This window comes from Aurantimonas aggregata (genome assembly GCF_010500835.1).
GTDB lineage: Bacteria > Pseudomonadota > Alphaproteobacteria > Rhizobiales > Rhizobiaceae > Aurantimonas > Aurantimonas aggregata.
The window spans coordinates 170,896-283,943 of record NZ_JAAAMJ010000002.1; the positions used below are offsets into that span (position 1 = coordinate 170,896).

The following is a 113,048-nucleotide window of genomic DNA, read 5'->3' on the forward strand; positions in this document are numbered from 1 at the left end:
GTAGCGGCGCTGGGTGGGGCTGCCCTGCTGCGAAGCCTGCAGACGCTCGCGCATCAACGCGCCGCGGCTTTTCAATTCGTCCGGCGAGAGGATCTGCGGGTCGTCATCGTTGGTGAACGTATAGCCGCTGCCCCTCGTGCGATCGAGATAGGCCTGCGTCACGCCCTCCTTGCGGGCGGAGGCAACGTCCGCCGGCACCGGCCCGTCACCCTGGTAGGCGGCGGCCTGGCGGCGCGCGGCGCGCTGCTCGGGCGACTCCGGCCAGTTCGGGTCGCTCGTCGTGTTGCGGGTTGGCTGCGGCGCCGGCAGCACGGAAGTGTTTTCCGGGCGAACCAGTTCGGGACGCGGGCTGTAGGCGATCTCGCCGGTCTTGCTGCCGCCGAGGGACACGACGTTGTTGAGATCGTCGAACAAGGTTTCGCCCTGTGTTTTGCCGGTCCCGTAGGTGGGGCCGAGACAACCGGTCAGCGCCGGGGCAGTCGCAAGCAGCGTCGCGGCGCAGAAAGCCCTTCGCATGGTGGTTGAAGTCATCGCTTGCGGCCCCCTAAGCCGATCAGTGTTCGTTCGGGCCCATCCCCTCGACCCGGACGATCGAAACCCGCCCATGACAGGCAAATCTGGCGAAATTCCGAGCCGTGTCTTAGGACGCGCGCCGGACCTTGGCAAGCAAGGCCCGCTTCACCGGCCTTGCCTGCCTTGCCGTATCCCTCATGCCGCGGTCAGCAACCCGAGCGCTTTCAGCTCGCGCAGCGCCTCGGCGTCGCGGGCCGTGACGTCCGGGTATTCCGGATCGGCGCCGACATCGTCGGTGATCTTCCAGGACCGTGCGCATTTGCGCCCCTCGGCCTTGTGGAAGACGACCGCGATCCCCGGCGTGTCGGCGAGCGTGAAGGCCCCCTCCGGCGCGGGTTCGGCCGAGATGGTCAGGCCGCTGGTGATGGCGATCTCGGCGAAGTCGACGGAGGCTGCCAGCGCCCGCAGCTCGGGGTCGGCGACATGAACCACCGGCGCTGCCTCCAGCGACGAGCCGATGATCTTGTCGCGCCGCTTCTCCTCCAGCGCGCCCATCACGACGCGCCGGACCCGGCGCAGCTTCTGCCAGCGTGCCGCCAGCGCGTCGTCGCGCCAGGCGGGATCGACGGGCAGGAACTGCTCCAGATGCACCGACTTCGCGTCCGGATAACGCGACAGCCAGGCCTCCTCCATGGTGAAGGGCAGCATCGGCGCGAGCCAGGTCACCAGCCGGTCGAAGATGATGCGCACCACCTGCAGCGATGCCTTGCGGCGCGTCGCCGACGGCGGATCGCAATAGAGCGAGTCCTTGCGGACATCGAAGTAGAAGGCCGAGAGCTCGACCACGATGAAGTCGAGCAGGGTCCGGCTGATCCGCTTGAAGTCGAAGGAATCGTAGCCCTTGCGCACGATCTCGTCGAGCTCGGCCAGCCGGTGCAGCATCAGCCGCTCGAGTTCCGGCATGTCGGCGAAGTCCACCGTCTCGCCGTGGTCGTGGGCGAGCGTGCCGAGCATCCAGCGCAGCGTGTTCCGCAGCTTGCGATAGGAGTCGATATTGGTCTGCAGGATCGCCTTGCCGAGGCGCAGATCCTCCGAATAGTCCGAGGACACTACCCAGAGCCGCAGGATGTCGGCGCCGGACTGCTTGATGACGTCCTGGGGCGTCACGACGTTGCCCAGCGACTTCGACATCTTGCGCCCCTCCTCGTCCATGACGAAGCCATGGGTGAGGACGGCGTCATAGGGCGCCCGGCCGCGGGTGCCGCAGCTTTCCAGCAGCGAGGAGTGGAACCAGCCGCGATGCTGGTCGGAGCCTTCCAGATAGAGGTCGGCGGGCCATTTCAGGTCCGGGCGCTTCTCAAGGCAGAAGGCGTGGGTCGAGCCCGAATCGAACCAGACGTCGAGAATGTCGCGGACCATTGTCCACTTGGCGCCATCGTGCTCGTTGCCGAGGAAGCGCTCCTTGGCGCCCTCGGCGAACCAGGCATCGGCGCCCTCCTCGTTGAAGGCTTCGAGAATGCGGGCGTTGACAGCGTCGTCCTTGAGGATCTCGCCGTCGGCATCGGCAAAGACGCAGATCGGCACGCCCCACGCACGCTGGCGCGACAGCACCCAGTCCGGCCGGTCGGCGATCATGCCGCGCAGCCGGTTCTGGCCGGAGGCCGGCACGAAGCGGGTTTCCTCGATCGCCTTCAACGCGCGGCCGCGCAGCGTGTCGTCGGCTGGGGCCGTCACGCCCGCATTGATCCCATAGCCACCGAGGTCCTTGTCCATGTGGACGAACCATTGCGGCGTGTTGCGGAAGATCACCGGCTTCTTCGAACGCCAGCTATGCGGGTAGGAATGCTTCAGCCGGCCGCGGGCGAGGAGATTGCCCGAAGCGATCAGCGCGTCGATGATGCGCTTGTTGGCGTCGCCCTTCTTGCCCTTGTCGTCGATGACGCGGGCCGGGCCTTCCGGCGCATCCGGGCCGAAGCCCGGCACGTCCTTCGTATAGAATCCGTCATCGTCGACGGTGAAGGGGATCGCCGTGTCGATGCCGCGCGCTTCCAGGCCGCGCCGCGCCGCCATCCAGGCGTCGAAATCCTCCCGCCCGTGGCCGGGCGCGGTGTGGACGAAGCCGGTGCCGGCCTCCTCGGTGACGTGGTCGCCCTCGAGCAGCGGCACGGGGAAGCCGTAGCCGCCCCCCACTCCATTGAGCGGATGCTGGAGCGTCATGGTCGACATCGTTCGAGCCGGAACGTCGAATAGTCGTTGGAAGCCCAGCTTAGCTTTCTTGAAGACCTCTTCGGCTAGTGCATCGGCCAAGATCAACTTCTCGCCGGGCTGAGAGCCGAAATCGTTCTCCGCCGCGGTGACCTCGTAGAGTCCGTAGGAGATACGCGGTGAATAGGCGACGGCCCGATTTCCGGGAATAGTCCAGGGCGTCGTCGTCCAGATTACGACGAATGCCTGACGGATTGATGCCTGTTTATCGGCGACCGTCTTGGCCAGCTCACGCATTTCCGAGTCGGACGGGGAAACCCACTGCGCTTCTGTGTAGATAGCCTGGGCCACCGGAAACTTCGCCCAGATCGTGTCGCTCTCGTGGTCGGCGTATTCGACCTCGGCCTCGGCGAGTGCCGTCTTCTCGACCACCGACCACATGACCGGCTTGGAGCCGCGATAGAGCTGGCCGGACATGGCGAATTTCAGCAGTTCGCCGGCGATCACCGACTCCGCCTTGAAGGCCATGGTCAGATACGGGTTCTTGAAGTCGCCCTCGACGCCGAGGCGGCGGAACTCGGCGGACTGCACGCCCACCCAGTGAGCGGCGAACTCGCGGCATTCCTGGCGGAACTCGTTGACCGGGACTTCGTCCTTGTTGCGGCCCTTGGCGCGGTAGGCTTCCTCGATCTTCCACTCGATCGGCAGGCCGTGGCAGTCCCAGCCCGGCACGTAATTGGCGTCGTAGCCGCGCATCTGGAACGAGCGGGTGATGACGTCCTTGAGGATCTTGTTCAGCGCGTGGCCGATATGGAGGTTGCCGTTGGCGTAGGGCGGGCCGTCATGCAGCACGTATTTCGGCCGGCCGGCTGAGGCCTTTCGCAGCGTGCCGTAGAGGTCCATCGCATCCCACTGCGCGATCCAGGCGGGCTCGGCCTGCGGCAGGCCCGCCCGCATCGGGAATTCCGTCTCGGGCAGGAAAAGCGTCTTGGAATAGTCGACGGCGTCGGCGGGGGCGGGCTGCGAGCCGGGCTTGGTATCGGTGTCGGACATGATGCGGTTCAACCGTGTCGTTCGCCGCGCGAAAGAGGCGGCGCGAGAAATGGAGTGTCAGGCGCGGACAGGCGAAGCGTCCCGGTCCTTCCCCGACTCGGGCGAGCCGATCAGAAGGACGGGCGGCTAATTCGTCTCGCGACAGGCGATATGCACGGACCCAACATGGGGCTGGCTTTAGCAACTCCGCGCGGCGAAGGAAAGAATGGCGGATTGCTGCCGGGCGAGCACTACCGAAGACGCGATTGCCGTCCGGCCTGCGGAACCTATGTCCGGTTGGGCAGGCGGGCGCCGACGCCCCGCCCCACGCGGTGACCGCCATGCCGGAACTGCTCCGTTTCCTGCTTCGCAATGCGCTGATCGGCTTCGCCGCCGCCGCCTTCTTCGTCTCGGCACTGGCGCTGGCCGATATCGGCCGCTTCGGCACGGTCCTTCGCGCCTCCGATATCGGATTGCTCGCCTTCGCGCTGCTGGTCTATCTGCTCGGCCTGACATTTGCCGGCGTGCAGATCGGCTTCGCCCTCATGCTGGGGCACGCGACGCCGGACGACGACAGGCGTGAGAAACGCCTCAGAAAGCGATGGTCCGATCGAGATCGCTGAGCGGACGCATCGCGGACAGCACCGCCTTCGCCGCGAGACTGTCGCGGTCCATCTGCGCGACCAGCGCCGCGGCACTGTCGAAGCGCTCCTCGCCCCGCAGATAGGCGACGAGCGAGACGTCGACCGTCTCGTCGTAGAGGTCGCCCGAGAAGTCGAACAGGAAGGTCTCGAACAGCGCCGCGCCGTCGTCGAAGGTCGGGCGGCGGCCGAAGCTCGCGACACCATCATGCAGGCTGCCGTCGGCGCGGCGCAGGCGTACCGCGTAGATGCCGTGCGCCAGCAGCGTCTCCGGCTCGATCGTCATGTTGGCGGTGGGGTAGCCGAGCGTGCGGCCGATCTGCGCGCCCTTGCCGATGGTGCCGCGGATAGTCCAGCGATAACCGAACAGAGCCGCCGCCGCGTCGACCTCGCCGTGCGCCAGCAGCGTCCGGATGCGGCTGGAGGAGACGGTCTCGCCGCCGACATCGACCAGCGCCGGCACCAGGGTCGTGCCGAAGCCGCTGCGCTGCCCGGCCGCGGCGAGCGTCTCGGGCGTGCCGCCACGCCTGGCACCGTAATGGAAATCGAAGCCGGCGACGACGTGGCTGGCCTGCAGGCTGTCGACCAGCACGTCTTTCACGAACCGATCAGGATCGAGCGATGCGAAGGCGCCGTCGAAGGGCTGCTCGACCACCGCGTCGAAGCCGAGTGCCTCCAGCAGGCGCGCCTTCATCGGCGCAGGCGTCAGCCGGGCCACCGGCCGGTCGTGGTTGAAGACGGTGCGCGGGTGCGGCTCGAAGGTCAGGCAGACCAGCGGCCGCCGCTCGGCCTTGGCGATCTGCCGGGCCGCGGCGAAGACCGCCTGGTGGCCGCGATGCACACCGTCGAAATTGCCGACGGCCACGATGCCGCCCGCCAGCTCGGCCGGGAGGTCCTCAACAGACGACAGCCGCGCGAGCCCGCCTCGGCTCACTGCAGATCCGCCATCAGGTAATTGGCGGCGAGGCCCTTTTCCGCCAGCATGGCGGCAATGGTGTGCGAGGCGGCGTCCGGGCCGCCGAGTTCGGCGCCGTGAATGCCCTCGGTGATCAGCAGCACATCGATGCCGAAGCGATTGGCCCCGGCAATGTCGGTCATCAGCCCGTCGCCGATGGCGAGAATGCGCGAGCGGTCGATGCCGCCGATGACGCGGGCGGCCAGATCGTAGATCGGCTGGTGCGGCTTGCCCGCGAGCCGCACGGTGCCCCCAAGCGCCGCGTAGTCGCGGCCAAGGGCGCCGGCGCAGAAAACCAGCCGGTCGCCGCGGTTGACCACGATGTCGGGGTTGGCGCAGACCATCGGCAGGCTGCGGGCGGCAAGCCGGGCGAGCATGTCGGCGTAATCGGCCGGCGTCTCGGTATCGTCGTCGAACAGTCCGGTGGTGACGACGGCGTGGGCGTCTGCTTCGTCGACCTTTTCGAGTCCTGTCCCCTCGAAGAGGTCGAAATCACGCGCCGGACCGACGTGGAAGATCGGGCCGCCGAGTTCATCGAGCAGTGCGACGGTGGCGTCGCCCGAGGTGACGATGGCGTCATAGGCGTCGCGCGAGAAGTCCAGCGTGTCGAGCTGGGCGGCCACCGCGGCGGCGGGTCGCGGCGCGTTGGTCAGCAGCACCACCTTGAGGCCTGCCTGCCGCGCGGCCGCCAGCGCCGCCTCGGCGGGGCGCTTCTTGGTCAGGCCGTCATGCACCACGCCCCAGACGTCGCAGAAGATCGCGTCGTAGCCGCCGGTGACATCCCCGAGGGAATCGATCCGGCGGGCCGGGCTTTTCGTCGACATGTCCATGATCGTCAGGCTCTCCGAGGGGGTCAGGTGGCGATAGAGGCGGGCCGCCGGATGGTCAAGCCGAAGCGGCTGAGCGGCATCGTTACCGGCCTCGATCTGCGGCATGGATCCTCACGAAGTCTTGACACGGAGGGTCCGCTCGCACTATCTCCCGGTTGTTAGCACTCTCCCTCGGGGAGTGCCAAATGCTTCGAGCCGGACGCCTTCAGGGGTCCGGCCGTATCGTCCAAGAAGGGTTCAAACGAACATGGCAGCTGTGAACTTCCGTCCCCTGCACGATCGCGTCGTGGTACGCCGGGTGGAGTCCGAAGCCAAGACCGCCGGTGGCATCATCATCCCGGATACGGCCAAGGAAAAGCCCCAGGAAGGCGAGATCGTCGCCGTCGGCTCCGGCGCCCGTGACGAAGCCGGCAAGGTCGTGCCGCTCGACGTCAAGGCCGGCGACCGCGTCCTCTTCGGCAAGTGGTCCGGCACCGAGGTCAAGCTCAACGGCGAAGACCTCCTGATCATGAAAGAATCCGACATCATGGGCGTCGTCGGCTAAGGCCAGCGAGACCCCGGATCCTTTCCATCACGAAATTCACACGGCGCGGCCTTCGATGGCGCGCCCGGGAGAATCAAGAACATGGCAGCTAAAGAAGTAAAATTCGGCCGCGACGCTCGTGAACGCATGCTGCGCGGCGTCGACATCCTCGCCGACGCGGTGAAGGTGACCCTCGGCCCGAAGGGCCGTAACGTCGTCATCGACAAGTCGTTCGGCGCGCCCCGCATCACCAAGGACGGCGTCACCGTCGCCAAGGAGATCGAGCTCGAGGACAAGTTCGAGAACATGGGCGCCCAGATGGTGCGCGAAGTGGCCTCGAAGACCAACGACAAGGCCGGCGACGGCACCACGACCGCCACGGTTCTCGCCCAGGCGATCGTTCGCGAAGGCGGCAAGGCCGTCGCAGCGGGCATGAACCCGATGGACGTCAAGCGCGGCATCGACATGGCCGTCATCAAGGTCGTCGAGGCGCTGGCCGCCGCGGCCCGCAAGATCGAGACCTCCGACGAAGTCGCACAGGTCGGCACGATCTCGGCCAATGGCGAGCGCGAAATCGGCGAGATGATCGCTTCGGCGATGCAGAAGGTCGGCAACGAGGGTGTCATCACCGTCGAGGAAGCCAAGACCGCCGAGACCGAGCTTGAAGTCGTCGAAGGCATGCAGTTCGATCGCGGCTACCTGTCGCCGTACTTCGTGACCAACGCCGAGAAGATGGTCGCCGAGCTCGAGGATGCCTACATCCTCCTGCACGAGAAGAAGCTGTCGAACCTGCAGGCGCTGCTGCCGGTGCTCGAGCAGGTCGTCCAGTCGGGCAAGCCGCTGGTGATCATCGCCGAGGACGTCGAGGGCGAGGCCCTGGCCACGCTCGTCGTCAACAAGCTGCGTGGCGGCCTGAAGATCGCTGCCGTGAAGGCACCGGGCTTCGGCGATCGCCGCAAGGCCATGCTCGAGGACATCGCCGTCCTCACCGGCGGCCAGGTCATCTCCGAGGATCTCGGCATCAAGCTCGAGAACGTCACCCTCGACATGCTCGGCCGCGCCAAGAAGGTCTCGATCACCAAGGAAAACACCACCGTCGTCGACGGCGCCGGTGAGTCCGAGCAGATCAAGGCCCGTGTCGGCCAGATCAAGGCGCAGATCGAGGAGACCACCTCGGACTACGACCGCGAGAAGCTCCAGGAGCGCTTGGCCAAGCTCGCAGGCGGCGTCGCGGTCATCCGCGTCGGCGGTGCGACCGAGGTCGAGGTCAAGGAAAAGAAGGATCGCGTCGACGACGCCCTGAACGCGACCCGTGCGGCCGTCGAAGAAGGCATCGTTGCCGGCGGCGGCGTGGCTCTGCTGCGCGCTTCCAACGCGCTGACGATCAAGGGCATCAACCAGGACCAGGAAGCCGGCATCACCATCGTGCGCCGCGCCCTCCAGGCTCCGCTGCGCCAGATCGTCACCAACGCCGGTGCCGAGGGTTCGATCATCGTCGGCAAGATCCTCGACAACGATAGCGTCACCTTCGGCTACAACGCCGCGACCGGCGAGTACGGCGACATGATCCAGATGGGCATCGTCGATCCGGTCAAGGTCGTGCGTTCGGCTCTCGAAGACGCGGCATCGGTTGCGGGCCTCCTGGTCACCACCGAAGCCATGATCTCCGAGGCCCCCAAGAAGGACTCGGCCGGCGGCGGCATGCCAGGCGGCATGGGCGGCGGCATGGGCGGCATGGGCGGCATGGACTTCTAAAGTCCGACCGAACGGTCCATCCGGACTATCGAGGGGCTCGGCATTTCGCCGGGCCCCTTTTTCGTTGGGCGGCTGCGGCAACCGCATTTCACGTTGCGAAAATTACTGGCTCCGGCGGTGAATAAGAACGCACAGGGCATGTCGTTCCTGGCGCCTCGGCAGGATTTTCCTTCCTGTCCTGCGCGCGGGAACCCCCTACCCTGAAGCGATCATCAACTGTCGGATTTTCGCCGCATGAGCGATTTTCTTCTGTTTCTCATCGTTGGCGCGCTTGCCCAGTTGGTCGATGGCGCCCTCGGCATGGCCTACGGCGTCGTCTCCTCCACCGTGCTCCTGTCCTTTGGCGTCGCACCGGCCGCAGCGTCGGCCGCGGTTCATACGGCCGAGCTGTTCACCACGGCGGCCTCCGGCACGGCGCATCTCGTCAACCGCAACATCGACTGGACGCTGTTCTGGCGGCTCGTGCCGCTGGGCGTCCTCGGTGGCGTCGCCGGGACGTACGTTCTGACCGGGATTTCCGGCGATGTCGTTCGCCCCTATGTCGCCGCCTATCTGGCGGTGATCGGGCTGTATCTCCTGTCGCGCTCGTTCCGGAAGATCCCCAGCCGGCCCGTCTCGCGACGGACGGTCGCGCCCCTGGCGGCCTGCGGCGGATTTCTCGACGCCATCGGCGGTGGCGGCTGGGGGCCGATCCTCACATCGGGCCTGCTCGGGGCCGGCGGCCAGCCGCGCTACGTGATCGGCAGCGTCAACGCCGCAGAATCCTCGTCACCCTTTCAGTATCGCTGACCTTCCTGTTTGCCCTTGCCACCGGGCACTGGGAAGAAGCGGGCGGTCTGTCAGTGCATGGCCTCGCTGTCCTCGGCCTCATTGTCGGCGGCGTTCTCGCCGCACCCTTCGCCGGCTACATCGTCCGCCGCGTTTCGGAGACTGTCCTGTTGCGCGCTGTCGGCATCCTCGTGTGCGGCCTTGCGGCAACCCAGATCGTCGGCCTGCTGCGGTAGGACGTCACCTCGCTGGCCGGAACCATAAGTCGAACGAACCGTTTAGCTGTCTACAAGCCAGGCAGTTCTGCCGGCATTCGGACAAGGAGTGATCCCATGGTCGATGAGAACGAAATCAAGGGCGGCGCCAAGGAAATCGGCGGCAAGATCAAGGAAGCCGCGGGCCGCGCTGTGGGCAACGAGCGCCTCGAGGCCGAAGGCGAAGTCGATCAGGTCGAAGGCAAGACCCAGAAGAACTACGGCAAGGTCAAGGACGCGGTCAAAGACCAGATCAGCTGACGCCAATCTTCCGGCATGCATGCAGGCCGTCTCCTTCGGGAGGCGGCCTTTTTCGTTGCGGCCACGGATCCATCCGCCGGCAGGCAAGGCATTGCCCGTATCGCGACCGCGGCCGATAGCAAGCCTGACTTACGCATCGGCGCATGGGCGTTGAAGCCATTGCTGTTTTTCCGGCATCGTCTAGACTGGAACAAATCCAATAACAGCGGAAGCGCCTTGCGGCGACATTCCCTGCAGCCGACCGAAAGGGGGCTCCCGTGGTCACATTCACGCTCAACGGCCAGGAAAAGACGTTCGACGGCGATCCCGACACCCCGCTGCTCTGGGTGATCCGCGACGCCGAACGGCTCACCGGCACCAAGTACGGCTGCGGCATCGCCCAGTGCGGCGCCTGCACCGTGCATCTGGACGGCATGACGCGTCGCTCCTGCGTAACCCCGATCTCCACCGTCGACGGCTCCAGCGTGACGACGATCGAAGGCCTGGAAGGGCCGGAAGCTCAGGCCGTGCAGGCGGCCTGGACGGCGATCGACGTGCCGCAATGCGGCTATTGCCAGTCCGGCCAGATCATGTCCGCCGTGTCGCTGCTGCAGTTCAACCCGAAGCCGAGCGACGATGACATCGACGGCGCGATGACCGGCAATATCTGCCGCTGCGCGACCTATGTCCGCATCCGGCAGGCGATCCACGACGCCGCCGACACGCTGGAGGGCTGAGCCATGGGCATTCAGAACATCAAGGTCTCGCGGCGCAGCTTCCTGGCCGGCACCGGCCTCGTCATCGGCGTGACGCTCGCGTCCCGGTCTATCGCGGCAAGCGCGCTGCTCAAGGGCACGCCGGCCGATGCCATGGGTCCGGTGCAGAATCTCAACGCCTTCGTGCGCGTCGCGACGGACGGCACCGTCACCGTCTTGTCGAAGCACATCGAATTCGGCCAGGGCCCTTATACCGGCCTGGCCACCATCGTGGCCGAAGAACTCGACGCCGACTGGGGCCAGATGCGGGCTGCCGCGGCACCGGCCGACGACGAGATCTATAAGAACCTCGCCTTCGGCCTGCAGGGCACCGGCGGCTCGACCGCCATCGCCAACTCCTACGAGCAGATGCGGGTTGCGGGCGCCACCGCGCGGGCCATGCTGGTCGCGGCAGCGGCGGAGATGTGGAGCGTGCCCGCCGGCGAAATCACCGTCTCCAAGGGCCGCGTCAGCCATGCGGCCAGCGGCCGGGAAACCGGCTTCGGCGAACTCGCCGACAAGGCCGCCACGATGGAGCCGCCGACCGACCCGGTGCTGAAGGATCCGAAGGATTTCGTCCTGATCGGGACCGACCGGCCGAAGCTCGACACGCCGGCGAAGACCGACGGCACGGCGATCTTCACCCTCGACGTCCTTGCCGACGACATGCTGATCGCCATGGTCGCGCATCCGGAGCATTTCGGCGCGACGGTGAAGAGCTTCGACGACAGCGCGGCCAGGCAGGTCCAGGGTGTCGTCGACGTCAAGCGCGTGCCGCAGGGCATCGCGATCTACGCCGAGAACACCTTCGCGGCGCTGAAGGGCCGCGCGGCGCTCACCATCGAATGGGATCTCGCATCGGCGGAATCGCGCTCGAGCGAGGAGATCTATGAAGACTATCGCCGGCTGATCGACGGCGAGCTGCTCGGCGCGACCGACAATGGCGACGTCGAGACGGCGCTTTCGGGCGACGGCATCACCCGGCTGGAATCGGATCTGGTCTTCCCGTTCCTCGCCCATGCGCCGATGGAGCCGCTGGATGCGGTGCTGATGCGCGCCGACGACGGCTCGATCGACTGCTATACCGGCTCGCAGTTCCCCGGCCAGGACAAGGCGGCGATCGCCGAGACCTGCGGCGTCGACCAGTCCATGGTGCGCGTCCACACGCAGCTCGCCGGCGGCAGTTTCGGCAGGCGCGCGCAGTTCGGCTCGCCCTACATGCGGGAAGCCGCGGCGGTGTTCGCGGCCTCCGGCATGAACCGCCCGGTCAAGCACATGTGGACGCGCGAGGACGACATTCGCGGCGGCTTCTACCGGCCGATCTACGTCCATTCGCTGAAGGGCGCGATCGACGCGGACGGCAACATCGTCGCCTGGGACCAGGTCATCGCAGGCCAGTCGATCATGAAGAAGACCGAGCTCGACGACACCACGGTCGAAGGCGCATCGGACCTCCCCTATGCGATCCCCAACCTCAGGGTGCGCGCGCACCAGACCGAGCTGCAGGTACCGGCCCTGTGGTGGCGGTCGGTCGGCCATACGCACACCGGCTTCGCCGTCGAGACTTTCATCGACGAGCTGCTCGAACGCGGCGGCAAGGATGCCGTCGACGGTCGGCTGGCGCTACTCTCCGAGCATCCGCGCCACACCGCCGTGCTGAAGCGGGTCGCCGAAATCGCCGACTGGGGCTCGCCGGTGGCGGACGGGCGCCAGCGCGGTGTCGCAGTCCACAAGAGCTTCAACACCTATGTCGCCGAGATCGCCGAAGTGTCGATCGGGGCGGATGGCGGCCCGCGCGTCCACAAGGTCTGGTGCGCGGTGGATTGCGGCGTCGCCGTCAACCCCAACGTCATCAGGGCGCAGATGGAAGGCGGCATCGGCTACGGCCTCGGCGCCATTCTGTTCGACCAGATCACGCTCGGCGAAGGCGGCAAGATCATGCAGTCGAACTTCCACGACTACCGCTCGCTGCGGATCGAGGAAATGCCGGAGGTCGAGGTGGCGATCATCGAGTCGACCGAGCCGCCGACCGGGGTGGGCGAGCCCGGCGTGCCGCCGATCGGACCTGCCGTCGCCAATGCCTGGCGCCGCCTGACCGGACAGCCGGTTCGCCGCCTGCCGATCGTCGGCTCCCTCACGTCGTGAACAACAGGACCAGACACGTGACGTCACAGACATATCTTGCCGGTCGCCTGACCGGCATCGCGCTCGCGTTTGGCCTGGCAGTGGCGGCGTCCGCCGTCGCCCAGGAGCGTGCGCCCGAGGCCCCCGAGCCGTCGACGCCGGCGGTGACGGCGCGGCCGGACGGCAGCCAGTCGCTCCGCCCGGTCTCCGATTTCGACAACATTGCCGACGAGGCGGCGCGGTCGGTGGCGATCTTCGAGGAAACCGGCAAGGTGCTGCTGCATCCGCGCTGCGTGAACTGCCACCCGGCCGGCAACCGGCCGCTGCAGGGCATGGACATGCATCCGCACCAGCCGCCCGTCGAACGCGGCGAGGCCAATTTCGGCGCCATCGGCATGCAGTGCAACACCTGCCACGGCCCGGAGAACGTCGCCGTCATCGCCCAGGCCGAGGGACTCGAGTCGATCCCTGGCAATCCCAACTGGCATCTCGCGCCGATCGAGATGGCCTGGGAAGGCCGCTCGCTGGGCGAGATCTGCGAGCAGATCAAGGATGTCGACCGCAATGGCGGCAAGACGCTCGCCGAACTGGTCGAGCATATGGCCGCCGATGATCTGGTGGGCTGGGGCTGGGAGCCGGGTGCCGGGCGCGAGAAGGCACCGGGCACGCAGGAAGAGTTCGGCGCCCTGTACGAAGCCTGGGCCGCCACCGGCGCCCATTGCCCGGCCAGCTGACGCTCACCGGTCTGTAACGGGTCGCCGACAGGCGGCGACCTGTACTTACCGGGGGTCCTACCGAGCCGGTAAAATCTGTCGGGCCTTGAGCTAGGTATCGGTATCGCGGACCACGACCATGCCCTCGATAGCCAGCCTATCGCCGTCTTGCGCGAGGAAATCGTGGCCGCGGCCGGCAACGCGGACCGCACAGCGCGTCGGGCAAGATTCGGTGACGGAGGCACCCGCCTCGAGCGGATGCATCACCTCTTCCGCTCCCTTGTCGAAGGTCACCTGTCGCGTCACGTCGTCCCGGTTGTGAACGGTTACAGCAAGCGCCGATGATGCCGAAGCGAGCACAGCGGCAGCTACCATGATCGTCCTTATCATTCAGTATAACCTCCCGTTCTCTCAGAGATGATGCCATAGATCGCCGACGTTGCCTGCCTACTCTTCAGGCAGCACGTTGGTCTCGGTTCAATTGCGGCAGTATATTGCCCGCAGACCGGGGCAGGATGAAGTCTTTGCCCGATAAAACCCGCTTCAAAACCGTTTTATCAGCGTTTCGAACGTTCTTACTCGCCGACGGAAAAGCCTCGGTCGCGAATCCGGCCGTTGGCGCAGCGACTGCTCGGGTGGGGTTCCGATTTCATGCGAAGCGGAATAGGTATCCCCCGCTGGCCGCCTTGCCGCGGCCTCAACAGCTTTGGAGGGGTGGCATGAGCCAGACACGGCGCGAAACGGATTCCATCGGCGCGATCGAGGTTGCCGCGGATCGGTACTGGGGTGCGCAGACCGAGCGGTCGCGGAACAATTTCCGGATCGGCGGGGATCGCCAGCCGATGCCGCTGATCACCGCCCTGGCGCTGGTCAAGAAGGCCGCCGCCCGGGTCAACACGTCGATGGGCCGTCTCGACGGCGCGGTCGCCGACGCCATCGAGAGCGCCGCCGACGAGATCATCGCCGGCCAGCTCGACGACCACTTCCCGCTGGTGGTCTGGCAGACCGGCTCCGGCACACAGACCAACATGAACGTCAATGAGGTGATCTCCAACCGGGCGATCGAGATGCTCGGCGGAACGATGGGCTCAAAGCAGCCGATCCACCCGAACGACCACGTCAACATGAGCCAGTCGTCGAACGACGTGTTCCCGACCGCCATGCATGTCGCCACGGTGCTCGAGACGCGCAAGCTGCTGCTGCCGGCGCTCGACCGGCTGCATCGCTCGCTCGATGCCAAGGCGAACGAATACGCCCACATTATCAAGATCGGCCGCACCCATACGCAGGACGCGACGCCGGTGACGCTGGGCCAGGAATTCTCCGGCTATGCGGCGGCTCTGCAGCTGTCGAAGAAGCGCATCGCCGATGCGCTGGACGGCGTCTACGCGCTCGCTCAGGGCGGCACCGCCGTCGGCACCGGGCTGAATGCGCCGGAGGGCTTCGACGTCGCCGTCGCGGCGGAGATCGCCACGCTCACCGGCGAGCCGTTCCGCACGGCCGAGAACAAGTTCGAGGCGCTCGCCTCGCATGGGGCGCTGACGTTCTTCCACGGGTCGCTGAACACGCTCGCCGCCGACCTGATGAAGATCGCCAACGACATCCGTTTCCTGGGCTCCGGGCCGCGCTCGGGCCTCGGCGAGCTCAACCTGCCCGCCAACGAGCCGGGCTCGTCGATCATGCCGGGCAAGGTCAACCCGACCCAGGCAGAGGCGCTGACCATGGTCGCGACGCAGATCTTCGGCCACGAGACGACGGTGACGGTCGCCGCATCCCAGGGCCATTTCGAGCTCAATGTCTTCAAGCCGGTGATCGCCAAGGCGGTGCTCACCTCGATCCGCCTGCTCGCCGACGGCATGGAAAGCTTTGCCGAACACTGCGTCGACGGGATCGAGGCGAACGAGCCGCGGATCAGGAGCCTGATGGAGCAGTCGCTGATGCTGGTGACGGCGCTCGCCCCGAGCATCGGCTATGACAACGCCGCCCATATTGCCAAGACGGCGCACAAGAACGGCACGACCCTGCGCGAGGAGTCGATCGCCTCGGGCCATGTGTCGGGCGAGGACTACGACCGCATCGTCGATCCGGCGGCGATGATCCGGCCGGGCTGACAGGCATTTTCGTGCAAGGGTGGCGGGACGGCGCCGTCACCCTTGAGCGGGCAATTGTATCGATTTCAGTTGACAATTCGTCGGCTAAAGCGCCCGCTGCATTTCGCCTGAAGACCGTTTACTTTGCAGCCTGTCGCAACGAAGGGGACTTCTGCCCCTCGGGCAATCGGAGACTTTACATGAACCCTCATCTCATCCTGGCCGGCCGGGTTCTGCTCTCGGTCATCTTCATCGTCAGCGGCTTCGGCAAGCTGGTCGGCGCCGAAGGCTTCTCGGGCTATCTCGCCAGCCTCGGCTTCCCGGCGCCGCTCGTCATGGCCTATCTCGTCGGCGCCTTCGAGCTACTCGGCGGCCTTGCCATTCTCGCCGGCTTCCAGGTCCGGGCCGTGGCCATCGCGCTCGCTTTGTTCTGCCTGGCGACCGGCGTCCTCGCCCATCTCGGCGAGCAGAGCGCGCTCCTGAAGAACATCGCGCTGGCCGGCGGCTTCCTCGTCCTCGCCGGTTCCGGCGCCGGGGCGATGGCCGTCGACAAGACCAAGCGCGAAAGCCGCTACGCCTGATCCGACGGCGCGGTCCCCGCTGTCAGCGGAACCGCGCCGCGAACGTCTCGGCCAGCGCCGCGTCCTCAGGGTCGCGGCGCCCCGCCAGCGATCGCACCAGGCACGCCTCGGACCGCAGGATCAGCCCGTCCGAGAGGATCCGCAGATGGTTCGCCGTCAGCGTCGAACCGGTCGAGGTGATGTCGACGATGATGTCCGCCGAACCGGCGGCCGGCGCCCCCTCGGTGGCGCCCAGGCTTTCCACGATCCGATAGCTCTGGATGCCGTGGCGGCGGGTGAAGAAGCTCTGCGTCAGCCGCCAGTATTTCGTCGCGACCCTCAGCCGCCTGCCATGGCGCGCGCGCCAGGAGCCCGCGACGTCGCCCAGATCCTCCATCGTCTCGACGTCGAGCCAGGCATCGGGCACGGCGACCACCACGTCGGCTTGGCCGAAGCCCAGCCGCGCGACGATCTCCACCGCTTCCTGCGGCTCCGCCATGGTCTCGCGGATCAGATCCTCGCCGGTGATGCCGAAATCGACGGCACCGTCGCGCAGTTCGCGCGCGATCTCCGAGGCCGACAGCAGCAGGACGTCGAGCCCCGGCGCGCCGGTGACGACGGTCCGGTAGCTGCGCTCGTCGGCCGCCGGCGCGACGTCGATGCCGGCCCCGGCCAGCGCCGCCAGCGCCTGTTCCTTGAGCCTGCCCTTGGACGGGATCGCCAGCGTCACGCTCATCGCGCATCTCCTCCGCCGAGCGCATCGCCGATCCGGTCGAGCCACAGCGAGAAGCCGACGGCCGGGATCGGTTCGGCGGCGCCGAGCATCGTCATCATCCGGTCGTAGCGGCCACCGCCGACCAGCGGCTGGTCGGAGCCATGCGCCCGGACCTCGAAGACCAGGCCGGTGTAATAGTCGATCGGGCGGCCGAAGGCGGCGCGATAGCGCACCGCGGCAAGGTCGACATCGGCCGCGAGCAGCGCCAGGTTGCGCGTCTCGAAGACGGTGAGCGCCCGGCCGAGATCGAGCCCGGCCTCTTCCGCCAGCGCGCGCAGCCGGTCGGCGGCCTCCGCCAGCGGGCAATCGACGGCGAGGAAGCGCCGCAGAAGGCCGAGCGAGGCCTCGCTCAGCCGGGCTTCGGCGACGGCGACCTTCTCGATCAGCCGCGCGGCGATCTCGCCAGGCGAGCGGCCGGCATGCGGCGGCAGGCCCGCCTCGTCCATGCGGCGGCGGATCGCCCGCGTCAGGGCGCCCTCCTCCCGCTGGCGGGCGAGATCCAGCATCTCGGGCTCCACCCCCTCGAGCCGTGCAGCCCCGCCGCTGGCCAGCGCCTTCAGCGCCGCTTCCAGCTGGTCGTCATGCCCGAAGGTGCGGATCAGCCGGCGCTGCCAGCCTTCCGGCAGGCCGAGCGCGCGCAGGAACGCTTCGAAAAGGCCCTGGTCGCCGAGCACGATGTCGAGCGCCGCTTCATCGACGCCGCAGGCCGCAAGGCCCGCCAGCGCGTCGGCCAGGGCGCGGGCATCGGCCGTCGCGCGGTTCTCCTCGCCGAGATCCTCGATGCCGGCCTGGAAGAACTCCGCCGGCCCGCCCGTGCGCTGGCGGAAGACGAGGCCGAGATAGGAATAGCGGCGCGGCAGCTGCTGGGCCTTCGCGACATGGTCACGGCAGACCGGCACGGTGAAGTCCGGCCGCAGGCAGAGATTTTCGCCTGCCTCGCCGCGGGTCATGAAGATGCGGCGGCGGAAGGCCTCGCCGGCGGTGTCGAGATAGGGCTCGGCCGGCTGGATGATCGGCACCCGCACGCGCTCCGTCCCACGCGCGGCGAAGAGCGCGCCGAGCGCCGTCTCGAACGGGATCGCGGCGGTATCGCTCACCGGCTCAGGCCGCGTCAGCTGCGGCATGACGGGCGAGGATGGCACGCACGGCCTCGACCATGTCCGCCTCGTCGACGAGCTCCTGACCGGCGCGGGCCTCGCGCCATTCGGCATTGTCCTCGATCGTCTCGGCGATCTTCTTGCCCTCGATCAGGTCCTTGACCTGAATTTTGCCGGCGGCCTTCTCGTCGCCGCCCTGGATGATCACCACCGGGGCGTTGCGGCGGTCGGCATATTGCAGCTGCTTGCCGAACTGCTTGGGATTGCCCTGGAAGACCTCGACCGGCACCGGCTCGGCGGTCGGGTTGCCGTCCGCGTCGGTGTTCAGCGCGGCGCGCAGCCTGGCGGCCATCGCCTGGTAGTCGGCCATGCGGTCGCGGTCCATGACGGTGACCACCACAGGGCCGGGCCGCTCCGCGGTCTCCAGACGGCCGAGATTCTTCAGCGCCGTCATCAGCCGCGACACGCCGATGGAAAAGCCCGTCGCCGGCACCGGCTGGCTCATGAAGCGCGACACCAGCCCGTCATAGCGCCCGCCGCCACCGACCGAGCCGAACTGCACCTTCTGGCCCTTCTCGTTGACCACGTCGAACAGCAACTCGGCCTCGAAGACCGGGCCGGTGTAGTATTCGAGGCCGCGGACGACGGAGGGGTCGATGCGGATGCGGCCGTCGCCATAGCCGGCTGCTCCACAGAACGCAGCTATCTGCTGAAGTTCGGTCAAACCCTCTTGGAACTGCTCAGAGGTGATGTCAGCGGTAGCCAATCGCTGAAGGGCGGCTTGATTATCGACGTTCAGATACCCCTCTACTTTGCCTAGCGCGACCGGATTCGAACCTGCGGCCAATGGCTCTCTCGTGAGGACATGACCGAGGGGAGCGATTACGAACTGCACGACTTTATTGATGGCGTTTTCCGATAGCCCCGCGCCCGGCGTTCGATCACCACTCTCGTCCGTCCTGCCTTCCCCGAGTAGAAGTTTGACACCCTCGACACCAAACTTATCCAGCTTGTCGATCGCCCGCAGCACCGTCAGACGCTTCCCGGCATTCTCCTCGCCGCCGAGGCCGATCGCCTCGAGCACACCGTCCAGCACCTTGCGGTTGTTGACCCGGATCACGTACTGGCCGCGCGGAATGCCCAGCGCCTCCATCGTGTCGGCCATCATCATCGCCATCTCGGCGTCGGCCGAGACGTTCGGCGCGCCGACGATGTCGGCGTCGAATTGCATGAACTGGCGGAAACGCCCCGGTCCCGGCTTCTCGTTGCGGAAGACATGGCCGGCGCGGTAGCTGCGATAAGGCTTGGGCAGGGTCTCGTAGTTCTCCGCGACATAGCGGGCGAGCGGCGCGGTGAGGTCATAGCGGAGCGACATCCACGCCTCGTCGTCGTCCATCAGCGAGAACACGCCCTCGTTCGGCCGGTCGGCATCGGGCAGGAACTTGCCGAGCGCGTCGGTATATTCGAACATCGGCGTCTCGACCGGCTCGAAGCCATAGGTCTCGTAGACCCGGCGGATCGTCGCCAGCATCGCATCCTGGGCGCGCAGATCGGCCGCGTCGCGATCGACGAAACCGCGCGGCAGCCGTGCGTTGACCCTGGTCGGTTTCTTCTTCTTGTCGGCCATGATGTGCATTCCGGAGGAGGTTCGACGGGCGCCAGAGGCCGCGTCCCTGCGCCGTTCCCCTACCGCGTGCTCCGGTCGGGAGCAAGGCGAGGGGTTGGCGGGGGCGATGGCAGCCCCGCATCGGCCACAATGGCGGCCCGCCGATGGAGGACCCGCCGGAACTGCCGAAGCGCGATCCGGAAACGGACTCGGCGCGTAATCGTATCGCCAAGCGCTGGGCGCTGTGGTTGCTGCGGGCGCTTCGTCGTCTGCCGGAGCGGCGTATCGCGTTGGCGGCCCGCGCGTTGGAGGCCGTTGGCTATCTCACCGGCTTTTTCGACGAGATCGAAACCGCGCTCGACGAACCGCGCCCGCTCGACGATCTGCGCCGCGCGGTAAAAGCCGAGGCCGACAGGGACGGCACCCACGTCCACCACATCGTCGAGAAAACATCCGCGGAGCAGGATGGCTACCCGCAGTCGATGATCAACAGCTATGATAATCTCGTGCGGATTCCGCGATAACAGCACGAGGAAATCTCGGCTTGGTATCAGAGACGCAATCCTCGATATGATTGGCAGTCTCCTCGGAACTTTCTCCGTGGTCGTAGCTGGGAGGAACGCTTCTTGATGGGCCTCGAGCAACTGCGTGAAAAAGGCCTGCTCAAATGACGAAAAAAGACTATCGGTCCTACTCAGTTGGACAGCTCGTCCAAGCGTTTCTTGACGTGAGTCTTTCCCAATCTCATGCGGTCGACGAGGATGATCACGGGCCGATATAATCGCCTTGTGGACGACTACATCGCGCTCGTAGACGAATTGCGCTTGCGGAAGGGCGATCAGCGTAGGGTGCTACGGACGTTATTCGATCATATCAAACCGCAGGTCCGTTTGAACGCTGCCATCGCAACTCTCGCGGTTCTGCCGGACGAGGCGCGAGAGACGCTTCGACTGATCCATGCCCGGCGCGAATATCCCCAAGCCGCCGACGCGATCGGTTTGCTGAATGCGCTGGAGCGGGGAACCTACATACCGGAATAAGGGGATTGCGCTGTCACTCCGACGCCTGGGTTCGGCCACGCTCTCCGGACTCCTTGATGACTGTGTCTGGAGGAGCCTCGCCCAAATGAGTTCAAGCTCGACGACCATTTCCGCGCCTACAATGCCACCGTTCCACGGCAGATCGCGCTCGAAGCCGAATTGAAACGCCGGGACGGCGATCAGCGGCGGGCAATGCTATCGCTGCTCGAACATCTGAACATGCAGGTGCGCCTCAATGCCGCGCGCGCGGCCGATCCGTGGCACCGCAGGCGGCGCGACGAATGCTGCAGCAGATGCCGCCTCGCGCCATCTTCCTATGTTGGCCGACGCTGGAATGTCGATCCGGTCCTGGGATCAGGGCATCTGGAAACCGGACTGAGTCGAGAGGGTGCTTGTCCGGGCGACTTACAAGCACAATCGCTTGTTTTCGGCAGCAGTCCTACGCCGATGCCGGTCGCACGAACGCCGCCCGCTCGGCCGCGCACTCGTCGCGCACGCAGCAGCCGGCGACGTGATCGTTGACGAAGCCCATCGACTGCATGAAGGCGTAGATCGTGGTCGGGCCGACGAAGGTGAAGCCGGCCTGCTTCAGCGCCTTCGACAGGCGCGTGGCGGCGGGGGTCACGGGGTTGGCGCGCAGCCATTCCCAGTCGACGCTCTCCGGCCGCTCCGAGGCAGGCGGTTCGTGCGCCCAGAGGAAGGCGGCCAGCGAGCCGTGCGCCGCCTGCACCGCCTGGGTGCGGCGGGCGTTGTTGATGGCCGAGGCGATCTTGCCGCGATGGCGGATGATCCGCGCGTCGAGGACGATCCGGGCGATGTCGTCCTCGTCCATCGCCGCGACCCGGTCGACGGCGAAGCCGTGGAAGAGTTCGCGGAAAGCCTCACGCTTGCGCAGGATCGTCAGCCAGGAGAGGCCCGCCTGGAACCCCTCGAGGCAGAGCTTTTCGTACAGGCGGTCGTCATCCGCCACCGGCCGGCCCCACTCGTCGTCGTGGTAGCGCCGATAGGCGTCGTCGCTGCCGTGCCAGGCACAGCGCAGGCGCCCGTCAGGGCCTTCCGTCAGGCCGGGCGGTGGATCGAGGGGCTCGCTCATGGCCACCGTCATCGCAGGCGAGCCGGATGCTGACAAGACGCGGGACGGTGCGACGAAGCCTGCCCCCTGGGCAGAGGCAGCGCGGACGGCGACGGCAAACTCGCAGCGGCGGACGGCCGCGGCTTTGAGCGCCGCGGCCCGCTCGGTTCAGGCGTCCGTCAGCCGGCGCGTATCGCAGCGATAGCGCTTCAGATGCCATTTCGGCCGCCCCTGCAGGTGCTGGATGGCGGCCGCCTGGCCGAACATCGCGCACTGCATGATGGAGCCGTCGAAGGCGACGTTCTCGGACTGGCAATTGGCCGGGGCAGCGTTGAGGCAGACGATAAGGGTAAGAGCGATCATGGAATGCTCCAGAGGCCGCGCTCGGCGGCCGTGTCGAGGTTGATCCCCGGGCGCGCCGCGGCGGCCCGAACTGCCCTGCGTTTTCCCTCTATGGCTCTGATCGGCCTTTGCCGGGGTGACCCAGCGTCAGAAATCTACCATTTATGCTGCACTGCACAATGACCAGTGGCTCTTTAGGTCGCTGTTTGAAACGATGTGACCCAAAAGCATCCCGGGGTGCGAAGCGCGCACTCCGACCGGGCGACTGCCGCGGCAGATACGGCTCGTTAACCCTCTGAATTGGTTTCGATACCCACGTGGCCATCGCCCTGCGGCATTTACCGTTCGGTCGGGCTTTGCGGCGAAGCTGTGGCCGAGACCGGTTGCGGGGAGTGCTTGCCCCGGGCAACGGAACGAGGATCCGCCATGCGACGCATTTTTTCATTGATCGCCGTCACAGCCCTTGCTGCCGTCATCGGGCATCCGGCGACGGGTTTCGCACAGCAGCGCGGGGTCGAAGTATCGCCGGCGCTGCGGGGCGAATGGATCCTGCAGCTGTCGCCGGGCAGCGGCGTCGTGCCGGGATACCGCCGGCCGCACATGAACAGCCCGACCAACAATCTCTCGGGGGCCGTGCTCGGCACCCGGCCGGTCGCCGTCGGACGGGCGCGGCCGGTGCTGCGCGAACATCCAGCCGGTGCCCGGCGGGTCGTGCGCTACCCCGCCCCTGCGGCCGCGGATCCTCGCCACACGCGGGGGGTGGTGCGGCGGGGCTTCCATCCCGGCGAGCCCCAGCAGGTGGCGATGCAGCGGCCGCGCCAGATGGTGCCGCAGCACCATGTCGATCCGATCTACCTGCCGCAGGACGTCGCCTATCGCGGCAAGGAAGCGCCGGGGACGATCGTCGTCGATACCGGCTCGAAGTTCCTCTACCACGTCGGCAAGGGCGGCACCGCGCGGCGCTACGGCGTCGGCGTCGGCAAGCCGGGCTTTGCCTGGAAGGGCCGCCACCCGGTGACCCGCAAGGCCGAATGGCCGGGCTGGACGCCGCCGAAGGAAATGATCGCGCGGGAGCGCCGCAACGGCCGGATCCTGCCGGCCCACATGAAGGGCGGCGAGGCCAATCCGCTCGGCGCGCGGGCGCTCTATCTCGGCTCCACCCTCTACCGCATCCACGGCACCAACCAGCCCTGGACGATCGGCCAGTCGGTCTCCTCCGGCTGCATCCGGATGCGCAACCAGGACGTGATGGAGCTCTACGAGCGGGTGACTATCGGCACGAAGGTTGTCGTGCGCTGACGGCCTGAAAACACTGACTCAGGACGCGATGGAACCGGAGCCAGGATGAGCCGGCAAGCGCCTTCGAATCATGGCGAAATTGTGATAAGATTGACGCGGACGAGCCGGTCCGCGAGCGAGAGGGAAACAGCATGACTTCTGCCAAGCCTTCGATCGGGGTCGGACTCGCCGCCGCCCTGGCGCTTTTCATGACCATCGAGGCGGGCGCCCAGGAGCGCCGCTACGATTACGCGACGAACACGTGGCAGACGGTGAACGCGGCGCAGGCCCGGACGCAGACCCGCCAGGTGCAGCAGCGCAGGCCGGCCGCCGCCTTCATGCGCAAGCAGGTGCGGATCCAGACAAACGAGGCGCCGGGCACGATCATCGTCGATTCGCAGCGCAAATATCTCTACTTCGTCGAGGGCGCCGGCATGGCGACCCGCTACGGCGTCGGCGTCGGCAAGGAAGGCTTCGGCTGGTCCGGCAACATGAAGGTCGGGCGCAAGGCGGAATGGCCGGGCTGGACGCCGCCGGCCGCTATGATCAAGCGCGAGCGCGCCAAGGGCCGCATCCTGCCCGCCTACATGGAAGGCGGGCCCGCCAACCCGCTCGGTGCGAGGGCGATGTATCTCTATCGCGGCGGCCGCGACTCGCTGTTCCGCATCCACGGCACCAACCAGCCCTGGACCATCGGTCAGAACATGTCGTCGGGCTGCATCCGGATGATGAACGAGGACGTCGAGCACCTCTATTCGCGCGTCCCGAACGGCAGCAAGGTGATCGTCATCGGCCCGAGCGGCCAGGGCCCGAAGGGTCTCTATGCCGATCTCGGCCCGGTACGGTCGAATGCCCTGACGGCCCTGTTCGGCGGCTGACGCCACTCCGACAATCCTGAAACGGCCCGCCTGCGACGACGGGCCGTTTGCCGCCGGGTCTATTCCGCGGCGACGAGAGCCGCCTGTTGCCGCGGCTCGGTGCCGGCGAGGCTTGCCGGCTTCTCGCCGCCGAAGGCCCAGTCGAGCAGTTCCACCGTGTGGAGGATCGGGATCGCCGTCGCCGAGCCGATCTGCGTCATGCAGCCGATATTGCCGGTGGCAATCGCCTGCGGCGCGATGCGCTCGATGTTCCGCACCTTGCGGTCGCGCAGCGTCGCGGCGATCTCCGGCTGCAGGATGTTGTAGGTGCCGGCCGAGCCGCAGCAGAGATGCCCCTCCGGCACGTCGCGAACGGTGAAGCCGGCCTGCGCCAGCAGCACTTTCGGCGCCATGGTGATCTTCTGGCCGTGCTGCATCGAACAGGCCGAATGGTACGCGACGACGAGATCGGTGGCGTTGACCGGCAGCGGCAGGTCGAGCCCGGACAGATATTCGGTGACATCCTTCGCCAGCGAGGAGACCAGCGCGGCCTTCTCGGCATAGGCCGGGTCGAGCCGCAGCATGTGGCCGTAATCCTTGATCGTCGTGCCGCAGCCCGACGTGGTGACGATGATCGCGTCGAGCCCGCCGGCGGCGATCTCGCGGCTCCAGACATCGACATTGCGGCGGGCAAAGCCCAGCGCATCGTCTTCCTGGCCCATGTGATGGACGAGCGCGCCGCAGCAGCCCTCGCCCTTCGGCACGACCACCTCGACGCCGAGCCGCCCCAGCAGCCGCACCGTCGCCTCGTTGATCTTCGGATCGAGCACCGACTGGGCGCAGCCGCGCAGGATCGCCACGCGACCGCGGCGCGGGCTGGATGCCGGATGCACGCCGGGCTCGTTGACGGGCGAGCGTGGGGGCACGGCGGCGGGCGCGAGCTTCAGCATGGCGGCCAGCGGCTTCAGCGGTTTGACGGCGGCAAAGAGCGGCGCCAGCGGCCGGGCGATCCGCGCCAAAGTCAGGCTCGCCCGGAACCGTGCCGGATAAGGCAGCGTCATCGCCAGCACTTTGCGGATCATCCGGTCGACCAGCGGCCGGCGATAGGTCCGTTCGATATGGGTGCGGGCATGGTCGACGAGATGCATGTAGTTGACCCCCGACGGGCAGGTGGTCATGCAGGCCAGGCACGAGAGGCAGCGGTCGATGTGCTTGACGGTCTTCTCGTCGGCCGGCCGGTCGTTCTCCAGCATCTCCTTGATCAGGTAGATGCGCCCGCGCGGGCTGTCGAGCTCGTTGCCGAGCGTCACGTAGGTCGGGCAGGTCGCAGTGCAGAAGCCGCAATGCACGCATTTGCGGATGATCCCCTCGGAATGGGCGATCTCCGGATCGGCAAGCTGGGCGGGCGAGAAGGTGGTTTGCATTCAGTAGGCTCACGGCGCTGGAGAAGAAGGGCCGAAATCGGCGATCAGGGTTCCATCCCGTCGAAGGAGGAACGCACGTGCGGGACTTAAGCTTGCGATGATCCGGGTGATGGCGTCGGCCATTGTTTCGGTCAGCTTCCGGTCCGCGGAAGCGAGGACCAGAACGGCCAGACCGCTCCCCGCCAGCGGCTGCTGGAAAGGCAGGTTCTTGTCGTTGGTCACCAAGATCTCGTAGCCTCCGCCTCGGCGCGAGCGAGCAGATGGCCATCCGGCAGCTGCTTCCAGTCATTGGGAAAAGCAGTCGCGGCGATCCCGCGATCCCTAAGGGCCTTCGCCAATCCGCGTGGCACGCCTTCGTCCAACAGGACACGGTTCATGCGGCCTTGCCGTGAAGGCCTCGTGCGGCCAACAGAATGGCGGCTTCCGCCCGCTCACGTCCAATGCTCGGAAAGTCCAGGAGTATCTCCTCGAGCGAGGATCCGCCGGCAAGGTTCTCGAAAAGGGCATCCACGGGCACCCGCGTGCCGCGAAAGACGAGGGCTCCGCTGACAATGTCCGGATGCGACTCGAACAGTTCGTCTTCGGTCATGATCGATCATCCTCGCGGCCGTGCATTATGCACACTTTACCCCATCCGGCCCGGATTGAGCACGCCCTGCGGATCGAACTGCTCCTTCAGTCGCCGCGTGAGGCCGGCAAGCGGGCCCGGCTGGGGCTGGAAGACATCGCTTGCCGCCCGCACCGGCTCGGATGCCCGCACCAGCGTCGCGTGGCCACCGCCAAAGCGGCGGATCGTCTCGCGCACCAGAGCGGCGGCCGGCTCGCCCTCCATCCGCATCCAGACGAGCCCGCCCTGCCAGTCGTAGAAGGCGTCGATCGCGGTCTGCATGCGCAGGCTCATGACGATCTCGTGCCCCCGCGTCGGCGTGACGGAGAGGCGCCAGACCGGCTTGGCCGTGCCGTCGGCGAAGGGCCGCACGTCGCGAACGTCGCGCCAGAGCGCACGGGAGGCATCGGCCTCCAGACGCTCCAGGGGGGCGACGCGCGAGAGGGCCGCGCCCAGATGCGCGGCGCGCGCCGCGACCGAGGGGCCGAACCCCTCCAGCCGGATCAGCGTCGCGGCATCCTTGCCGAGCGTGCCGTCGGCGACCCGCGCGGCGACGAACATCGGCAGATGCGCCGCGCCAGACACCTCCGCCGAGGAGCCCATGGCGGCGGCCATGGCGCCGGCGGCCGCATCGTCGCCGAGCCCCCGCAGCACCAGGGTCGTCTCGGTCTCGCTCTTCGGCAGCACCTTCACCGTGATGTCGGTCATCACCGCCAGCGTGCCGAACGAGCCGGTCAGCCCCTTGGAGAGGTCGTAGCCGGTGACGTTCTTGACCACCCGGCCGCCGGACTTGAAGATCTCGCCGCGGCCCGACACGGCGGCAACGCCGAGGATGTGATCGCGCGCCGCGCCCTGCTTCAGACGGCGCGGCCCGGCGAGATTACAGGCGATGACGCCGCCGAGCGTGCCCTGCCCCGGCTCCAGCCCGTGCAGCGGGCCATAGTCCAGCGGCTCGAATTCCAGGCGCTGGTTGTTGTCGTCGAGCAGCTGCTCGATCTCGGCGATCGGGGTTCCGGCCCTGGCCGAGAGGACAAGCTCCTCCGGCTCGTAGAGCGTGACGCCGCTCATGGCGGCCAGCGACAGGGTACTCGCCGCCTGCACGGGGCGACCGAGGCCGCGCTTGGAGCCATGGCCTTCGATCGCCAGCGGCTCTTCCGCCGAGATGGCGGCGGCAATGATTTCGCGCAGGCTCTCGGGCGTCTCGGGACGAAGCAGTTCATGGATCATTGGTCGTTCATAAGCCCGCTATCCCGGCCCGCGCTTTCGTTACGCGCCGGTTGCATTTCCTGGAATTCCCGTTTGCGGGCCAGCTTCGCCTTCATCTTTTCGTGGGCCTTGCGGTAGGCCCACTCCGGCAGGATCGGATGCTCGGCGTCGATCTGCCGCTTCTCCTGCAGAAGCTTCTCAAACTCGCCCAGCGGATCCACGTCCGGGTCCTCGCGATGCGGAACAATCGCCACGAAGCTTCGGATCCGATCGCGCAGGGCGTGATACTTGTTGGAATATTGCTGGTAGCTCGCCGCCTTTTCCGACGGCTTCAGGAAGGTCAGCACGGCGGTGGCCACCGAGGCGATGATGGCAGCGGCGCCGCTGTACAGGCCGCCGCGCTGCGAGTCGCCGGCGTGCAGGAATTCAGCTCCGGCCAGGGCGGCACTCAGCGCCGCCGCCAGCGCAGCGGAAAGCCCGAGCCAGAGGTTGATGGCGTTCCATTGACCGGATAGCAGCGCATCGCGGATCGCGGCACGTTCGCAATCCTCGGCAATCTTCGTCGCCTGAGACATGATGGCATCCTGCAAAGCCGCCGCCGCCATCAGAACCTCGGCAAATCGGGAAAGGCCACCTGCCCCTTGTGGACATGCATGCGGCCGAGTTCGGCGCAGCGGTGGAGCTGCGGAAAGACCTTTCCGGGGTTGAGCAGATGCTTGGCGTCGAAGGCACACTTCACCCGCTGCTGGTGCTTCAGATCGTCCTCGTTGAACATTTCCGGCATGAGGTCGCGCTTTTCCACGCCCACCCCGTGCTCGCCGGTCAGGACGCCGCCGACCGCGACGCAGAGGCGCAAGATGTCGTTACCGAATTCCTCGGCCCGGTGCAGTTCGCCCTCCTTGTTGGCGTCGTAGAGGATCAGCGGGTGGAGATTGCCATCGCCGGCGTGGAAGACGTTGGCGACGCGCAGGCCGTATTTCTCCGACATCGCCTTCATGCCGGCGAGGACCTTCGGCAGTTCCTTGCGCGGGATCGTGCCGTCCATGCAGTAATAGTCCGGCGAGATGCGCCCGACCGCCGGGAAGGCCGCCTTGCGGCCGGCCCAGAAGGCGGCGCGTTCCTCGTCCGACTGCGAGACCCGGCAGGTTACCGCGCCGTTGGCATTGGCGATCGCCTCGACCTCTGCGAGCAGGTGATCGACTTCCGCCCCCGGCCCGTCGAGCTCGACGATCAGCAGCGCCTCGACGTCGCGCGGATAGCCGGCATGGACGAAATCCTCGGCGGCGTGGATCGCCGGCCGGTCCATCATTTCCATGCCGCCCGGAATGATGCCCTTGGCGATGATCGCAGCGACGCATTCGCCGGCCTGCTCGGAGGTCGGGAAGCCGATCAGCACGGCGCGGGCCGTCTCCGGCTTCTGCAGGATGCGCACCGTCACCTCGGTGACGACGCCCAGCAGCCCTTCCGACCCTGTCATCAGGCCGAGGAGGTCGTAGCCCTCCGCGTCGAGATGCTTGCCGCAGAGCCGCATCACCTCGCCCTCGATCGTGACGAACTCGATGCCGAGGACATTGTTGGCGGTCAGTCCGTATTTCAGGCAGTGGACCCCGCCGGAATTCTCCGCGACGTTGCCGCCGATCGAGCAGGCGATCTGCGAGGACGGATCCGGCGCGTAGTAGAAGCCCTCGCCCTCCACCGCCTTGGTGATGCCGAGATTGGTGACTCCCGGCTGCACGACGGCGCAGCGATTGTCGTAGTCGATCTCGATGACCTTGTTGAACTTCGACAGGACGAGCAGGACGCCGTCTTCCAGCGGCAGGGCGCCGCCGGACAGCGAGGTTCCCGAGCCGCGCGGCACCACCGGAATGTCGTTGGCGTGGCAATAGGATAGGACCGCCGCAACCTGGGCGACCGTGTCCGGCAGCACAACGACGAGCGGCATCTGGCGATAGGCGGTGAGGCCGTCCGATTCGAACACCGCCATTTCGTTGGCGGCATCGACGACGCCTTCGCCCGGCACGATCGCCCGCAGGGCGGCAACGATCGCCGCGCGGCGATCGAGGATCGCCTGTGACGGCTTCGGCATCATGACGGCCATGGTCTCAGTCTCCCGTTCGCTCCAAAACTAGGCGCCCTGCCCGGCCGCGTCCACAAGCGGCCGCCGGCTTCAGTGCCCGTCTTCGCCGCTGCCCTTCATGTGGGTGATGCGCAGCCGTCGGACGACCAGCCAGACGGCGAGAAGCGCGACGGGCACGAACATTGCGGTCATGACCGTCGCGGAAACCGGCGAGCCCTCGTGCTCGATGGCCTTGGCGATGTAGCCGAACAGGCTGACGACGTAATAGCCGATGGCCGCGACGGAGAGGCCCTCGACGGTCTGCTGCAGCCGCAACTGCAGCCGCGCCCGCCGATCCATCGACGACAGGAGGTCGCGGTTCTGGTGCTCCAGCTCGACGTCGATGCGGGTGCGCAGCAGATTGGCGGCGCGGCTCAGCTTTTCCGACAGGCCCGACTGGCGTTCCTCGATGGCGCGGCAGGTGCGCATCGCCGGCCCCATGCGCCGCTTCAGGAAGGCGCTCCAGCTTTCCTGGCCGACGATCGGCTGCTCGCCCACCGCGCCGAGGCGCTCGCGCACGATCTCGTCATAGGCCCGGCTTGCGCCGAACCTGTAGAGGACGGAGGCGGAGGACGCCTCGACCTGCGCCGCGGCAAGCGTGATCTCCTGCAAGAGGTTGCGGCTGTCCTCCGTCCCGCCGGTCATCTCCTCGGTGATCGTCATCAGCTGGCCCTCGAGGGCCTGGATCGCCGGCCCGACCGACTGGGCGAGCGGCAGGCCGAGCAGCGCCAGCGTGCGGTAGACCTCGATCTCGACGAGGCGCATGGCAAGCGCCCCGGCACGCGGCGGCGGCAGATCGTCGGCGAGCACCAGCATCCGCGTCAATCCGTCGCCATCCTGGCGAAAATCGGTGGCGGCGCGGGCGCGGCCGCCTTCCATGGTCGAGAAGCAGAAACTCGTCTTGTCGAAGCTTTCGAGGGCTGCCTGTCCGGCTGCGTCGTCGGGCCGCAACTCGAGGCGGACCCCGGCGATGAAGAGGCCCGGCGCCCGGAACTCGGAGCCGAACGGGTGGCCGTCGACCGCGTCACCGAAGCGCTCCGGCGGCGGCCCGTCCCAGGAATAGGTGGAGAATTCGGTGTGGCGCTCCCAGCGCAGCTTGCCCTTGCCGAAGGCGAAGGAATGCGTCCGCGCGCCCGCCGCCGGGGGCGGCACGCCCCGGCGCACCGACATCTCGGAGAGCACCGAAAGGTCCGCTTCACCATGGTCCTCGATCATGAAGGCGAGGACGACGAGCACCCGCGGCGGCTTGATCAGCGGGAACGGCCGCGCATGCAATTCGCCCAGCACCGCCGCGCGGCGCGGATCGGTCGGAAAGCGATCGAACGAGGCCTTGCGCAATGTGATCCCGCTCATCTTCAGTCCCCTTGCCGTGCCGCTCTTGCTAGCCGATGGCGGGGACGGATACCAAGACTGATTTGCACCCGCCGCAAAACCGGCCCAGAACAGCGGTCAGACATAAGCGGGGATCGTACCCCGCCAGGGAGAAGCCCTTGAACGAGAATGCCGTTTCGCCGACAGGCCAACCCCGGGTCGCGCTGTTCGTCACCTGCCTGGTCGACCTCTTCCGGCCGAGCGTCGGCTTTGCCGCGATCAAGCTCCTGGAGGATGCCGGCTGCGTGGTCAGCGTGCCCGCCGCGCAGACCTGCTGCGGCCAGCCGACCTATAATTCCGGCGACCGGGCCGACACCCGCGCCATCGCCGAACAGGTGATCGCGGCATTCGAGGGCTTCGACTACGTCGTCGCCCCGTCGGGCTCGTGTGCCGCGATGCTGAAGAAGCATTATCCCGAGCTCTTCGCCGGCGATCCGGCCTGGGAGACGCGCGCCAATGCCTTCTCCGACAAGGTCCACGAACTCGTCAGCTTCCTCACCGACGTGCGCGGCATGACGACCGTCGCGGCGCAGGTCTCGGGCACCGCGACCTACCACGATTCCTGCTCCGGCCTTCGCGAGCTTGGCATCAAGCGGCAGCCGCGCATGCTGCTGGAGAGCGTCGACGGGCTCGAACTTGCCGAACTCAAGGACGCCGAAGTCTGCTGCGGCTTCGGCGGGACGTTCTGCGTCAAGTATCCCGACATCTCCAACGCCATAGTCACCAAGAAGGCCCGCAATGTCGGGATGAGCGGCGCCGACATGCTGCTCGCCGGCGATCTCGGCTGCCTGATGAACATGGACGGCAAGCTGAAGCGCGAGGGCATCGCCGTCGAGGTCCGGCACGTGGCGGAAGTGCTGGCGGGCATGACCGATGCGCCGCCGATCGGCGGCAAGCTGTGAGCGACCGCTTCGCACCGGCTCCGCTCTCCTTCGCCGCAGGCCATCGCCCACCGGTGACGCCGCGCTGCGACCACGCTTTCGAATAGGGTCGCCCGATGCAGATCACCTCCCAGACCTTCAAGGCCAATTCCGTCAAGGCGCTCGCCGATGTCGACCTGCAGCGGGCGCTCGGCAATGTCGAGCGCGGCTTCATCGACAAGCGGCAGAAGGCGGTCGACGCGCTGCCGGAGTTCGATGCGCTGCGCGACAATGCGGTGGCCATCAAGAACCACACGCTGAAGCATCTCGACCTCTATATCGAGGCCTATGTCGCCAAGGTGCAGGCCAGCGGGGGCATCGTGCATTTCGCCGAGGATGCCGACCACGCCAACCAGATCTTCCTCGACATCGCCAGGCGCCGAAAGGCGAAGACCGTCACCAAGGGCAAGACGATGATCTCCGAGGAGATCGGGTTCAACGCCTTTTTGGAGAAGAACGGCATCGTCCCTATCGAGACCGATCTCGGCGAGTACATCATCCAGCTGCGCGGCGAGCACCCGAGCCACATCATCGCGCCCGCCGTTCACGTCAATCGCGATCAGGTGGAAGCCGATTTCCGACGAGTCCATGTCGATCTCGACCCGATGCGCAGCCTGGTCGAGCCGGAGATGCTGCTGGGCGAGGCGCGGCAGATCCTGCGCCAGAAATACGGCGAGGCCGATATCGGCGTTACCGGCGCGAACTTCCTGATCGCCGAGACCGGCTCCTCCGTCATCGTCACCAACGAGGGCAATGGCGACCTCACCCAGCTGCTCGGCAAGTGCCACGTCGTCCTCGCCTCGATCGAGAAGCTGGTGCCGACGCTGGAGGACATGGCGCAGATCCTCAGGATCCTCGCGCGTTCGGCCACCGGCCAGGACATGAGCGTCTACACGACGCTGTCGACCGGGCCGAAGCGCCCGGAAGATCCGGACGGGCCGGACGAGTACCACGTCATCCTTATCGACAACGGCCGCTCCAACATGCTCGGCACGGAGTTCGAGGACATGCTGCGCTGCATCCGCTGCGGCGCCTGCATGAACCATTGCCCGGTCTATCACGCGGTCGGCGGCCATTCCTACGGCTGGGTCTATCCGGGCCCGATGGGCGCGGTGCTCACCCCGTCGCTGATCGGCGTCGACAAGTCCGGACACCTGCCGAACGCCTCCACCTTCTGCGGCCGTTGCGAAAGCGTCTGTCCGATGCGCATCCCGCTGCCGAAGATGATGCGGCACTGGCGCGAGAAGGAGTTCGAGAGCCATCTGCAGCCGACGACACAGCGCGCCGGGCTCGGCGTCTGGGCGTTCTTCGCCCGGCATCCGAAGCTCTACCGGGCGGCAGTCTCGATCGCCATGCCGCTGCTGAACCGCGCCGGCGGATCGAAGCGCCGCTTCGCCTCGCTGCCGCTCGCCGGCGGCTGGACCAAATGGCGCGACCTGCCGGCACCCGAGGGCAAGACCTTCATGCAGCAATACGCCGCGCGCACGAACGGAGCCGAACATTGAGCGCCTCGACACGCGACGCCATTCTCGGCCGCATCCGCCGCGCCAATGGCGGCCGGCCGCACGATCCCGAGCGCCAGCGGATCGTCGACGCGCGGCTCGCCGGCAAGGCGCCGGGCATCGTGCCCCGGCGTGGACAGCTGCCCCATGACCAGCAGGTGGCGCTGTTCATCGCCATGGCCGAGAAGGTCCAGGCGACGACGGCGCGGGTCGTGAGCTACGCCGAGCTCCCTGCGGAAGTGTCGCGCTGGCTCAGGGAGAACAATTTCCCCGCCGATCTGCGGCTCTGTGAGGATCCGCGCATCGCCGGCGCCGATTTCGACGCGACCGCGCTGACGATCCGCCGCGGTGCTAGCGACGGCAACGACCTCAACGCGCTCTCGCATGCCGAGGCGGGGATCGCCGAGACCGGCACGCTCTGCCTCGTCTCCGGACCGGAAAACCCGACCAGCCTGAACTTCCTGCCGGAGAACCATATCGTCGTGGTCAGGGCGGCAGATATCGAGGGCGACATGGAGGCGCTGTTTCCGGCGCTGCGCCAGCGCTACGGCGAAGGCAGGATGCCGCGCTCGGTGAACTTCATCACCGGACCGTCGCGCTCCGGCGACATCGAACAGGTGCTGCTTCTCGGCGCCCACGGGCCTCGGGCGCTGCACATCGTCATCGTCGACTGACGCGGCGCGTGACGGGCCTTGACCGGCGGGGGCTGCGGTGGATTGCTGTCGCGGCCCTCACGGAGCCGCCGCCATGCCCATCGAACCCGCCACCCTCGCTGCCTTCGCGCTCGCCTCGCTGATCGTGCTGGCGATCCCCGGTCCGACGATCGTGATGGTCGTTGGCCAGGCGCTCGCGCATGGGCGGTCGGTGGCGCTGGCCAGCATTGCCGGGGTCGGGCTCGGCGACCTCCTCGCCGCCGGCCTGTCGCTGGCCGGCGTGGGCGTTCTACTGTCGGCCTCCGCCACGGCCTTCATGGCGCTGAAATGGGCCGGCGCCGCCTATCTCGTCTGGATCGGCATGCGCATGTGGCGCGCGCCCGGATCTCTCGCAGCGGATGACGACACCAGTGACATCCCGCCCGCGAAGAGGCTTTCGGCGCGGGTCTTCCGCGACGCGTTCCTGGTGACGCTTTTCAATCCGAAGGGCATCGTCTTCTTCGTGGCCTTCGTCCCGCAATTCATCGATCCCGGCAAAGCCTATGGGCCGCAGGCCGCCGTTCTCGTCGCCGTGTTCGTCGTGCTGGGCATTCTCAACGCGCTCATTTACGTGATGATCGCCGGCCGGGCCCGCCGTCTCGTGCGCCAGAAGCGCTTCCTGCGTTCCCTGAGCAGGCTCGGCGGCACCTTCCTGATCGGCGCCGGGATCGCGGCAGCCCTTGCACGGCGTCCAGCGCTGTCCTGAGAAGATCCATGGCCGGCACGGAACGTCGGACCGCGCGTACCGTTCATTCGCCGACACACAGGAGTACCCATCATGACGACGCTTCAGCAGCAGGCCACCGACAATACCGGTCCCCGAGACCGCTCGCAGGAGGGCGTCGACAAGGGCGTCGAGCGCGAGACCCCCGACACCGACAAGCGCTCGGCCGAGGATATCGAGGAAGGGCTGATGACCGACGAGGAAGAGCTCGACGAGGCGCTGGACGAGACGTTTCCGGCCTCCGATCCCGTCTCGCCAAGCCGCATAGACGGCCCAATCTGAACGCGGCCCGTTGCCCGGAGTGGATTTCGGCGGCTTAGGTCCGTTTCGCAGGTTCCGACGAGACCGCCGGGACCTGCGCCGCTGTCCGGACTTCATGCACTGACGCCGCAATGTCCGCATCCGCCGCGTCCATCCCCTCGACCCGTCCGGCGAGTTCCGGCATGAGGAGATTGCAGCAGCGGGGACGACAATGCCGAGCCACGACTTCAAGAGCCCCCGCCTCCATGTCGACGCAGATCTCGTCGAGGCCGAAGCCGTTGGCGCTTCCCCCGTTCAGGCCAACTACCTTCTGAACGTCCTGCGGCTCGGCGAAGGCGACGCCGTCCTTGCCTTCAATGGCCGCGACGGCGAATGGCGCTGCGAACTTCGCAAGCCGGCTAAGAAGAAGCTCGATCTCGTGCCGCTGGTGCGGATCCGCGACCAGACCCCGCTCCCCGACCTTCTCTACCTCTTCGCGCCGCTGAAGCACGCGCGGCTCGACTACATGGTGCAGAAGGCCGTGGAGATGGGCGCCGGGACCCTGCAGCCGGTGATGACGCAGCACGTGCAGGCGTCGCGGATCAATATCGACCGGATGCGCGCCAACGCGATCGAGGCCGCCGAGCAGTGCGGCATCCTGTCGGTCCCGGACTGCCGCGACCCGATCGGCTTTGCCGCGCTGCTGGCGGCCTGGGACCCTGCCCGACACCTGATCTTCTGCGACGAGCGCGAGGAGGCCGAGAGCCCGATCGACACCCTGCGCGCCATGCCGCCGGGGCCCCTGGCCCTGCTGGTCGGCCCGGAAGGAGGGTTTTCCGAGGACGAGCGCGCCAAGTTGCGCGCCTTGCCCTTCGTCACGGTGATGTCACTCGGCCCCCGGATCCTGCGCGCCGATACGGCCGCCGTCGCGGCCCTCGCCGTCCTGCAGGCTGCGGTCGGGGACTGGCGCGAGGGGTGAGGCTCCGTTAGAGCCCGCACCGTCAACGGCAAAGCCTCTTGCGTTCGCACGCATCATTGGGCAACCCGTTGCGGTTCCGTCCGGGCCCTCAAGGGTGCGGCATCGGATGTCGACTGAGGGAAATGAACTGCCATGGCGCGCGACACCACCGACCTGACGCCGGTCTCCTCGGTCGAGGACCTGACGGCGTATCTGAAGGCTGGCGAGAAGCCCGAAGCCGCGTTCCGGATCGGCACCGAGCACGAGAAGTTCGGCTACTACACCGAAGATCTCTCGCCCGTGCCCTACGAGGGCGAGCGCGGCATCGCGACTTTGCTCGAGCGCATGAAGGCGCTGTCCGGCTGGGAAGCCATCGTCGACGACGGCAAGATCATCGGGCTCTACGGCAGCAACGGCCAGGGCGCCATCTCGCTCGAGCCCGGCGGCCAGTTCGAGCTCTCCGGCGCGCCGCTGGAAACCATTCACGCCACCTGCCGCGAATCCAACGCGCATCTCGCCGAAGTGCGGGCCGTCGCCAAGGATCTCGGCATCGGCTTCCTCGGCATCGGCTCGTCGCCGACCTGGACGCTCGCCGAGACGCCGATCATGCCGAAATCGCGCTACGCGATCATGCGCAACTACATGCCGAAGGTCGGCACGCGCGGCCTCGACATGATGCTGCGGACCGCGACGATCCAGGTCAATCTCGACTTCGCCGACGAAGCCGACATGCGCCGCAAGATGCAGGTCGGCATGCGCCTGCAGCCGGTGGCCTCGGCGCTGTTCGCCAACTCGCCCTTCACCGAGGGCAAGCCGAACGGTCTCGCCTCCTGGCGCTCCGACGTCTGGTCCGACGTCGACAACCAGCGTTCGGGCCTCCTGCCCTTCGTCTTAAAGCCGGACTTCACCTATCGCGACTATGTCGAATGGGCGCTCGACGTGCCGATGTATTTCGTCACCCGCCACGGCCGCTACCACGACACCACGGACGTCACCTTCCGCCAGTTCATGGATGGCGCCCTCAAAGGCCGGATCGACGATCCCGAGCCGCAGATGGGCGACTGGACCAATCATCTGTCGACGCTGTTCCCGGACGTGCGGCTGAAGACCTTCATCGAGATGCGCGGCGCCGATGGCGGCCCGTGGCGGCGGATCTGCGCGCTGCCGGCCTTTTGGGTCGGCCTGCTCTATGACAAGGCGACCCTCAAGGCGGTCGACGATTTCACCAGCGACTGGACCTTCGAGGAGGTCTCGGCAATGCGCGCCGAAGTGCCGCGAAGCGGCTTCCGCACGCCGTTCCGGGACGGCACCGTCCTCGACATCGCCCGCGAAACCGTGCGGCTGGCGCGGCAGGGCCTCGTCGCCCGCAACCGGCGCAACGAGGAAGGCAACGACGAAAGCCATTTCCTGGCGCCGCTGGAAGAGGTCGTCGCCCGTGGCACGACGTCAGGCGAGGAGCTGGTCCGGCTCTATGAGGAACAGTGGGATCGGTCGATGGAGCGGGTCTTCAAGCACCTGACCTACTGAGGTCCGGCGGCGGACAGCGATCCCCGCATGTCTGCCGCCGGAAATTGATGCGTCCGCCGCCGAATCATGCTTGGCTGGCGCCATTGGCGCACCATGTGTTTGCGTGCGCATCGTTTGGCGGTGGCGCCAGGGCACGCTGCGGACCGAGGTCGCAATGACCGATTTCTTCGACTGGCTGACTGCGGGCGACTCCGGCCTTGCTGCCTGTCGCCTGGCCGATTCGTTCAAGCTGTCGCAGCAGGAGATGCGCAAGACCGCTGACGCGCTCGCTCCCGCCTTCACGCTGGCGCTGCAGCGGGCGATGCTGGACCCGGCCGCCTGGGCCAGAATCTCGCATCATTTTCGGCCGTTCTGGAATGCCAGCGGCCAAGCCGATCCGGCGCTGGCGCAGACGCCGGCCGCGCGCGACCTCGCCGCAGCCCTGTTCGGCTCGGGGGAACTGGCGGCCGCCGTGTCGCGGCACGTGTCGATGGCGAGCGGCGTTGCACCGGACACCGTCGACACGTTGATGCGCAATCTGTCGATCCTGACCATGCAGACCATGGTCCAGACGATGATCGCCAACGCGGCACGCAACCAGCCCAAAGGCCTCGCCGAAGGCAACTATTCCGCTGCGATGGCGGAGATGATGCGGCGCGGGGCGAACGCGATGGAGGCGCTTGGCCGGCCGTCGGACACGCCCGACGACCGCCACCCCGTGCATCCCCCCGGTTCGGAATATCTCAGCAATCTGTTCGGCAATGCGCTGAAGGGCGAGATGCCGTGGCTCCCGCCGACGGGCGCGACAACCGCGGCCCAGCCGGCCGCCGAGCCCACCGCACCACCGACCGATCCGCTGGCCGCGTTCCTGCCCTTCGAGGCGATGATGGGCGGCTTCCTGCGCGGCATGACCCCGCCGGAGGCGCCGGAAGCGGCAGCTGATCCTGCCCCTGATGACGGCGTTTTGCCGTCGGCAGACGCGGACCTGTCTCGGGCGCCGGAAGACGGCGGCAACCCCGCCGGCAGCGGAACGCAGCTGCAGGACGATTACGCCCAGCAGATGATGGCGATCTTCCGCCGCTACGGCGGCGGCGACGACCGTGAGACCGGCTGACACACGATCATTCTTCTCCCGAATCCTCTTTGCCGGACCCACCAGTGCCTGTCGTCGAAATTGCCATCATCCTCTTTCTCATCCTGCTCAATGGCTTCTTCGCCATGTCGGAGCTGGCGCTCGTCTCCGCGCGCCGCTCACGCCTCGAGCAGATGGCGAAGGAAGGTCGCCGCGGCGCCAAGGCGGCGCTGCGCCTGACCGAGGACCCGACCGGCTTTCTGTCGACCGTGCAGGTCGGCATCACGCTCGTCGGCATCTTCGCCGGCGCATATGGCGGGTCGGTTCTCGCCGCCCCGCTGGCGGCCGTCATGGCGGACTGGCCGCTGGTCGGCCCCTATGCCGAGACCGCTGCCTTCGTCATCGTCGTCGTGGCGATCACCTATCTGTCGCTGGTGTTCGGCGAGCTGGTGCCGAAGCGCTTCGCGCTGCGGCGGGCCGAGCAGATCGCGGCCTTTGTCGCACCGTTCATGAGCCTTCTGGCGCGATGCGGCGCGCCGCTCGTCTGGCTGCTGCGGGTCTCGACGGAAGCGGTCGCGTCGCTGCTCGGGTCGAGCGGCGACAACAGCGGAGCGGTGACCGAGGAAGACGTCCGCGCGATGATCGCCGAAGGCACGGTCAGCGGGGTGTTCAAGCCGAAGGAACGGCAGATGCTGGAGGGGGTGATCCGCATCGCCGACCGCACCGTCCGCTCGATCATGGTGCCGCGGCCGGACGTGATCTGGGTCGATCTGAACGATCCCGCCGACATAGTCCTCGACGAAATCGTGGCAGCGGGCCATTCGCGCTTCCCGGTGATCGACACCCAGAGCGACGACGTCGTCGGCCTCGTCCAGACCAAGGATCTCCTGGAACAGCAGCGCCGGAACGGCCGGATCGAGCTGCGGACGGCGATGCACGACGCGCTCTACGTCCACGAGACGATGCCGATCCTGAAGCTGCTCGACCGTTTCCGCACGACCCACATCCATCTCGCCGTCGTGCTCGACGAATATGGTTCGCTGGAGGGGATCGTCACGCCGACGGATATTCTCGTCGCCATCGCGGGCACGCTGCCGGAAAGCCCCGAGGGCAACCCCTCGATGGTGCAGCGGCCGGACGGGTCATGGCTGGTCGATGCGACGATGTCGGTGGATTCGGTCGCGGCGGCACTGCCGGATTTCGGCTTTCCCGAAACCCGTGACTATCACACTGTCGCGGGCTTCGCGCTCGACCGCTTCGGAACGATCCCGGAAACCGGCGACCGGTTCGCGTGGAACGGCTGGACGGTGGAGGTCGTCGATCTGGACGGGCGCCGGATCGACAAGCTGCTGCTGTCGCCGGCGGCCGTCGAGGAAGCGGAGGGCTCCGGCGTCTGAGACGTCGAAGCCCCGATCCGATGCATCAGTCGCCGAGGCCACGCCGGCGCCGTGCCGCGGTCATCGCCAGCCGGTAGGTCGGGTCCTCGTGCCAGTCGGCGTGCAGCGCCTCGCTCACGTCGTCGCGGCGGATGCCGAGATCCGTCAGGAGATAATCCGGCAGCTCGCTCAGTCGGCGCGCCGCGCGGCGATTGCCCATCGTCCTGACGATCGCGCCGGCTGCGCCGAATACCGTCTTCCCCGCCTGACGAATCGTGGCAGCGGGTGCATCCCAGAGGGGCTTGTGGAGGATGGTCATGGCCTGATCTCCTTTTTGGCAGCCATGTGAAAGTCGGAAAAAGCGGGGGCGGCGACGCCACGCCTTGCGACGTGTCGACCAGTCCGACCCCCAAGTTGTTCCTGACAAGAATGAAGGTAGTCGGCCCCGATTGATTAGACCAACGAATGTTCGTAATATGAAGCATCATTCTCAGTGATGGGAAAGCCGATGACCGCCCCGCTCGATCTCGACCAGCTCCGCACCTTCGTCGCCATCGTCGATGCCGGCAGTTTCACCCGCGCCGCGGACGACGTCTTCAAGACCCAGTCCGCCGTCTCGATGCAGATGCGTCGCCTCGAGGATCGCCTCGGCGTCAGCCTGTTCGAGCGGACCGGCCGGACGATCCGCATCACCGACGAGGGCTCGCGCCTGCTCGCCTATGCCAGGCGGATGATGGCGCTGAGCCAGGAAACGCTGTCGGCGTTCGATGACGACGCGATGCAGGGCCATGTCCGGATCGGCCTGCCGGACGACTACGCCGAGCGCTTCCTGCCGGAGATCCTGGCGCGCTTCTCGCGCTCCAACCCGCTGGTCGAGTTGCAGATCGCCTGCGAACCGTCGTCGAACCTCACCGAGCACGTGGAAAAGGGCCGCCTCGACGTCGCGCTCGTTTCGGACTGCTATCCCGGTGCGAAGCTTGCCGAGATCGTGCGGCGCGAACCGTTGCACTTCGTCGCCTCGTCCTCGCACGACACCCACAACGAGCCGGTGCTGCCGCTGGCGCTCGGGCGGCCGGACTGCGTCTGGCGGACGCAGGGCTGCGCCGCCCTCGACCGCATCGGCCGGCGCTACAAGGTGCTGTTCACCTCATGGTCGGCGCAGATCGTCACCTCGGCTGTGCTCTCCGGCCTTGCCGTCAGCGTGCTGCCGGAATGCGCGCTGCGGCCGGGCATGCGGATTCTCGGCGAATACGACGACTTCCCGACGCTGATGGACACCGAGATCGGCGTCATCCGCTCGCGCAGCGCCGACAGCCCGGTGGTGTCGGCGCTGGTCGAGCACATCCGCGAGAGCCTCGCCAATCTCGCACCGCCGGAAAGTCAGGCGCGGCCGTCGCACCTGCCGGACACCCGCACCGGGCGCCCGCAGCGCGCCCGCGGCATGGTCTCGCTGGTCAAATGAGCGTCACCCGGCGCCCTTGACCCGGGCCGCCCGAACCGCACAGTGACGCCATGAGCCTTTCCGTCGAATCCGCCGTCTCCAACGTCGCCGAGTACACCGTCTCGGAAATCTCCGGCGCGCTGAAGCGCACGGTCGAGGATGCCTTCGGCCATGTCCGGGTGCGCGGCGAGATCTCCGGCTATCGCGGCCCGCATTCGTCCGGCCACGCTTATTTCTGCCTGAAGGACGACAAGGCCCGCATCGACGCCGTCGTCTGGCGAACCGCCTTCGTCAAGCTGGGCTTCAAGCCCGAAGAGGGCCTGGAGGTCATCGCCACCGGCCGGTTGACCACCTTCCCCGGCTCGTCGAAATACCAGATCGTGATCGAGACGATCGAGCCGGCCGGTGCCGGCGCGCTGATGGCGCTGCTCGCCGAGCGCAAGCGCAAGCTGGAAGCCGAGGGCCTGTTCGCGCCCGAGCGCAAGCGGGCGCTGCCGTTCTTGCCGCGGGTCATCGGCGTCGTCACCTCGCCCACCGGCGCGGTCATCCGCGACATCCATCACCGCATCGCCGACCGGTTTCCGGTGCATATTCTGGTCTGGCCGGTGCGGGTGCAGGGCGAGACCTCCGGCGCCGAGGTCTCCGCGGCCATCGCCGGCTTCAACGCTATCGAGCCCGGTGGCGCGATCCCGCGGCCGGACGTCATCATCGTCGCGCGCGGCGGCGGCAGCCTGGAAGATCTCTGGGGCTTCAACGACGAGGCGGTGGTGCGCGCGGCGGCCGCTTCCGCGATCCCGCTGATCTCCGCGGTCGGCCACGAGACCGACTGGACGCTGATCGACCATGCCGCCGACCGCCGCGCGCCGACACCGACGGGCGCGGCGGAAATGGCCGTGCCGGTCCGCGCCGACCTCCTCGCCAATCTGGCGAACCTTCACGCCCGCCACGCGGGCGCGATCTCGCGCCGGCTCGAGCAGGAGCGCAAGGCCGTCACCGCCACCGCCCGGGCGCTGCCGACGCCGGACATGCTGCTGACGCTGCCGCGCCGGCGGCTCGACGAGGCGACGACCTCGCTCGGCCAGTGCCTGCGCGTCGCGGTCGGCGACAAGCGCCGCGCCTATGGCGAGATCGCGTCACGCTTGACGCCCAAGACCCTCGAATCGATGCTGCGCGAAAAGCGCGCCGACCTCCGCCACCACGAGAGCCACGCGGCCCATGCCGTCCAGGCGCTGGTCGTCGCCCGGCGCCAGCGCTTCGACCGCGTCGCGGCGCACCTCCAGCCGCACGTGATTTGGGCCCGCAGCGAAGCCGCCCGCCTGCGGCTCGACGCCTTCGGGGAGCGGCTGGCCGTCGCGGCGGCCCGCAGCGCAGATGCCCGAAGGCAGCGCCTCGCGGCGGCCTGGCGCGTCGCGACCAGCCTCGACCCGCGCCGCGTGCTGGAGCGCGGCTACGCCATCATCCGCGGCCCCGGCGACGTGCCGATCGTGCGGGCCGAGGGGCTCGCGCCCGGCATGCATTTCGAGGTGGAGTTTGCCGGACGGGAACGCCGGGCGGCCGTTGCGACTGGAGAGGGCGATGCGGTGCCGGTAGCGCCGGCGCCTGCGCGGGCCAAGCCCCGAGCGCCACGAAGGACGGCAACCGCCGATAACCAGGGCGATCTGTTCTGAGGCAACGAAGCCTCAGTCCACAGATCGACGCACATCGCGAGGCGACGCAGGCAGTCGCTACGCGCGACCACTCCGATAAGGCAGGATCTCAACTCTTGAGGCTTTTGAATGGTACGGTTGGGTGGTCTCGAACCACCGACCTCCGGAGCCACAATCCGACGCTCTAACCAACTGAGCTACAACCGCACGGCGGACTTTCGTCCGCGAACCGAGCAGATAAAATCTTTCGGCGCCGCACGCAAGCCCATCCGGCGGTGTTCGCCGTCGGGAGCCGCGTTTCGGGAATGGGCGTCGCCGGACAAGGAGCCGTGACAAGCGCCTTCAGATGGCGCCACGGCCGTCCGACCGACAGGCAGACCCCCCCGCCACGAGGCGAAGGGCGATCCGTCCGGCGGGCGGAAGCCCCTCTTCAGGGACGTCCGCTGCCGGGCGAAAATTGTCAGGCGTTCTTGCTGGCCTTCTGGAAGGCGTCGCGGCCCGGCTTGATCATGTCCTGCGCCACCGACTGGCTCAGCTTCTGCATGTCCTTGGCCTGGTCCGTCACCAGCTCGACCTGCTTGCGCACATAGGCGGTCTGCATTTCGATGACCTCGGCGAAGGATTTCGCGGACATCATCTTGTCGAGGTGCTGGAAGCCCATCTCGGCATTGCTGCGCATGGCGTCGATCGCCTTCTTGGACAGCTGGAGCGAGCCCTGATGGACGTTCTCCATCGTCGATTCGAGCGCCTTGGTCGCCTCGTCGGCGGCCGCCTTCATGCGGCCGTAGGCTTCCTTGGACTGCTCCATCGACTTCTGCGTCATCGCGCGGAAGGTCTCGGACATCTGCGCCGGGTCCATGCCGGCCATCATCGCCTGCGGGTTCGGCATGGCGAAGGGGTCGTTTGCGGTATTCTTCTGGTCTGCCATCGACTGTCTCCTCACGGTCTCGCGCCGCAGCCCACTCTATGGCGCGGCTGCCTATTTCGATAGCAGCTTCCATTGTGCACTGCAACATAAGCGTCGTTTCCGAGACCTTCGGCGCTGTCGCGTTAACCCTCTGGACCGACGGAACGGCAGAAAAGGCGAAGATTCTGGATTCATGTCCCGGTCGCTATTATGAATCCATTCTTAACGTCGGCCCCGAACCGGTGCGGAATGCGCCGAAGCGGACGGCAAGGTTTGGAAGCGTTGCTTATGGCGACATCGACGGTGCCCCTGGCACCCGCGATCATGACCCGTCCCGAGATTCGCCAGGCGAACGCCGCCGGCGCGGGCGTCGCTGTGTTCACGCCCGATCTCTCGCAACTGCTCTGGACCAACGCGACCGCCGCTTCCTTCTTCCAGATCGATTCTCCCGGCCCCCGGCAGGCGAGCGACGCCGCCCCCGTTTCCGCGGCCGCGCGGCAGCTGCGTGCCTCGGCCCGGATGTTCGCGGCCGGCGCCACGGCGGCGAAGCTGCGCAGCCCCGGCGGCGCGCTGGTCGATGCCGACTTGGCCCATATCAACATCGAACCCTATGGCAAGCTGGCGCTGGTCGTCATCCCGGCTTCCGTGGCCGCCTCGCAGACGTGGGAGACGACCGCGCAGCGGCTGCTGGTGGAATCCGGCATGCCGCTGGCGGAAATCCGGGGCCGGGACGGCGGGCGCCTTGCCGGCGACGCCTCCCACGCCGTCGACGACACGGCCGTCGCTTCATTCTTCGCGTCCGACGAGGCCTTACGGTTCGACGAGCAGGGCGAAACCGGCGTCATGGCGCGGCTCGGCGACGAGCATGTCCTCGTCTACCGGCCGGAGCCTGTCGCGGGATCGGCGCCGACCGAAGCGGCCGAAGCCGCTGAGGCGGCGGACGCACCCGACGTATCAGCTCCGGCTTCCCAAGAAGAAGGCGCCGACCGCCGCAAGACCGGGATGAGCGCACTTCTGACCCGTTGGTATGCCCGCCATCCGGCCAGCGAATCGCCGCCGGTCGAAGCGGCTAACCAGTCGGCACCGGATGAGACGCCGGACACTTCGGTGGACACGGCCGAAACGGCGCAAGGCGCCGCAGAGCCGGAGAGCGAGGCGGAGGAGCCCGCCACCGAGGCCGCGGCGCCGTCTGCCGGCGAGGACGCGCCACGCGACGAGCCGACGCCTGGCCCCTCCGCACCGGCGTCGGCGGGGCTGCGCCCTCTGCGTTCCGTCTGGGGGCCGGCGGTGGCTGCACCTGTGCCGACAGCGCTCGATACCCCCGAACTCGACGCGTCGCCGTTCGACGGGGTGGACGAAACGGATGAGCAGGCGGAAGTGACGCCGCCCGCAGCGCCGACCGATCCCGTCGCCGCCGATGAGGCTGTCCTCGACGAGCCGGACCTGGCGCCGACGACGGATGCGGACGTGCCGGAACAGGCCGATGCGGACGAGGTCAGCGATCTGGCGCCATCCGACGCCGCTGCGCCCGAGACGATCGCGGCGGAAGACGAGGACACGAACGACGCGGGAGAGCGCCGCGACGATGCGCCGTTCGATCCGCGCTTCGACATCGCCTCCGTGCGCTTCGTCTGGCGGATCGACAGCGACGGGCGCTTCCGGTCGCTGTCGCCGGAATTTGCCGCTGCCGTCGGGCCGCGCTCGGCCGACGTCGTCGATCGCAGCTTCGCCGATGTCGCTCGCGCCTACGGGCTCGATCCGGACGGCGAGGTGACGCAACTCCTCGAGCGCCGCGACACCTGGTCCGGCCGGGTCATCCACTGGCCGGTGGAGAATTCCGACCGCAAGGCGCCGGTCGATCTCGCCGCGCTGCCTGTCTATGCCCGCGACCGCAGCTTCGACGGCTTTCGCGGATTCGGCATCGTCCGCCTCGCCGAGGCCGTCGCGGATCCCGAAAAGCTCGGCCTCGCTCTGGCGGGCGTGACGCCCGGCGCGGATGGAGCGGCGAAAGCCGAACCTGGCGATCTGACGGACGCATCTGACGATGCGTCAGTACCGGACACGGCAACGCCGTTCGGCCGGCGCGCCGCAACGCAACAGCCCCCGGATGGCGACGCGGCGCCGAAGGTGATCCGGCTGGAAGAGCGGCGCCGGCCGCGCGACGGCGCCCTCAGCCAGGCCGAGGAAGAGGCCTTCCGCCGCATCGGCCAGACCCTGTCCGACGACGAGACGCCGCGCGACCTGGAACAGGCCGTCCGCATGGCGGCGCGGCGGATCGAGGCCTTCAGCGAAGGTGCCGACGGCCAGAATGCGGAAGAGACGCCGGTCTCGGACGATCTTGCCGCAGCAAACGACCTCGTACCGAATGACGACGAGGACGAGCTGGACGAGGCGCAGAAGGCGGCTCGCCTGGCGGAGTCGGATCGTCGGCTCATCGAGGCGCTTGCCACGGTCTATGCGCATCTGCCGCTGCCGGTGCTGGTGCAGGTCCGCGAGGCCCTCGCCTACGGCAATCGGGAGTTCCTCGACCTCACCGGCTACGGGAGCGTCGAGGCGCTGGAGGCGGAAGGCGGGCTGGAACATCTCTTCGCCGATCGCGACGATGCGGTTGCCGGCGAGATGAACATCCGCCGCGTCACCGGCGAGACGACCGCCGTGCGCACCCATATGCAACGCTCGACCATCGCCGGGCGCTCCTGTCTGGTCATGTCGTTCTTCGCCTCGCCCGGCGCCAGCGTCGCTGCGCTGCGCGGCGAGAGCGAAGAGCCGGACCATGACGAGGAGGTCAAGCGGCTCCGCCACGAAGTGCGGGAGTTGAGCACCGTCCTCGACACCGCGACGGATGGCGTGGTGTTCATCGATTCCGCCGGCAACATCCGCTCGATGAACGGCTCGGCGCACGCGCTCTTCGGGATCGAGGAAGACGACAGCGCCGGCCGGCCCTTCGTCACGCTCTTTGCCCATGAGAGCCAGAAGGCGACGATGGAGTATCTGGAGAGCCTGCGCGAAGGCGGCGCCTCGGCGATCGTCAACGAGGGCCGCGAGGTGATCGGGCGGGTCGCCCAGGGCGGCTTCATCCCGTTGTCGATCACGCTTGGGCCCCTGCCCGACGATCGCGGCTGGTGCGCAGTGATCCGCGACATCGCCCACTGGAAGCGCGTGGAGGAGGAACTGACGAGCGCCCGCCGCCAGGCCGAGGCGGCCAGCGTCCAGAAGAGCCAGTTCCTGACCAATGTCAGCCATGAACTGCGGACGCCGCTGAACGCCATCATCGGCTTTGCCGACGTGATGGCGACGGAATGCTTCGGCCCGATCGGCAACGACCGCTATCTGGAATATCTGGAAGACATCAAGCGCTCGGGGCACCACGTCCTCGACCTCGTCAACGACCTCCTCGACATCTCCAAGATCGAGGCCGGCAAGCTCGACCTGTCCTTCGAGGCGGTGTCGCTGAACGCGGTGATGGCCGAAGTGGTGGCGCTGATGCAGCCGCAGGCCAATCGCGAACGCGTGCTCGTGCGTTCCAACCTGCCTTCGTCGGTGCCGCCGGTGGTCGCCGACCACCGCTCGATCCGGCAGATCGCCATGAACCTCGTTTCCAACGCCATCCGTTTCACGCCGCCGGGCGGCCAGATCATCGTGTCGACCAGCTATGTCGCGGAGGGTGACGTAGCGCTCCGATTCCGCGACAGTGGCATCGGGATGACCGAACACGAAATCGAGATCGCGATGTTACCGTTTCAGCAGGTGAACCCGACATCAAGGCGGCGCGGCGAAGGAACCGGGCTCGGACTGCCGCTGACAAAGGCGATGGCCGAAGCCAACCGGGCGAATTTCACCATTTCCTCGACGCCCGGCGAAGGAACGCTGGTGGAAATTCTGTTTCCGCGCCAAAGGGTTCTTGCCAGCTAAGGACAGGTATTCCTGACCAGAACAATCTAGTTTAGAACGATTCAACTTTAGAACACCTCCAATCCATTGATATTGTTGATATTTCAGGCGCCCGTTGCTTGCGTTTTCAGCACTATTCGTGCATGAAACGGGCGTCGGCGACGTCCGCTTCTGGCCGGCACCACCCGCGGAATTCCCGTCCGATACCGGACCGGTTGAGCATCCGCTGACATCCGCCATCGCTGACGGGGGCATGCCTTCGCAGTCAGAGGGAGAGCTTTTCATGCATTTCAGAACGATCGCCCGTCCGGCCCGCCTGCTGGCCACCTCGGCCCTCGTCGCGGCCACCTTTGCCGCAGCGTCCGCGCAGGCAGAGGACATAAACATCTATACCTCGCGCCAGCCGGACCTGATCCAGCCCGTGCTCGACGCCTTCACCGAGGAGACCGGGCTGACCACGGCGACGATCTTCATCGACAAGGGGCTCGAGGAACGCATCGCCGCCGAGGGCGCCAACTCGCCGGCCGACCTGATCATGACCGTCGACATCGGTCGCCTTGATGCCGCCAAGCAGGCCGGCGTCGTGCAGGCCGTCGAAAGCGCGACGCTGGAAGAGAACATTCCCGCCGCGTTCCGCGACACCGAGAACGAATGGTTCGGCCTCACCGCCCGCGGCCGCGTCGTCTACGCATCCAAGGAGCGGGTCGGCGACGAGGCGATCACCTACGAGGAACTCGCCGATCCGAAGTGGAAGGGGCGCCTCTGCACCCGCTCCGGCCAGCACCAGTACAATATCGCGCTGATCGCCGCCTATATCGCCCATCACGGCGAAGAGGCGGCCCGCACCTGGGTCGAGGGGCTGCGCGACAATCTCGCAGGGCGTCCCGAAGGCGGCGACCGCGACCAGGCCAAGGCGATCGCAGCCGGCGAGTGCGACATCGGGATCGGCAACACCTATTATGTCGGCCTGATGATGAACAACGAGAAGGAGCCGGAGCAGAAGGAGTGGGCGGACGCCATCAAGGTCGTGATGCCGACCTTCGACAACGGCCGGACGCACGTGAACATCTCCGGCATCGCGCTCGCCAAGAACGCGCCGAACAAGGAGAACGCGCTGAAGCTGATGGAGTATCTCTCCGGCGACGAGGCGCAGCGCATCTATGCCGAGCTGAACTACGAGTATCCGCTCGAGCCCGGCATCGCGGCGTCGGAAGTGGTGACCTCGTTCGGTGAACTGAAGGTCGACGACATGCCGCTGGCCGAGATCGCCAAGCACCGCACCAAGGCCTCCGAGATCGTCGACGAAGTCGGCTACGACGACGGTCCGCAGAGCTGATCCGGTCCTTGCCAACCGATACCATCCGCGCCCGGGCGAAATTCGTCCCGGGCGCTTGCCTGTTTGATGCGCCGCGTGGCCAGACGACGCGCCTGCGCGACCCGCGTCCGGCCCGCCGCCTGCTGAAGTCGGCCTAGGCCGGGGCCGCCATGTCCGTTTCCGCGCCGCTGCTCACCCCGGTTCCCCGGCCACGTTTCCGCTTCCGGCGGCGGCAGGATCGCGGCTACCTGGTCGGCGCCGGTCTGGTGGCGCTGACGGTGATCCTGCCGATCGCGGCACTCGTCGTCATTGCGCTCACCGGCCAGTCGACCAATTGGGCGCATCTCGCCCAGACGATCCTGCCCCAGGCGAGCCGGGTGACGCTGCTGCTGATGCTCGGCATCGCCATCGTGGCGGGAACCACCGGCGTCGTCACCGCCTGGCTGGTGGCGACGTTCCAGTTTCCCTTCCGCCGCACCTTCGCCTGGGCACTGGTCCTGCCGCTGGCGGTGCCGACCTACATCGCCGCCTATTGCTTCGTCGAGTTCCTGCATTTCACCGGGCCGGTGCAGGGTGCGATCCGCGAGGTCTTCGGCTTCGAGACCCGCCGCGACTACTGGTTCCCGGACGTGCGCTCGCTGGGCGGGGCGGTGTTCATCCTCTCCTCGGTGCTCTACCCGTACGTTTTCCTGACGACGCGGATGGTCTTCGTCATGCAGGGTCGCAAGGCCGGCGACGTCGCCCGCACGCTCGGCGCGTCGCGCGCCGCCGTCTTCCTCAAGATCCTGCTGCCGATGGCGCGTCCAGCGATCGCCGTCGGCATCGCGCTCGCCCTGATGGAAGCGATCAACGACATCGGCGCGGTGGAATTCCTCGGCGTGCGCACGCTGACTTTCGCGGTCTATTCGACCTGGCTGAACCGCGGCGACCTTCAGGGCGCGACGCAGATTGCCCTGATGATGCTGGGGGTCATCGTGCTGCTGGTGCTGGTCGAGCGCCTGGGGCGGCGCCAGCAACGCTTCACCATCCATCGCGGCGACCGGCCGCAGACCGGTCGCGAAGCCCTGCCCGGCTGGAAGGGCCTTGCGGCGGCACTGGCCTGCCTGCTGCCGATCGTCGCCGGTTTCGGAATCCCGCTTTACGTGCTCGGCGACTATGCGCTCAGCCGGACCGCGCAATTGAGCGATCCGCAGCTCTGGCGGGCGCTGCGCAACACGGTGACGGTGGCAGGATCGGCGGGACTGCTGACCGTCGCCGCCGGATTCTTCATGGCCTACGGCATAAGGCTGACGCGTAGCCGCCGACTCTCGGCGCTGGTACGCGTCGGCGCGCTCGGCTACGCCGTGCCCGGGACGGTGCTGGCGATCGGCATCCTGATCCCGCTGGCTGCCTTTGACAATTTCGTCGACGCGCGGATGCGCGAATGGTTCGGCGTCTCGACCGGCCTGCTGCTGTCGGGCTCGGGCTTTGCGATCGTCTATGCCTGTTTCGTGCGCTTCATGGCGATGGGCCACGGCGCGATCGAAAGCGGCTTCTCCAAGCTCTCGCCGCATCTCGACATGGCCGCCCGCACGCTGGGACGCAGTCCCGGCGGAACGCTGCGCCAGGTCCTCTTGCCGCTGATGCGCCCGGCACTGCTGACGGCGTTCCTGCTGGTCTTCGTCGACACCGCCAAGGAATTGTCGGCGACGATCCTGCTGCGCCCGTTCAATTTCGATACGCTGGCGACCTTCGTGTATGCGCAGACCTCCCGCGCCGCCTTCGAGGACGGCGCCGTCGCAGCGTTGATGATCGTGCTGGTGGGAATCCTGCCGGTGGTCCTGCTCACACGCTCGATCCTCGCCGACACGGATCCTGCATGAGAGCTTTCCGGCGGCTGTAAGCCTCGGCCGGTTCCAGTCGCCGGCAAGCATCCTCTCGCGGCAATTACGGAACCGTGAAGTTGATAGGGCGTTTCCTCTGCCCAGGCCAACGATAAGAGGAAACACGGGAATGACACGTCTATCGCTCTTGCTCGGGGGCGTTGCCCTCTTCGCCCTCCCCATCAGCGCAGCCTCGGCGGATTGCCGGGAGGAAATCGCGCAGCTTCAGGACAGCGACGTCACCGCTTCCATCTCCGGCGCTGCCGATAGCGGCCCGGCCGAAGGCACGACCACCAATTTCGAGACCGGCGCAGGCGTCGACACGTCGGGCGGGGTCTCCAAGGATGGCAGCACGGCGCCGCTCGAGACCGACAACTCGACGACTGCCGGCGGCAGCACCGCGCCGACCGGCGGCGCCGGGGCAGCGGCGGCGACCGCCGGTGCCACGACACCTGCCGGAGGAACCGGGACAGCGGCCGGCGCCTCGCAGCAGGCTGATGCCGGCGGGCAGGCTGGCGAGATCGCCAAGGATGGCAGCAACATGCCGCTCGAGGACGCCGCCAGTGAGGAGACTGCGATGTCCGGCCAGGACGCGCAGTCACAGCAGGCAGGCGCCGATACCGCAGCCAGCGGTCAGGCCGGCGCCAGCACGATGGCGAATGCGGCCGGTAACGAAGACGGTGGTTTCCAGGATGCCATCGACCGGGCTGAAGCAGCTCTCGCGGCCGGTGACGAAGCGGCCTGCATGACGGCGGTCGAGGAAGCCAAGGGCCTCCAGACCCAGTAAGCTTCACCCGCAGATCCCACATCCATCAACGCCGGCCTGCAGGGGCCGGCGTTTTCGTGAGGGGCACATCGTACGTGAAGCAGCTCAGCTTTGCAGTTCCGCCCGATCGGCGAACAGGGCCAGCGCTTCGGGATTGGCGAGCGCCTCGAGGTTGCGGACGTGTCTCCCCTCGACCACCTCGCGTACCGCCAGTTCGACAATCTTGCCGGACTTGGTGCGCGGAATGTCGGCCACTTCGAGGATCTTGGCCGGCACGTGCCGCGGCGAGGCGCCCTGGCGAATTGCCGTCCTGATCCGACCGGAAAGGTCGTCGGTCAGACGGGCACCGTCCGAAAGCCGCACGAAGAGGACGACACGCACGTCGTCGTCCCAGGGCTGACCGATGCAGATCGCTTCGGCCACCTCGTCCATCTGCTCGACGATGTTGTAGATCTCGGCGGTGCCGATCCGCACGCCCTGCGGGTTCAGCGTCGCGTCTGACCGGCCGTGGATGACGATGCCCCCGTGCTCGGTCCATTCGGCGAAGTCGCCATGGCACCAGACGCCGGGAAACTGGTCGAAATAGGCGCTCTTGTAGCGCTCGCCGGAGGGATCGTTCCAGAAGCCGACCGGCATCGACGGGAATGCCTTCGTGCAGACGAGGTCGCCCTTGCCGGAGGCCAGAGGCCGGCCGCTTTCGTCCCAGACATCGACAGCCATGCCGAGGCCCGGGCCTTGGATCTCGCCGACATGGACCGGCAGCAGAGGCACCCCGAGCACGAAGCACGAGACGATGTCGGTCCCCCCGGACATCGATGCCAGGTGCACGTCCGGCCTGATCGCCGCATAGACGTATTCGAAACCTTCCGGCGACAGCGGCGAGCCGGTCGAGCCGAGCATCTCGAGCGTCGAGAGGTCGTGGGTCTTCAGCGGCTCGAGCCCCTGCTTGCGCGCCGCGTCGATGAATTTGGCGCTGGTGCCGAGGAATGTCGCGCGCTCCTCCGCCATGTAGTCGAAGATCACCGACGGACGTGGGTGGAAGGGCGAGCCGTCGTAGAGCAGCAACGTGGCCCCCGTCGCGAGCGCCGAGACCAGCCAGTTCCACATCATCCAGCCGCAGGTGGTGAAATAGAAAACACGTGCGTCCGGCCCGAAGCCGCAGTGCAGGCGATGTTCCTTCAGGTGCTGCAGCAGCGTTCCGCCGGCCGAATGCACGATGCATTTCGGCACCCCCGTCGTGCCGGAGGAGAACAGGATGTAGAGCGGGTGCGAAAATGGCAGCTGCTGGAACTCGATGGGCGCCGGGGTAAACGGCGCCAGGAAGCCTTCCATGGTGATGCCATTGGTGACCGCCGCCGCAACCGCCTCGGCGGTGCCGAGATAGGGCACCACGATCGTCCGCTGCGGTGCCAGGCTGGCGGTGATCGGGCCAAGCTTGTCGGCGATCGCGATCCGCTTGCCCGCATAGAAGTAACCGTCGCAGCAGATCAGCAGCTTCGGCTCGATCTGGCCGAAGCGGTCCAGCACGCCGCGCTCGCCGAAATCCGGCGAGCAGGATGACCACACGGCGCCGATGGACGCCGCGGCGAGCATGGCGGCGACGGTTTCCGGCAGGTTCGGCATCATCGCGGCGATGCGGTCGCCCGCGACGACTCCCTCGGCGCGGAACGCCTGGGCGAAGCGGGAGACGAGGTCGGTCAGTTCGCGCCAGGAGAGGCGCTGGCGCACCGCTTCCTCGCCGCGAAAGACGATCGCGTCCCCATCGCGGGTCCCCTCGCCGGCGAAGCTCAGCAGATTCTCGGCAAAGTTGAGCCGGGCATAGGGGAAGAAGCGGTCGTCACGCATGGTGGCGCCTGGCGCAAGGGCGGTTTCGCCGCGTTCGCCGACGACGCCGCAGAAATCCCAGACATCCGCCCAGAAGTCGGCGCGGCGGTCGACGGACCAGCGGTGCAATGCGTCGTAATCGGGAAGGCTGAGGTCGTGCCGCTCCGCCGCCATTGCCGCAAAGGCAGTCATCGGGTGGTGCGCGATCCGCGCTGCATCCGGCGTCCACAGCAGCTTGCCGCCCATCGTCGATCCTCCGCGCACCCTGCCTTGCTGGTGCCATAGGACCTTTGCATTGGCAACGCCCGGAGTGGAGCGCCAGCCTCGCCGATGCGGTCTGCCCCAAGGCTTTGCTTCTGGAGCTTGGGACGATTACAAATGGCGCGACTGAAGAAGGATGTTTCGTGACGCGGCCCTCCCCCCGAGACCGGCTCGAACGAGCGGTTCATGCGTTCGCGAAGCGTCGGGTGCGCGCCGGTATCGTGCTCGGCGCTCTTGCCCTTGTCGCCGCCCTCGTCGTGCTGCCGCGGCTTTCGCTCGGATCGGACGAAGCGCGGGGAATGCTTCTGGCTGAACTCGAGCGGGCGGTCGGCGGGCCCGTGTCGATCGATGGTCCGGTAAGCTACTCGCTCCTGCCGATAACCCGAATCAGCGCCGAACGACTGCGCATGGACGACGGCGAAGCATTGCGCGTCGAGCGTGTGGTCGCGGATCTCGATCCCGTCGATGCCATGTTCGGCAGAGCCAGCATATCGCGGCTTGTCCTGATCCGGCCGGAATATCATGCCGAAGCCAGTGAACCGGCCGGGCCCGCCGGAACCGATCTATCCGACACGGTGGTTGCGCCTCCGGCAGACGGCCCGCGCGCCATGGCGATGCAACTTCTGGCGCGGCTGCCAAGCGCGCGGATGGTCGATATCCGCCAAGGCGTCTTCCGAGCCGGTGACGAGGCGGGCGGCTTCAGCAACGCCAACCTGGTCGTCAACCGCAGCGCAGGGGGGGACGGCCTCGATGCGGCGGGAAGCTTCGTGTGGAATGGCGACACGACGACCATGCGCATCAAGCTCGGGTCGAAGAAGGCCCTGATGACTGGCGGATCCAGCAGCGTCGACTTCGTCATGTCTTCGCCGACGTTGGTGGCGAGCTTCGACGGTGATGCCAGCCTCGACCGCAATGCCGGCATCACCGGCCGCGTTCAGCTGGAGAGTCCCTCGCTCAGCCGCAGCATCGACTGGCTCGCCGATCCGAGCGCGCCGGTGCCAAATGTCGGCGCGCTCTCGGTGGCGGGCGACCTGATCTTCGCCGGTGTCGACGCGAACCTGCAGAATGCCGACGTCCGGATCGCCGGCAGCAACGGCCGCGGCGCGCTGGAGGCAAGTTTTGCCGGCGACACGGCAACGGTCGGCGGGACGCTGGCCTTCGAAAGGCTCGACCTCACGCCCCTCGTGCGAGCCGTGGCGCCTTTGCCGGACGATCCCTTCGATCTGACACGCAGGATCGACGTCGGATTTACCCAGGAGATCGGTCTCGACCTTCGCCTTTCCGCCGAACGCGCCATGCTCGGCGCGGTGACGGCCGAAGACGTCGCCGCAGCACTGCTCGTGGCCGACGGAAAGGCGACGATCGACGTCGGTGACGCCATCCTGCTGGGCGGCCGCGGCCAGGCGAACATCGTCGTCGATTCCGATCAGATGCCGCCGCAGGCGACCGGTCACCTCACCCTGTCGGACGTCGATACCGCGGCACTGTTCGCCGCGCTCGACATCACCCTCGTGGGAGTCGCCGGCCGGTCCGATATCTCGGCCGAGATGACGACGCCGGTCACCGACTGGGCTTCGATCTCGCGCAACGTCCAGTTCGATACCAGGGTCAGAACCCAGAGCGGAGTGCTGACCGGCTTCGACCCCGACGTGTTCCGCCGACCGGGGGCGCGGGCGCTCGCCGAAGGTACCTCAGGCGCCACCGTACCCTTCACCAGGCTCGAAACCCGCCTCGCCACATTCGGGCCGCGGATCCATCTGCGGGAGTTCGTTCTCGCCAGCGGCACCGGCACCGTTCGGGCCGCAGGGGTGCTTTCGGCGCTGACGCACGAGATGCGGATTCGCGGGACCTTCGATTCCGCCACCCCGATGACCGCGTCCAACAACGGCGAATTCACCACATCGAAACCAGTCGCGTTCACGATGGCAGGCCATTGGCCCAACCCGGACGTGACGTCGCGATAGAGCATCGGCCATTTTCGGCGACGCTATCGGCGACATCGCATCCGGCCATCCACGGATGCTTCCCGTATGACGATGTCCGCCCGCGTCCTCGCTGTCGCTGCCCTGTCGACGCTCCTGGTTGCGGCCGCCCCTGCCTCAGCGGCCGAACCATCCTGTTCCGGTCGATTTCACGCCGCGCTGTCGTCCATCGAAGCAGAGGAATACGCCGCGCTGAAAGCCGCGCAGACCATCGCCTTCAAGGGTGACGGGGCGATGCCCGGCGCATTCGTGTTCGCGCCGCCGAGCATGCCGCGAAGCCGCGAGGAGATGGCCGCACTGAAGGAGGCCAACAGCCTCGCCCGTGGCCGCGGGCGGCCCGCCTGGCTGGCCAGCGCCGACAGCCGCTGGCTGGCGGATCGCGTGACGAGCGAACTCGGCGACTATCTTTCGCAGGAGGAGACGCCGTTTCTCTGCGGTGGTGTCGTCGACTACCTCGCGCTGTTGCGGGCGCAGATCGCCCGGGTCGGCGGCGGGGCAACAGACGGCGAGGCGCTGGTGACGGTGCAGGCGAAGGCCACGCGCCAGGCGATCCGGGCGGCTGAAGCGGCCGCAAGGCCGGCGCCGTCGCCCCGCTATGCCCCACCATACCGCAACCTGCTCCTGTCGATCGTCGATTTCCGGCCGTCTCGCGGCCTGGAGCGCGATCCGGCAATCGACCCGATGCAGACGAACACCACCTTCAAGGATTTCCAGGGTCCGCGGATCGATCCGGATTTGCCGCCGCTGGCCATGGTGGCGCCGATCCCGCTCGCCACTGACGCGGACCGTCTCGCCGCCATCGACCGGCTGATCGCGATCGCCGCGGCGCGCGATCTCGTCGCCAGCCTGACCGAGGAGGACATGGGCGACGCGGAGGAAGAGGCGGATGCTCCGGAGCAGCGCCCGGTTCTCGCGCGGCTCGCCGCCCTGCAGCCCGCCTTCGCAGCGACGACGGTTCCGGCAAGCGAGGCGCCGACCCGGCGCGCGCTGCTCGCGGCGCTGTCGGCGATCGAAGCGCTGGACTATCTGGCGCACCGGCCAGCGCCGGGCGGCGATCCGATGCTCGCGGCGATCGAGCGCACCTTCACGGCCATCGAATCGGCCCACACGACGTCCTGCGACTGCCGGAACTGACGACGACGGGGCTGCGGGCGTCAGGCGCCGGCCGCCATCCGTTCATCCCGCTGCTTGACGAAGGCGTTGCGCTTGTTGACGAGCGCCGCGAGGATCACCCCCACCGTCACGATGGCGATGAGGATGGTGCAGACGGCATTGATCTCCGGCGTCACGCCCAGCCGCACCTGGCTGTAGATCTTCATCGGCAGGGTCGTCGCCCCCGGTCCGGAGGTGAAGCTGGCGATCACCAGATCGTCGAGCGACAGGGTGAATGCCAGCATCCAGCCCGCGAAGACCGCCGGCCAGATCATCGGCAGCGTGATCGACAGGAAGGTGCGGGCCGGCGTCGCGCCGAGATCCATCGCGGCCTCCTCCAGCGAGCGGTCGATCGAGACCAGCCGCGACTGGACGACGACGGCGACGAAGCACATCGAGAAGGTGATGTGGGCGAGCGTCACGGTCCAGAAACCGCGGTTGAAGTCGATGGCGACGAACAAGAGCAGCAGCGACAGGCCGGTGATCACCTCGGGCATCACCAGCGGCGCGAAGACCATGCCGGTGAACAGCATGCGACCGCGAAAGCTGGTGTAACGGGTCAGCGCCAGCGCCGCGAGTGTGCCGAGGACGGTAGCGACGCTCGCCGACAGGAGCCCGACGCGGATCGTCACCCAGGCGGCGTCCATCAGGCCCTGATTGTCGAACAGCTGCACGTACCAGCGGGTCGAAAAACCGGTCCAGACCGTCACCAGCCGCGACTCGTTGAACGAGTAGATGATCAGCAGCACGATCGGCAGGTAGAGGAACGCGAAGCCGACGACGACCGACGCGATGTTGAAGCCGGACCAGCGGCGGGTCACGCGGCATTCTCCTGCCGGGCCTGGACCCGCTGGAAGATCATGATCGGCACCACCAGGAGCAGCAGCAGGACGATGGCGACGGCGGAGGAGACCGGCCAGTCGCGGTTGTTGAAGAACTCCAGCCAGAGCGTCTTGCCGATCATCAGCGTCCGCGACCCGCCGAGCAGGTCGGGAATGACGAATTCGCCGACGGCGGGAATGAAGACCAGGAAGCAGCCGGCGAGGACGCCGGGCAGCGACAGCGGGAAGGTGATCCGCCAGAACGCCCGGGCCGGCGTCGAGCCGAGATCGGCGGCGGCTTCCAGCAGTGTGTCGTCCATCTTCTCCAGGCTGGCGTAGATCGGCAGCACCATGAAGGGCAGGTAGGAGTAGACGATGCCGATATAGATCGCCGTGTGGGTGTTGGTGATGATCAGCGGCGTGTCGATGACGCCGAGAAACAGCAGGAACTGGTTCAGCAGCCCCTCGGGCTTCAGGATGCCGATCCAGGCGTAGACGCGGATCAGGAAGCTCGTCCAGAACGGCAGGATGACCAGCATCACCAGCAGCGGCCGCAGGCCAAGCGGCGCGCGCGCCATGCCGTAGGCCAGCGGATAGCCAATCAGCAGCGCAAGGAACGTCGAGATTCCCGCGATGATCAGGCTGGAGACGTAGGCGTTGATGTAGAGCGCGTCGTCGACGATCCAGCGATAGTTGTCGAGCGTCAGCTGGCCGAGCGACTCCAGCCAGGTCGAGGGATCCCCGAATGTCGGCGTGTAGGGCGGGATCGCGGTCGCGATGTTCGAGACCGAGATCTTGAAGACGATGAGGAACGGCACGAGGAACAGCGCCGCGAGCCACAGATAGGGCACCGCGATGACGACGCGCTTGAAGAGGCTGGTTCTTGCTGCTGCCATCGCCCGCTTATCCTGACTTCTACCGGTTGAGGAGCAGGCCGGCATCGGCATCGAAGGCGACATGGGCGCGATCGTGCCAGGTCAGCTGCAGCGGGCTGAAGCGGTGCCGGTTGATCATCGAAACGCGCACGATCTGGCCGTTGTCGAGCCGGATGTGGAAGGACGTCATGTCGCCGAAATAGGCGATCTCCCAGACTTCGCCGGACAGGACGTTGGCGCCCTCGATCGGCTCGGCCGAGATCCGCAGCTTCTCCGGCCGCACCGCATACCAGGCGGTCTCGCCGATCTCCGCGGGCGCCGTCGAATCCACCACCATCTCGCCGCCGCCCGGCGCCTCCAGCACGATGCGGGCGGCATCCTTGCGAACCACCTTGCCCTCGAAGAGGTTCACGCTGCCGACGAAGTCGGCGACGAAGCGCGAGGCCGGCGCCTCGTAGACTTCCGGCGGGGCGGCCAGTTGGACGATCTGGCCCTTCTCCATGATGGCGATCCGGTCCGCCATGGTCATCGCCTCCTCCTGATCGTGGGTGACGACGATGAAGGTCATGCCGAGCTCGTATTGCAGGTCGGTCAGCTCGAACTGGGTTTCCTCGCGCAGCTTCTTGTCCAGCGCGCCCAGCGGCTCGTCGAGCAGCAGCACCTTCGGCCGCTTGGCAAGCGAGCGGGCGAGGGCCACGCGCTGGCGCTGGCCGCCGGAGAGCTGGTGCGGCTTGCGGGCGGCATAGGGCTCCAGCTTGACCAGCTTCAGCACCTCGGCGATGCGGTCGGCGCGCTCGCCCTTGCCCATGCCCTCCTGCTTCAGGCCGAAAGCGATGTTGTTCTCGACACTCATGTGCGGGAACAGCGCGTAGCTCTGGAACATCATGTTCACCGGCCGCCGGTAGGGCGGCGTGCCGGTGAGGTCCTCGCCGTCGAGGACGATGCGCCCCTTTGTCGGCGTCTCGAAGCCGGCGAGCATCCGCAGAAGCGTGGACTTGCCGCAGCCGGACGCGCCCAGCAGCGCGAAGAACTCCCGGCGGTAGATCGACAGCGTCAGGTCGTCGACGGCGGTGAAATTGCCGAAGTCCTTGGTGACCGCGTCGAACTCGATATAGGGCTGCTGAGTGGGATCGGCCCAGGGCGCAAAGCTCTTGCGGATGCTGCCAAGCGACTGCGCCTTCATCGGGGGAACTGCCTCCGCAAGTGGGTACCGGAAGCCGGGGCGTCACCGCCCCGGCTTTGGTTCAGGCCTGTCACTGGCCTGTGACGACGCGGGTCCAGAGCCGCGTCTGCAGGCGCTGCGCAGCCGGGTCCTTCGGGTCGATCGCATAGAGTCGCTGGCGCGTCTCCTCCGGCGGATAAACTGCCGGGTCCTCGAGGATGTCCGCGTTCACGAATTCCTTCGAGTCGGCGTTGCCGTTGGCGTAGTTCACGTAGTTGGTCGCCTTGGCGATCACCTCGGGCCGCATGATGTAGTTGAGGAACTCGTGCGCCTCCTCGACATTCGGTGCGTCGGCAGGGATTGCCATGTTGTCGAGCCAGGTGACGGCACCCTCCTCGGGAATCACGTACTGGATCTCAACGCCCTGCCCGGCTTCTGCGGCGCGATCGCGCGCCTGGAGGATGTCGCCCGACCAGCCCAGCGCCATGCAGATGTCGCCGTTGGCGAGCGCCTCGATATATTCGGAGGAGTGGAACTTGCGGACATAGGGGCGGATCGAGAGCAGCAGCTCCTGCGCCTTGTCGAGATCCTCCCGCTCGTCCGAATTCGGATCGAGGCCGAGATAGTTCAGCGCCGCCGGCACCACTTCCTCGGGCGTGTTGAGCACGTAGATGCCGCAATCGGCCAGCTTGGCGGCGGTTTCCGGGTCGAACAACAGGTCGAACGTGTCGAGCTTCGCATCCTCGCCGAGGCGCTCCTCGACCATCCCGACGTTCAAGCCGAGGCCGGTCGTGCCCCACATGTAGTTGATCGCGTGCTGGTTCTCCGGATCGTAGCGGGCCAGCCGCTCCATCACCTGCGGGTCGAGATTGTCCCAGTTGGTGAGCTTGGACTTGTCGAGCGGCTGGAAGACCCCGGCCTGGATCTGGCGGGCGAGGAAGGTGCCGGTCGGGACCACGATGTCGTAGCCGGTGCCGCCCGCGAGCAGCTTGGTCTCGACGATCTCGTTGGAATCGAACACGTCGTAGACGACGCGGATGCCGGTTTCCTTGGTGAAGTCGGCGAGGATCGATTCGTCGATGTAATCCGACCAGTTATAGACGTTGACGACGCGTTCCTGGGCGCTGGCGGGCGAAAGGGTCATGGCAAGAGCCGCTACCGCCGCCCCGAAAAGATACTGCTTCATCGACGAAGCCCCCTGTTTGCGGTGAACCGTTCGGGCCGCCAGGGTGGCCGCCCGCAACACCAGCATGTGGTGGTAGCGACCATAAGGGCATCGGCACCGTGATTTCCAGTCCCGATTGATGACGTTTGCACAACGATGGAGCACTGCTCAGCGCGGCGTCATCCGGATCATGTAACGGGCATCCGCGCCGTAGGAGGCGAGAGCGCCGGGCGGCAGCCGGCCGGCCGCCTCGGCAAAGCCGAAATGCGACCAGAACGGCGCCGTGGCGTAGACCGATACCAAAGCGGCGCAGCGGTAGGCTTCCGCCAGTTCCAGCAGGTGCTCGACGGCCGGTGCCGCCAGACCGTGGCCGCGCGCCTCGGGGGCGACCGCCACGTCGTGGAGGTAGAAACAGTTGGCCGGTTGCGGCAGCGCGCCGAGCGGCGTGTCGAGCTTCGGCGGCGCCCCCTGGGTCCAGGGATGGCCGACCGCGTAGCCGAGGCAGCCGCCCTCGCCATCGGCCAACACCAGGCAGCCTTGCGGATAGAGCCGCAGCCGGTCGGCGAAGATCGCCACATCCTCCCGCAACAACGGGTGGATCCGGTCGGCGAGTTCGGCGACGGCGGGCAGATCGGCGCTCGCCATCGCCCGCCATTGCAGATTGTCCCTTCGCATCGTCATCGACCGGAGCGCTCCTCTCGCCTAGCGGTGCTTGGTGCCCTCGCCATAGAACAGCTTTTCCCAAGCCTTGTGAGCCTTGTACCCCTCGCGGATGAATGGGGTGAACACCGCCATGTTCAGGACCGCCTTGTTGGTCAGGCTGGCGGGAAAGGTCAGCGGCTTCTCGAAATCGACAAACAGCACGACCCGCACTTCGTCCGAGTGGTTCCAGGCTTCGTGCTCGTAGGCGTCGTCGAAGATCAGCGCCTTGCCTTCCTCCCAGTGGCAGGTCTGGTCGTCGACGCGGATGCCGACCTTGTCGGGCTGGTCCGGGACGATCAGGCCGAGATGGAAACGCAGCACGCCGTTATAGGGGCCGCGATGCGGCGGCAGGTGCTTGCCGGGCTCGAAGATCGAGAACATTGCCGATTTGAGGCCGGGGATCTTCTGCAGGATCCGCCAGGTCTCGGGGCATTGGCGGATCGCCTCCTCCGACTTGATGCCATAGCCGCAGAGGAAGAAGGTCTTCCAGTTCTGGTCGGAAGAGATCGAACGCACCTCCGACGATATCTCGTGGAACGCCGGCAATTCGCCCTTGCGCACGAGGATCTTGTCCAGCTCGCCGCGGATCAGCCGCCATTCGGCCTCGACCTCGCGCGCCCAGGGAAAGGCGTCGGTCGGAAACACCGGCGGATTGCCCACGGCGGAGTGCTTGAGATTGAGCTTTTCGGCGCCGTCGACGAGGCGCTGGACCGAGCGGACGACGAAACCCTCGCGGGTCAGCGTGTCCTCCAGGCCCTCGGTCTTCAGTTTCTGCTGGCTGACAGGCTTGTCCATTGCTTCACTTCACTCAGGTCAAAACGCCTTGCGATCGCTGGAGAGCCAGCCAATCTGCCGCCGGGGGCTTCATGACGATTTTGCGACAATCGCCGGTGCGGCAGGCCGGATGTGGCTCCGCGCCTACTGGAAGTCAAACGCCGACAGGCCGGTGACCATCTCGTCGAGGCCGAGCGGGCGGGTCAGTGGCGGCTCCGCCCGGGCAAGGCAGCCCTGGCGTTCGCACAGACGGCAGGCCGGACCTATAGCGGTCGGAACCGGCGCCCCGCCGAGATGGCGGCCGTAGACGGTCTCGTCCTTGAAGCCGATGTCGCAGCCGATGAGGATTGCGGTTCGGCGCGGCCGCTCCTCGAACCCCGCCTGCAGGCCTTCCAGCGTTCGCGCGATAAGCAGGAATTCGGCGCCGCCCGGCATCTGCGCCGCCTCGACGAGGATCTGTCCCGGCTGGGCGAAGGCGGCATGGATCGGCAGCTTCGGGCAGTCGCCGCCGAAGCGCTGGGTCGGAAAGCCGCGCGCCCCGGCGCGGCGGAAGCGGTTGCCGGCATTGTCGACCTCGAGCAGGAAGAACGGAACGCCGGGTGCCGCCTGGCGCTGCAGCATGGTCAGCCGGTTGGCGGCCTGCTCGAAGGAGACCTGGAAGCGGCCGCGCAGCACGTCGACGTCGTAGGCGGCGCGCTGGGCGGCCGACTGGAACGCCGCGTAGGGCATCATCAGTGCGTGCGCCGCATAGCGCAGCAGCTCGAAGCGGCCCAGCCGGCGCGCCTCGTCGCTGGAGAAGCCGAAGGTCTCGTTTTCCGCCGCGATCACGTCGCCGAAGGCGAGGAGGCAGGCTTCCATCGCCGTCTCGCGGAGCCGGTCGGCGGGCGCCAGCCGTTCCGACAGGAACAGCCGGCGGGAATGGCGATCGAAGCGCCTTCGCCAGTTCGGCATGGTCTGCACCGGCAGCACGCGCACCGAGACGTCGTGCTCGCTGCGCAGCCAGGCCTTCAGCCCGGCCATCAGGTCGTCGCCCGGGGCCAGCACCTGATGAAAGCGCTCGGCCGCCGTCTCGATTGCCGGAAAGTGGTTAGGCCGCGTCTCGAAGGTCTCTCGGACCTCGTCGATCGGCAGCCGCGTTCCTGCCAGCCGCGTCTCGCGCCCCTCCCGGGCGAGCAGCACCGACAGATCGGTCAGTCGCGCCTGCTGTTCGCGATAGGCGCGGTAGAGCTTGACGATGCCCGCCGCCGCGTTGGGCGCGGCATCCGCCACCTCGAGCAGCTCCTGCTCGCCCGGCAGTTCGCCCGACAGCAGCGGATCGGAGAACACGCCGCGCAGTTCGGCGAGCGAGTTCTGCTTCTCGCCGCCCTGCAGATCGGTGAAATCGATCGTGTAGGTGCGCGACAGCTTGAGGATCAGCTGCACCGTCAGCGGGCGCTGGTTGCGCTCGATGAGATTGAGATAGGACGGCGAGATGCCGAGCGCCTCGGCCATCGCCGTCTGGGTCAGGCCGAGCCCGTTGCGGATGCGGCGGATGCGCGGACCGGCAAAGATCTTGTTCTCGGCCATCAGCGGCGGCCGTGCAGCGAGGACGCGGCAGGGCCCAGTACAACACCGCGCCGAAGCGCGTCTCGCCTCAGTGGGCGAGCGGCCCGCCGCTCTGCATCCGACGCAGACAGGCAGGCCCCGGACCGCGCATGTAATAGCGCTCCGGACGATACGGCCGCTGCGACTCGTCGCGGATCAGCCCCAGCAGACTCAACACGGTACGCACGGCACGCATCGTTTACTCCATCATCCATTCGCTCGTTCACCGACGACTGGGGGAACGATCGCAGAAGGAAGTTTCGAATCATCTGCTGGCGCGGCCAATTTGTGTTGCGGGATGGTGATTTAGCGAAAATACGAACGGTTGTGGCGGCGCCGCCACAGGACGCGGAGCGGCACAAGGACCGATACCGGGCGACTAACATCCTATGACAATTGTGACATACTGACAAGCGAGCCTTGTGAAGACTTCGACAAGACGACCCGAATTCGATGGCCCGCCGGACGAACAAGGCTGTAATCCCCAGCATGCCCCTGACATCTTCCGAATCGAGCGCTGTCGCAGATTGTCACTGCGCCGCCGACCGATACGGAGGATCACCTGCCATGACCGATTTTTACAACCTTGTTCCCTCGGCCCCCGAAGGCCGCTTCGACAACGTCACCCGCGACTACGGCGTCGAGGACGTCCAGCGGCTGCGCGGTTCCATGCAGATCCGCTACACGCTGGCCGAGAATGGGGCGAACCGGCTCTGGCAGCTGATCCACTCGGAGGACTTCGTCAATTCGCTCGGCGCGATGACCGGCAACCAGGCGATGCAGCAGGTCCGCGCCGGCCTCAAGGCGATCTACCTGTCCGGCTGGCAGGTCGCCGCCGACAGCAACACCGCCTCGTCGATGTATCCCGACCAGTCGCTCTATCCGGCCAACGCCGCGCCGGAGCTCTGCCGGCGCATCAACCGCACCTTGCAGCGCGCCGACCAGATCGAGCACGCGGAAGGCGAGATGTCGGTCGACACCTGGTTCGCGCCGATCGTCGCCGACGCGGAGGCCGGCTTCGGCGGGCCCCTCAACGCCTTCGAGATCATGAAGGCGTTCATCGAGGCGGGCGCCGCGGGCGTGCATTTCGAGGACCAGCTGGCCTCGGAGAAGAAGTGCGGCCATCTCGGCGGTAAGGTGCTGATCCCGACCCAGGCGCATATCCGCAATCTGACGGCAGCCCGCCTCGCGGCCGACGTCATGGGCGTGCCGTCGCTGGTGATCTGCCGCACCGACGCGGAAGCCGCCAAGCTGATCACCTCCGACATCGACGAGCGCGACCAGCCCTTCGTCGACTACGACGCCGGCCGCACGCCCGAGGGCTTCTACCGGGTCAAGAACGGCCTCGAGCCCTGCATCGCCCGGGCCATCGCCTGCGCGCCCTATTCGGACCTGATCTGGTGCGAGACCTCCAAGCCCGATCTCGATCAGGCGAAACGCTTTGCCGAGGCAGTGCGCAAGGAGCATCCGAACCAGCTTCTCGCCTACAACTGCTCGCCCTCCTTCAACTGGAAGAAGAACCTCGATGACGCCACGATCGCCAAGTTCCAGAAGGAGCTCGGCGCCATGGGCTACAAGTTCCAGTTCATCACGCTCGCCGGCTTCCACCAGCTGAACCACGGCATGTTCGAGCTGGCGCGCGGCTACAAGGACCGGCAGATGGCCGCCTATTCGGAGCTGCAGGAGGCCGAGTTCGCCTCCGAGGCGGACGGCTACACCGCCACCAAGCACCAGCGCGAAGTCGGCACCGGCTATTTCGACGCCGTGTCGATGGCGATCACCGGCGGCAGTTCCTCGACGACCGCCATGGGCGAATCCACCGAGAGCGCGCAGTTCAAGGCCGTCGCGCCGATGAGCGAAGCGGCGGAATAGGCACGACGTCCCGGGTGGCGGTGTCGCCACGCGGGATCATTCGGCAATGACAACGGGAGAGAAACGATGAGTGCCACGATCAGCCACAGCGAAGACCGCCCGCGCACAAGGGTGAAGGAACGCGCCGAAGAGCAGTCCTCCGCCATGGACGAAGCCCAGCAGGCGGCGATCCGCATGCTCGCCAACGACCTCCACCGGCTGAACCAGTCGGTGATGAAGGCGGTGGAGTCCGGCGTCTCGGTCGAGCTCGTGCGTTCGGCCCGTCATCATGGCGGCGACGGCAACTGGGGTGACCTGCTCATCCCGGTGGTGGTCAAGACCGGCGCCTGAAGCGGCGGCTGGATTGCTGCGCGAAGACAGGGGAAACAACGGGCCGCGCGCGATCGCGGCCCGTTCCACCTTCCCTCGCCTTGCGTGGCCGGCTATGCTCGCGCCTGCGCCGAATGGCCCCGCGAAGGACTGCATGCCCGACACGACAAGGACGAAACCGCCCCGTTCCCCGGTTCCCGCCCGGCTCAACCGCCGCGCCCCGCGCCCGAAGGGCAGCGGCAACGAGGCGAGCCCGATCAAGGGGGCTCCGATGCCGGTGAAGCGCGACATCGGCCATCTCAAGCTGTCGCCGGACGAGACCCGCATCTTCCTGGAATCCAAGCGCGGCGTGCGCTCGATGCAGGAGGCGACCGAATGGCTCGCCGCCCGCGGCATCGACGATCTCGAATGCATCACCCCGGATCTGGCGGGCGTCGCGCGCGGCAAGATGATGCCGGCGAAGAAGTTTGTCGGCGAGACGTCGCTGGCGCTGCCCTCCGCGCTCTTCATGCACACGATCTCCGGCGAGTATCCGGAGGAGAGCGGCGAGTTCCGCTATTCGCCGAATGACGGCGACCTGAAGCTGGTGCCGGACCTTTCGACCCTGGCGCTGGTGCCATGGGAAAGCGATCCGACGGCGCAGGTGATCTGCGATCTCGTCGACCAGTCGGGCGCCGCCGTCGGCTACACGCCGCGCAACGTGCTGAAGCGCGTCATGGCGCTCTACGAGAACCGTGGCTGGAAGCCGGTGGTCGCGCCGGAAATAGAGTTCTACCTCGTCTCCAAGAATGTCGATCCTGACTATCCGCTGGTGCCGCCGATCGGGCGCTCCGGCCGGCAGATCCAGAGCGGCCAGTCCTATTCGATCGGTGGCGTTAACGAGTTCGACGAGCTGATCGACGACATCTACGACTTCTCCGACCGGCAAGGGCTGGAGATCGACACGCTGATCCACGAGGAGGGCGCGGCCCAGCTCGAGATCAACCTGCGCCACGGCGACCCGCTGGAACTCGCCGACCAGGTGTTCATGTTCAAGCGCACCATCCGCGAGGCGGCGCTCGGCCAGGACATCTACGCGACCTTCATGGCCAAGCCGATCCAGGGCCAGCCGGGCTCGGCGATGCACATCCACCAGTCGGTCAACGACGCGCGCACCGGCCGCAACGTCTTCTCCAACGACGACGGCACGCCGTCGGCGCTGTTCTTCCACTTCATCGGCGGCATGCAGCGCTACGTGCCTGCGGCGCTGATCATGATGGCGCCCTACGTTAATTCCTATCGCCGCCTGACCTACGGCATGAGCGCGCCGACCAACACGGCCTGGGGCTACGACAACCGCACCACGGCCTTCCGCGTGCCGACCTCCGATCCCGCCGGCCGGCGGGTGGAGAACCGCCTGCCGTCCTCCGACGCCAACCCCTATCTCGCCATCGCGGCCTCGCTCGCCTGCGGCTATCTCGGCATGGTCGGCGCCCTCGATCCGGACGAGCCGACCGACCAGACGGTCAACGAGGATGGCGGCATATCGCTGCCGCGCGGCCTGCTCGAGGCGGTTGCCGCCTTCGAGGCCGAGCCGGCCTTCCACGAGGTGTTCTCGCGGTCCTTCGTCGGCACCTATGCCGGCATCAAGCGAGGCGAGCACGAGACCTTCATGCAGGTCATCAGCCCCTGGGAGCGCGAGTTCCTGCTGCTGCAGGTTTGATCGCTTGAGCCCATATCAGTCACCCATCGCGCCCGGACGCTCCTGGTACGAGGACAGCGTCGAGCGACCGGCCTATCCGGCGCTGACCGAGAGCCTGTCCGTCGATGTCGTCGTGATCGGCGGCGGCTTCACGGGCCTCTCCGCCGGGCTGCATCTGGCAAAGCGCGGCATCCGGGTGGCGGTGCTCGAAGCCCACCGCTTCGGCGACGGCGCCTCGGGTCGCAACGGCGGGCAGATGGGCACCGGTCAGCGGCTCTCGCCGAAGGAGATCGAGGCGGAATACGGGTTCGAGCGCTCCAAGGCGCTGTTCGATCTGGCCGAGGACGCCAAGGCCAATCTCTTCGACTTCATCGCCGACAACGGCCTCGATGTCGATCTCACGCCGGGGCAGCTGAACGTCGTCCACCGGCGGCGCCATGTCGACGAATACCGGGCCGAGGTCGAGAACCTGGCCACCCGCTACGACTATCCGCACGCGCATTTCATGGACGCGGCGGAGACCGCCGAGCGGCTCGGCTCGACGCGCTATTTCGGCGGCATCCGCGATACCGGCACGGGACACATCAACCCGATGAAGCTCGTCGTCGGCAGTGCCCGGGCCGCCGCCTCTGCCGGCGCGCAGCTGTTCGAGACGAGCCCCGTGGAGAAGCTGGAGCGCCGGGATGGGCGGGTCGTCGCCCGCACCGCGGCCGGCGAGGTCACCGCCGACCGGGCGCTGATCGCCGTCAACGCCTACGGCACCGGCCTCGACGCCAAGGTCGACGCGCATGTCATGCCGATCGGCTCGTTCATCGGCGCGACTGAGCCCCTGGCCGATCCGGACGCGATCCTTCCGGGCGGCGAAGCCTGCGCCGATTCCCGCTTCGTCGTCCGGTATTTCCGCAAGAGCGTCGACGGGCGGCTGCTGTTCGGCGGCCGCGAGGCCTACACCGCCGCGACCGGCGACATCACGCGGCATCTGCGCAAGCAGATCGCCGAGGTCTATCCGCAGCTGAAGGACGTCCGGCTGACCCACGCCTGGGGCGGCTCGGTCGGGATCACGATGGAACGCCTGCCGTATGTCCGGGAGGTCGAGCCCGGGATCACCTCGATCGGCGGCTATTCGGGCCACGGGGTGATGCTGGCGAACTTCGCAGGGCGGCTCTACGCCGACCGGGTCTCGGGCGGCAACCGCGATGGCCTCGCCGCGTTCGAGGCGCTGCGAATCCCGGCCTTTCCCGGCGGACGACGCTGGCGATCACCGCTGCTGTTCATGGCGATGACGTGGTTCTCGTTGCGCGACCGTCTCTGACGGCAGGACTATTTTCGTGCCCGACTAAACGTCTGTGAGCTCACGATCCCGAGGCTGCGGACCACGGTCGCTGTCCCCGCCGAAAATTTGACCGGCGCCGATTTTCGCAAGCGTATCAGTCCTTTCGCGACTGTTGAGAATCGCAACCGATTTCTCTGCCTCTCCCGCTTTGCGTTTTGACACTGGCGATTTCGCGAACGCCGCCCCATCTGTTTGCCCGCCGACGCCGCTGACGGCGGATCCGAGCCCTGTCACGGTCGGTCATGGCCTTGATGAGCCTGCATTATCAAGGCATTCCCTTGGCTCTGATGAACGATGCGGCGCTCTGTCCTGTTGAAAACTCCGGCTCGGGGAATGCCCGCGCCGGCACGACTCTGCGCGCCGTGCTGCGGGAAGCCACGGAAACGCCGCACCGACGCCTCGACCGGCACTTTGCTGACATGACCGGCGCCTGCGATGCGGGGGGCTACCACCGCTTCATCCGCATGAATCACGCCTGCCATGCCGCCATCGAGCCGGTGCTCGCCGGGATCGGCCAGCGCCTCGATGACAGGCTGATCACGCGGCGGGAACCGCTGCTGGTCTCGCTGGCGGAAGATATGCGGGCCATGGACCTCGACCCTGTCCTGGCGGAGCCGCTGATCCTCGACCGGCCGGATCTGCCCGAAGCGGCCGGACTGATCTACGTCCTCGACGGCTCCCGGCTCGGGGCACGCTTCATTCATCGGGAGTTCATCGCGAAGGATTTAGCACGGCGGTGGCCGGGTATCTCCACCGCCTATCTCGCCAGTGCGGCCGGCCCCGACGCGTTCGGCGACCGCATGGCCGCCCTGTCCGACCGGGTCGTCTCGCAGACGGCACGGCGACGGGCAATCGCCGCGGCGCAAGCCGCCTTCGCCGTGTTCGAAGCCGCCTTCGCAGGCACCACGCGCCACCCGGAGGCCGCCACGTCTTGAACCTCAGCGACCCCACCCAGTTCGCCGTCGATCTGACCAATTGCGACCGCGAGCCGATTCATCGGCTCGGCCGGATCCAGGGCTTCGGCTTTCTCGTCGCGGCGTCCATGGACTGGATGATCCAGCATGTCTCAGCCAATGTGGGAGCCTTCGTCGACGGTTGTTCACCCGATAGCTTGCTGGGCGAGCCGCTCGACACGCTGTTGCCGTCAGCCGCAATGCACGCGGTCCGCGGCCGGCTGCAGCTTCTGACCCACAACGAGGGCTCCGAGCGGCTGTTCGGCTTCGATCTGCTCGGCACCGGCCGGCCGTTCGACGTCGCCGTCCATGTGAGCGGCCATTCCATCGTCATCGAGGCCGAGCCGTCGGCCGAGGGCCCGGCGACCAATCCCGGCACGCTGGTCAAGAGCCTGATCGCGCGGATCCAGCGGACCGACGATCTCGCCGGCCTGTTCCGGGAAAGCGTCCGGCAGTTGCGCGGCGTCACCGGGTTCGACCGGGTCATGCTCTACCGCTTTGCCGACGACAATTCGGGCGAGGTCGTCGCGGAATCGTCGCGGAGCGGGCTCGAGAGCTTTCTCGGCCTGCATTATCCGGCGACCGACATTCCCCAGCAGGCCCGTGCCCTCTACGTGCGCAACCAGATCCGCATCATCGCCGACGTTGACGCCGAACCGGTCCCCATCGAGCCGGGCCTCGATCCGAACGGCGAAACGCTGGACCTGTCGCTGTCGCTGCTGCGCGCCGTCTCGCCGATCCATATCGAGTATCTGAAGAACATGGGCGTCTCCGCCTCGTTCTCGATCTCCATCGTCATCGACGGCCGGCTCTGGGGCCTGTTCGCCCTGCACCATTATTCGGCGCGCCACCTGGCAATGGAGCTGCGCAGCACCACCGAACTGTTCGGGCAGATGATCTCCCTGATCATCGAGGCGCGGCTGCAGAAGGAGCAGCGGCGCGCCGAGGAGACGGTGCGAGACCTGCACGATCGCTTCGTCGGGAAGATCGTTTCGGCGACGCCGTCGGTCGAGGCACTGGCGGACTTTGCCGACGATCTGCGACAGATCGTGCCCTGCGACGGTTTTGCCGTCTACGCCAAGGGCACGACCCGCAGCTTCGGCCTCTGCCCCCTGGCGGATGACATGCCGGCGCTGGCGCGCTTCCTCAACCGCGCCGCCGCCAGCCGGATCTATGCCACCGACGAACTCGCCGCCGTGCACCCGGCAGCCGAGAACTATGCCGATCGCGTCGCAGGCATCCTCGCCATTCCCATCTCGCGCTCGCCGCGCGACTATCTGCTGTTCTTCCGCAAGGAGATCGTGCAGACGATCCAATGGGCGGGCGACCCAGCATCGAAGCTCGGCACCTTCGGCCCGAATGGACCGCGCCTGACGCCGCGCAAGAGTTTCGAGGCCTGGCAGGAAACGGTGCGCGGCAAGTCGCTCGCCTTCACCGAGGCCGAGCGCAAGGCGGCCGAAACGCTGCGCGTCTCGATCCTCGAAGTGCTGCTACGCTTCAACGAGGAGACCGAGCGGCGGCAGTCGCTCGCGGCGCAGCGCCAGGAACTGCTGATCGCCGAGCTCAACCACCGGGTCCGCAACATCCTCAGCCTGATCCGCGCGCTGATCGTCCAGAGCCGCCCCGGCGTGCGCTCGGTCGACGAGTTCGCGTCGATCATCGGCGGGCGCATCCAGGCGCTGGCCCGCGCCCACGACCAGATCACCAAGCAGAATTTCGCCGCGCAGGACCTTGCGGAAATCATCCAGACCGAGGTCCAGGCCTATATCGGCAGCAAGGCGGGGCGGGTGCGCCTCGACGGACCGGAGATCCATGTCGAAGCCCGGGCGTTCTCGACGCTGGCGCTGGTCTTCCATGAAATGGTAACGAACTCGGCGAAGTACGGTGCGCTCTCGGATTCCAGCGGGTCTGTCACGGTCTCCTGGCACATCGACGCCAACGATACCTGCCAGATCGACTGGCGCGAGACCGGCGGCCCACCCGTGGCGCCACCCAGCCGGCGCGGCTTCGGCTCGACGATCATCGAGCGATCGATCCCGCACGATCTCGGGGGCGACGCCGAGGTCACCTATCATCTATCCGGCCTGGCGGCCCGTTTCGGCCTGCCAGCCTCCCACTATCAACTCCGGGACGGCGACACACAGCGCCTCCCCATCGGGGAAGCCCCCCAGACAGCGGAGACAATGACCGAGACCGGCAGCCTCCAGGGCCTCAGCGCCCTCATCGTGGAGGACAACATGATCATCGCGCTGGATGCCGAGCAGATCCTGCTCGACAACGGCATTGCGCGGGTCTTCACCGCGGCGAGCGTCGCCGACGCCCTGGCGATCCTCGATGCGGAAGCCGTCGACCTCGCGATGCTCGACGTCAATCTCGGGTCGGAGACGAGCTTCGCGCTGATCGGCCCGCTGAACCGCAAGAACATCCCGTTCATCTTCGTCACCGGCTACGGCGAGGCGCTGGATCTGCCCGAGGACGCCGGGCCGGTGGAGTCGATCAAGAAGCCCTTTGCCGATCACCACATGCTGGCTGCCCTGGCGCGGGCCAACGCCCGGCGGGCCGTGGCCGGCTGAGCCAATCCGATCGGCCATCGCTTCCGCCTGACCGTGCTTGCATCAGGCATTCAGGAATTTTTCTCGGCGGTGGAATTATTCAATCGATTAGACTAAAGAGCGGTCGGATCCCTCGCGATCGCGTCGCTTTTCGACAAGGGACACAGCATGTCCAGCCAGATCATTCCGGTCGAGCCCTTCGACTACGTCGTCTTCGGCGGCAATGGCGACCTGGCGGAGCGCAAGCTCCTGCCCGCCCTCTATCACCGTGACCATGACGGGCAGATCCCGGCGGAAGCGCGCATCATCGGCGCCTCGCGCAGCGAGATCAGCGACGACGAGTACCGCGCCTTCGCCCGGGAGGCGCTGCGCCAGCACGTGGGCACGGCCGATCTCGAGGACGCCTCGATCGAACGGTTTCTCTCGCGGCTCCACTACCGACAGATCGACGCGAAGGCGGACGGCGGCTGGGACAGCCTGCTCGCCCTCCTCGACGAGGCCGACCCGAGCCGAATCCGCGCCTTCTACCTGGCCGTCGGACCGGCCCTGTTCGCCGACATCGCCACCCGGATCGCGGAGAAGGGCCTCGCCACGCCCGAAAGCCGGCTGGTCATCGAGAAGCCGGTCGGCCGCGACCTGGAATCGGCGCGGGCACTGAACGCGACGATCGGGGAGCATTTCAGCGAGGAGCAGGTCTTCCGCATCGACCACTATCTCGGCAAGGAGACGGTGCAGAACCTGATGGCGCTGCGCTTTGCCAACGCCCTCTACGAGCCGGTGTGGAACTCCGCCCATATCGACCACGTGCAGATCACCGTCGCCGAATCCGTCGGCCTCGAAGGCCGGGCCGGCTATTACGACAAGGCTGGCGCGCTGCGCGACATGGTGCAGAACCATATCGTCCAGCTGATGTGCCTAGTCGCGCTGGAGCCGCCGTCGTCGCTGGATTCTGACGCCCTGCGCGACGAGAAGCTGAAGGTGCTGCGGGCACTGCGGCCGATCGACCAGAGCAATGTCGAGAGCCGGACCGTGCGCGGTCAGTACAAGCAGGGCGCTTCCGGCGGCGCGGCTGTCCGCTCGTACCTTGAAGATCTGGGGGACGGCGCCAGCGACACCGAGACCTTCGTCGCGATCAAGGCCGAGATCGGCAACTGGCGCTGGGCCGGCGTGCCGTTCTACCTGCGCACCGGCAAGCGCCTGTCGGAGCGCATGTCGGAGATCGTCGTCACCTTCCGGCCGATCCCGCACAACATCTTCGCCGGCTCGGCCGGCAACGTCATCCAGAACCAGCTGGTCATGCGGCTGCAGCCCGACGAGGGCGTCAAGCAGTGGCTGATGATCAAGGATCCGGGGCCTGGCGGCATGCGGCTGCGGCACGTGCCACTGGACATGAGCTTTGCCGCGTCCTTCGGAGTGCGCAATCCGGATGCCTACGAGCGCCTGCTGATGGACGTCATTCGCGGCAACCAGACACTGTTCATGCGCCGAGACGAGGTCGAGGCGGCGTGGGAATGGGTCGATCCGATCCTGCGCGGCTGGGACGAGAAGGGGATGAAGCCGCAAGGCTACACCGCCGGAACCTGGGGCCCGTCCTCGGGCGTCGCGCTGATCGAGCGCGATGGCCGGACCTGGCACGAACCGGATTGAGGCCGTCTTGACCCAGTCGCCCACCCTGCATCGCTATGACAGCCGCGAGGATCTCGCTGAGGCGCTGGCCGCCGGCGTTGCCGCGGTGCTTGCCGGGGCGATCGCCACGCGCGGCGTCGCGACCCTTGCGGTGTCCGGCGGCTCGACGCCGAAGCGCTTCTTCGAGCGCCTCGCCGAGACCGAGATCGACTGGGCGAGCGTCACCGTGACGCTGGTCGACGAGCGGTGGGTGCCCGAGACCAGCGAGCGATCCAACGCCGCGATGGTGCGCCGGCACCTGCTGACCGGCCCTGCCGCCAGCGCGCATTTCCTGCCGTTCTACATCGACGCGCCGGCGCCGGAAGACGTTGCCGAGGAACTGCGCCTGCGCTTCCTGCGACTTGCGCGCCCGTTCGACGTGACGGTGCTCGGCATGGGCACCGACGGGCACACCGCTTCGTTCTTTCCGCAGGCCGACAATCTCGCCGCTGCCATCGACCCGGATACGCGCGAACCGGTTACCCCGATCCGTGCGCCCGGCGCCGGCGAGCCGCGCATTACGCTTACCCTGCCGCTGATCGTCGACACACGCTTCCTCGCTCTCCATATCGAGGGTGAGGAGAAGCTTGCCGTCTACGAGGCGGCAATGCAGCCAGGCCCGGTCGACGCGATGCCGGTGCGCGCCGTGCTCCGTGCGCCCCGGGTGGAAAAGCTGGCCGTGTTCTGGGCGCCCTGAAACCGCATGACATGAGGTTCCGTCGATGACCGCAGATCGCCGCATCGAAGAAATCACCGATCGCATCCGCGAGCGCTCGGCGACGACACGGGACGCCTATCTCGCCCGTATCCGCCGAAAGGCTGCCGATGGCCCGAAGCGCTCGACATTGACCTGCGGCAACCTCGCCCACGGGTTCGCCGCCTGCGGGCCGACGGACAAGGCGCGGCTGTCGGGCGGCGTCACGCCTAACCTCGGCATCATCACCGCCTATAACGACATGCTGTCGGCGCATCAGCCCTTCGAGCGCTATCCCGAGATCATCCGCGAAACGGCCCGTTCCGTGGGCGCGACGGCGCAGGTTGCCTCGGGCGTTCCGGCGATGTGCGACGGCGTCACGCAGGGCCAGGCAGGCATGGAACTGTCGCTGTTCTCGCGCGACGTCATCGCCATGGCGACGGCCGTCGGCCTCAGCCACGACATGTTCGATGCCGCCGTCTATCTCGGCGTCTGCGACAAGATCGTGCCGGGCCTCGTCATCGCCGCCCTCACCTTCGGCCATCTGCCGGCGATCTTCATCCCGGCCGGGCCGATGACGTCCGGACTGCCGAACGACGAGAAGAGCCGCATCCGCCAGCTCTACGCCGAGGGCAAGGTCGGCCGGGACGCGCTGCTCGAGGCGGAGTCCAAGTCCTATCATGGCCCCGGCACCTGCACCTTCTACGGCACGGCCAATTCCAACCAGATGCTGATGGAGATCATGGGCCTGCACACGCCGGGCTCGTCCTTCATCAACCCCAACACGCCGCTGCGCGATGCGTTGACCCGCGAGGCGACGCGCCGGGCCCTGTCGATCACGGCGCTCGGCAACGAATACACGCCGGCCGGGCTGGTGGTCGACGAGCGGGCCGTGGTCAACGGCGTGATCGGCCTGCACGCAACGGGCGGATCCACCAACCATACGTTGCATCTCGTCGCGATGGCCGCGGCGGCGGGCATCAAGCTCAGCTGGCAGGACATTTCCGACCTGTCGGACGTGACGCCCCTGCTCGCCCGCGTCTATCCGAACGGCCTCGCCGACGTGAACCATTTCAATGCCGCCGGCGGCATGGGCTTCCTGATCCGCGAACTGCTCGACCGCGGGCTGCTGCACGACGACGTGCGCACCGCCTGGGGCGCCGGGCTGCGCGCCTACGCCGTCGAGGCCAAGCTCGGCATCGACGGCCAGTCGGTCATCCGGGCGGATGCGCCCCGCGACAGCGGCGACCCGAAGGTGCTGACCACGGCCGACCAGCCGTTCTCCTCCAATGGCGGCGTCCGGATGCTGACCGGCAATCTCGGCAAGGCGGTGATCAAGGTTTCGGCGGTGAAGCCCGAGCGGCGCATCGTCCAGGCGCCGGCGAAGATCTTCCACGACCAGAACGACCTCAAGGCGGCGTTCGATGCCGGCGACCTCAACACCGACTTCGTCGCCGTGGTGCGCTTCCAGGGGCCGCAGTCGAACGGCATGCCGGAACTCCACAAGCTGACGCCGCTGCTCGGCGTCCTGCTCGATCGTGGCCACCGCGTCGCGCTGGTCACCGACGGGCGGATGTCGGGCGCCAGCGGCAAGGTGCCGGCGGCGATCCACGTGACGCCCGAGGCAAAAGCGGGCGGGGCCATCGCCCGTATCCGCGAAGGCGACATGATCCGGCTCGATGGCGAGGCGGGGACGCTCGAAGTGCTGGTCGATGCGGCCGAGTTCGAGGCGCGCATGCCCGAGCAGCCGGATCTGTCCGCCAATGAATTCGGCATGGGCCGCGAACTCTTCGCGGCGTTCCGTTCGGCTGTCGGCACCGCCGACCAGGGCGCCAGCGTCTTCTGATACTTGCGCGTCGGCTGAATGCGGCGCGCCTCGTTCAGATGGCCTGGCGCCGGCTGCGGATCTCGGCGATGTGACGCTTGACCGCCGCGATGTCTTCCTGGAGCCGCTCGACCTCGGCGTCTTCCTCGATCAGCGCAAGGCTCGGATTGGCCGGCGCGGGATGCTCTTCGGCGAGGGCCTGGATGCGCTCCCGCAGGGTTCGGCGGCGCTCCGTCGGGGGCACGTCATATGCCGGCTGGCGATGTTCGTCGTCCTCCGGGGCAGCCTCCGCGACCGGTACCTCCGGCACGAGCGCCATCTCCGATGCAGAAGGCACGGTGCCTTGTTCGGCATCGTCTTCCGACGTGTCGGCCAGCCGCCCGGTACCACTCTCAGCGGGTTCCTCGCCGTCGTTGGCCGGACGCTCCCGGCGCATGTCGCTCGCTGCCGCGAGGACAGTCGGCCGGAAGTCGCTCGTCGCGTCCGGGAGCCGCAGGGTCGTCGGGATCGGGGCGGCCGGCGCCGCAGGGCGCGTTGCCGGCATGCTGCGGACGATCGTGATGATGGCCCAGAGGACGGCAAGCCCGATGCCGGCGAGAAGACCGAGAACGGCCCCGACCATGACCACCGCGCGGCGCGACACGCTGGAGGGCTCCAGCGGCGGCGTCGCCGAGGAGATCACGCGGACATTGGCGGTGTTCAGCATCTCCTGCTCGCCGGTCTCGCGCGCCCGGAGCAGGAACGCCTCGTAGACCGCCCGCGAGGCTTCGACCTCGCGCTCAAGTTCGCGCAGCTTGACGAAGGATCCGCTGGTGGCGACCTGCTTGGTCTTGAGCTCGTCGATCTGCTCGTTGAGATCGCGATTGGTCTGCTCGGCGCGTGACAATTCGGTCTGCGCCGCGGCGACGATGCGGCTGACCTCCTGGCTGATCGCACTCCGGGCTGAATCCAGCGCCTGCTCGCTGGCGAGCAGCTGCGGGTGCCGTGGGCCGAGCGTCACGGCGAGACTCGCCGTCTGCTGCGCCAGCTCGGAATAGGTGTTGCGCAGCCGGCTCAGCGCCTCGGAGGTCAGCTCCTCCGGGAAAGAGCCCTCGACGACGGCGTCGACGCTGGCATTGGCCATCTGCTCGGCGCGGACACGCAGCGCGGTGATGTCGCTGCGCGAACGGGCCAGCTGGTCGTTCATGCGCAGGATGTAGTCGTCGTCGACCAGGCGGCCGCCGACGCCCACCAGCCCGTTAGCCGACTTGTATTCCTCGACCGCACGTTCGGCCTCAACGACCGACCGGCGCAGTTCCGCCAGCCGCGAGGACAGCGCGTCGCTGGCACGCCGCGCCGTCGAGGATTGTACCCGCCCGAGCTGGTCGATGAAGGTCTCGGCAACGCGGTTGACGAGTTGCGCCGACTTGTCCGGGTCCCAGGTCTCGACGCTCAGATTGAGGACGAAGCTCTTCGGATCACGTGTGACAGTGGTGGCTTGGCGAAAATTGGCGAGCGTCTGCAGGCGGCGGCGCGTGTTGATCGCCTCGGCGTTGCCGAACAGGCCATTGAACCACGCCGTCACAGAACCAAAGGTCGATTCCGCCGTGCCGTTGAATTCAGGGTCGGACACGAGATCCGCGTCGTCGACCACGCGACCCAGCACGTCGTTGGAGTAGATCACCGCCATCTGGCTCTCGATCAGCGCCAGCGTGGCATCCGACGGCAGGCCGTTCGGCGTGACCTCGTTGGCGACGACCTTGATGTCGCGCGGGTCGGCCAGGATCTCGGTCGTCGCGGTGTATTCTTTCGGCGTTGATAGAGCCACGGCGACCGCGACAAGGATCCCGACGAGGGTGGTGAAGGCGATCAGCCATTTCGACGCCCAGACCGAGCGGATGATGTAGACCGGGTCGAGAAGCGTCGTCGGCGCAGGCGCTCTGCGATCGTAACGCGGAGCGTCGAGGGTCCCGGGCGTATTGGAATTCGAGAACATGGACTGCCACCGCTTCGCCAAGCGGCGTTAAGACAGCACCGCTCCCGAGATGTCAAAATCGCGCATTATGCTCAATAAACGGTTAAGGCGCGCATTCCTCAGCTGCCGCGCCTGAGGCGCTCGTCGAGCAGGCGCATCCAGCCCTTCGGCTCCATGTCGCGATCGAGCGGCAGGGGGCGGTCGGGCGCTCCGTCCGGCCGCGGCAGCACTGCCGGTATCCAGCTGTAGCGGTCGCTTATGCCCCAGATGATCACCGACTCCGGCGGTTTCCAGGCGAAGATCGCGTCGAGCAGGTCCGAGACCAGCCGGTGGGCCGTCGCGTCCTGGGCCTGCGGGTCGGCGGGGCTGTGCCAGTCGATGACGTCGAGTTCGGTGACCAGCAGGCCGACGCCAAGCGCGTCGAGGTCGCGGTGGAAGCGTTCGAGGCCCGGCCTGTCGATCTCCCGGTCGGCGTAGAGATGCCCCTGCATCCCGACGCCGTGCACTTCGACCCCGCCATCCTGCAACTGCCGGACGATGGAGAGCATGACGTCACGGCGCGCATCGAAGCGCGGGCCGACGAATTCGAGGTCGTAGTCGTTGATCACCAGCCGCGTATCGGGATCGGCCCGCGCGGCCGCGGCGAAGGCGATCGGGATGTGCCGCGGCCCGAGCTTGCGCAGCCAGCCGGTGCGGCGCAGCGGCCCCTCCTGCTGCGGGTCGTTGGCGATCACCTCGTTGACGACGTCCCAGCCGACGAGCTTGCCGCGATAGCGGTCGGTGACCCGCTCGACATGCTCGATCAGCACGGCCTCGGCCTCGCTCGCATCGTCGATCGCCTCGACCCAAGCCGGCATCGCGTTCCACCAGACATGGCAGGTGCCGCGCGACTGCCTCCCATTCGCCAGGGCAAACTCCACCAGCCGGTCGGCGGGCTCGAAATTCCAGGCGTCGCGCGTCGGCCGTATCTGATCGAACTTCAGCTCGTTCATCGGCATGATCAGGTCGCAATGGTCGAGAAACGCCTGGCGATAGGCGGGATCGGCGTCGATATACTCGGCCTGCACGGCCCCGCCGAGCGGCACGCGGCGCGGCATCACCGCCGTGCCCTGCCCCCGCGCATCGCGATCGGCCGTGCCGGCGAGGATGAGCCCGGCGCCCGCCACCATGAAGGAACGCCGCGTTAAGGGTGCGGCCTTACTGGTGGGATGGGCGGCCGGCGGATATTCCGGCACAATCGCCGCACCGGCTGCGGCCCAGCGACGCGCGGCAAGACGCCGATGCGTGATCATCGAAGTGCCCTACTCCAGGAATCGTGAATGGCGCCGATCGCAGTCTGGACGGGAAGGCTTAAGGGCAACCTAAACCTCGTGCGCGACTACGCCTCGCTGTTGTCCGGTTCGGCCGGGCGGCTGGTCCTGTCGCTCGCCTATTTCGTCTGCGTCGCCAATGCGCTGTCGGTCGGCGATTTCGGCCTGTTCGCCACGGCGTCGGCGACCGGCATCGTCCTGTCGCGGATCGCCGGCTTCGGCTTCGTCTCGCCGCTCTACCGCGTGGCGACGGGACGGTCGCGGCTGATCGGCGCCTACACGGCCGGGCTGCTCGCGGCGTTCACCCTGTCGCTGCCGCTGGTCGCCATCGCCGCTGCCGGCTTCTATCTCGCCTTCTTCCAAGGCGAGATGAGCGTCGGCGCGTTCGCCGCGATCGTCACGGCGGAGGTGCTGTTCTGGCGCAGTCTCGAGATCGTCATCATCGTCAACAACGGCCTCGGCCGCTTCGCCCGCGGCGCGATCATCGTCATCGCCGGCTCGGCGATCCGGGCCGCGGCGGCCGTCGGCTTCCTGTTTCTCGCCAGCGGGTCGCTGGCGACATGGTCGCTCGCCTATCTCGGCGCCAACGCGGTGGCAGCGGTCCTCGCCGTGCTGATCTACTATCCGCGCCAGCGCCTGCGCTTCCGACCGGACCTCTATCTGGCGCGCTGGCGCGACAGCGTTTCGGTGGCCGGCGCCGAGGTGATCTTCTATCTGCAGTCGGAACTCGACAAGCTGCTGGTCCTGTCGCTGGGCGGTCCGCAGGCGGCCGGCATCTACGCCATCCTGATGCGCCTGATCGACCTGACGGCGCTTCCGATCCGCTCCTTCAACACGATGATCGTGCAGCGGATGATGCGCAATCCGGCGCTGCTGAGCCGCTGGCCGGTGCGCTGGGGCGTCGAGGCCGGCGTCGCGATCGTCTCGATCGCCGGGCTGGCCGCCCTCGGCGGCTTCCTGCACGTGTTCCCGACGGCGCTCGGCGACAACGTCTCCGATGCCGCGCCGCTGGTCCTCGTCGCCCTGACGGTGCCGGCGTTCCGCAACCTCATCGAATATGAGAGCGAATTGCTCTATGCCCGAGGCAAGACCACGCTGCGTGCCCTGATCCTGGCGATCATCGGCCTGATCAAGGCGGGCTTCCTGGTGATGCTGCTGCGCACGATGCCGACGACGGAGAGCTGGGTGATCGGCCTCAACGGCCTGTTCTTCGCGCTGTGGATCGTCTCGGCGGCAGCGACCTACGCAGCGCTGGACTGGTCGCGCTCGCCGCGCCCGAGGCGCGCGGTCATGCCAGCCCCGCAGCCCGGCGAATGAGTGCGGGATCGGTGCCGGTAAAGGACTGGATGCCGGCCGCAACCTGATGCGGGGCGAGGTCGGCGGCAAAATCCGTTAGCGCCTCCGCTCCCATCGCCGCGCCCGTCCAGTACATGTGGCAGAGATTGCCGTCGCCCGGCAGGTGCCGGTCCGGCCGCGCTTCCAGCTCGTCGACGAAACGGCCGTAGAGCGTGCATTCGGACAGGGCGCGGGTGCCGGCCAACGCCGACCCCCAGGAGCGGCCGGTCCGGCTCTCGATGCGGTCGAGCATCTCGCGCACCGTGTCGCTGCGCCAGGCGATCAGCGTGGCGATGTAGGCGGTGTCGGTCTCCTGCGGATCCTCGATGCCGAGCAACTGACCGGCCTTGCGCGACCATTTGCGATGCTCCTCGCGGGCGCCCGGTTCGAGGCCGCCTAGAGCGCCGGGATGGCGATAGAACCGCACTTTCTCGCCCTCGTGGAACCAGGCGACATCGAACTGGCGCAGGAACACCACGTCGGAATCGACCGACACCATCACCGTCTCGTCGAGCGCGGCGGCCATGGCGATGCGGCGCAGCTGCTGCACGTGCCATCCGCGCAAGGGTGGGCCCTTCGGCGAAAGCCAGAAGCGCCGTCGGCCGAGCGACAGCGGATCGGGAAAGGGGCGCAGCCAACCGGGCAGCAGGTCGCGCTCGTCGACGATCTCGCGACGCAGCCCGGCAAGGCTGCGGAACAGCGCCACATCACGCGATTCAACCAGGATGAGATGGCGCGTATGGCCCGTAACCCGGCGATCGATGCTCTCGCAGAGCAATCGACACCGCTCGAGGTCGCCGCGATAGCTCGAGGTTATGATCGCTGTCTGCAAGCTTCCTCCGACATCACCCACCGGCTGACGTCACGTCGCGGTTTTGTTGCGCCGCAACCTATCTTGCAGGATCTCCAGCAGAAAGAGCGGATTGCCGAGAATATAGCGGCGCCAGAGCCGACCGGGCTCGAGCGCCAGCCGCCAGAGCCATTCGAGCCGCAGGGCGCGGACGGCGCGGGGCGCGCGCGCGACATCGCCGGCGAGGAAGTCGAACAGCGCGCCGACGCCGACGAAGAGCCGTCCGTGCCGGGCATCGAGATGGTCGGCGATGAACAGCTCCTGTGCCGGCACGCCCATCGCGACGAGCACGATATCGGCGCGCACGGCCGTCAGCTTCGCCAGCACCGGCGCGCGGTCCTCGCCGAAATAGCCGTCAACGACCGGGATGTAGACATGCGCCGGAATGCTGGCGGCCAGCCGCGCCGCCGCCGCTTCCGCGACGCCCGGGGCACCGCCGACCAGCGCCACGCGCAGGGGATCGCCGAGCCCGGCAAGAAGCCGCGGCACGAAATCCGTGCCGTTGAGGTTTTCGCGGAACGGTGCGCCGTGGAGAATCCGCCCGGCGATATCGACCCCGATCCCGTCGGGCAGGACCTGGAACTGCGCCAGCGCGTGCCGGTAGCGCGGGTCGCGGCGGACGAGATTGACACAATGGGCATTGAGGAAGGCGAGGCGCGTCGTCTGCCCGGCAGCGAGCGAGGCGCCGAGCGCCGCGATGACCGCGCCGGCCGTGACGTCGGCGACCGCGACGCCGGCGATCATTCGAACCGGCATCGCCTGCGGCAGCGGGACCGCCGAGCGCGGCGGGGTCATCGCGGTCATGGTTGGTGCCCGGCCAGGGCAGGCTCGTCCAGTGCCCCCATCTCGGGCATCCGGCGCCCGAGGGCGAGCTCGCGGGCAAACAGTTCGAGCCCGGCCGCGATGCCGCAATCCAGTTCCGAACGCTGCGACGCGGCGAAGGCGCTGCCGTCGAGCCGGATATCGGCGCCTTGCCGCTCAGCTGCGACGCGGGCAGCGAGCAATGCCGCAAATCTCGCCGGATCGTCGGCGACGTCGGCATTCTTGGGCAGCGTCGCGACGCCGCGCAGCGCCTGCGACGTCGCGACGGCCGGCATGCCCTCCTCGAACGCCTCGATGGTCTTCAACTGCACCCCGGTGCCGCCCCTGGTAGCCAGCGCCAGCACCCGCGAGCCGCGAACGAAGCGCTGCGCGTCGTCCACCCGGCCGAGAAATGCGACATTCGTCGGGGTCAGCGGCGGCGGCCCGTCGAGCCGGCCCGCGATGGCGACCGTGAGGTCCGGCGGCAGGCGCGGCACCACCTCGCCGAGAAACCAGTCGAGGCCGACGCGGTTCGGCGCCCAGCTCCAGGTGCCGATCAGCCCGATATCGTGATCGCGGTGGCCGTCATCGGCGGTCTGCCTGCGACCGACGGTCAGGGCCAGCGGCAGGCATTTCGGGTGGCCGGCAAGGCCGAGGCCGGCGCCGTCCTCGACGCTCAGCGTGTGCACGACGGCGGCTTCGCGGCAGAGCCGCTGCTCGGCGCGCTTCAGCAGGGCGGCCTCGCGGCGATAGAGCAGGTGCGTTGCCCGGCTGCCGGCGTTGGCGGCGTTCTCCTCCGCCGAGCGGTGCTCGACATTGTGGGCGATGAAGATCGCCGGAAACTGCGTCAGGAACGGATAGGCGGTCGGCATCTGCAACGAGTTGAGTATCAGCCCCTCTACAGGCCCCGCCTCAACCAGCCGGACGAGCAGCGCGCGCCGCGACAGGCCCGCGAGCTTGGCGGCCGTCACCGGCAGTCCCCTCGCCAGGGCTCCGGCGAGCCACAGCGCCTTCTGCGCCCGGCCCGCGCCGGCATTTTCCAGCACGATGTCGCCGAGGCAGATCCCGTCGCCACGGGTGTCGGCCGGCCCCTCGGCGTCACGCCGGCGGAACCCCGCAAAGCTCAGCCGGACGCCCTGGCGCGCATAGGCAGCGATGATCGCCTGGTTGGCGATCTCGAACCCGGTCGTCGGGTTCTCCGTCGGCAGCAGCGATGAAACGAACAGAAGATGCACAGGTCCAGCCGCCCGGTTCGCCTCAGATGAGGTTACTATCGCAGCCCGAGATTGCCATCGCCCTAATCCGGTCCCGCAAATACCGGCAAAGTGATTGTCAGGCCGTCCCCATCGTCGCAGCAGCGACGATGGGGACCTCGAGGCGATGGTTTCTTCACCTTCTTCTGTTGTTGATCGGGGACGATCGTCCACCAGCGGTGCCCGAATGCCAGAAGCCGTCAGCATCGAACGCGTGTCCCCCGGCCTCGCCGGCGATGCCATTGACCTGGTGGTGACGCTGCCGACCTTCCGGCGGCCGGAGCATCTCCTGCGCACGCTCCAGTCGCTGCAGGCGCAGACCACGTCGCAGCGCTTCGCGGTCATCGTCATCGAGAACGACGCCGAGGGCGGCGCCGGGCGGCTCGCCGCCGATCCGCTGTTCGCCGAAGGCGCGATCGCCGGACTGGTCATCACCGCCCATGCGCGCGGCAATTGCTCGGCCTACAATGCCGGCTGGTCGACCGCCCTCGAACGGTTCCCGTCGATGCGCTACCTCGCCGTCATCGACGACGACGAGATCGCCGGCCCGGACTGGCTGGAGCGGCTGGTCGAGACGGCAGAGGCGCTGCCGGCCGATATCGTCGGCGGCCCGCAAGTGCCGGTCTTCGAGACGGCGGCCGGCCGCGGGCTTCTCCGGCACCCGGTGTTCGTCCCGCATTATGCCGTGACCGGTCGGGTGCCGATCCTCTACTCGTCCGGCAACGTGCTGATCCGCCGCGAGGTGCTGGAAACGATGGGCGCGCCCTTCCTCGATACCGCCTTCAACTTCATCGGCGGCGGTGACAGCGACTTCTATTCGCGCTGCCGCGAGCGTGGCTTCAGCTTCGGCTGGTGCGCCGAGGCGCCGGTCCACGAAACGACGCCGCCGCGCCGGATGGAGTTTTCCTGGCTCAATGCCCGCGGCCTTCGCAACGGCGCATTGTCGTCGATCATCGAGCGCCGCCGCCAAACTGGCCGCCGCGGCAGCCTGCGGCGCCTAGCCAAGAGCGCCGCGCTGCTGGCTGCCTCGCCCTTCCGCTCGGCGGCGCTTGCGGCGCGCACAGGTTCGGCCGTCGCCGGCCTCTATCCGATGCAGGTGGCGGTCGGCCGCCTGCTCGCCGAATTCGGGATCGTCAATGAGCAATATCGCCGTCCCGACCAGAACTGATCCGGCCGGCCGCCGTACCGCCGGCGCCTGGCTGGTCGACGCCACGCGCCTCGCGCTGGGCGCCGGGCTGCTGACGCTGCTGCTGACGACATTCTCGCCCTTCGCGGTTTCGTTCGAGGGCAGCCGGGACGCCGGCGACATCGTCAACCAGGTCGGCTATTCCGCCCTGGCCGCCGCGGCGCTCGCCGGGCATTTGCTGTTCACCGACAAATCGGTCGCGCTGTCGCTGCTGCGGCCGGCCTGGCTGATGATGGCGGCGTGGCTGGTGGTCAGCGCGCTGTTCGCCTACAGCCCGCAGAACGCGCTGCGGACGGCCGCCTTCACGATCCTCGCGATGATCGCCGTCACCGGCGCGCTGTCGCTGCCGCGCGATGCCCGCGCCTTCCGGATCTGCCTGACCATCGCCGCCCTCGTGGTGCTCGGCCTCTCCTATGTCGGCATCATCGCCATGCCCGGCGTCGCTATCCATGACGGCGGCGGCACGGAGCCGCAGCATGCGGGGCTCTGGCGCGGCATCTACAGTCACAAGAACGTCGCCGGCGCCGTCATGGGCGCATTGTTCTTCTGCGGGCTCTATCTCTTCCGTTCAGGCCAGCGGTGGTCGGGGCTGCTGATCGCCGGCCTGTCGGTGCTGTTCGTAATCAACACCGGCTCGAAGACCGCCACGGCGCTGCTGCCGGCGGTCGCCTGCCTGGTCATCGGCCTGCGGCTGTTCGGCGGAAGGCTGCTGCCGGCGATGGCGGTCGGCGCGGTGGTTACGGCGATGGCGCTGCTGACGCTGGGTACGGTGCTCTCGCCGACGCTCGATTCCATCCTTCAGGCGGTCCTGCCCGGCACCACCTTCACCGGCCGCACGGATATCTGGCGCTTCGCTCTCGAACTGTTCGACGGCCACGGATGGACCGGCTTCGGCCTGAACTCCTTCTGGCAGACCAATGTCGTCTACGGCGCGGAGCGCAATTTTGAGCTGGCCTGGGATACGCGCGCCAGCCCGAACGGTCACAACGGCTTCCTCGACATGGCGCTGTCCACGGGCTGGCCGGGCCTCTGCCTGGCGGTCCTCGTGCTCGTGCTGCTGCCGCTGCGCGACTACGTCAGGATCGGCAACCGGCCGGAGGACCAGCGCCTCGCCGACATGTTCCTGATGATCCTCGCCTTCCTGCTGCTCAACTCGTTCCTGGAGAGCTTCCTCTTCGAACGCGCCAACCCGATCTGGATGATCCTGTGGATGGCCGTCGCCGGGCTGCGGCTCCTGTCCTGCCACAGACTACAGCGATGAGGCGTTCAGTCGGCGGCTGACAGGCTTCCGCCGCCGGCCAGCGTCCGCCCTACCCGTGCCGTGCGGGCCTGCCGCTCGCGGAGACGGCGGCCGAGCGCCATGCCGGGCCGTTCGACGAAGCGCCACGTCAGCGCGCTGGCAACCAGCGTTCCCATGACGATCAGGCCGAGCGCCAGCAGGGCTTGCCCCTCCGTCGCGCCGAGCAGGCGCTTGCCGTCGATGCCGGTCGAGAAGATCGCCCAGCCGGTCTTGCCGGCGACGACGGTGGCGACGTTCTCCACCCGGGAGATGACGAAGGCGTGGGTGAGATAGACCGAGTAGGAAACGAGACCGAGATAGGTCGCGGGCTTCGAGCGCAGCAGACGGCTGACGAGCCCGCCTTCATGGGCGAAGACGTAGAGCGCGAAGGCGAACACGAAGGGCGCAGCCAGCGACAGGCTGGTGCCGCCGAGCGCCGTGACGAACACCGCCACCATCACGACGGCAGCAAGTTCCGCCAGCGTCCAGACGAGGCCCTGGTCCGTCGGCACCGCCGTATCGGTGCGCGGCCAGAGCACCAGCCGGACGATGACGCCGAGCGAGAAGCCCATCAGGCAGCGCAGCCAGCCATAGCCGACCGTCGTGTCGATCGTGCCTTCCGCGGCGCCGATGACGACGATACCGCTGACGATGCAGAGCACCATCAGCGGCAGCAGGGCGCGCGGCACCGTCACGACCACCAGCGCGAAGAACCCGTAGGCCAGGAGTTCGGCGGAAATGCTCCAGCTCGGATAGTTCCACCCCATCGTGTCGAGGACGCCGAAGGAATGCGTCATCAGGAGATTGTGGACGAGCGCCACGGGTCCGTTGCCGCCCTGGAAGGCTTCGCCGGGCCCGCGGGTGACATAGAGGAACAGCTCGAAGCCGACGAACAGCGCCAGCATGAAGAGATGCAGCGGATAGACCCGGAATAACCGGCCGCGCAGGAAATCGAACCCGTTCCGCTTCTGCGCGAGGCTGTCGTGGAAGGCGTGGGCGATGACGAAGCCGGACAGGACGAAGAAGAAATCGACGAACAGGAAGCCGTGCCGGAAGAAGCTCGATTCGTAGACTGCGCCCGAAACCGGCGCGTGGAAGACCACGACCAGCAGGGCGCAGATCCCGCGCAACCCGTCGAGCGCCTGGAACCGCGACGCTGTCGGGCGGAGCTGACCTTCGAATCCACCGCGTTCGTCCTGCATCTGAACTCGCCCCGCTTTGGCCTCGTGATCGTCGCCGCGCGACGGTAGCGGGAAAGGGTTAACGCCTGGCAATCAGCTCTCTGCAGGAGGCAGATAACCGCGCGCATCCGTTGGGATGCGTTGTTATCGGCGACTGTCGCGCTATGTGCGGCGCGTCATGCTGACACGGGCGGGTTTCGCCCCCAGGAACGGATTGCCGCGCGACATGGACCAATTGCGCCTTCTCGCCGTCGACGCCGACGACCTCGCGATCGTCTCGGCGCACTGCCAGGACGCCGTCGTCAAGCTGAAGGACTGTCACTTCCGCTCGCAGGCGGGGCAGTTCGTCATGGAGATGAACCGCTTCGTCTGGGAGTCGGCCAAGGACCGCGGCCGTTTCCGGCTCTTCGGCAAGGGCAGCTACGAGCGGCGCCGCTCGGTGCTGCATTTCGACCGGGTGCGTTCGGTGAAGCGCCTCGGCGTCGACATGGGGGCGGCCGAACAGGTGCTGGTGCTGCTGGCGATCCGGTTCACCGAGACCACCTCGCCCTCCGGAACCGTCGAGCTTGTCTTTGCCGGCGGCTCCGCGATAAGGCTGGAGGTCGAGGTGATCGAGGCGCAGCTCGCCGATATCGGCGGCGCCTGGAGCACCGACGCCCGTCCGGATCACGATCGTTCCGACCCTAACGCATAAGTGCAGGGGCGGCGGGACATTGAGGTCCCGGCGGGAGACCGGGAGAGAGGGATTGCCGCAGTGCCATCGAGATTGAACAGCACGGACGCCGGATTCGAGGCGGATTTCCGGGCGCTGCTCGGTGCCAAGCGCGAGGCATCCACCGACGTCGACGACGCCGTCCGCGACATCATCGCCAAAGTGCGCGCCGAGGGCGACGCCGCACTGATCGAACTCACGTCGCGCTTCGACGGGCTCGAACTGACGGCGGCGACGCTGCGGGTCGGCGCGGACGAGATCGAGGCGGCCCATGCGGCCACCGCGCCCGAGACGCTGGCGGCCCTCGAACTTGCCTACGAGCGGATCAAGAGCCACCACGAGCGCCAGCGTCCGTCCGACGATCGCTATATAGACGCGATCGGCGTCGAGCTCGGCAGCCGCTGGACCGCGGTGGAATCGGTCGGGCTCTATGTGCCGGGCGGCACGGCGAGCTACCCGTCCTCGGTCCTGATGAACGCCATTCCGGCCAAGGTCGCCGGCGTCGAGCGCATCGCCATGGCGGTGCCGGCGATGCGCGGCGCGCTCAATCCGCTGGTGCTGGCGGCCGCACGGCTTTGCGGAGTCGACGAGATCTACAGGATCGGCGGCGCCCAGGCGATTGCGGCCTTCGCCTACGGCACGGAGACGATCGCGCCGGTCGCCAAGATCGTCGGCCCGGGCAACGCCTATGTCGCGGCAGCCAAGCGTCGGGTGTTCGGCACGGTCGGCATCGATATGGTGGCAGGACCCTCGGAGATCCTGGTGATCGCCGACGGCGAAAACGATCCGGACTGGATCGCCGCCGACCTGCTCAGCCAGGCCGAGCACGACGTCGCGGCGCAATCCATCATGATCACCGACGACGCCGCCTTTGCCGATGCCGTCGCCGGGGCCGTCGAGCGGCAGCTCGGCCAGTTGTCGCGCGGCGAGACCGCGCGGGCGAGCTGGAACGATCACGGTGCGATCATCCTCGTGCCGAGTCTCGATGCCGCCCCTGCCCTGTCCGACCGGATCGCGCCGGAGCATCTGGAACTCGCCGTCGAGGATCCCGAGACGCTGTTCGCCCGGCTGCGCAATGCCGGCGCGGTTTTTCTCGGCCGGCACACGCCGGAAGTCATCGGCGACTATGTCGGCGGCTCCAACCACGTGTTGCCGACCGCCCGCTCGGCGCGGTTCTCGTCGGGCCTGTCGGTGCTCGACTTCGTCAAGCGCACCTCGATCCTCAAGCTCGGGCCGGAGCAGCTGCGGGCGCTCGGACCGGCGGCGATGGAGCTTGCCCGGGTCGAGGGTCTCGACGCGCACGGGCGCTCCGTCTCCATCCGCCTGAATCTCTGAGCCGGCGATGGCACACCCCGAAACCCAGCCTGGTGGCCGCCTGATCGACGTCGAACTCGACGAGACGATCGGCCGCGCCACGCCCGACGTCGAGCACGAGCGGGCCGTGGCAATCTTCGACCTCATCGAGGAGAACTTCTTCGTGCCGGCCGGTGCTTCGGCAGACGGTCGCTTCAAGCTGAAGCTGTCGCTCGCCGACAAGCGGCTGGTGTTCGACGTCAGGGACGAAGCCGGAGAGGCCGTCGCGACGCATATCCTGTCGCTCACGCCGTTCCGCCGGGTGATCAAGGACTATTTCCTGATCTGCGACAGCTATTACGAGGCGATCCGCAGCGCCACGCCGCAGCAGATCGAGGCGATCGACATGGGCCGGCGGGGCATCCACAATGACGGCTCGCAGACGCTGATGGAGCGGCTGAAGGGGAAGATCGAGGTCGATCTCGACACCGCCCGCCGTCTGTTCACGCTGATCTGCGTCCTGCACTGGCGGAGCTGAGCGCCGTGGCGCGGTCGAGCGGGACCACAATGATCTACGGCCTCCCTGCGGCCGCGGCCAAGTCCGGTCCTCGGCGATGAGCGAGCCGGCCGACTCCAAACCGCTGCCGAGTTCGGTACTCTTCGTCTGCGGCATGAACGCCATCCGCTCGCCGATGGCCGAGGCGCTCGCGCGTTCGATCCTGCCGGCTTCGGTCTACATCGCCTCGGCGGGCGTCCGCAGCGGCCAGCGCGACCCGTTCGTCGACATCGTCCTGTCCGAACAGGGGCTCGATCTCGGGGAGCGGCGGCCGCAGCGCTTCGAGGATCTCGAGGACAGCTATTTCGACCTGATCGTGACCATGGCGCCGGAGGCCCACCACGTCGCCCTCGACGCCACCGGCACGTCCTCGGTCGATGTCGAGTTCTGGCCGATGCCCGATCCCTCCGCCGCCACGGGCAGCCGGGAACAGATCCTCGATGCCTATCGCGACGTGCGCCGGCGCATCGAGGAGCGGATCCGCCAGCGCCTGCTGCCGCCCGGCGCCTGACGGCGCGTCAGTCCGCCAGCGAGGCGATTTCGGCCTTGAGCTCGTCGAGGCCGACGGTCTTTTCCGACGAGGTGGCGAGGATTCGCGGGAAGGCCGCGGGATGGCGGGCGATCCCGAGGGCCGTCGCCTCGAGCAGCTTCTCGACGGCGGGCGGCTTGATCTTGTCGATCTTGGTCAGGACGATCTGGTAGGAGACCGCCGCCTTGTCGAGCAGGTCCATGACGTCGCCGTCGTTCTTCTTGATGCCGTGCCGCGCGTCGATCAGCAGGAAGACGCGCTTCAGGCTCGCGCGGCCGCGCAGATAGGAGAAGACGAGGCGTGTCCAGGCGTCGACATTGTCCTTCGGCGCCTTGGCGTAGCCGTAGCCCGGCATGTCGACGAGCGCGATCGGCGGCAGCTCCAGCGTCTCGCCGCCATAGCCGTCCGGCACGAAGAAGTTCAGCTCCTGCGTCCGGCCCGGCGTGTTCGACGTCCGCGCCAGGCCCTTCTGGCCGAGCAGCGCGTTGATCAGCGAGGACTTGCCGACATTGGAGCGCCCGGCGAAGGCGATCTCGGGCGGGCCTTCCGGCGGCAGGAACTTCATCGCCGGCACGCCCCGCACGAACACCCACGGGCGGGCGAAGAAGCGGTGATCGGCGGGCGGCGGCGCTTCGATGGCCGGCCCCTCGGCGTTCTCGTTCGTGACGCTCATCGGGCGGTCTCCAGTGCTTCGACGTCGCCGCCCCGGATCAGGTCGAGGTTGCGCGTAATCTTCTCGGCGGACCAGTTCCACCATGCCACGGCCCTGAGACGCTCGACCGTCCCTTGGTCGAAGCGCCGGCGCATTTCGCGTGCAGGGTTGCCGGCAACGACAGTATAGGGCTCGACGTCACGCGACACGACCGCAAGGCTCGACACGATGGCGCCGTCGCCGATCGACACGCCCGGCAGGATGGTCGCCCGCTCGCCGAGCCACACATCGTTGCCGATCGTCGTATCGCCCCGGACTCCGGCGACGATCGTGGCGACGTCGAAGCCACTTTCCCAGCCATTCCCGAAGATGTTGAAGGGATAGGTCGAGAGCCCGGTCATCGCGTGGTTGGCGCCGTTCATCATGAACCGCACGCCCGAAGCGATTGCGCAGAACCGCCCGATCACAAGACGATCGCCCAGTTCGGGATAGAGATGACCGACGCAGGCCTCGACGAACCGTTCCGGACCGGCCGGGTCGTCGTAGTAGCTGTACTCGCCGATCTCGATCTGCGGGTGAATCACCAGCGGCTTGAGAAAGCCGACCCGCCTGTGGCCCGGCAACGGATAGTGATCAGCCGGATCAGGACCATGCATCGAAGCTCACTCCGCTCGGTGGCCGGCAGGCCGTCGCCTGCCGCCCGGTCGCGGCAATCAGTTCTCCGGCGCCTTCTTGCGGAACATGCCGCGCAGATTGTCCCACAGCTCAATCTTGGTGCCGTTGCGCTTCATGATCACGCCCTGCTGCAGGATCGACAGGAAGTTGTTCCATGTCCAGTAGATCACCAGGCCGGCCGGGAACGAGGCCAGCATGAAGGTGAAGATCACCGGCATCCAGGTGAAGATCATCTGCTGCGTCGGGTCCGGCGGCGTCGGGTTGAGCCGCATCTGCACGAACATCGTGATGCCCATCAGGATCGGCCAGACGCCGACCATCAGGAAGGTCGGAACGTCGATCGGGATCAGCCCGAACAGATTGAACAGGCTGGTCGGGTCCGGCGCGGCCAGATCCTGGATCCAGCCAAAGAACGGCGCGTGACGCATCTCGATCGTCACGTACAGGACCTTGTAGAGGGCGAAGAAAACCGGGATCTGGATCAGGATCGGCCAGCAGCCGGCCGCCGGATTGATCTTCTCCTCCTTGTAGATCCGCATCATCTCCGTCTGCTGCTTCTGCCGATCGTCCTTGTAGCGCTCGCGCAGCTCCATGATCTTCGGCTGCATGTTCTTCATACGCGCCATCGACTTGTAGGATTTGTTGGCGAGCGGGAAGAAGATCAGCTTCAGGACGACGGTGACCGCCAGGATCGCCAGGCCGAAATTGCCGAACAGGGCATAGAACCAGTCGATGGCGAAGAACATCGGCCGGGTGATGAAATAGAACCAGCCCCAGTCGATCAGCTGGCCGAACTGCTGGATGCCGAGCGTTTCTTCGTAGGCGTCGATGTCGCCGACGACCTTGGCGCCGGCAAAGGTCCGCGTCGTGGTGGTCGCGGAAGCGCCCGGTGCCAGCGTCAGCGGGTCGGAGACGTATTCCGTCTGATAGTGCGGGCGCTGTCCGTCAAGATAGAGGAAGCGTGACTGGAACGGCCGACCGGCCTCCGGGACCAGCGTCGTCGCCCAGTATTTGTCGGTGATGCCCATCCAGCCGCTGGAGGCCGCCGGCGGCGAGTAGCGGCCGTCATCCTCGATGGAGCCGAAGGTGACCTCCGACAGGCCGTCCTCGCCGAACACGCCGATGAGCCCCTCGAAAAGCACGAAGATCGATGCCGATTCGGGCTTGGCGTAACGGGCGATCCGGCCATAGGGCGACAGGGTGACCGGCGCCTCGCCGGCGTTCTCGACGGTGTCTTCCACCGTGAACATGAACTTGTCGTCGACGGAGATCAGCCGCGTGAAGGTGACGCCGGCGCCGTTGTCGGCCGTCAGCGTGATCGGCGTCGACGGGGTGAGCGTCGCGCCGGCCTCGGCTTCCCAGACGGTCGCGGGACCCGGCAGCGTGCCGGCGGCCTGGCCGAGATAGCCGAACTCGGCGAAATACCCCGTCGCGAGTTGCTCGGGCGACAGGAGGACGATCGTCGGCGAGGAGTCGTCGACCGTCTCGTGATAATTCTTGAGGCGCAGATCGTCGAGACGGGCCCCGGTCAGATTGATCGAGCCGGACACGGCAGGCGTGTCGATCGCGATCCGCTGCGTCGCGGCCAGAGCCTGCTCGCGACCGAGCGATTCGGGCGCAGCGACGTCGCCGCTGGGCACGACACTCTCGCGACCGGCGGGCGAGGCGACCGGATCCTGCGGCGTGCCGGCGGGCGTTTGGGGGGTCTGCAGGGAACCCGGGTTCTGGGGCGCGGCGCTCTCGCTGGTCTCGATCTGGCGCTGCGCTTCCATGCGCGGCGCCATCACCAGGAATTGCCAGCCCACCAGCACGGCGATGGACAGCGCCATGGCGATCAGGAAGTTGCGATTGTTCTGCATCAGTCAGACCCCGATCGACGCTCCGGATCGCGCCGTTTGGCCGTCGCCGGCCCGCCTTGCGGCTGTTTCGTCCGGGCGAGCCGCCGGGACAGCTCGTCCTTCAACGCGGCGAAGGGCATGTCGCGGACCTCGCGCCGGGCGACGATCACATAGTCGAAGCCGGGAACCATGTCAGCCTCGGCGCCGAGCCGCACCGCCTCGCGCAGGCGACGGCGGATACGATTGCGCACGACGGCATTGCCGACCTTCTTGGTGACGGTCAGTCCGACGCGTGGATCGGTTCCGTCACCCCGGTCACGTGCCTCTATGAAGAAGCAGGGGCCGTTCAGGCGTCGGCCCTTGCGCGCGGCCAGAAACTCGGCGCGCTTGCGCATCCTGCCGATGGCCATCGGACGCTCGTCCAACAGCCAGCGTCAGGTCAGGCCGAAAGCCGCTTGCGACCGCGAGCGCGGCGCGCTGCGATCACCTTGCGGCCACCGGTGGTGGCCATGCGGGAGCGAAATCCGTGGCGGCGCTTACGGACAAGGCGGGACGGCTGATAAGTACGTTTCATCGTGGCGATTCCGCGCCCGATTGCGCGGCCCTTCGTCGTTTCCGAGTATGGATGTCAGGGCGAAAAGCGAGCGCGCATTCGTTGTCGCGCGGACGCTGCCCGCTCGTATGGAGGCTTATTGGAAGAGCCGGCCGGAAAAGTCAATCGCCGGTCCGTCGACATCGACCGGTTCAATCCGACGTGATCCTTGCGACTATCGCGTCATCGCTCTTGCCGACGGGCCATTCATGCGCAACCTGCCAGCCTGAAAACTGGACCGAGCATGTCATCACGAGACCCCCTCGCACAGCCGGAGACGACGGATCCCGCGGACGGTGCCCGGCCCCGGGCGGCCATCTGGCGCTTCGCGCCGCTGGCGATCATCGTCGCCGCGCTGCTCGTCGCCTATGCCGCCGGACTGCATCGGCAGATTTCGCTGCACGCATTTCTCGACAGCCGCGAATCGTTGCGCAGTCTCGTCATGGACCACCTGTTCGTCGCCTCGGCCGGATTCGTCGCCGGATACGCGATCCTCGTCGCCGTCGCCTTTCCGGCAGCGGCAATCTTCACGGTGGCGGGCGGGTTCCTGTTCGGCTGGCTTCTCGGCGGCACCCTCACCGTCATCGGCGCGACGATCGGCGCCACCGCGCTGTTCCTTGCCGCCCGGCATGCGTTCGGCGACGTGCTGCGTCGGCGCGCCGGCGGTTCGCTCGCCCGCTTCGCCGAAGGCTTCCGCGACGACGCCTTCGCCTATCTGCTCGTCCTGCGGCTGACCCCCGTCCTGCCCTTCGTCGCGGTCAATCTCGCGCCAGCCTTCTTCGACGTGAAGCTGCGGACCTACGTCGCCAGCACCTTTCTCGGCATCATCCCGGGCTCGATGGTCTATGCTTTCCTCGGCAGCGGCATCAACCAGGCGCTGGCCAAGGCCGGCAAGGGCGAGATCACGCTCGCCAAGCTGGTGACGATGGACATGACCTACGCGCTGATCGGCCTCTGCGCCCTCGCCGTTCTCGGCCTGGTGCTGAAGAAGACCTATCTCAGGAACCGGCGACCCGGCACCGAGCCGATCGAGACGCAAGGAGACTGACCGCTCATGGCGGAGATCCTGACCCCTGATATCTGCGTCATCGGCGCCGGCTCCGGCGGCCTGACCACGGCCGCCGCCTCGGCCGCCTTCGGTGTCCCCGTCGTCCTGATCGAGCGCGGCCGCATGGGCGGCGACTGCCTGAACTATGGCTGCGTTCCCTCGAAGGCGCTGCTTGCCGCCGCCCATCACGCAGCGGCCATTCGCGAGGCACCGCGCTTCGGCGTCTCGGCCGGCGAGCCGCAGATCGACTTCGCCGCGGTTCAGCGCCACGTCGCGGACGTCATCGCGACGATCGCGCCGAACGATTCGGTCGAGCGCTTCGAGGGGTTGGGCGTCACCGTGCTGAAGGCCAGTGCCGCGTTCGTCGATGCGCGGACGGTCTCGGCCGGCGGCCGCTTGGTGCGCCCGCGCCGCTTCGTCATCGCGGCGGGCTCCTCGCCGCTGGTACCGCCGATCGAGGGACTGGCGGAGACGCCGCATCTCACCAACGAGACGATCTTCGGCCTGACCACCTGCCCGGAACATCTGGTGATCATCGGCGGCGGACCGATCGGCATGGAAATGGCGCAGGCGCATCGCCGCCTGGGCGCAAAGGTCACGCTCCTCGACGGCGAAACCGCGCTCGGCCGCGAGGATGCCGACCTCGCCGCCGTGGTCCTCGACCGGCTGCGGGCGGAGGGCGTCACCATCGAGGAGCGCACGAGGGTGGTGCGTGTCGCAGGCGAGGCCGGGCGGATCCAGGTCGACGTCGAGCGCCGCGACGGATCGACGGCGACCATCGAAGGCTCGCATCTCCTCGTCGCCGTCGGCCGGTCACCGAATGTCGAGGGGCTGAACCTGGAAGCCGCTGGCATCGACTACGACAAGCGCGGCATCACGGTCGGCAGGGACCTGCGCACCAGCAACCGCCGGGCCTATGCCATCGGCGACATCGCCGGCGGGCCGCAATTCACCCATCTGGCCAATCTGCATGCCGGGCTGGTGGTGCGCGCGATCCTGTTCCGGCTGCCGATCCGCACCCCGCGCGACACGCTGCCGCGCGTCACCTACACCGATCCGCCGCTCGGCCAGGTGGGCCTCACCGCGGTCGAGGCGGATGCCCAGGGCATCACCGCGGAGGTGCTGACATGGCCCTATGGCGAGAACGACAGGGCGCAGACCGAGCGCCGGACCGAGGGGCTGATCAAGCTCGTCGTCGGGCGGCGCGGGCGGCTGGTCGGAGCGGGCATCGTCGGCCACGCCGCGGACGAGATCACCAATCTCCTGTCGCTCGCCATCGGCAAGGGGCTGACGGTCGGCGATCTAAGGGATTTCGTCTCGCCCTACCCGACACTCTCGGAAATTGGCAAACGCGCCGCGACTTCCTACTATGTTCCGTATACGCGGCGCCCCTTCGTGCGCCGCGCGATCGCCTTCCTGCGGCGGTTCGGCTGAAGGCGCCCCGGCGAGGAAGCGGGGCGTTTCCCGGCGCGCAACGAAGGGCGTAGGGGAACGGTGCGGCCTTGCAGCAATCGATGAACGGCCCCGGCGGCGACCAGGCGTCGGTGCAGGCCCCTCCCCGCACCGGGCGCCGACGGCTGTCCCGGCGGCTTCTCGTGATCACCATGCTCGCGGTGATGCTCGCCGAAGTGCTGATCTTCGTTCCCTCGATCGCCAATTTCCGCGAAAACTGGCTGGAGGCGAAGCTGGAGACGGCAGCCGTCGCAGGCGTCGCCTCGGAGGGCAGCGAAGCGCAAATCGGCGCAGCACTCGATGCAGACCAGGGCGCCAGCCTGCTCGTCGCCCTCGACGCCATGCTGGTCGCGATCGTCGAGGGCGGCGCCTCGCGGCTGATCGCCCGCGCCGACATGATCGATGTCGCCGAACTGCAGATCGACCTTGCCGACCGCAACCCGGTACCGATGATCCTCGGCGCCTTCGACACGCTGCTGTTCGGCGGCGACCGTACGATGCGGATCTACGGCCCCGTCGGCGAGAGTGCGCTGGTGGCAGAAGTGGTGATGTCCGAGCGCCCGCTGCGGCGCGACATGCTGATCTACTCGCGCAACATCCTGTTCCTGTCGCTGGCCATCGCCTCCTTCGCCGCGCTGCTCGTCTATGTCGCCATCAGCTATTACCTGGTGCGGCCGATCCAGGCGATCACCGGCGCGATGATCCGCTTCGGCGAGAACCCCGCCGATCCCAGCCGGATCATCCGGCCGAGCGGGCGCGGCGACGAGATCGGCACCGCCGAAGCGCAACTCGCCGACATGCAGGCGCGGCTTGCCGGCACGCTGCGCGAACAGCGCCACCTCGCCGATCTCGGCCTCGCCGTCGCCAAGATCAACCACGACCTGCGCAACATCCTCGCCTCGGCGCAGATGGTCTCCGACCGGTTGGCGGACGTGCCCGACCCGCGCGTCCAGCGGGTCGTGCCGCCGCTGGTGCGCAGTCTCGACAGGGCGCTGAGCTACACGCAGTCGGTGCTGTCCTATGGACGGGCGATCGAAAGCCCGCCGGAAAAACGCGCCGTGCGGCTGGCGCGGCTGGTGGACGACGTCTTCGAGGTCGTGGCGCCGCCGGAGGGCACGCCCATCGAGTTCGTCAACGCCGTCCCGAAGACCCTGGAGATCGCCGTCGACCCTGGCCAGTTCCACCGGGTGCTCGTCAATCTCTGCCGCAACGCCGTCCAGGCGCTGGAGGGCGACGCGGCGGACCTGCCCTCGCTGGTGCGCCGCATCACTGTCGTCGCCCGGCCCGAGCCGGGCGACGAGGTGCTGGTCAGCATCGAGGACACCGGGCCGGGCCTGCCGGCGCGGGCGCGGGACAATCTCTTCAAGGCCTTCCAGGGCTCGGCCCGCACCGGCGGAACCGGGCTCGGCCTCGCCATCGTCGCCGAGATCGTCCAGGCGCATGGCGGCCGGATCGCGCTGGCCGAGCGGCGCCTGCCGGGCACCCGCTTCGAGATCCACCTGCCGGCGCGGGCGGACGGCCTGGCTGGCGAATCACGCTCTGGCTGAAGCATCTGGCGCCCGCGTCCCTGTCGGTCGGCCGGGCTTGATCACGCCTCGGGGCGACGCGTCCCAGCCGCCTCGACGCGTTTCGGCGACGCGGCTTCGGAATTTGCCGCGCTTCTGCTTGCAATCACCCGCCCGAGCGGCTAGTTAGCCCGGCACCGGCACAAGACGCTTTGCTTCAAGCGTGTGCCGAGCGCGCCCGTAGCTCAGCTGGATAGAGCACCAGACTACGAATCTGGGGGTCAGAGGTTCGAATCCTTTCGGGCGCACCATTTCACTTCTGCCTCGTCAGACGAGATCGACGTTTCGCCAGAGACGTGCGGTAGCGACGATCACCGATTGCCGAACCTCACGATGTTATTGTGAGCGGTCATGCGTGGCGCTTCGCGTGCTGCCTACGTACTGGTCCAGACCTGACCGGGACGCGCGGCAATGAATCGGCCGGGTGCGATTCTCCGCGCCTGCAGTGCCGCCGCCAGATCCCGCGCCGGATCCTCGACGCCCTCGTCGGTCAGCTGGAACGTGCCCCAGTGGCATCCAAGCGCCTGTCTTGCGCCGAGAAGCTCGAATGCGCGGACGGCTTCCTCTGGGTTGATGTGCTGGTCTTGCATGAACCAGCGCGGCGCATAGGCGCCGATGGGCAGCAGCGCCAGGTCGATTCGGTCGGCGTTGGCTGCGGCTTGGCGGAACTGCTCGCCGTCGCCGAAGCCCGTGTCGCCGGCATAGTAGACCGTTCGGCCGCCCAATCTCAGCGTGAACGCACACCACAGCGCGCGATTGCGGCTGCCGGGACCGCGCGTCGACCAGTGCCGGGCGGGCTCCAGCCGGACACTCGCACCCTGCTCCAGCTCGACCCCATCGCCCCAGCCCGCCGTGACGATCCGCATGTCGCGTTCGCGGCCGCGAATGACGCGGTCGTTGCCGAGCGGCGCGACGAAGAGCGGCGCGTCGCGTTCGAAGATGCGGACGAGGGTCGCGCGGTCGAGATGGTCGTAGTGATTGTGGCTGACCAGCACGACATCGATCGCCGGCAGGTCGTCGAAGGCTATCCCCGGCACGTTCTTGCGGCGCGGCCCGGCGAAGGACACCGGGCTGGCGCGCTCCGACCAGACCGGATCGACGAGGATGTTCAGGCCGCCGCCCTGGATCAGGAAGCTGGAATGGCCAACCAGGACGACGCGCAGCCCGGCATCGACCCGCGCCGGCGGCCGGTCGCGGGGAAACGGGCTCGGAAAGCCCTCCGGCCACTCGGTCTTCTCGCCGCTCAGCTGCCAGCGCAGCAGGTCGGCGAAGCCCTTTGCCGGCGCATTGTCCGGGTTGTGGAAGCGTTCGCCGTCGAAATGGTCGCTCACGGGAAGCGGACCCGACGCAGTGCCTCGGGCGCTGGCCGGCGTCGTTGCCAGAAGCGGCAGAGCTCCGACCAGTTTGACCATGTCCCGGCGATTGAGCATGCATCGTCCCGTTCAGTTGTGCGTGGTTTCATCCGGCTTTGCCGTCCGCCAGAATCATCCGCGCCGCCTTTTCCGCGATCATGATCGTCGGCGAATTGGTGTTGCCGGAGGTGATGGTCGGCATCACTGAAGCGTCCGCGACGCGCAGGCCGGCGATGCCCCGCACCCGCAGCCGCTCGTCGAGTACCGCCATGCGGTCGCCCTCGGGTCCCATCTTGGCCGTCCCGACCGGATGGAAGATCGTCGTGCCGAGGTCGCCGGCGGCCACCAGCATGTCCTCCCTCGAGGCGACATGGGCACCGGGCTTGTATTCCTCCGGCCGGTAGCGCGCGAGCGGCGACTGGGCGACGATGCGGCGCGCCCATTCGAGACTTTCGACCGCCACCTCGCGATCCTCGTCGGTGGCGAGATAATTCGGATCGATCTCCGGCGGATGGTCGAAATCCGGTCCCGACAGGTGGATGCGGCCGCGGCTGGTAGGGCGCAAATTGCAGACGCTCGCCGTGAAGGCCGAAAAGGTGTGCAGGCCGGCGCCCCAGTCGTCGAGCGACAGCGGCTGGAAGTGGAACTCCAGATTGGCGGTGGCATAGCGGGGAGAGGATTTCACGAACGCGCCCACCTGGCTCGGCGCCATCGTCAGCGGCCCGCGGCGGCGCAGCGCGTAGTCGACGCCCATCATCGCGCGCCGGAAGAGATTGGCGTATTCGGAGTTGAGCGTCTTGATGCCGTGGACCTTGTAGATCGGCCGGATCTGCAGATGGTCCTGCAGATTCTCGCCGACGCCCGGCAGATGGTGCCGGCATTCCAGCCCATGGGTGCGCAGGCGTTCGCCATCGCCGATGCCGGAGCGCTCCAGGATCAGCGGCGAGCCGGCAGCCCCGGCGGACAGGACGATCTCGGCCCGCGCCCGCGCCTCGATCGCTTCGCCGTCCTTGCGGTAATGAACCGCAACGGCGCGGCCCGCCTCGATCGCCACCTTCTCGATGAGCACGCCGGTGGCGACCGTCAGGTTCGGGCGATGCAGGACCGGCTTCAGGAAGCCGCGCGCCGCGCTCCAGCGACGGCCGCCCTTCTGGTTGACCTGGAAATAGGCCGAACCCTCGTTGTCGCCGGTGTTGAAGTCGGTGATCTTGGGCACGCCCGCGGCCTCCGCCGCGTCGCGCACCCGGTCGAGGATCTCCCAGCTTATGCGCGGATGCTCGACCCGCCATTCGCCGCCGGCGCCGTGGAAGGCGCTCTCCCCGTCGACATGGTCCTCGATGTCCTTGAACACCGGCAGGACGTCATCCCAGCCCCAGCCGGTCAGCCCCAGCTGGCGCCAGTGATCGTAGTCGGCGGCCTGGCCACGCATGTAGATCATCGCGTTGATCGCCGAGGAGCCGCCCAGCGTCTTGCCGCGCGGATAGGCCAGTGCCCGCCCGTTCAGTCCCGCCTGCGGCACCGTGCGAAACATCCAGTCGGAACGCGGATTGCCGATGGCGAAGAGATAGCCGACCGGGATGTGGAACCAGATCCAATTGTCCTTGCCACCGCCCTCCAGCAGCAGCACGCGGTTGCGCGGATCGGCCGACAGGCGGTTGGCGAGCACGCAACCCGCCGAGCCGGCCCCCGCGACGATGTAGTCGAATTCCTCGATCGTCCGATCGTCGGCCATGGCGTTCCCCTCCCTGCCCCCCACCGGTCGGACACGGCGCGGGATCGCTGGGCGCCAGGACCGATCGACAGGGTCCATCGGACTTAGCGCGAGGGGGTGTGAAGGCTCAATGGCCTATCCGTTGCCGGCACGGATCTGTGACCGTGCCGGCAACGGGACGGCGAAACGCCACTCGGCAGCGTGTCAGCTCGGATCGGCGAGGCAATCGCGCATCGATGCCGCCATGGTCTCGATCAGCTCGAAGTAGAGTTCCGGCCCGTCGGCGATGTCGGCGCCGAGCGGGTCGAGCCGGCCGGTGCGGGCGTCGGTGCCTTCGGTCACCACCGAGATGATGCGCGGCTCGAATTGCGGCTCGGCGAAGACGCAGGTCGCGCCGAGTTCGCGCACCCGTGCCTGGATTTCCGTGACACGCTCGGCGCCGGGCGGCGTCTCCGGGTTGATGGTGATCGAGCCGGCCGCCTCGAGCCCGAAGCGATGCTCGAAATAATGATAGCCGTCGTGGAAGACGATGAAGCCGCGTCCCTTCACCGGCTCGAGCTCTGCCGCGACCTGTGTCGTCAGCTCGTCGAGCCGCTGGTCGAGTGCCGCAGCGTTGGCGGCATAGCGCTCGGCGTTCTCCGGATCGGCGGTCGCGAGCGCCGATCCGATGGCCGCGGCGAGCGCCTTGGCGTTCTGCGGATCGAGCCAGACATGCGGGTCGGACTCGCCATGGTCGTGGTGCTCCCCGCCTTCCGAGGCTTCGTGTGCATGATCGTGCGATGCCTCCGCAGCAGCCGCTTCGTCCGCGTGATCGTGAGGCTCGCCCGCCGCTTCCTCGTGGTCGTGCTCCGCACCGGCAGCCGCTTCCTCGTGCGGCTCCTCCGCTGCTGCCTCGGGGGCATGGTCATGACCGCCCGCAGCCTCGGCCCCGTGGTCGTGGCCCTCATGCGCATGGTCGTGCGCCTCGAAGGCGCCACCCTCGCGGAAGGGCAGAAGCTCGAGGCCGGGCGCATCGATCAGCGACACGGACGTGGCGCCGGCGCCGATCGTCTCGATCGGACGCTCGAGGAAAGTCTCCAGCTCATGGCCCATCCAGAAGATCAGGTCGGCCTGTTCCAGATCCGCGGCCTGCGACGGCTTCAGCGCGTAATTGTGTGGCGAGCCGGCGCCGGCGACGATCAGCGACGGCTCGCCGACACCTTGCATGACCGCCGAGACCAGCGAATGCAGCGGCTTGATCGACACGACCACATTCGGGGCGGCAGAAGCGATCCCCGCCGTAGCGAACATCAGCGAGGCGGAAAGGGCGAGCAGGCGGACCATGGACACTCCAAGCGTTTGTTTTGTTATCACGTTACAATGTTGCGTAACGCTATAACGTATGGGATAGGGAAGCTCAAGCACCCATTCGCATTCCGCCAGGCTCCATCCTGATGATTTCCTCGTCGTCCCTCGTATCCCTCGCCGGCGCCGGCATGCAGCGCGCCGGCCGCTGGCTGGTGCGCGGCGTCGATCTCGACGTGCGGCCGCGCGAGATCGTCACGCTGATCGGACCGAACGGCTCGGGCAAGTCGACCACGGCGAAGCTGGCGCTCGGCATCTGGACGCCGTCGGAGGGCACGGCACAGCGGGCGGCCGATCTGCGCGTCGGCTACGTGCCGCAGAAGGTCTCGGTCGACTGGACGATGCCCCTGACGGTGCAGCGCTTCATGCAGCTGACCAATCGCCTGACGCCGGACGAGATCAGCGCCGCCATCGAGAGCACCGGCATTTCGCATCTGCGCCACGCGGAAGTTCGCGAATTGTCGGGCGGCGAGTTCCAGCGCGCCATGCTGGCGCGGGCGATCGCGCGCAAGCCGCAGCTGCTGGTCCTCGACGAGCCGGTGCAGGGCGTCGATTTCTCCGGCGAGATCGCGCTCTACGAGCTGATCGTGACGATCCGCGACCGGCTCGGCTGCGGCATCCTCTTGATCTCGCACGATCTGCACGTGGTGATGGCGGCGACCGACCGGGTGATCTGCCTCAACGGCCATATCTGCTGCCAGGGCGCGCCGAGCGTCGTGGCGGCCAGTGACGAGTATCGCCGGCTGTTCGGCGAGCGCACGGCCGACGCGTTGGCGCTCTATCGTCACCACCACGACCATACGCACCTGCCGGACGGGCGGGTGCGCCAGGCCGACGGCAGCGTGACGGCCAGTTGCGATGGCGGGGATTCGACCCGCGACCATGCAGGCCACGGGCACCGGGGTCACGACCACGCGGATCACGGAGATGCGGCCGAGCCACACGTGACTGCGCCGCGTCCGGAGAAGACCCATGCTTGACGGCTTCCTCGCCCGGGCCTTCGTCGCGGCGATCGGCGTCGCCCTCGTCGCGGGACCGCTCGGCTGCTTCATCGTCTGGCGGCGGCTCGCCTATTTCGGCGACACGCTGTCCCACGCCGCGCTGCTCGGCGTCGCGCTGGCGTTTCTGCTCGAGGTCAACGTGACGCTCGCCGTCTTCGCCGTGGCGGCCTTCGTGTCGCTGGCGCTTCTGTGGCTGCAGCGCCGTGCCTCGCTCTCCTCGGATTCGCTGCTCGGCCTCCTGTCGCATTCGGCGCTCGCCATCGGGCTGGTGGTGATTGCCTTCATGCCCTGGGTGCGGGTCGACCTGATGGGCCTCCTCTTCGGCGACATCCTCGCCGTCTCGCGCACCGACATCGCGCTGATCTATGGCGGCGGCGCCCTCGTCCTGGCGGTGCTGGCAACGATCTGGCGCCCGCTCTTCGCCGCGACGGTGAATGCCGACCTCGCCGCCGCGGAAGGCATGCGCCCCGAACTCGCCAATCTGATCTTCATGGTGCTGATGGCGGTGGTCATCGCCATCGCCATGAAGATCGTCGGTGTCCTCCTGATCACCGCGCTGCTGATCATCCCGGCTGCGGCGGCACGGCGTTTCTCGGTGAGCCCCGAAGGCATGGCGGCACTGGCCGCGATCATTGGCGTTCTCGCCGCCATCGGCGGCCTGCTCGGCTCGCTTCAGTGGGACACGCCGTCGGGGCCCAGCATCGTCGTCGCTGCGCTGCTCCTGTTCCTGATCAGCCTGTCGCCGCTGGCCGGCTGGGCCATGGCGCTGCGAAACAGAACCCTCGGCGGAGCCCGTTCATGAATTCGACGCATCCCGACCTGACGCGCAACCAGTCGCTGGTCTACACGGCGCTGACCCGAGCCCCCGGCCCGCTCAGCGCCTACACGATCCTCGACAATCTGCGCGAGGACGGGCTTCGCGCGCCGCTGCAGGTTTATCGCGCGCTGGACAAGCTGGTGGAGATCGGTCTCGTCCACCGGCTGGAAAGCCTCAACGCCTTCGTCGCCTGCCATCACGGCCATGGCGAACACGATGCGGCAGTGTTCGCCATCTGCGAGCAGTGCGGCAAGGTGCTCGAGCTGTCCGATGACGCGACGATCCACCGGCTGGAGACGCTGGCGAAGAAGGTCGACTTCGCCGTCGCCAAGACGACGATAGAGCTGCGTGGCCGCTGCGCCGCCTGCGCCAAGGCGGCCTGAGCGGCGCGCAGAACCGTCGAGGCTTTCGCTGTCGGGGCCAGCGCGCTAGCTTGCCCGACCACGACAAGCGGACAGGCCTGATGACCGATCCCCATCCCGACGAGCCCCGCTGGAAGCATGACGGCGTGCGCGTCATCAAGGGCGACCAGCTCGATCCCAACACCGCGCAGACACCCGGCATGTTCCGCCAGGCGGCGATCAACCACGCCCGCGTCGGCGCCCAGAAGATCTGGGCCGGCACGGTGACCATCGAGCCGGACGCCAAAACCGGCGTCCACCATCACGGCGCGCTGGAGAGCGTCATCTTCGTGCTGCGCGGCAAGGCCCGCATGCGCTGGGGCGAGCGGCTGGAATTCGTCGCCGAGGCCGGGCCGGGCGACTTCATCTTCGTGCCACCCTACGTACCGCATCAGGAGATCAACGCCGACCCCGGCGCGCCGCTCGAATGCGTGCTGGTGCGCTCCGACAACGAGGCCGTCGTCGTCAACATCCCCGACATCGAGCCGGTCGAAAAGCCCGAGACCGTCCTTTGGATCGACCCGATCCATCGCCATCCGGCATGATCCGGTGATGAGCGGGCAAGGAAATACGCCGCTGGTCGTGGTTTTCGGCTCCCTGAATGTCGACCTCGTCTGCCGGGTCGAGACGATCGCGCGGCCGGGCGAGACGGTGCTCGCGCCCGGCTACGACCAGCTCTTCGGCGGCAAGGGCGCGAACCAGGCGGTCGCCGCCGCGCGGGCGCTCGGCGGCCGCGTCGCCATGGTCGGCGCCGTCGGCGACGATGCGCTGGGCCGGGCGGTGACCGCGAATCTCGCTCGGGAAGGCATCGACGTCGCTGCCATCCAGACAGTGCCGGGCCGCACCGGCTGCGCGTTCATCAGCATCGACGCCGCCGGTGAAAACGCCATCACCGTCGCCAGCGGCGCCAATGGCCGTTTCACCGCGAAAGCCCTGGACGACGAGAGGCTGGATGCGCGGAGCGTCCTCGTCCTCCAGATGGAAACACCGCTCGCCGAAAACCTCGCGGCGGCGGCCAAGGCCCGTGCTCGTGGCGCGCGCGTCGTCGTGAACCTGGCGCCGGTGCCGCGCCAGCTCGATGCGGCCGCGCTGGAGCAACTGCTGGCGCTCACCGACTGGCTGGTAGTCAACGAGACGGAACTCGCGGCCGCCGCTCATCTGGCGGGCCTCGCGGCAGGCAGTTCCGCCGAGCAGGCCGGCGCGCTGGCGGAGCGACATGGCATCGTGGTGATCGCGACGCTAGGAGCCGAGGGCGCGGTCGTCGCAGACCCCGTCGCGTCGCTCCAGAGGATCGCCGCACACAAGGTGAGCGTGGTCGACACCACCGGCGCCGGCGACACCTTCGTCGGCGTGCTCGCCGCCGGGCTCGCGACCGGTCTCGCCGTCCCGCAGGCGGCAAGCAGGGCGGTCATCGCCGGCTCGCTCGCCTGCCGCAAGATCGGCGCCCAGTCCGCCATGCCGACGGGCGCCGAGATCGACGCGACAGAGCGATGATCGGCCGCTGCAATCCGGCATTTCGCAAGGCGACGATCTGCGGTTAAGCTCGTCTGCCGTCCCGCCACGGAGCCTGCCGATGACGCCGATCGATGCCTATCTGCCCGAGGACCGGCGCTACCCGGTTCCCTCCCGCATCCTGCACTGGCTGGTCGCGATCCTGGTCATCGTCGTCTGGCCGCTTGGCATGGTGATCAAGTTCATCAACGAGGACGCCAAGCTCAGCTTCTACATGCTGCACGAATCGTTCGGCTTCCTCATCCTCTGGCTGATGCTGGCCCGGCTCGCCGTGCGGCTGCTGCGCCCGCCCCCACCTGGCCCGCCGCTGCCGGTCCTGCAGGAACGCGCCGCGGCGACGGTGCATGCCCTCCTCTATGTCGCGCTGATCGCCCAGCCGGTCATCGGCTTCCTGACGACCAACGCCTTCGGCTTTCCGCTCGACTGGTTCGGCCTCTTCACCGTCTGGAGCCCGATCGGCAAGTCGGACGCAGCGGAAACCCTGAAGACCATCCACGTCTTCCTCGGCTGGAGCATCCTCGTCCTGTTCGCGCTGCATATCGGCGGGGTGCTGCACCACCATGTGCTGCGCCGCGATCCGACCCTGCAGCGCATGCTCTAGCGGCTATCGCGGCAAGGCCAGCACGTCGAGATGGCCGACACGGCAGCCACTCGACTCCACCACCGCAAGCCGCGCATCAAGCCAGGCGGCGATCGCGGCCTCGGCAAGTTCGCCGGTCTCGCGCACGGCCGTGGCCATGCCCTCGACGAACTTCGTCTGCAGCCCCGACATTCCCCCGTCGAGCCGCCAGGGGCTGGACGCTGTGCGGACATCGAGGCCCTGACCGGCGAGCTCGTCCGCCAGAGCCGCGCCGGCGTCGGGGCCAAGTGCCGGGCCAAGGCCCTTGTCGCTGCGCTGATGCGCATTGAACAGCGCCACCATGGCCGCGTCCTCGGCATGCGGCACGTCGAAGACGATCGTCCCGTCATAGCTCAGCGCCGCATAGAGGCCGATACCCTCGCGCGCCAGGCGCCCGGCGAGGCGCGCGACGAAATCCCGCGAGGCAAGATCGAACAGGGCCGAGGCGGTAGCGAGCCGCGCCGGCCTCAGTTCGAGCGCATCAAGATCGCCGAGATCGGCGAGCAGGGTCTCGACCGAGCTGCCCGGCGGCCGGCGCCGCTCGGCCTCGGCCAGAAGGGCGGGATCGTTGTCGACCAGCCGCCAGTTGAGGCCCGGGACCAGCGGCCCGAGCGTGCGCAGCGTCGAGCCGGTGCCGCAGCCGAGATCGACGGCGAGCGCGTTCGGCCTGGCGGACAGATATGCCGCCGCCGCTTCCAGAAGCTCGGGATCCCTGGCGGCCATATCGGCCGGCTCCCGGAGATCCAGCCAGCGTGCCTCGAAGCCGCTCATCGTGCCACTCCTTCCAGGGCGGCGGCGAGGGTCGCCGCGGATTGGCGCCACGAGGGCAGCTTCCGCCCGGCGGCATGGGAGGAGGCGGCCATCTCCGCCCGCAGTGCCGGGTCGGCAATCAGCCGTCCGAGCGCGTCGGCAAAGGCCGCGACGTCGCCCGGCGCGACAAGGATGCCGGCGGATTCCGGGACGACGTCGCCGACGGCCCCGGCCCTGCAGGCGACGATGGGCAGGCCGTTGGCCATCGCCTCCGCGAAGACCATGCCGTAGCCTTCGTAGCGGCTGGCGAGGGCGAAGATGTCGGCGCGCCGGTATGCCGGCGCTACGTCCGGCAGGGCGCCGGCGAGTTCGATGCGGTCGGCAAGGCCGCTGCCGGCGATCTGGTCGCGTAGCGCCGCGGTCGTTGCCGGATCGGCGTCCAAGCCGCCGACGATGCGGCAGCGCCAGTCGTGGTCGGCCAGAAGGGTGAGTGCCGCGACCAGCGTCGCATGATCCTTGCGCGGGATCAGCGTGCCGATGGCGAGGATCAACGGCGCGCCGCCGCTGCCCTTGGCGCGCGGCGCCGGATCGGTGCCGGGCAGCGCGACGGTGAGGCGTTCGGCCGGAACGCCCCAGTTGGCGACGAGTTCACTTGCGGTGGCCGGGCTGGTCACCACCACCGCTTCGGCAAAGCCGAGCGCCGCCCGTTCCGAGCGCTCGAGGCCCTCGCGCTGCGCGGCCGAGAGCCCGGCCTCCAGCGCCAGCGGATGGTGCACCAGCGCCACCAGCCTGAGCCGGCCTGCCTCGGCCCGAGCAATGTCGGGCATCGCTCCGAAGGCAAGCCCGTCGATCAGAACCGGCGTCCGGTCCGGGATCGCGGCCAGGGCGGCGGCCGTCGCGTTCAGGTCGGCGGCGCCCGGCGCCGGAAAGCTGCCGGGCAGATGCAGACGCGTCACGTCCCAGCCGAGGCCGGAAAGTTCCGCCAGCATCCGCCGGTCATAGCCATAGCCGCCGCTTCGGGTCTCGATATCGCCGGGGATGGCGAAGACCAGCGGTCGCGTCAAAGATCGGCCTCGTACCAGGCCCGCGCGACATGGGATTCGTGCAGCTGGATCTTCAGGCGGACGACCTTCTGCCCGCCGGTGCCGAGAGCGCCCGCCGCAATCCGTCCGGCGATTTCGCGGAAGATGTGCCGGGCCAGGAACTCCGTCGTCGTCACCTTGCCGTCGAATATCTCCAGCGCGTCGAGGTTCTGGTAGTTGAGCGGCTTCAGCGTCTCGGACAGGATCTGGGTCGCGAGGCCGATATCGATGGCCAGGCCGTCATCGTCGATGTCCTCGGTGAAGAAGGCGGCGTCGACCACGAAGGTCGCGCCGTGCATGCCCTGCGCCGGGCCGAACACCTGGCGTGGCAGGCTGTGGGCGATCATCATGTGGTCGCGAACTTCGACGGCGAACATGGGCAGTCCTTTCGGGTCAGTCATAGCGGATGCGATGGCAGAGCGTTGCCGGGTTGGAAAGGATCCCGGCGTAGGCGGCGGCGAGATGGGAGAAACGTGTCTCGCCGGAAATCAGGATGTCGAGGCGGGGATCGGCGAGGAGGTCGAGCGCTGCCGTCAGACGCCGGCGATAGTCCCAGCGCGCCCGCCGCTCCGGCGGCAGCTGGCCGACCTGCGAGGCGACGATCGAGAGCCGCCGGCTGTGGAAGGCGCCGCCGAGCGGCACCGCGACGCTTCGGTCGCCATACCAGCTCGCCTCGACAAGCCGCGCCTCGAAGCCGGCGCAATCGAGCGCCGTGGCAAGACCCGCCTCGCTGGCCGAAGCGTGGATCACCACGTCGCATTCGGTCGGTGCGTCGCCTGGCGCGGCAAAGCTGCAGCTGAGCGCGGCGGCGGTCTCGGCCCGACCGCCATCGCGGTCGACGATGGTGACCCCACAGGCGGGGATGCGGGCCGCGAGGCTACCGACCAGCATGCCGACCAGACCGCCGCCGACCACCGCCACCCGGTCGCCGGGCCCGATCTTCGCGTCCCAGACGATGTTGAGCGCGGTTTCCATGTTGGCGGCCAGCACCGCACGTTCGGCAGGCACCGCGGCGGGGATGGGGACGGCGGCCTCCGCGGGAACCGAGAAGCGGTCCTGGTGCGGATAGAGGCAGAAGACGGTCTCGCCGATCCTTTCCGCCGGTCCTTCGACGATTTCGCCGACGACCGCATAGCCGTATTTAACCGGGAAGGGGAAATCGCCCTCCTGGAACGGCGCCCGCATTCGCTCGTATTCGCTCTCCGGCACGCGTCCGGCCGCGACCAGCGCCTCGGTACCGCGGCTGATCGCGCCGAAGCGGCTCTCGATGCGCAGGTCGCCGTCGGCAACGGCCGGCAGCGGACTGTCCCTGAGCGCTGCATCATTCTCGCCTTCCAGCCACAGAGCGCGACAAAGTGTCGTCATCGGGCCTCGCAGAGCGTCACGAGGGCCCGAACGTCGGCGCACGAGCGCCCGCTGCGGGTCGCCAGTCTCGGACAGCGTGTCGTCATCGGGGATGGTAGGCGATTGTATTGCAACGGCTAATCCGGCGGGAGGGCGCAAGGCGCGCGGGGGGTTCGGCGATGAAACTGTGGCTTTGCACATCTGCGTCAACGCGGCGCTTCGCCTCTCGCCGTTTTCGGATCGAAGACGATGTTTCTTCCTCAGGCTGCTGGCATGCGCGTCGGCGGACCCAACATGCATGCGTGAGTACGGGCGAGGACGGGCCATGGGCAACATGATGATCAACGCGAAGACCGCCGCAACGCCGGCGCTGCTGCCGGCTGGCGGGTCGACGGCAGCCATCCGCTGCGAGCGGGCAGCAGCGGAGCTGCGTTATGGCCGGCCGGTGCTGATCCGCGGGAACGACGGCGCGACGCTGGCCGCGCTCGCCCTCGATGCCGCCGATCGAGCCGCCTACGAGGCGTTCGGGGCGGCGCTCGGCGACCGTCACGACCTGTTTCTGACGCCGACGCGCGCGGCCGTCCTTGGCCTGACCGCGCCGACCGGTGCGTTGTTGCCGCTCGGCGGCATCGGTTTTGCAGAGGCCTGCCATCTGGGCTATTTGCGCGGCGCCTTCCGGCTGCGCGACTGGCGGGAGGGTGGCCCGCTGGAGTCCGAAGCCGCTTTGGCCGCCCGGCTGGCGCTGCTGCTCCCGGCCGTCGTCTGCGGCCGGGTCACGGCGGACAACCCGGCTTTCGCCGACGCCGTCTCGCTCGAGCTCGGCGATCTCGACGCCGCCAATCTTGCAAATCTCGGGCGGTTCGAGGTCGTGGCGCGAACCGAGGTGCCGTTGAAGGGCATCGAGTCGGCGGAGTTCGTGATCTTCCGCGGCGGCCTGGCGCAGCGCGACCAGGTGGCGATCGTCGTCGGCGATCCCGATCGCAGCCGGCCGGTACCGGTACGGGTCCACTCGTCCTGCATCACCGGCGATCTCTTCGGTTCGCTCAAATGCGACTGCGGCGACCAGCTGCGCGGCGGCCTGAAGACGCTCGAGGAACGCGGCGGCGGCGTGCTGATCTATCTCGACCAGGAAGGCCGCGGCACCGGGATCGCTGCGAAGATGCGCGCCTACGGGATGCAGGGCGAAGGGCTGGACACGATCGACGCCGACGCGCAGCTGGGTTTCGGCGCCGATGAACGGCGCTATGAGGCGGCCGCGGCCATGCTGTCCGGCCTCGACATCAACCGCGTCGACCTGTTGACCAACAATCCGCTGAAGGTCGCGTATCTGCGAGCCTGCGGCATCGACGTCGTCTCGCGCACGCCGGTGCTCGGGCCGCTGACGGCCCAGAACACCGGCTATCTGCGGACCAAGTCGCGCCGCGGCGGCCACATGCTCGACCAGTTGTTCGAGGGATGAACCGCCGCCGGGCTCACGCCCCGTTGTCGCGGAAGCAGTAGACGTCGCCGGAATTCGCGGCGTCGGGTAGGTCGCGCAGCTTGTCGCGGATTGCTTCCCACGAACACGGCTCGTCGAAGACCATTTCGTGGGTCTCGCCGAGCGAGATGTTGAAACGCCGATAGCCAAGGTCGCCGGCGCGCGCGAGACTGCGCAGCGCCACGTCCCGCTGCAGCGTGGTGAACTCGAAGGACAGAACCCTCACCGGCCGGCTGAGCCCGGCCAGCACGCGATCCTCCAGCCCCTCGACGTCGATCTTGATGAAGGCCGGCTCGCCATGGGCGACGATCAGGCGATCGATGGTCGTCGCCTCGACCCTGACGGTCTCGTTCCAGACTTCGCTGCCCCAGCTTTCGTGTCCCGCCGCCGCCGTGACCATCTGGGTCGAGGCCGTCGACACGGTCGGGTTGGCCCCGTTGATGCGCAGTTCGAGGATGCCAGGCGCGGCATCCACCGCGGCCTGAAGGATTGTCACCGACGAATCGCGGCCGAACAGCGCCCGCAAGAGGCGCGCCGGCCGCGGCTGCGGCTCGATCGCGACGACACGGGCGCCGAGCTGCCGCATGACCCTGATCCGGTCGCCGACATGGGCGCCGATATCGAAGGCAAGGTCGCCGGGCGAGAGAAACGGCTGGTAAAGCCGCGTCAGCCCATCGTGATGGCTGCGATCACCGTGATAGACGCGCAGGCTCCTCAGGATCCCGAGCCAGCCACGAAACTCCGTACCGAAGCGCATCAGCGACGACCGGCTTCAGCTTCGGCGGCGAGCGGTACGGCTGCCGGCAGCAGCGGCGAGGTGCGTC

The 113,048-nt window shown here is 67.7% G+C and carries 105 protein-coding genes, 2 tRNA genes and 1 pseudogene (2 of these 108 only partly in view); 59 read left to right on the forward strand and 49 right to left on the reverse strand.

Annotation, left to right across the window (positions count from 1 at the left end; all coding sequences use genetic code 11):
* On the reverse strand, positions 1-531 hold the 5' portion of the coding sequence (locus GTW51_RS05105; RefSeq protein WP_163042822.1) for a hypothetical protein. It extends 150 nt beyond the left edge of the window; 531 of the gene's 681 nt are visible here — the first part of the coding sequence; it begins with the start codon at positions 529-531; its stop codon lies off the left edge, out of view.
* A 177-nt stretch (positions 532-708) separates the two neighbouring features.
* Positions 709-3,771 carry an isoleucine--tRNA ligase gene (ileS, locus tag GTW51_RS05110; protein ID WP_163042823.1) on the reverse strand — a complete coding sequence of 1,021 codons (3,063 nt, stop codon included), beginning with the start codon at positions 3,769-3,771 and terminating at the stop codon, positions 709-711.
* Positions 3,772-4,091: 320 nt separating this feature from the next.
* On the opposite strand from ileS, the gene GTW51_RS05115 reads away from it, so the two are divergent.
* Entirely contained in the window at positions 4,092-4,373 is a 282-nt protein-coding gene (locus GTW51_RS05115; RefSeq protein WP_163042824.1) for a hypothetical protein, read from the forward strand.
* Here the strand turns inward: GTW51_RS05115 and GTW51_RS05120 are convergent.
* Positions 4,342-5,325, reverse strand: coding sequence for a bifunctional riboflavin kinase/FAD synthetase (locus GTW51_RS05120; protein WP_163042825.1), 984 nt, complete (start codon positions 5,323-5,325; stop codon positions 4,342-4,344). The two genes, GTW51_RS05115 and GTW51_RS05120, sit on opposite strands and share 32 nt — an antisense overlap.
* Entirely contained in the window at positions 5,322-6,281 is a 960-nt protein-coding gene (locus GTW51_RS05125; RefSeq protein WP_246232653.1) for a TIGR01459 family HAD-type hydrolase, read from the reverse strand. Before GTW51_RS05125 ends, GTW51_RS05120 begins: the two co-directional genes overlap by 4 nt.
* A gap of 142 nt (positions 6,282-6,423) precedes the next feature.
* On the opposite strand from GTW51_RS05125, the gene groES reads away from it, so the two are divergent.
* The 7 genes and pseudogenes from groES (at position 6,424) to GTW51_RS05160 (ending at position 13,329) form a co-directional block, all read left to right on the forward strand.
* Complete coding sequence (gene groES, locus GTW51_RS05130) at positions 6,424-6,720, forward strand: co-chaperone GroES (RefSeq protein ID WP_163042826.1); 297 nt, start codon at positions 6,424-6,426, stop codon at positions 6,718-6,720.
* 81 nt (positions 6,721-6,801) lie between these two features.
* Positions 6,802-8,454 (forward strand): chaperonin GroEL, encoded by a 1,653-nt coding sequence (gene groL / locus GTW51_RS05135; protein ID WP_163042827.1) that lies wholly within the window; start codon positions 6,802-6,804, stop codon positions 8,452-8,454.
* 234 nt (positions 8,455-8,688) lie between these two features.
* Positions 8,689-9,458 (forward strand): annotated as a pseudogene (locus tag GTW51_RS05140) (sulfite exporter TauE/SafE family protein).
* Positions 9,459-9,554: 96 nt separating this feature from the next.
* Positions 9,555-9,737: a CsbD family protein gene (locus tag GTW51_RS05145; RefSeq protein ID WP_163042828.1), complete on the forward strand. Its 183-nt coding sequence runs from the start codon at positions 9,555-9,557 to the stop codon at positions 9,735-9,737.
* Positions 9,738-9,994: 257 nt separating this feature from the next.
* Entirely contained in the window at positions 9,995-10,453 is a 459-nt protein-coding gene (locus GTW51_RS05150) for a 2Fe-2S iron-sulfur cluster-binding protein (RefSeq protein WP_163042829.1), read from the forward strand.
* A gap of 3 nt (positions 10,454-10,456) precedes the next feature.
* Positions 10,457-12,616 carry a xanthine dehydrogenase family protein molybdopterin-binding subunit gene (locus tag GTW51_RS05155; RefSeq protein WP_163042830.1) on the forward strand — a complete coding sequence of 720 codons (2,160 nt, stop codon included), beginning with the start codon at positions 10,457-10,459 and terminating at the stop codon, positions 12,614-12,616.
* A 17-nt stretch (positions 12,617-12,633) separates the two neighbouring features.
* Positions 12,634-13,329: an Isoquinoline 1-oxidoreductase subunit gene (locus GTW51_RS05160; RefSeq protein WP_163042831.1), complete on the forward strand. Its 696-nt coding sequence runs from the start codon at positions 12,634-12,636 to the stop codon at positions 13,327-13,329.
* A 90-nt stretch (positions 13,330-13,419) separates the two neighbouring features.
* On the opposite strand, the gene GTW51_RS05165 is transcribed toward GTW51_RS05160, so the two are convergent.
* Positions 13,420-13,683, reverse strand: coding sequence for a hypothetical protein (locus GTW51_RS05165; protein WP_163042832.1), 264 nt, complete (start codon positions 13,681-13,683; stop codon positions 13,420-13,422).
* Positions 13,684-14,027: 344 nt separating this feature from the next.
* On the opposite strand from GTW51_RS05165, the gene fumC reads away from it, so the two are divergent.
* Together fumC and GTW51_RS05175 are read left to right on the forward strand one after the other, a co-directional pair.
* Entirely contained in the window at positions 14,028-15,419 is a 1,392-nt protein-coding gene (fumC, locus tag GTW51_RS05170; protein WP_163042833.1) for a class II fumarate hydratase, read from the forward strand.
* 179 nt (positions 15,420-15,598) lie between these two features.
* Complete coding sequence (locus tag GTW51_RS05175; RefSeq protein WP_163042834.1) at positions 15,599-15,979, forward strand: DoxX family protein; 381 nt, start codon at positions 15,599-15,601, stop codon at positions 15,977-15,979.
* A 22-nt stretch (positions 15,980-16,001) separates the two neighbouring features.
* Here GTW51_RS05175 and hisG read toward each other — a convergent pair whose 3' ends face one another.
* From hisG to hisS, 3 genes are read right to left on the reverse strand one after another with little or no spacing between them, the layout of a single operon-like run.
* Positions 16,002-16,694: an ATP phosphoribosyltransferase gene (gene hisG, locus GTW51_RS05180; protein ID WP_163042835.1), complete on the reverse strand. Its 693-nt coding sequence runs from the start codon at positions 16,692-16,694 to the stop codon at positions 16,002-16,004.
* Positions 16,691-17,857: an ATP phosphoribosyltransferase regulatory subunit gene (locus GTW51_RS05185; protein ID WP_163043016.1), complete on the reverse strand. Its 1,167-nt coding sequence runs from the start codon at positions 17,855-17,857 to the stop codon at positions 16,691-16,693. The genes hisG and GTW51_RS05185 overlap by 4 nt, the downstream gene beginning before the upstream one ends.
* Complete coding sequence (gene hisS, locus GTW51_RS05190; protein ID WP_163042836.1) at positions 17,835-19,457, reverse strand: histidine--tRNA ligase; 1,623 nt, start codon at positions 19,455-19,457, stop codon at positions 17,835-17,837. Before hisS ends, GTW51_RS05185 begins: the two co-directional genes overlap by 23 nt.
* Before the next feature lie 143 nt (positions 19,458-19,600).
* On the opposite strand from hisS, the gene GTW51_RS05195 reads away from it, so the two are divergent.
* The 3 genes from GTW51_RS05195 to GTW51_RS05205 all read left to right on the forward strand — a co-directional run bounded on the left by GTW51_RS05195 (position 19,601) and on the right by GTW51_RS05205 (position 20,998).
* Positions 19,601-19,960, forward strand: coding sequence for a hypothetical protein (locus GTW51_RS05195; RefSeq protein ID WP_163042837.1), 360 nt, complete (start codon positions 19,601-19,603; stop codon positions 19,958-19,960).
* A gap of 237 nt (positions 19,961-20,197) precedes the next feature.
* On the forward strand, positions 20,198-20,476 hold the full coding sequence (locus GTW51_RS05200; protein WP_246232655.1) for a DUF2019 domain-containing protein: 279 nt from the start codon (positions 20,198-20,200) through the stop codon (positions 20,474-20,476).
* 66 nt (positions 20,477-20,542) lie between these two features.
* Positions 20,543-20,998, forward strand: coding sequence for a DUF2019 domain-containing protein (locus tag GTW51_RS05205; RefSeq protein WP_281354578.1), 456 nt, complete (start codon positions 20,543-20,545; stop codon positions 20,996-20,998).
* On the opposite strand, the gene GTW51_RS05210 is transcribed toward GTW51_RS05205, so the two are convergent.
* Together GTW51_RS05210 and GTW51_RS05215 are read right to left on the reverse strand one after the other, a co-directional pair.
* Complete coding sequence (locus GTW51_RS05210; RefSeq protein WP_163042839.1) at positions 20,916-21,569, reverse strand: DNA-3-methyladenine glycosylase I; 654 nt, start codon at positions 21,567-21,569, stop codon at positions 20,916-20,918. The two genes, GTW51_RS05205 and GTW51_RS05210, sit on opposite strands and share 83 nt — an antisense overlap.
* A 147-nt stretch (positions 21,570-21,716) precedes the next feature.
* Positions 21,717-21,911, reverse strand: a complete 195-nt coding sequence (locus GTW51_RS05215; protein WP_163042840.1) for a hypothetical protein — start codon at positions 21,909-21,911, stop codon at positions 21,717-21,719.
* A 405-nt stretch (positions 21,912-22,316) separates the two neighbouring features.
* On the opposite strand from GTW51_RS05215, the gene GTW51_RS05220 reads away from it, so the two are divergent.
* Positions 22,317-23,189, forward strand: coding sequence for a L,D-transpeptidase (locus GTW51_RS05220; RefSeq protein WP_163042841.1), 873 nt, complete (start codon positions 22,317-22,319; stop codon positions 23,187-23,189).
* Between the two features lie 131 nt (positions 23,190-23,320).
* Positions 23,321-24,046: a L,D-transpeptidase gene (locus tag GTW51_RS05225; RefSeq protein WP_246232659.1), complete on the forward strand. Its 726-nt coding sequence runs from the start codon at positions 23,321-23,323 to the stop codon at positions 24,044-24,046.
* A 59-nt stretch (positions 24,047-24,105) separates the two neighbouring features.
* Here GTW51_RS05225 and glcF read toward each other — a convergent pair whose 3' ends face one another.
* From glcF to GTW51_RS05260, 7 genes are all read right to left on the reverse strand, one after another.
* Positions 24,106-25,449 carry a glycolate oxidase subunit GlcF gene (gene glcF / locus GTW51_RS05230; protein ID WP_163042842.1) on the reverse strand — a complete coding sequence of 448 codons (1,344 nt, stop codon included), beginning with the start codon at positions 25,447-25,449 and terminating at the stop codon, positions 24,106-24,108.
* 9 nt (positions 25,450-25,458) lie between these two features.
* Entirely contained in the window at positions 25,459-25,671 is a 213-nt protein-coding gene (locus GTW51_RS05235) for a hypothetical protein (RefSeq protein WP_163042843.1), read from the reverse strand.
* A gap of 151 nt (positions 25,672-25,822) precedes the next feature.
* A complete protein-coding gene (locus GTW51_RS05240; RefSeq protein ID WP_163042844.1) occupies positions 25,823-26,038 on the reverse strand; it encodes a DUF433 domain-containing protein in 216 nt (71 codons plus the stop codon).
* A gap of 36 nt (positions 26,039-26,074) precedes the next feature.
* Positions 26,075-27,283 carry a glycolate oxidase subunit GlcE gene (gene glcE, locus GTW51_RS05245; protein WP_163042845.1) on the reverse strand — a complete coding sequence of 403 codons (1,209 nt, stop codon included), beginning with the start codon at positions 27,281-27,283 and terminating at the stop codon, positions 26,075-26,077.
* Positions 27,280-27,867: an SLATT domain-containing protein gene (locus GTW51_RS05250; RefSeq protein WP_163042846.1), complete on the reverse strand. Its 588-nt coding sequence runs from the start codon at positions 27,865-27,867 to the stop codon at positions 27,280-27,282. The genes glcE and GTW51_RS05250 overlap by 4 nt, the downstream gene beginning before the upstream one ends.
* Positions 27,867-29,360 carry an FAD-linked oxidase C-terminal domain-containing protein gene (locus GTW51_RS05255; protein WP_163042847.1) on the reverse strand — a complete coding sequence of 498 codons (1,494 nt, stop codon included), beginning with the start codon at positions 29,358-29,360 and terminating at the stop codon, positions 27,867-27,869. Before GTW51_RS05255 ends, GTW51_RS05250 begins: the two co-directional genes overlap by 1 nt.
* 69 nt (positions 29,361-29,429) lie before the next feature.
* Positions 29,430-30,731: a DUF3422 family protein gene (locus GTW51_RS05260; protein WP_163042848.1), complete on the reverse strand. Its 1,302-nt coding sequence runs from the start codon at positions 30,729-30,731 to the stop codon at positions 29,430-29,432.
* 137 nt (positions 30,732-30,868) lie between these two features.
* Here GTW51_RS05260 and GTW51_RS05265 point away from each other — a divergent pair, with 137 nt between their 5' ends.
* From GTW51_RS05265 to GTW51_RS05305, 9 genes are all read left to right on the forward strand, one after another.
* On the forward strand, positions 30,869-31,651 hold the full coding sequence (locus GTW51_RS05265; RefSeq protein ID WP_246232661.1) for a (Fe-S)-binding protein: 783 nt from the start codon (positions 30,869-30,871) through the stop codon (positions 31,649-31,651).
* 95 nt (positions 31,652-31,746) lie between these two features.
* The gene (locus tag GTW51_RS05270; RefSeq protein ID WP_163042850.1) at positions 31,747-33,174 is read left to right on the forward strand and encodes a LutB/LldF family L-lactate oxidation iron-sulfur protein; all 1,428 of its coding nucleotides are present in this window, start codon (positions 31,747-31,749) and stop codon (positions 33,172-33,174) included.
* A complete protein-coding gene (locus tag GTW51_RS05275) occupies positions 33,171-33,845 on the forward strand; it encodes a LutC/YkgG family protein (protein WP_163042851.1) in 675 nt (224 codons plus the stop codon). The genes GTW51_RS05270 and GTW51_RS05275 overlap by 4 nt, the downstream gene beginning before the upstream one ends.
* 73 nt (positions 33,846-33,918) lie before the next feature.
* Positions 33,919-34,569 carry a LysE family translocator gene (locus GTW51_RS05280; RefSeq protein WP_163042852.1) on the forward strand — a complete coding sequence of 217 codons (651 nt, stop codon included), beginning with the start codon at positions 33,919-33,921 and terminating at the stop codon, positions 34,567-34,569.
* A 72-nt stretch (positions 34,570-34,641) separates the two neighbouring features.
* Complete coding sequence (locus GTW51_RS05285) at positions 34,642-34,869, forward strand: hypothetical protein (protein ID WP_163042853.1); 228 nt, start codon at positions 34,642-34,644, stop codon at positions 34,867-34,869.
* A gap of 190 nt (positions 34,870-35,059) precedes the next feature.
* The gene (locus GTW51_RS05290) at positions 35,060-35,806 is read left to right on the forward strand and encodes a 16S rRNA (uracil(1498)-N(3))-methyltransferase (RefSeq protein ID WP_163042854.1); all 747 of its coding nucleotides are present in this window, start codon (positions 35,060-35,062) and stop codon (positions 35,804-35,806) included.
* A 132-nt stretch (positions 35,807-35,938) separates the two neighbouring features.
* Positions 35,939-37,312, forward strand: coding sequence for a glutamate--cysteine ligase (locus tag GTW51_RS05295; RefSeq protein WP_163042855.1), 1,374 nt, complete (start codon positions 35,939-35,941; stop codon positions 37,310-37,312).
* A 154-nt stretch (positions 37,313-37,466) separates the two neighbouring features.
* Positions 37,467-38,405 (forward strand): hypothetical protein, encoded by a 939-nt coding sequence (locus GTW51_RS05300; protein ID WP_163042856.1) that lies wholly within the window; start codon positions 37,467-37,469, stop codon positions 38,403-38,405.
* A gap of 44 nt (positions 38,406-38,449) precedes the next feature.
* Entirely contained in the window at positions 38,450-39,760 is a 1,311-nt protein-coding gene (locus GTW51_RS05305; RefSeq protein ID WP_163042857.1) for a CNNM domain-containing protein, read from the forward strand.
* Positions 39,761-39,785: 25 nt separating this feature from the next.
* Here GTW51_RS05305 and GTW51_RS05310 read toward each other — a convergent pair whose 3' ends face one another.
* Entirely contained in the window at positions 39,786-40,058 is a 273-nt protein-coding gene (locus tag GTW51_RS05310) for a YjiS-like domain-containing protein (RefSeq protein WP_163042858.1), read from the reverse strand.
* A gap of 189 nt (positions 40,059-40,247) precedes the next feature.
* On the opposite strand from GTW51_RS05310, the gene GTW51_RS05315 reads away from it, so the two are divergent.
* Together GTW51_RS05315 and xseA are read left to right on the forward strand one after the other, a co-directional pair.
* On the forward strand, positions 40,248-41,201 hold the full coding sequence (locus GTW51_RS05315) for a LysR family transcriptional regulator (protein ID WP_163042859.1): 954 nt from the start codon (positions 40,248-40,250) through the stop codon (positions 41,199-41,201).
* A gap of 50 nt (positions 41,202-41,251) precedes the next feature.
* Positions 41,252-42,847 carry an exodeoxyribonuclease VII large subunit gene (xseA, locus tag GTW51_RS05320; RefSeq protein WP_163042860.1) on the forward strand — a complete coding sequence of 532 codons (1,596 nt, stop codon included), beginning with the start codon at positions 41,252-41,254 and terminating at the stop codon, positions 42,845-42,847.
* 109 nt (positions 42,848-42,956) lie between these two features.
* Here the strand turns inward: xseA and GTW51_RS05325 are convergent.
* Positions 42,957-43,033: transfer RNA gene (locus tag GTW51_RS05325), tRNA-His, on the reverse strand.
* Between the two features lie 253 nt (positions 43,034-43,286).
* Complete coding sequence (locus tag GTW51_RS05330; protein WP_163042861.1) at positions 43,287-43,754, reverse strand: phasin; 468 nt, start codon at positions 43,752-43,754, stop codon at positions 43,287-43,289.
* Positions 43,755-44,021: 267 nt separating this feature from the next.
* Here GTW51_RS05330 and GTW51_RS05335 point away from each other — a divergent pair, with 267 nt between their 5' ends.
* From GTW51_RS05335 to GTW51_RS23490, 4 genes are all read left to right on the forward strand, one after another.
* Positions 44,022-47,645: a PAS domain S-box protein gene (locus GTW51_RS05335; protein WP_163042862.1), complete on the forward strand. Its 3,624-nt coding sequence runs from the start codon at positions 44,022-44,024 to the stop codon at positions 47,643-47,645.
* A 262-nt stretch (positions 47,646-47,907) separates the two neighbouring features.
* Positions 47,908-48,960, forward strand: a complete 1,053-nt coding sequence (locus tag GTW51_RS05340; RefSeq protein WP_163042863.1) for a Fe(3+) ABC transporter substrate-binding protein — start codon at positions 47,908-47,910, stop codon at positions 48,958-48,960.
* A 149-nt stretch (positions 48,961-49,109) separates the two neighbouring features.
* Complete coding sequence (locus tag GTW51_RS05345; protein ID WP_163042864.1) at positions 49,110-50,801, forward strand: ABC transporter permease; 1,692 nt, start codon at positions 49,110-49,112, stop codon at positions 50,799-50,801.
* Between the two features lie 130 nt (positions 50,802-50,931).
* Positions 50,932-51,588, forward strand: coding sequence for a hypothetical protein (locus tag GTW51_RS23490; RefSeq protein ID WP_203565898.1), 657 nt, complete (start codon positions 50,932-50,934; stop codon positions 51,586-51,588).
* An 84-nt stretch (positions 51,589-51,672) separates the two neighbouring features.
* On the opposite strand, the gene GTW51_RS05355 is transcribed toward GTW51_RS23490, so the two are convergent.
* Complete coding sequence (locus GTW51_RS05355; protein WP_163042865.1) at positions 51,673-53,637, reverse strand: acetoacetate--CoA ligase; 1,965 nt, start codon at positions 53,635-53,637, stop codon at positions 51,673-51,675.
* 221 nt (positions 53,638-53,858) lie between these two features.
* On the opposite strand from GTW51_RS05355, the gene GTW51_RS24450 reads away from it, so the two are divergent.
* Both GTW51_RS24450 and GTW51_RS05365 read left to right on the forward strand, forming a co-directional pair.
* Positions 53,859-55,616, forward strand: coding sequence for an AsmA family protein (locus GTW51_RS24450; protein ID WP_163042866.1), 1,758 nt, complete (start codon positions 53,859-53,861; stop codon positions 55,614-55,616).
* 66 nt (positions 55,617-55,682) lie between these two features.
* Positions 55,683-56,768 (forward strand): hypothetical protein, encoded by a 1,086-nt coding sequence (locus GTW51_RS05365; RefSeq protein WP_163042867.1) that lies wholly within the window; start codon positions 55,683-55,685, stop codon positions 56,766-56,768.
* 20 nt (positions 56,769-56,788) lie between these two features.
* Here the strand turns inward: GTW51_RS05365 and GTW51_RS05370 are convergent, their stop codons facing one another.
* The 8 genes from GTW51_RS05370 to GTW51_RS23495 all read right to left on the reverse strand — a co-directional run bounded on the left by GTW51_RS05370 (position 56,789) and on the right by GTW51_RS23495 (position 64,065).
* Positions 56,789-57,607, reverse strand: coding sequence for an ABC transporter permease subunit (locus tag GTW51_RS05370; RefSeq protein ID WP_163042868.1), 819 nt, complete (start codon positions 57,605-57,607; stop codon positions 56,789-56,791).
* Positions 57,604-58,503 (reverse strand): ABC transporter permease subunit, encoded by a 900-nt coding sequence (locus GTW51_RS05375; protein WP_163042869.1) that lies wholly within the window; start codon positions 58,501-58,503, stop codon positions 57,604-57,606. The genes GTW51_RS05370 and GTW51_RS05375 overlap by 4 nt, the downstream gene beginning before the upstream one ends.
* 19 nt (positions 58,504-58,522) lie before the next feature.
* Entirely contained in the window at positions 58,523-59,665 is a 1,143-nt protein-coding gene (locus GTW51_RS05380; RefSeq protein WP_163042870.1) for an ABC transporter ATP-binding protein, read from the reverse strand.
* Positions 59,666-59,735: 70 nt separating this feature from the next.
* Positions 59,736-60,830, reverse strand: coding sequence for a polyamine ABC transporter substrate-binding protein (locus GTW51_RS05385; RefSeq protein ID WP_163042871.1), 1,095 nt, complete (start codon positions 60,828-60,830; stop codon positions 59,736-59,738).
* 147 nt (positions 60,831-60,977) lie between these two features.
* On the reverse strand, positions 60,978-61,490 hold the full coding sequence (locus tag GTW51_RS05390; RefSeq protein ID WP_163042872.1) for a GNAT family N-acetyltransferase: 513 nt from the start codon (positions 61,488-61,490) through the stop codon (positions 60,978-60,980).
* Between the two features lie 21 nt (positions 61,491-61,511).
* Positions 61,512-62,306, reverse strand: a complete 795-nt coding sequence (locus GTW51_RS05395; RefSeq protein WP_163042873.1) for an aspartyl/asparaginyl beta-hydroxylase domain-containing protein — start codon at positions 62,304-62,306, stop codon at positions 61,512-61,514.
* A 123-nt stretch (positions 62,307-62,429) separates the two neighbouring features.
* Positions 62,430-63,851: an XRE family transcriptional regulator gene (locus GTW51_RS05400; RefSeq protein ID WP_163042874.1), complete on the reverse strand. Its 1,422-nt coding sequence runs from the start codon at positions 63,849-63,851 to the stop codon at positions 62,430-62,432.
* Between the two features lie 67 nt (positions 63,852-63,918).
* Positions 63,919-64,065 (reverse strand): hypothetical protein, encoded by a 147-nt coding sequence (locus tag GTW51_RS23495; protein ID WP_203565899.1) that lies wholly within the window; start codon positions 64,063-64,065, stop codon positions 63,919-63,921.
* Between the two features lie 371 nt (positions 64,066-64,436).
* Between GTW51_RS23495 and aceA the strand changes: the two genes are divergently transcribed.
* The 9 genes from aceA to edd all read left to right on the forward strand — a co-directional run bounded on the left by aceA (position 64,437) and on the right by edd (position 76,774).
* Positions 64,437-65,741, forward strand: coding sequence for an isocitrate lyase (gene aceA, locus GTW51_RS05405; RefSeq protein ID WP_163042875.1), 1,305 nt, complete (start codon positions 64,437-64,439; stop codon positions 65,739-65,741).
* A gap of 66 nt (positions 65,742-65,807) precedes the next feature.
* Positions 65,808-66,071: an SMc00767 family acetate metabolism repressor gene (locus tag GTW51_RS05410; protein ID WP_163042876.1), complete on the forward strand. Its 264-nt coding sequence runs from the start codon at positions 65,808-65,810 to the stop codon at positions 66,069-66,071.
* 250 nt (positions 66,072-66,321) lie between these two features.
* A complete protein-coding gene (locus GTW51_RS05415) occupies positions 66,322-67,752 on the forward strand; it encodes a glutamine synthetase family protein (protein ID WP_163043019.1) in 1,431 nt (476 codons plus the stop codon).
* Positions 67,753-67,756: 4 nt separating this feature from the next.
* A complete protein-coding gene (locus GTW51_RS05420) occupies positions 67,757-69,043 on the forward strand; it encodes an NAD(P)/FAD-dependent oxidoreductase (RefSeq protein ID WP_246232663.1) in 1,287 nt (428 codons plus the stop codon).
* A gap of 272 nt (positions 69,044-69,315) precedes the next feature.
* A complete protein-coding gene (locus GTW51_RS05425; RefSeq protein ID WP_203565900.1) occupies positions 69,316-69,999 on the forward strand; it encodes a biliverdin-producing heme oxygenase in 684 nt (227 codons plus the stop codon).
* On the forward strand, positions 69,996-72,590 hold the full coding sequence (locus GTW51_RS05430; RefSeq protein ID WP_163042879.1) for an HWE histidine kinase domain-containing protein: 2,595 nt from the start codon (positions 69,996-69,998) through the stop codon (positions 72,588-72,590). Before GTW51_RS05425 ends, GTW51_RS05430 begins: the two co-directional genes overlap by 4 nt.
* A gap of 147 nt (positions 72,591-72,737) precedes the next feature.
* A complete protein-coding gene (gene zwf, locus GTW51_RS05435; RefSeq protein ID WP_163042880.1) occupies positions 72,738-74,216 on the forward strand; it encodes a glucose-6-phosphate dehydrogenase in 1,479 nt (492 codons plus the stop codon).
* 7 nt (positions 74,217-74,223) lie between these two features.
* Complete coding sequence (gene pgl / locus GTW51_RS05440; protein WP_246232665.1) at positions 74,224-74,931, forward strand: 6-phosphogluconolactonase; 708 nt, start codon at positions 74,224-74,226, stop codon at positions 74,929-74,931.
* 25 nt (positions 74,932-74,956) lie between these two features.
* A complete protein-coding gene (gene edd, locus GTW51_RS05445) occupies positions 74,957-76,774 on the forward strand; it encodes a phosphogluconate dehydratase (protein ID WP_163042882.1) in 1,818 nt (605 codons plus the stop codon).
* Between the two features lie 34 nt (positions 76,775-76,808).
* Here edd and GTW51_RS05450 read toward each other — a convergent pair whose 3' ends face one another.
* Both GTW51_RS05450 and GTW51_RS05455 read right to left on the reverse strand, forming a co-directional pair.
* Entirely contained in the window at positions 76,809-78,728 is a 1,920-nt protein-coding gene (locus GTW51_RS05450) for a GumC family protein (RefSeq protein ID WP_163042883.1), read from the reverse strand.
* 98 nt (positions 78,729-78,826) lie between these two features.
* Complete coding sequence (locus GTW51_RS05455) at positions 78,827-79,999, reverse strand: endo-1,4-beta-xylanase (protein ID WP_163042884.1); 1,173 nt, start codon at positions 79,997-79,999, stop codon at positions 78,827-78,829.
* Between the two features lie 27 nt (positions 80,000-80,026).
* Here GTW51_RS05455 and GTW51_RS05460 point away from each other — a divergent pair, with 27 nt between their 5' ends.
* A complete protein-coding gene (locus GTW51_RS05460) occupies positions 80,027-81,334 on the forward strand; it encodes a lipopolysaccharide biosynthesis protein (protein WP_163042885.1) in 1,308 nt (435 codons plus the stop codon).
* On the opposite strand, the gene GTW51_RS05465 is transcribed toward GTW51_RS05460, so the two are convergent.
* Genes GTW51_RS05465 through GTW51_RS05475 form a run of 3 tightly spaced genes read right to left on the reverse strand, consistent with a single transcriptional unit; the run spans position 81,306 to position 84,238 of the window.
* Entirely contained in the window at positions 81,306-82,184 is an 879-nt protein-coding gene (locus GTW51_RS05465) for a DUF6492 family protein (protein ID WP_163042886.1), read from the reverse strand. The two genes, GTW51_RS05460 and GTW51_RS05465, sit on opposite strands and share 29 nt — an antisense overlap.
* Positions 82,185-82,214: 30 nt before the next feature.
* Positions 82,215-83,006 (reverse strand): WecB/TagA/CpsF family glycosyltransferase, encoded by a 792-nt coding sequence (locus GTW51_RS05470; RefSeq protein WP_163042887.1) that lies wholly within the window; start codon positions 83,004-83,006, stop codon positions 82,215-82,217.
* The gene (locus GTW51_RS05475) at positions 83,003-84,238 is read right to left on the reverse strand and encodes a glycosyltransferase family 4 protein (RefSeq protein WP_343033917.1); all 1,236 of its coding nucleotides are present in this window, start codon (positions 84,236-84,238) and stop codon (positions 83,003-83,005) included. The genes GTW51_RS05470 and GTW51_RS05475 overlap by 4 nt, the downstream gene beginning before the upstream one ends.
* A 205-nt stretch (positions 84,239-84,443) precedes the next feature.
* Here GTW51_RS05475 and GTW51_RS05480 point away from each other — a divergent pair, with 205 nt between their 5' ends.
* Positions 84,444-85,424, forward strand: coding sequence for a glycosyltransferase family 2 protein (locus GTW51_RS05480; RefSeq protein ID WP_163042889.1), 981 nt, complete (start codon positions 84,444-84,446; stop codon positions 85,422-85,424).
* The gene (locus GTW51_RS05485) at positions 85,393-86,703 is read left to right on the forward strand and encodes an O-antigen ligase family protein (protein WP_163042890.1); all 1,311 of its coding nucleotides are present in this window, start codon (positions 85,393-85,395) and stop codon (positions 86,701-86,703) included. The genes GTW51_RS05480 and GTW51_RS05485 overlap by 32 nt, the downstream gene beginning before the upstream one ends.
* A gap of 5 nt (positions 86,704-86,708) precedes the next feature.
* On the opposite strand, the gene GTW51_RS05490 is transcribed toward GTW51_RS05485, so the two are convergent.
* Positions 86,709-87,923: an acyltransferase family protein gene (locus tag GTW51_RS05490; protein WP_163042891.1), complete on the reverse strand. Its 1,215-nt coding sequence runs from the start codon at positions 87,921-87,923 to the stop codon at positions 86,709-86,711.
* A 205-nt stretch (positions 87,924-88,128) separates the two neighbouring features.
* On the opposite strand from GTW51_RS05490, the gene GTW51_RS05495 reads away from it, so the two are divergent.
* The 4 genes from GTW51_RS05495 to GTW51_RS05510 all read left to right on the forward strand — a co-directional run bounded on the left by GTW51_RS05495 (position 88,129) and on the right by GTW51_RS05510 (position 90,974).
* Positions 88,129-88,596, forward strand: coding sequence for a DUF2948 family protein (locus tag GTW51_RS05495; RefSeq protein WP_163042892.1), 468 nt, complete (start codon positions 88,129-88,131; stop codon positions 88,594-88,596).
* A gap of 60 nt (positions 88,597-88,656) precedes the next feature.
* Positions 88,657-89,949, forward strand: coding sequence for a histidinol dehydrogenase (hisD, locus tag GTW51_RS05500; RefSeq protein ID WP_163042893.1), 1,293 nt, complete (start codon positions 88,657-88,659; stop codon positions 89,947-89,949).
* A gap of 7 nt (positions 89,950-89,956) precedes the next feature.
* Positions 89,957-90,445 (forward strand): UPF0262 family protein, encoded by a 489-nt coding sequence (locus tag GTW51_RS05505; protein WP_163042894.1) that lies wholly within the window; start codon positions 89,957-89,959, stop codon positions 90,443-90,445.
* 76 nt (positions 90,446-90,521) lie between these two features.
* A complete protein-coding gene (locus tag GTW51_RS05510) occupies positions 90,522-90,974 on the forward strand; it encodes an arsenate-mycothiol transferase ArsC (RefSeq protein WP_163042895.1) in 453 nt (150 codons plus the stop codon).
* A gap of 7 nt (positions 90,975-90,981) precedes the next feature.
* On the opposite strand, the gene yihA is transcribed toward GTW51_RS05510, so the two are convergent.
* From yihA to rpmH, 5 genes are read right to left on the reverse strand one after another with little or no spacing between them, the layout of a single operon-like run.
* Positions 90,982-91,665, reverse strand: coding sequence for a ribosome biogenesis GTP-binding protein YihA/YsxC (gene yihA, locus GTW51_RS05515; protein ID WP_163042896.1), 684 nt, complete (start codon positions 91,663-91,665; stop codon positions 90,982-90,984).
* Positions 91,662-92,300 (reverse strand): CatB-related O-acetyltransferase, encoded by a 639-nt coding sequence (locus GTW51_RS05520; protein ID WP_163042897.1) that lies wholly within the window; start codon positions 92,298-92,300, stop codon positions 91,662-91,664. The genes yihA and GTW51_RS05520 overlap by 4 nt, the downstream gene beginning before the upstream one ends.
* Before the next feature lie 57 nt (positions 92,301-92,357).
* Positions 92,358-94,178: a membrane protein insertase YidC gene (gene yidC, locus GTW51_RS05525; protein WP_163042898.1), complete on the reverse strand. Its 1,821-nt coding sequence runs from the start codon at positions 94,176-94,178 to the stop codon at positions 92,358-92,360.
* Positions 94,178-94,567: a ribonuclease P protein component gene (gene rnpA, locus GTW51_RS05530; protein WP_246232667.1), complete on the reverse strand. Its 390-nt coding sequence runs from the start codon at positions 94,565-94,567 to the stop codon at positions 94,178-94,180. The genes yidC and rnpA overlap by 1 nt, the downstream gene beginning before the upstream one ends.
* A 29-nt stretch (positions 94,568-94,596) precedes the next feature.
* Positions 94,597-94,731, reverse strand: coding sequence for a 50S ribosomal protein L34 (gene rpmH / locus GTW51_RS05535; RefSeq protein ID WP_163042899.1), 135 nt, complete (start codon positions 94,729-94,731; stop codon positions 94,597-94,599).
* A gap of 262 nt (positions 94,732-94,993) precedes the next feature.
* Here rpmH and GTW51_RS05540 point away from each other — a divergent pair, with 262 nt between their 5' ends.
* The 4 genes from GTW51_RS05540 to GTW51_RS05555 all read left to right on the forward strand — a co-directional run bounded on the left by GTW51_RS05540 (position 94,994) and on the right by GTW51_RS05555 (position 99,065).
* On the forward strand, positions 94,994-95,797 hold the full coding sequence (locus GTW51_RS05540; RefSeq protein WP_163042900.1) for a TVP38/TMEM64 family protein: 804 nt from the start codon (positions 94,994-94,996) through the stop codon (positions 95,795-95,797).
* A 6-nt stretch (positions 95,798-95,803) separates the two neighbouring features.
* Positions 95,804-97,231, forward strand: a complete 1,428-nt coding sequence (locus tag GTW51_RS05545; protein WP_163042901.1) for a dihydrolipoyl dehydrogenase family protein — start codon at positions 95,804-95,806, stop codon at positions 97,229-97,231.
* A gap of 80 nt (positions 97,232-97,311) precedes the next feature.
* A complete protein-coding gene (locus tag GTW51_RS05550) occupies positions 97,312-98,796 on the forward strand; it encodes a sensor histidine kinase (RefSeq protein ID WP_163043021.1) in 1,485 nt (494 codons plus the stop codon).
* 192 nt (positions 98,797-98,988) lie between these two features.
* A tRNA-Arg gene (locus tag GTW51_RS05555) sits at positions 98,989-99,065 on the forward strand.
* Positions 99,066-99,188: 123 nt separating this feature from the next.
* Here the strand turns inward: GTW51_RS05555 and GTW51_RS05560 are convergent.
* The 3 genes from GTW51_RS05560 to znuA form a co-directional block, all read right to left on the reverse strand.
* Complete coding sequence (locus GTW51_RS05560; protein ID WP_163042902.1) at positions 99,189-100,244, reverse strand: MBL fold metallo-hydrolase; 1,056 nt, start codon at positions 100,242-100,244, stop codon at positions 99,189-99,191.
* Between the two features lie 28 nt (positions 100,245-100,272).
* Positions 100,273-101,898: a GMC family oxidoreductase gene (locus tag GTW51_RS05565; protein ID WP_163042903.1), complete on the reverse strand. Its 1,626-nt coding sequence runs from the start codon at positions 101,896-101,898 to the stop codon at positions 100,273-100,275.
* Between the two features lie 183 nt (positions 101,899-102,081).
* Positions 102,082-103,206, reverse strand: coding sequence for a zinc ABC transporter substrate-binding protein ZnuA (gene znuA, locus GTW51_RS05570; RefSeq protein ID WP_163042904.1), 1,125 nt, complete (start codon positions 103,204-103,206; stop codon positions 102,082-102,084).
* Between the two features lie 104 nt (positions 103,207-103,310).
* Between znuA and GTW51_RS05575 the strand changes: the two genes are divergently transcribed.
* The 6 genes from GTW51_RS05575 to GTW51_RS05600 all read left to right on the forward strand — a co-directional run bounded on the left by GTW51_RS05575 (position 103,311) and on the right by GTW51_RS05600 (position 107,553).
* Positions 103,311-104,201, forward strand: a complete 891-nt coding sequence (locus GTW51_RS05575) for an ATP-binding cassette domain-containing protein (RefSeq protein ID WP_163042905.1) — start codon at positions 103,311-103,313, stop codon at positions 104,199-104,201.
* Entirely contained in the window at positions 104,194-105,024 is an 831-nt protein-coding gene (locus GTW51_RS05580) for a metal ABC transporter permease (protein WP_163042906.1), read from the forward strand. The genes GTW51_RS05575 and GTW51_RS05580 overlap by 8 nt, the downstream gene beginning before the upstream one ends.
* Positions 105,021-105,422 carry a Fur family transcriptional regulator gene (locus GTW51_RS05585; RefSeq protein ID WP_163042907.1) on the forward strand — a complete coding sequence of 134 codons (402 nt, stop codon included), beginning with the start codon at positions 105,021-105,023 and terminating at the stop codon, positions 105,420-105,422. The genes GTW51_RS05580 and GTW51_RS05585 overlap by 4 nt, the downstream gene beginning before the upstream one ends.
* A gap of 80 nt (positions 105,423-105,502) precedes the next feature.
* Positions 105,503-105,985, forward strand: a complete 483-nt coding sequence (locus GTW51_RS05590) for a cupin domain-containing protein (protein ID WP_163042908.1) — start codon at positions 105,503-105,505, stop codon at positions 105,983-105,985.
* A gap of 7 nt (positions 105,986-105,992) precedes the next feature.
* Positions 105,993-106,934 carry a ribokinase gene (locus tag GTW51_RS05595; protein WP_246232670.1) on the forward strand — a complete coding sequence of 314 codons (942 nt, stop codon included), beginning with the start codon at positions 105,993-105,995 and terminating at the stop codon, positions 106,932-106,934.
* Between the two features lie 79 nt (positions 106,935-107,013).
* On the forward strand, positions 107,014-107,553 hold the full coding sequence (locus GTW51_RS05600) for a cytochrome b (RefSeq protein ID WP_163042909.1): 540 nt from the start codon (positions 107,014-107,016) through the stop codon (positions 107,551-107,553).
* Between the two features lie 3 nt (positions 107,554-107,556).
* Here GTW51_RS05600 and GTW51_RS05605 read toward each other — a convergent pair whose 3' ends face one another.
* Genes GTW51_RS05605 through GTW51_RS05620 form a run of 4 tightly spaced genes read right to left on the reverse strand, consistent with a single transcriptional unit; the run spans position 107,557 to position 110,768 of the window.
* The gene (locus GTW51_RS05605) at positions 107,557-108,342 is read right to left on the reverse strand and encodes a class I SAM-dependent methyltransferase (protein ID WP_163042910.1); all 786 of its coding nucleotides are present in this window, start codon (positions 108,340-108,342) and stop codon (positions 107,557-107,559) included.
* Complete coding sequence (locus GTW51_RS05610) at positions 108,339-109,385, reverse strand: glycosyltransferase family 4 protein (RefSeq protein ID WP_163042911.1); 1,047 nt, start codon at positions 109,383-109,385, stop codon at positions 108,339-108,341. Before GTW51_RS05610 ends, GTW51_RS05605 begins: the two co-directional genes overlap by 4 nt.
* A complete protein-coding gene (locus tag GTW51_RS05615) occupies positions 109,382-109,780 on the reverse strand; it encodes a 6-pyruvoyl trahydropterin synthase family protein (RefSeq protein WP_163042912.1) in 399 nt (132 codons plus the stop codon). Before GTW51_RS05615 ends, GTW51_RS05610 begins: the two co-directional genes overlap by 4 nt.
* A 16-nt stretch (positions 109,781-109,796) precedes the next feature.
* On the reverse strand, positions 109,797-110,768 hold the full coding sequence (locus GTW51_RS05620) for a zinc-dependent alcohol dehydrogenase (RefSeq protein WP_163042913.1): 972 nt from the start codon (positions 110,766-110,768) through the stop codon (positions 109,797-109,799).
* 304 nt (positions 110,769-111,072) lie between these two features.
* On the opposite strand from GTW51_RS05620, the gene ribA reads away from it, so the two are divergent.
* Entirely contained in the window at positions 111,073-112,206 is a 1,134-nt protein-coding gene (gene ribA / locus GTW51_RS05625) for a GTP cyclohydrolase II RibA (protein ID WP_343033919.1), read from the forward strand.
* 13 nt (positions 112,207-112,219) lie between these two features.
* On the opposite strand, the gene GTW51_RS05630 is transcribed toward ribA, so the two are convergent.
* Positions 112,220-112,981 (reverse strand): FkbM family methyltransferase, encoded by a 762-nt coding sequence (locus GTW51_RS05630; RefSeq protein ID WP_163042914.1) that lies wholly within the window; start codon positions 112,979-112,981, stop codon positions 112,220-112,222.
* Positions 112,981-113,048, reverse strand: the end of a protein-coding gene (gene mdoH, locus GTW51_RS05635) for a glucans biosynthesis glucosyltransferase MdoH (protein ID WP_163042915.1). Its footprint extends 1,798 nt past the window's final position; only the last 68 of its 1,866 coding nucleotides appear in the window; its start codon lies beyond the right edge, outside the window; its stop codon occupies positions 112,981-112,983. The genes GTW51_RS05630 and mdoH overlap by 1 nt, the downstream gene beginning before the upstream one ends.

What these genes read in the sequence shown, in the direction of transcription:
- ileS (WP_163042823.1), bottom strand. Translation starts at nt 3,771, where the DNA reads ATGTCCGACACCGATACCAAGCCCGGCTCGCAGCCCGCCCCCGCCGAC.
- GTW51_RS05115 (WP_163042824.1), top strand. Translation starts at nt 4,092, where the DNA reads ATGCCGGAACTGCTCCGTTTCCTGCTTCGCAATGCGCTGATCGGCTTC.
- GTW51_RS05125 (WP_246232653.1), bottom strand. Translation starts at nt 6,281, where the DNA reads ATGCCGCAGATCGAGGCCGGTAACGATGCCGCTCAGCCGCTTCGGCTT.
- groES (WP_163042826.1), top strand. Translation starts at nt 6,424, where the DNA reads ATGGCAGCTGTGAACTTCCGTCCCCTGCACGATCGCGTCGTGGTACGC.
- groL (WP_163042827.1), top strand. Translation starts at nt 6,802, where the DNA reads ATGGCAGCTAAAGAAGTAAAATTCGGCCGCGACGCTCGTGAACGCATG.
- GTW51_RS05145 (WP_163042828.1), top strand. Translation starts at nt 9,555, where the DNA reads ATGGTCGATGAGAACGAAATCAAGGGCGGCGCCAAGGAAATCGGCGGC.
- GTW51_RS05155 (WP_163042830.1), top strand. Translation starts at nt 10,457, where the DNA reads ATGGGCATTCAGAACATCAAGGTCTCGCGGCGCAGCTTCCTGGCCGGC.
- GTW51_RS05165 (WP_163042832.1), bottom strand. Translation starts at nt 13,683, where the DNA reads ATGGTAGCTGCCGCTGTGCTCGCTTCGGCATCATCGGCGCTTGCTGTA.
- fumC (WP_163042833.1), top strand. Translation starts at nt 14,028, where the DNA reads ATGAGCCAGACACGGCGCGAAACGGATTCCATCGGCGCGATCGAGGTT.
- GTW51_RS05175 (WP_163042834.1), top strand. Translation starts at nt 15,599, where the DNA reads ATGAACCCTCATCTCATCCTGGCCGGCCGGGTTCTGCTCTCGGTCATC.
- hisG (WP_163042835.1), bottom strand. Translation starts at nt 16,694, where the DNA reads ATGAGCGTGACGCTGGCGATCCCGTCCAAGGGCAGGCTCAAGGAACAG.
- GTW51_RS05185 (WP_163043016.1), bottom strand. Translation starts at nt 17,857, where the DNA reads ATGCCGCAGCTGACGCGGCCTGAGCCGGTGAGCGATACCGCCGCGATC.
- hisS (WP_163042836.1), bottom strand. Translation starts at nt 19,457, where the DNA reads ATGGCCGACAAGAAGAAGAAACCGACCAGGGTCAACGCACGGCTGCCG.
- GTW51_RS05195 (WP_163042837.1), top strand. Translation starts at nt 19,601, where the DNA reads ATGGAGGACCCGCCGGAACTGCCGAAGCGCGATCCGGAAACGGACTCG.
- GTW51_RS05200 (WP_246232655.1), top strand. Translation starts at nt 20,198, where the DNA reads ATGATCACGGGCCGATATAATCGCCTTGTGGACGACTACATCGCGCTC.
- GTW51_RS05210 (WP_163042839.1), bottom strand. Translation starts at nt 21,569, where the DNA reads ATGAGCGAGCCCCTCGATCCACCGCCCGGCCTGACGGAAGGCCCTGAC.
- GTW51_RS05215 (WP_163042840.1), bottom strand. Translation starts at nt 21,911, where the DNA reads ATGATCGCTCTTACCCTTATCGTCTGCCTCAACGCTGCCCCGGCCAAT.
- GTW51_RS05220 (WP_163042841.1), top strand. Translation starts at nt 22,317, where the DNA reads ATGCGACGCATTTTTTCATTGATCGCCGTCACAGCCCTTGCTGCCGTC.
- GTW51_RS05225 (WP_246232659.1), top strand. Translation starts at nt 23,321, where the DNA reads ATGACTTCTGCCAAGCCTTCGATCGGGGTCGGACTCGCCGCCGCCCTG.
- glcF (WP_163042842.1), bottom strand. Translation starts at nt 25,449, where the DNA reads ATGCAAACCACCTTCTCGCCCGCCCAGCTTGCCGATCCGGAGATCGCC.
- GTW51_RS05240 (WP_163042844.1), bottom strand. Translation starts at nt 26,038, where the DNA reads ATGACCGAAGACGAACTGTTCGAGTCGCATCCGGACATTGTCAGCGGA.
- glcE (WP_163042845.1), bottom strand. Translation starts at nt 27,283, where the DNA reads ATGATCCATGAACTGCTTCGTCCCGAGACGCCCGAGAGCCTGCGCGAA.
- GTW51_RS05250 (WP_163042846.1), bottom strand. Translation starts at nt 27,867, where the DNA reads ATGGCGGCGGCGGCTTTGCAGGATGCCATCATGTCTCAGGCGACGAAG.
- GTW51_RS05255 (WP_163042847.1), bottom strand. Translation starts at nt 29,360, where the DNA reads ATGGCCGTCATGATGCCGAAGCCGTCACAGGCGATCCTCGATCGCCGC.
- GTW51_RS05260 (WP_163042848.1), bottom strand. Translation starts at nt 30,731, where the DNA reads ATGAGCGGGATCACATTGCGCAAGGCCTCGTTCGATCGCTTTCCGACC.
- GTW51_RS05270 (WP_163042850.1), top strand. Translation starts at nt 31,747, where the DNA reads ATGCAGATCACCTCCCAGACCTTCAAGGCCAATTCCGTCAAGGCGCTC.
- GTW51_RS05280 (WP_163042852.1), top strand. Translation starts at nt 33,919, where the DNA reads ATGCCCATCGAACCCGCCACCCTCGCTGCCTTCGCGCTCGCCTCGCTG.
- GTW51_RS05285 (WP_163042853.1), top strand. Translation starts at nt 34,642, where the DNA reads ATGACGACGCTTCAGCAGCAGGCCACCGACAATACCGGTCCCCGAGAC.
- GTW51_RS05290 (WP_163042854.1), top strand. Translation starts at nt 35,060, where the DNA reads ATGCCGAGCCACGACTTCAAGAGCCCCCGCCTCCATGTCGACGCAGAT.
- GTW51_RS05295 (WP_163042855.1), top strand. Translation starts at nt 35,939, where the DNA reads ATGGCGCGCGACACCACCGACCTGACGCCGGTCTCCTCGGTCGAGGAC.
- GTW51_RS05300 (WP_163042856.1), top strand. Translation starts at nt 37,467, where the DNA reads ATGACCGATTTCTTCGACTGGCTGACTGCGGGCGACTCCGGCCTTGCT.
- GTW51_RS05310 (WP_163042858.1), bottom strand. Translation starts at nt 40,058, where the DNA reads ATGACCATCCTCCACAAGCCCCTCTGGGATGCACCCGCTGCCACGATT.
- GTW51_RS05315 (WP_163042859.1), top strand. Translation starts at nt 40,248, where the DNA reads ATGACCGCCCCGCTCGATCTCGACCAGCTCCGCACCTTCGTCGCCATC.
- xseA (WP_163042860.1), top strand. Translation starts at nt 41,252, where the DNA reads ATGAGCCTTTCCGTCGAATCCGCCGTCTCCAACGTCGCCGAGTACACC.
- GTW51_RS05330 (WP_163042861.1), bottom strand. Translation starts at nt 43,754, where the DNA reads ATGGCAGACCAGAAGAATACCGCAAACGACCCCTTCGCCATGCCGAAC.
- GTW51_RS05335 (WP_163042862.1), top strand. Translation starts at nt 44,022, where the DNA reads ATGGCGACATCGACGGTGCCCCTGGCACCCGCGATCATGACCCGTCCC.
- GTW51_RS05340 (WP_163042863.1), top strand. Translation starts at nt 47,908, where the DNA reads ATGCATTTCAGAACGATCGCCCGTCCGGCCCGCCTGCTGGCCACCTCG.
- GTW51_RS05345 (WP_163042864.1), top strand. Translation starts at nt 49,110, where the DNA reads ATGTCCGTTTCCGCGCCGCTGCTCACCCCGGTTCCCCGGCCACGTTTC.
- GTW51_RS23490 (WP_203565898.1), top strand. Translation starts at nt 50,932, where the DNA reads ATGACACGTCTATCGCTCTTGCTCGGGGGCGTTGCCCTCTTCGCCCTC.
- GTW51_RS05355 (WP_163042865.1), bottom strand. Translation starts at nt 53,637, where the DNA reads ATGGGCGGCAAGCTGCTGTGGACGCCGGATGCAGCGCGGATCGCGCAC.
- GTW51_RS05365 (WP_163042867.1), top strand. Translation starts at nt 55,683, where the DNA reads ATGACGATGTCCGCCCGCGTCCTCGCTGTCGCTGCCCTGTCGACGCTC.
- GTW51_RS05375 (WP_163042869.1), bottom strand. Translation starts at nt 58,503, where the DNA reads ATGGCAGCAGCAAGAACCAGCCTCTTCAAGCGCGTCGTCATCGCGGTG.
- GTW51_RS05380 (WP_163042870.1), bottom strand. Translation starts at nt 59,665, where the DNA reads ATGAAGGCGCAGTCGCTTGGCAGCATCCGCAAGAGCTTTGCGCCCTGG.
- GTW51_RS05385 (WP_163042871.1), bottom strand. Translation starts at nt 60,830, where the DNA reads ATGAAGCAGTATCTTTTCGGGGCGGCGGTAGCGGCTCTTGCCATGACC.
- GTW51_RS05390 (WP_163042872.1), bottom strand. Translation starts at nt 61,490, where the DNA reads ATGACGATGCGAAGGGACAATCTGCAATGGCGGGCGATGGCGAGCGCC.
- GTW51_RS05395 (WP_163042873.1), bottom strand. Translation starts at nt 62,306, where the DNA reads ATGGACAAGCCTGTCAGCCAGCAGAAACTGAAGACCGAGGGCCTGGAG.
- GTW51_RS05400 (WP_163042874.1), bottom strand. Translation starts at nt 63,851, where the DNA reads ATGGCCGAGAACAAGATCTTTGCCGGTCCGCGCATCCGCCGCATCCGC.
- GTW51_RS23495 (WP_203565899.1), bottom strand. Translation starts at nt 64,065, where the DNA reads ATGCGTGCCGTGCGTACCGTGTTGAGTCTGCTGGGGCTGATCCGCGAC.
- aceA (WP_163042875.1), top strand. Translation starts at nt 64,437, where the DNA reads ATGACCGATTTTTACAACCTTGTTCCCTCGGCCCCCGAAGGCCGCTTC.
- GTW51_RS05410 (WP_163042876.1), top strand. Translation starts at nt 65,808, where the DNA reads ATGAGTGCCACGATCAGCCACAGCGAAGACCGCCCGCGCACAAGGGTG.
- GTW51_RS05415 (WP_163043019.1), top strand. Translation starts at nt 66,322, where the DNA reads ATGCCGGTGAAGCGCGACATCGGCCATCTCAAGCTGTCGCCGGACGAG.
- GTW51_RS05425 (WP_203565900.1), top strand. Translation starts at nt 69,316, where the DNA reads ATGAGCCTGCATTATCAAGGCATTCCCTTGGCTCTGATGAACGATGCG.
- zwf (WP_163042880.1), top strand. Translation starts at nt 72,738, where the DNA reads ATGTCCAGCCAGATCATTCCGGTCGAGCCCTTCGACTACGTCGTCTTC.
- edd (WP_163042882.1), top strand. Translation starts at nt 74,957, where the DNA reads ATGACCGCAGATCGCCGCATCGAAGAAATCACCGATCGCATCCGCGAG.
- GTW51_RS05450 (WP_163042883.1), bottom strand. Translation starts at nt 78,728, where the DNA reads ATGTTCTCGAATTCCAATACGCCCGGGACCCTCGACGCTCCGCGTTAC.
- GTW51_RS05455 (WP_163042884.1), bottom strand. Translation starts at nt 79,999, where the DNA reads ATGATCACGCATCGGCGTCTTGCCGCGCGTCGCTGGGCCGCAGCCGGT.
- GTW51_RS05460 (WP_163042885.1), top strand. Translation starts at nt 80,027, where the DNA reads ATGGCGCCGATCGCAGTCTGGACGGGAAGGCTTAAGGGCAACCTAAAC.
- GTW51_RS05470 (WP_163042887.1), bottom strand. Translation starts at nt 83,006, where the DNA reads ATGACCGCGATGACCCCGCCGCGCTCGGCGGTCCCGCTGCCGCAGGCG.
- GTW51_RS05480 (WP_163042889.1), top strand. Translation starts at nt 84,444, where the DNA reads ATGCCAGAAGCCGTCAGCATCGAACGCGTGTCCCCCGGCCTCGCCGGC.
- GTW51_RS05485 (WP_163042890.1), top strand. Translation starts at nt 85,393, where the DNA reads ATGAGCAATATCGCCGTCCCGACCAGAACTGATCCGGCCGGCCGCCGT.
- GTW51_RS05490 (WP_163042891.1), bottom strand. Translation starts at nt 87,923, where the DNA reads ATGCAGGACGAACGCGGTGGATTCGAAGGTCAGCTCCGCCCGACAGCG.
- GTW51_RS05495 (WP_163042892.1), top strand. Translation starts at nt 88,129, where the DNA reads ATGGACCAATTGCGCCTTCTCGCCGTCGACGCCGACGACCTCGCGATC.
- GTW51_RS05505 (WP_163042894.1), top strand. Translation starts at nt 89,957, where the DNA reads ATGGCACACCCCGAAACCCAGCCTGGTGGCCGCCTGATCGACGTCGAA.
- GTW51_RS05510 (WP_163042895.1), top strand. Translation starts at nt 90,522, where the DNA reads ATGAGCGAGCCGGCCGACTCCAAACCGCTGCCGAGTTCGGTACTCTTC.
- yihA (WP_163042896.1), bottom strand. Translation starts at nt 91,665, where the DNA reads ATGAGCGTCACGAACGAGAACGCCGAGGGGCCGGCCATCGAAGCGCCG.
- GTW51_RS05520 (WP_163042897.1), bottom strand. Translation starts at nt 92,300, where the DNA reads ATGCATGGTCCTGATCCGGCTGATCACTATCCGTTGCCGGGCCACAGG.
- yidC (WP_163042898.1), bottom strand. Translation starts at nt 94,178, where the DNA reads ATGCAGAACAATCGCAACTTCCTGATCGCCATGGCGCTGTCCATCGCC.
- rnpA (WP_246232667.1), bottom strand. Translation starts at nt 94,567, where the DNA reads ATGGCCATCGGCAGGATGCGCAAGCGCGCCGAGTTTCTGGCCGCGCGC.
- rpmH (WP_163042899.1), bottom strand. Translation starts at nt 94,731, where the DNA reads ATGAAACGTACTTATCAGCCGTCCCGCCTTGTCCGTAAGCGCCGCCAC.
- GTW51_RS05540 (WP_163042900.1), top strand. Translation starts at nt 94,994, where the DNA reads ATGTCATCACGAGACCCCCTCGCACAGCCGGAGACGACGGATCCCGCG.
- GTW51_RS05545 (WP_163042901.1), top strand. Translation starts at nt 95,804, where the DNA reads ATGGCGGAGATCCTGACCCCTGATATCTGCGTCATCGGCGCCGGCTCC.
- GTW51_RS05550 (WP_163043021.1), top strand. Translation starts at nt 97,312, where the DNA reads ATGAACGGCCCCGGCGGCGACCAGGCGTCGGTGCAGGCCCCTCCCCGC.
- GTW51_RS05560 (WP_163042902.1), bottom strand. Translation starts at nt 100,244, where the DNA reads ATGCTCAATCGCCGGGACATGGTCAAACTGGTCGGAGCTCTGCCGCTT.
- GTW51_RS05565 (WP_163042903.1), bottom strand. Translation starts at nt 101,898, where the DNA reads ATGGCCGACGATCGGACGATCGAGGAATTCGACTACATCGTCGCGGGG.
- GTW51_RS05575 (WP_163042905.1), top strand. Translation starts at nt 103,311, where the DNA reads ATGATTTCCTCGTCGTCCCTCGTATCCCTCGCCGGCGCCGGCATGCAG.
- GTW51_RS05580 (WP_163042906.1), top strand. Translation starts at nt 104,194, where the DNA reads ATGCTTGACGGCTTCCTCGCCCGGGCCTTCGTCGCGGCGATCGGCGTC.
- GTW51_RS05585 (WP_163042907.1), top strand. Translation starts at nt 105,021, where the DNA reads ATGAATTCGACGCATCCCGACCTGACGCGCAACCAGTCGCTGGTCTAC.
- GTW51_RS05590 (WP_163042908.1), top strand. Translation starts at nt 105,503, where the DNA reads ATGACCGATCCCCATCCCGACGAGCCCCGCTGGAAGCATGACGGCGTG.
- GTW51_RS05595 (WP_246232670.1), top strand. Translation starts at nt 105,993, where the DNA reads ATGAGCGGGCAAGGAAATACGCCGCTGGTCGTGGTTTTCGGCTCCCTG.
- GTW51_RS05600 (WP_163042909.1), top strand. Translation starts at nt 107,014, where the DNA reads ATGACGCCGATCGATGCCTATCTGCCCGAGGACCGGCGCTACCCGGTT.
- GTW51_RS05605 (WP_163042910.1), bottom strand. Translation starts at nt 108,342, where the DNA reads ATGAGCGGCTTCGAGGCACGCTGGCTGGATCTCCGGGAGCCGGCCGAT.
- GTW51_RS05615 (WP_163042912.1), bottom strand. Translation starts at nt 109,780, where the DNA reads ATGTTCGCCGTCGAAGTTCGCGACCACATGATGATCGCCCACAGCCTG.
- GTW51_RS05620 (WP_163042913.1), bottom strand. Translation starts at nt 110,768, where the DNA reads ATGACGACACTTTGTCGCGCTCTGTGGCTGGAAGGCGAGAATGATGCA.
- ribA (WP_343033919.1), top strand. Translation starts at nt 111,073, where the DNA reads ATGGGCAACATGATGATCAACGCGAAGACCGCCGCAACGCCGGCGCTG.
- GTW51_RS05630 (WP_163042914.1), bottom strand. Translation starts at nt 112,981, where the DNA reads ATGCGCTTCGGTACGGAGTTTCGTGGCTGGCTCGGGATCCTGAGGAGC.